Source organism: Streptomyces sp. NPDC085524 (assembly GCF_044541755.1).
Lineage (GTDB): Bacteria > Actinomycetota > Actinomycetes > Streptomycetales > Streptomycetaceae > Streptomyces.
Genome location: NZ_JBITTH010000002.1, coordinates 52741 through 163135, shown reverse-complemented (window position 1 = coordinate 163135; position 110395 = coordinate 52741). Strand labels below are relative to the sequence as shown.

At 70.7% G+C, this 110395-nt stretch carries 113 protein-coding genes and 4 pseudogenes (2 of these 117 running past the window's edge); 56 read left to right on the top strand and 61 right to left on the bottom strand.

What is annotated here, in order from left to right:
• From ACIGFK_RS03555 to ACIGFK_RS03540, 4 genes are all read left to right on the top strand, one after another.
• Window positions 1-314 carry the 3' portion of a hypothetical protein gene (locus tag ACIGFK_RS03555; protein WP_400050364.1) on the top strand. The gene continues 250 nt to the left of window position 1, outside the view, so only the last 314 of its 564 coding nucleotides appear in the window; its start codon lies beyond the left edge, outside the window; the stop codon is at window positions 312-314.
• A gap of 403 nt (window positions 315-717) precedes the next feature.
• Complete coding sequence (locus ACIGFK_RS03550) at window positions 718-1986, top strand: TerD family protein (protein ID WP_400050363.1); 1269 nt, start codon at window positions 718-720, stop codon at window positions 1984-1986.
• Between the two features lie 197 nt (window positions 1987-2183).
• Window positions 2184-2915 (top strand): VOC family protein, encoded by a 732-nt coding sequence (locus tag ACIGFK_RS03545; protein ID WP_400050361.1) that lies wholly within the window; start codon window positions 2184-2186, stop codon window positions 2913-2915.
• Between the two features lie 304 nt (window positions 2916-3219).
• Window positions 3220-4167: a serine hydrolase domain-containing protein gene (locus ACIGFK_RS03540; protein ID WP_400050359.1), complete on the top strand. Its 948-nt coding sequence runs from the start codon at window positions 3220-3222 to the stop codon at window positions 4165-4167.
• Here the strand turns inward: ACIGFK_RS03540 and ACIGFK_RS03535 are convergent.
• From ACIGFK_RS03535 to betA, 9 genes are all read right to left on the bottom strand, one after another.
• On the bottom strand, window positions 4055-4657 hold the full coding sequence (locus ACIGFK_RS03535; RefSeq protein WP_400050357.1) for a sarcosine oxidase subunit gamma: 603 nt from the start codon (window positions 4655-4657) through the stop codon (window positions 4055-4057). The two genes, ACIGFK_RS03540 and ACIGFK_RS03535, sit on opposite strands and share 113 nt — an antisense overlap.
• Entirely contained in the window at window positions 4650-7868 is a 3219-nt protein-coding gene (locus ACIGFK_RS03530) for a sarcosine oxidase subunit delta family protein (RefSeq protein WP_400050355.1), read from the bottom strand. Before ACIGFK_RS03530 ends, ACIGFK_RS03535 begins: the two co-directional genes overlap by 8 nt.
• 10 nt (window positions 7869-7878) lie before the next feature.
• Window positions 7879-9111 carry a sarcosine oxidase subunit beta family protein gene (locus tag ACIGFK_RS03525; RefSeq protein WP_376659880.1) on the bottom strand — a complete coding sequence of 411 codons (1233 nt, stop codon included), beginning with the start codon at window positions 9109-9111 and terminating at the stop codon, window positions 7879-7881.
• Between the two features lie 138 nt (window positions 9112-9249).
• Window positions 9250-11715 carry an FAD-dependent oxidoreductase gene (locus ACIGFK_RS03520; protein WP_376659879.1) on the bottom strand — a complete coding sequence of 822 codons (2466 nt, stop codon included), beginning with the start codon at window positions 11713-11715 and terminating at the stop codon, window positions 9250-9252.
• A 212-nt stretch (window positions 11716-11927) separates the two neighbouring features.
• Complete coding sequence (locus ACIGFK_RS03515; RefSeq protein WP_400050353.1) at window positions 11928-12920, bottom strand: ABC transporter substrate-binding protein; 993 nt, start codon at window positions 12918-12920, stop codon at window positions 11928-11930.
• 14 nt (window positions 12921-12934) lie between these two features.
• Window positions 12935-14902 (bottom strand): ABC transporter permease, encoded by a 1968-nt coding sequence (locus ACIGFK_RS03510; protein ID WP_400050351.1) that lies wholly within the window; start codon window positions 14900-14902, stop codon window positions 12935-12937.
• A complete protein-coding gene (locus tag ACIGFK_RS03505) occupies window positions 14902-15993 on the bottom strand; it encodes a glycine betaine/L-proline ABC transporter ATP-binding protein (RefSeq protein ID WP_376659876.1) in 1092 nt (363 codons plus the stop codon). Before ACIGFK_RS03505 ends, ACIGFK_RS03510 begins: the two co-directional genes overlap by 1 nt.
• A 20-nt stretch (window positions 15994-16013) precedes the next feature.
• Window positions 16014-17483: an aldehyde dehydrogenase family protein gene (locus ACIGFK_RS03500; RefSeq protein ID WP_400050349.1), complete on the bottom strand. Its 1470-nt coding sequence runs from the start codon at window positions 17481-17483 to the stop codon at window positions 16014-16016.
• A 194-nt stretch (window positions 17484-17677) separates the two neighbouring features.
• Window positions 17678-19348: a choline dehydrogenase gene (gene betA / locus ACIGFK_RS03495; RefSeq protein ID WP_376655601.1), complete on the bottom strand. Its 1671-nt coding sequence runs from the start codon at window positions 19346-19348 to the stop codon at window positions 17678-17680.
• Window positions 19349-19498: 150 nt separating this feature from the next.
• Here betA and ACIGFK_RS03490 point away from each other — a divergent pair, with 150 nt between their 5' ends.
• On the top strand, window positions 19499-20296 hold the full coding sequence (locus tag ACIGFK_RS03490) for an IclR family transcriptional regulator (RefSeq protein ID WP_376655600.1): 798 nt from the start codon (window positions 19499-19501) through the stop codon (window positions 20294-20296).
• Between the two features lie 48 nt (window positions 20297-20344).
• Here ACIGFK_RS03490 and ACIGFK_RS03485 read toward each other — a convergent pair whose 3' ends face one another.
• The 5 genes from ACIGFK_RS03485 to ACIGFK_RS03465 form a co-directional block, all read right to left on the bottom strand.
• Window positions 20345-21478, bottom strand: coding sequence for an aromatic ring-hydroxylating dioxygenase subunit alpha (locus tag ACIGFK_RS03485; RefSeq protein WP_376655599.1), 1134 nt, complete (start codon window positions 21476-21478; stop codon window positions 20345-20347).
• Between the two features lie 131 nt (window positions 21479-21609).
• Window positions 21610-22812: an NAD(P)/FAD-dependent oxidoreductase gene (locus ACIGFK_RS03480; protein ID WP_400050346.1), complete on the bottom strand. Its 1203-nt coding sequence runs from the start codon at window positions 22810-22812 to the stop codon at window positions 21610-21612.
• Complete coding sequence (locus tag ACIGFK_RS03475; RefSeq protein ID WP_376655597.1) at window positions 22809-23171, bottom strand: bifunctional 3-phenylpropionate/cinnamic acid dioxygenase ferredoxin subunit; 363 nt, start codon at window positions 23169-23171, stop codon at window positions 22809-22811. The genes ACIGFK_RS03480 and ACIGFK_RS03475 overlap by 4 nt, the downstream gene beginning before the upstream one ends.
• Before the next feature lie 277 nt (window positions 23172-23448).
• The gene (locus ACIGFK_RS03470; protein ID WP_376655596.1) at window positions 23449-24081 is read right to left on the bottom strand and encodes an MBL fold metallo-hydrolase; all 633 of its coding nucleotides are present in this window, start codon (window positions 24079-24081) and stop codon (window positions 23449-23451) included.
• Window positions 24081-25166 (bottom strand): S-(hydroxymethyl)mycothiol dehydrogenase, encoded by a 1086-nt coding sequence (locus ACIGFK_RS03465; protein ID WP_376655595.1) that lies wholly within the window; start codon window positions 25164-25166, stop codon window positions 24081-24083. The genes ACIGFK_RS03470 and ACIGFK_RS03465 overlap by 1 nt, the downstream gene beginning before the upstream one ends.
• A gap of 248 nt (window positions 25167-25414) precedes the next feature.
• Between ACIGFK_RS03465 and ACIGFK_RS03460 the strand changes: the two are divergent.
• The 3 genes and pseudogenes from ACIGFK_RS03460 (at window position 25415) to ACIGFK_RS03450 (ending at window position 27868) form a co-directional block, all read left to right on the top strand.
• Window positions 25415-26038: pseudogene (locus ACIGFK_RS03460) on the top strand (hypothetical protein).
• 86 nt (window positions 26039-26124) lie between these two features.
• Window positions 26125-26442, top strand: a complete 318-nt coding sequence (locus ACIGFK_RS03455; protein ID WP_400050343.1) for a hypothetical protein — start codon at window positions 26125-26127, stop codon at window positions 26440-26442.
• A 589-nt stretch (window positions 26443-27031) separates the two neighbouring features.
• Window positions 27032-27868, top strand: coding sequence for a class II glutamine amidotransferase (locus tag ACIGFK_RS03450; RefSeq protein WP_376655593.1), 837 nt, complete (start codon window positions 27032-27034; stop codon window positions 27866-27868).
• Window positions 27869-27909: 41 nt separating this feature from the next.
• On the opposite strand, the gene ACIGFK_RS03445 is transcribed toward ACIGFK_RS03450, so the two are convergent.
• The 3 genes from ACIGFK_RS03445 to ACIGFK_RS03435 form a co-directional block, all read right to left on the bottom strand.
• On the bottom strand, window positions 27910-28131 hold the full coding sequence (locus ACIGFK_RS03445; protein WP_386468180.1) for a UBP-type zinc finger domain-containing protein: 222 nt from the start codon (window positions 28129-28131) through the stop codon (window positions 27910-27912).
• A gap of 327 nt (window positions 28132-28458) precedes the next feature.
• Complete coding sequence (locus ACIGFK_RS03440; RefSeq protein ID WP_400050341.1) at window positions 28459-29706, bottom strand: NAD(P)/FAD-dependent oxidoreductase; 1248 nt, start codon at window positions 29704-29706, stop codon at window positions 28459-28461.
• Between the two features lie 127 nt (window positions 29707-29833).
• The gene (locus ACIGFK_RS03435) at window positions 29834-30472 is read right to left on the bottom strand and encodes a TetR/AcrR family transcriptional regulator (RefSeq protein WP_400050339.1); all 639 of its coding nucleotides are present in this window, start codon (window positions 30470-30472) and stop codon (window positions 29834-29836) included.
• 148 nt (window positions 30473-30620) lie between these two features.
• Between ACIGFK_RS03435 and ACIGFK_RS03430 the strand changes: the two genes are divergently transcribed.
• From ACIGFK_RS03430 to ACIGFK_RS03420, 3 genes and pseudogenes are all read left to right on the top strand, one after another.
• Entirely contained in the window at window positions 30621-31262 is a 642-nt protein-coding gene (locus tag ACIGFK_RS03430) for a DsbA family oxidoreductase (RefSeq protein WP_400050337.1), read from the top strand.
• An 82-nt stretch (window positions 31263-31344) separates the two neighbouring features.
• A complete protein-coding gene (locus ACIGFK_RS03425; RefSeq protein WP_386468174.1) occupies window positions 31345-32280 on the top strand; it encodes an NADP-dependent oxidoreductase in 936 nt (311 codons plus the stop codon).
• Window positions 32281-32302: 22 nt separating this feature from the next.
• A pseudogene (locus ACIGFK_RS03420) lies at window positions 32303-32413 on the top strand (SAM-dependent methyltransferase); the annotation flags it as partial.
• A 181-nt stretch (window positions 32414-32594) separates the two neighbouring features.
• On the opposite strand, the gene ACIGFK_RS03415 reads toward ACIGFK_RS03420, so the two are convergent.
• From ACIGFK_RS03415 to ACIGFK_RS03395, 5 genes are all read right to left on the bottom strand, one after another.
• Complete coding sequence (locus ACIGFK_RS03415) at window positions 32595-34511, bottom strand: peroxidase (RefSeq protein ID WP_400050335.1); 1917 nt, start codon at window positions 34509-34511, stop codon at window positions 32595-32597.
• A 260-nt stretch (window positions 34512-34771) separates the two neighbouring features.
• Complete coding sequence (locus ACIGFK_RS03410; protein ID WP_376655586.1) at window positions 34772-35500, bottom strand: hypothetical protein; 729 nt, start codon at window positions 35498-35500, stop codon at window positions 34772-34774.
• A gap of 115 nt (window positions 35501-35615) precedes the next feature.
• Entirely contained in the window at window positions 35616-36371 is a 756-nt protein-coding gene (locus ACIGFK_RS03405; RefSeq protein ID WP_400050333.1) for a hypothetical protein, read from the bottom strand.
• Window positions 36372-36509: 138 nt separating this feature from the next.
• Window positions 36510-36701, bottom strand: coding sequence for a hypothetical protein (locus tag ACIGFK_RS03400; RefSeq protein WP_400050332.1), 192 nt, complete (start codon window positions 36699-36701; stop codon window positions 36510-36512).
• A gap of 1201 nt (window positions 36702-37902) precedes the next feature.
• Window positions 37903-39831: a helix-turn-helix domain-containing protein gene (locus ACIGFK_RS03395; protein WP_376655584.1), complete on the bottom strand. Its 1929-nt coding sequence runs from the start codon at window positions 39829-39831 to the stop codon at window positions 37903-37905.
• Window positions 39832-40442: 611 nt separating this feature from the next.
• Between ACIGFK_RS03395 and ACIGFK_RS03390 the strand changes: the two genes are divergently transcribed.
• On the top strand, window positions 40443-40934 hold the full coding sequence (locus tag ACIGFK_RS03390) for a helix-turn-helix domain-containing protein (RefSeq protein WP_376655583.1): 492 nt from the start codon (window positions 40443-40445) through the stop codon (window positions 40932-40934).
• Between the two features lie 3 nt (window positions 40935-40937).
• Window positions 40938-41699, top strand: coding sequence for a hypothetical protein (locus tag ACIGFK_RS03385; RefSeq protein ID WP_400050329.1), 762 nt, complete (start codon window positions 40938-40940; stop codon window positions 41697-41699).
• A 199-nt stretch (window positions 41700-41898) separates the two neighbouring features.
• Here ACIGFK_RS03385 and ACIGFK_RS03380 read toward each other — a convergent pair whose 3' ends face one another.
• Both ACIGFK_RS03380 and ACIGFK_RS03375 read right to left on the bottom strand, forming a co-directional pair.
• Window positions 41899-43089 carry a cytochrome P450 gene (locus ACIGFK_RS03380; RefSeq protein WP_376655581.1) on the bottom strand — a complete coding sequence of 397 codons (1191 nt, stop codon included), beginning with the start codon at window positions 43087-43089 and terminating at the stop codon, window positions 41899-41901.
• A gap of 152 nt (window positions 43090-43241) precedes the next feature.
• The gene (locus tag ACIGFK_RS03375) at window positions 43242-44141 is read right to left on the bottom strand and encodes a helix-turn-helix domain-containing protein (RefSeq protein ID WP_386468165.1); all 900 of its coding nucleotides are present in this window, start codon (window positions 44139-44141) and stop codon (window positions 43242-43244) included.
• Window positions 44142-44407: 266 nt separating this feature from the next.
• Here ACIGFK_RS03375 and ACIGFK_RS03370 point away from each other — a divergent pair, with 266 nt between their 5' ends.
• Complete coding sequence (locus ACIGFK_RS03370; RefSeq protein ID WP_376655579.1) at window positions 44408-44998, top strand: hypothetical protein; 591 nt, start codon at window positions 44408-44410, stop codon at window positions 44996-44998.
• Between the two features lie 1258 nt (window positions 44999-46256).
• On the opposite strand, the gene ACIGFK_RS03365 is transcribed toward ACIGFK_RS03370, so the two are convergent.
• The 5 genes from ACIGFK_RS03365 to ACIGFK_RS03345 form a co-directional block, all read right to left on the bottom strand.
• The gene (locus ACIGFK_RS03365; protein WP_400050583.1) at window positions 46257-46877 is read right to left on the bottom strand and encodes a DUF6766 family protein; all 621 of its coding nucleotides are present in this window, start codon (window positions 46875-46877) and stop codon (window positions 46257-46259) included.
• A gap of 155 nt (window positions 46878-47032) precedes the next feature.
• On the bottom strand, window positions 47033-47461 hold the full coding sequence (locus ACIGFK_RS03360) for a hypothetical protein (protein WP_400050327.1): 429 nt from the start codon (window positions 47459-47461) through the stop codon (window positions 47033-47035).
• Window positions 47462-47526: 65 nt separating this feature from the next.
• The gene (locus ACIGFK_RS03355) at window positions 47527-47784 is read right to left on the bottom strand and encodes a hemerythrin domain-containing protein (protein ID WP_400050325.1); all 258 of its coding nucleotides are present in this window, start codon (window positions 47782-47784) and stop codon (window positions 47527-47529) included.
• A gap of 15 nt (window positions 47785-47799) precedes the next feature.
• Window positions 47800-48075: an isoamylase early set domain-containing protein gene (locus tag ACIGFK_RS03350; protein ID WP_376655576.1), complete on the bottom strand. Its 276-nt coding sequence runs from the start codon at window positions 48073-48075 to the stop codon at window positions 47800-47802.
• A 372-nt stretch (window positions 48076-48447) separates the two neighbouring features.
• Window positions 48448-49056, bottom strand: coding sequence for a hypothetical protein (locus ACIGFK_RS03345; RefSeq protein WP_400050324.1), 609 nt, complete (start codon window positions 49054-49056; stop codon window positions 48448-48450).
• A 6-nt stretch (window positions 49057-49062) separates the two neighbouring features.
• Here ACIGFK_RS03345 and ACIGFK_RS03340 point away from each other — a divergent pair, with 6 nt between their 5' ends.
• The 5 genes and pseudogenes from ACIGFK_RS03340 to ACIGFK_RS03320 all read left to right on the top strand — a co-directional run bounded on the left by ACIGFK_RS03340 (window position 49063) and on the right by ACIGFK_RS03320 (window position 53007).
• A complete protein-coding gene (locus ACIGFK_RS03340; RefSeq protein ID WP_400050323.1) occupies window positions 49063-49230 on the top strand; it encodes a DUF6480 family protein in 168 nt (55 codons plus the stop codon).
• Between the two features lie 583 nt (window positions 49231-49813).
• A complete protein-coding gene (locus tag ACIGFK_RS03335; protein WP_376655573.1) occupies window positions 49814-50203 on the top strand; it encodes an STAS domain-containing protein in 390 nt (129 codons plus the stop codon).
• Between the two features lie 88 nt (window positions 50204-50291).
• On the top strand, window positions 50292-50699 hold the full coding sequence (locus ACIGFK_RS03330; RefSeq protein ID WP_400050321.1) for an ATP-binding protein: 408 nt from the start codon (window positions 50292-50294) through the stop codon (window positions 50697-50699).
• 12 nt (window positions 50700-50711) lie between these two features.
• Window positions 50712-51414, top strand: a pseudogene (locus ACIGFK_RS03325) (alcohol dehydrogenase catalytic domain-containing protein); the annotation flags it as partial.
• 129 nt (window positions 51415-51543) lie between these two features.
• Window positions 51544-53007, top strand: coding sequence for an aminotransferase class I/II-fold pyridoxal phosphate-dependent enzyme (locus ACIGFK_RS03320; RefSeq protein ID WP_400050319.1), 1464 nt, complete (start codon window positions 51544-51546; stop codon window positions 53005-53007).
• Between the two features lie 29 nt (window positions 53008-53036).
• Here ACIGFK_RS03320 and ACIGFK_RS03315 read toward each other — a convergent pair whose 3' ends face one another.
• The 4 genes from ACIGFK_RS03315 to ACIGFK_RS03300 all read right to left on the bottom strand — a co-directional run bounded on the left by ACIGFK_RS03315 (window position 53037) and on the right by ACIGFK_RS03300 (window position 56094).
• Window positions 53037-53162 (bottom strand): hypothetical protein, encoded by a 126-nt coding sequence (locus ACIGFK_RS03315; RefSeq protein WP_400050318.1) that lies wholly within the window; start codon window positions 53160-53162, stop codon window positions 53037-53039.
• Window positions 53163-53320: 158 nt separating this feature from the next.
• The gene (locus ACIGFK_RS03310) at window positions 53321-53875 is read right to left on the bottom strand and encodes an isochorismatase family cysteine hydrolase (RefSeq protein WP_376655570.1); all 555 of its coding nucleotides are present in this window, start codon (window positions 53873-53875) and stop codon (window positions 53321-53323) included.
• Window positions 53876-54299: 424 nt separating this feature from the next.
• On the bottom strand, window positions 54300-55259 hold the full coding sequence (locus ACIGFK_RS03305; protein WP_400050316.1) for a DMT family transporter: 960 nt from the start codon (window positions 55257-55259) through the stop codon (window positions 54300-54302).
• 100 nt (window positions 55260-55359) lie between these two features.
• Window positions 55360-56094 (bottom strand): ArsR/SmtB family transcription factor, encoded by a 735-nt coding sequence (locus ACIGFK_RS03300; protein WP_376655568.1) that lies wholly within the window; start codon window positions 56092-56094, stop codon window positions 55360-55362.
• Between the two features lie 308 nt (window positions 56095-56402).
• Between ACIGFK_RS03300 and ACIGFK_RS03295 the strand changes: the two genes are divergently transcribed.
• The 3 genes from ACIGFK_RS03295 to ACIGFK_RS03285 are packed head-to-tail and all read left to right on the top strand — an operon-like array spanning window position 56403 to window position 58803.
• A complete protein-coding gene (locus ACIGFK_RS03295; RefSeq protein WP_376655567.1) occupies window positions 56403-56927 on the top strand; it encodes a hypothetical protein in 525 nt (174 codons plus the stop codon).
• A gap of 2 nt (window positions 56928-56929) precedes the next feature.
• A complete protein-coding gene (locus ACIGFK_RS03290; protein ID WP_400050313.1) occupies window positions 56930-58141 on the top strand; it encodes a histidine kinase in 1212 nt (403 codons plus the stop codon).
• On the top strand, window positions 58138-58803 hold the full coding sequence (locus ACIGFK_RS03285) for a response regulator (protein WP_400050311.1): 666 nt from the start codon (window positions 58138-58140) through the stop codon (window positions 58801-58803). The genes ACIGFK_RS03290 and ACIGFK_RS03285 overlap by 4 nt, the downstream gene beginning before the upstream one ends.
• A gap of 32 nt (window positions 58804-58835) precedes the next feature.
• On the opposite strand, the gene ACIGFK_RS03280 is transcribed toward ACIGFK_RS03285, so the two are convergent.
• Window positions 58836-60722, bottom strand: coding sequence for a serine/threonine-protein kinase (locus tag ACIGFK_RS03280; protein WP_400050309.1), 1887 nt, complete (start codon window positions 60720-60722; stop codon window positions 58836-58838).
• A gap of 91 nt (window positions 60723-60813) precedes the next feature.
• Between ACIGFK_RS03280 and ACIGFK_RS03275 the strand changes: the two genes are divergently transcribed.
• Window positions 60814-61983: an aminotransferase class V-fold PLP-dependent enzyme gene (locus tag ACIGFK_RS03275; RefSeq protein WP_400050307.1), complete on the top strand. Its 1170-nt coding sequence runs from the start codon at window positions 60814-60816 to the stop codon at window positions 61981-61983.
• Window positions 61984-62188: 205 nt separating this feature from the next.
• Here ACIGFK_RS03275 and ACIGFK_RS03270 read toward each other — a convergent pair whose 3' ends face one another.
• On the bottom strand, window positions 62189-62485 hold the full coding sequence (locus tag ACIGFK_RS03270; RefSeq protein WP_376655562.1) for a hypothetical protein: 297 nt from the start codon (window positions 62483-62485) through the stop codon (window positions 62189-62191).
• A 65-nt stretch (window positions 62486-62550) separates the two neighbouring features.
• On the opposite strand from ACIGFK_RS03270, the gene ACIGFK_RS03265 reads away from it, so the two are divergent.
• Entirely contained in the window at window positions 62551-62715 is a 165-nt protein-coding gene (locus ACIGFK_RS03265) for a hypothetical protein (protein WP_376655561.1), read from the top strand.
• A 171-nt stretch (window positions 62716-62886) separates the two neighbouring features.
• Here ACIGFK_RS03265 and ACIGFK_RS03260 read toward each other — a convergent pair whose 3' ends face one another.
• Both ACIGFK_RS03260 and ACIGFK_RS03255 read right to left on the bottom strand, forming a co-directional pair.
• Entirely contained in the window at window positions 62887-65238 is a 2352-nt protein-coding gene (locus tag ACIGFK_RS03260; RefSeq protein ID WP_386468127.1) for an ABC transporter substrate-binding protein, read from the bottom strand.
• 178 nt (window positions 65239-65416) lie between these two features.
• Window positions 65417-65977 carry a TetR/AcrR family transcriptional regulator gene (locus ACIGFK_RS03255; RefSeq protein WP_376655559.1) on the bottom strand — a complete coding sequence of 187 codons (561 nt, stop codon included), beginning with the start codon at window positions 65975-65977 and terminating at the stop codon, window positions 65417-65419.
• Between the two features lie 113 nt (window positions 65978-66090).
• Here ACIGFK_RS03255 and ACIGFK_RS03250 point away from each other — a divergent pair, with 113 nt between their 5' ends.
• Both ACIGFK_RS03250 and ACIGFK_RS03245 read left to right on the top strand, forming a co-directional pair.
• A complete protein-coding gene (locus ACIGFK_RS03250; RefSeq protein WP_376655558.1) occupies window positions 66091-66744 on the top strand; it encodes an FMN-dependent NADH-azoreductase in 654 nt (217 codons plus the stop codon).
• Window positions 66741-67064 (top strand): DMT family transporter, encoded by a 324-nt coding sequence (locus ACIGFK_RS03245; RefSeq protein ID WP_376655557.1) that lies wholly within the window; start codon window positions 66741-66743, stop codon window positions 67062-67064. The genes ACIGFK_RS03250 and ACIGFK_RS03245 overlap by 4 nt, the downstream gene beginning before the upstream one ends.
• A 230-nt stretch (window positions 67065-67294) precedes the next feature.
• Here the strand turns inward: ACIGFK_RS03245 and ACIGFK_RS03240 are convergent, their stop codons facing one another.
• Together ACIGFK_RS03240 and ACIGFK_RS03235 are read right to left on the bottom strand one after the other, a co-directional pair.
• Entirely contained in the window at window positions 67295-67798 is a 504-nt protein-coding gene (locus tag ACIGFK_RS03240) for an N-acetyltransferase (protein ID WP_376655556.1), read from the bottom strand.
• Between the two features lie 190 nt (window positions 67799-67988).
• Entirely contained in the window at window positions 67989-68573 is a 585-nt protein-coding gene (locus ACIGFK_RS03235; protein WP_386468124.1) for a DinB family protein, read from the bottom strand.
• Between the two features lie 179 nt (window positions 68574-68752).
• On the opposite strand from ACIGFK_RS03235, the gene ACIGFK_RS03230 reads away from it, so the two are divergent.
• The 6 genes from ACIGFK_RS03230 (at window position 68753) to ACIGFK_RS03205 (ending at window position 72926) form a co-directional block, all read left to right on the top strand.
• Window positions 68753-70024, top strand: coding sequence for an MFS transporter (locus ACIGFK_RS03230; protein ID WP_386468122.1), 1272 nt, complete (start codon window positions 68753-68755; stop codon window positions 70022-70024).
• Window positions 70025-70274: 250 nt separating this feature from the next.
• Complete coding sequence (locus ACIGFK_RS03225; protein ID WP_386468120.1) at window positions 70275-70805, top strand: hypothetical protein; 531 nt, start codon at window positions 70275-70277, stop codon at window positions 70803-70805.
• Between the two features lie 141 nt (window positions 70806-70946).
• Window positions 70947-71330, top strand: coding sequence for a hypothetical protein (locus tag ACIGFK_RS03220; RefSeq protein WP_376655552.1), 384 nt, complete (start codon window positions 70947-70949; stop codon window positions 71328-71330).
• Between the two features lie 17 nt (window positions 71331-71347).
• Window positions 71348-72034: a hypothetical protein gene (locus ACIGFK_RS03215; protein WP_400050304.1), complete on the top strand. Its 687-nt coding sequence runs from the start codon at window positions 71348-71350 to the stop codon at window positions 72032-72034.
• Window positions 72035-72086: 52 nt separating this feature from the next.
• Window positions 72087-72479: a hypothetical protein gene (locus ACIGFK_RS03210; protein WP_400050302.1), complete on the top strand. Its 393-nt coding sequence runs from the start codon at window positions 72087-72089 to the stop codon at window positions 72477-72479.
• Window positions 72480-72686: 207 nt separating this feature from the next.
• Window positions 72687-72926 (top strand): hypothetical protein, encoded by a 240-nt coding sequence (locus tag ACIGFK_RS03205; RefSeq protein WP_376655550.1) that lies wholly within the window; start codon window positions 72687-72689, stop codon window positions 72924-72926.
• Between the two features lie 429 nt (window positions 72927-73355).
• Here the strand turns inward: ACIGFK_RS03205 and ACIGFK_RS03200 are convergent, their stop codons facing one another.
• From ACIGFK_RS03200 to ACIGFK_RS03175, 6 genes are all read right to left on the bottom strand, one after another.
• A complete protein-coding gene (locus ACIGFK_RS03200) occupies window positions 73356-74294 on the bottom strand; it encodes an amidohydrolase family protein (RefSeq protein WP_400050300.1) in 939 nt (312 codons plus the stop codon).
• A gap of 166 nt (window positions 74295-74460) precedes the next feature.
• On the bottom strand, window positions 74461-74964 hold the full coding sequence (locus ACIGFK_RS03195; protein WP_376655548.1) for a hypothetical protein: 504 nt from the start codon (window positions 74962-74964) through the stop codon (window positions 74461-74463).
• 211 nt (window positions 74965-75175) lie between these two features.
• Window positions 75176-75706, bottom strand: a complete 531-nt coding sequence (locus ACIGFK_RS03190; RefSeq protein WP_376655547.1) for an EF-hand domain-containing protein — start codon at window positions 75704-75706, stop codon at window positions 75176-75178.
• A gap of 91 nt (window positions 75707-75797) precedes the next feature.
• A complete protein-coding gene (locus ACIGFK_RS03185; RefSeq protein WP_400050298.1) occupies window positions 75798-77003 on the bottom strand; it encodes an ABC transporter permease in 1206 nt (401 codons plus the stop codon).
• The gene (locus ACIGFK_RS03180) at window positions 77000-77764 is read right to left on the bottom strand and encodes an ABC transporter ATP-binding protein (RefSeq protein ID WP_400050297.1); all 765 of its coding nucleotides are present in this window, start codon (window positions 77762-77764) and stop codon (window positions 77000-77002) included. The genes ACIGFK_RS03185 and ACIGFK_RS03180 overlap by 4 nt, the downstream gene beginning before the upstream one ends.
• A complete protein-coding gene (locus ACIGFK_RS03175) occupies window positions 77761-78912 on the bottom strand; it encodes a peptidoglycan-binding protein (protein ID WP_400050295.1) in 1152 nt (383 codons plus the stop codon). The genes ACIGFK_RS03180 and ACIGFK_RS03175 overlap by 4 nt, the downstream gene beginning before the upstream one ends.
• Window positions 78913-79105: 193 nt before the next feature.
• Between ACIGFK_RS03175 and ACIGFK_RS03170 the strand changes: the two genes are divergently transcribed.
• Together ACIGFK_RS03170 and ACIGFK_RS03165 are read left to right on the top strand one after the other, a co-directional pair.
• Window positions 79106-79759, top strand: coding sequence for a response regulator transcription factor (locus ACIGFK_RS03170; protein WP_376655606.1), 654 nt, complete (start codon window positions 79106-79108; stop codon window positions 79757-79759).
• Between the two features lie 7 nt (window positions 79760-79766).
• A complete protein-coding gene (locus ACIGFK_RS03165) occupies window positions 79767-81026 on the top strand; it encodes a sensor histidine kinase (protein ID WP_400050292.1) in 1260 nt (419 codons plus the stop codon).
• An 81-nt stretch (window positions 81027-81107) separates the two neighbouring features.
• On the opposite strand, the gene ACIGFK_RS03160 is transcribed toward ACIGFK_RS03165, so the two are convergent.
• From ACIGFK_RS03160 to ACIGFK_RS03145, 4 genes are all read right to left on the bottom strand, one after another.
• A complete protein-coding gene (locus ACIGFK_RS03160) occupies window positions 81108-81716 on the bottom strand; it encodes a hypothetical protein (protein ID WP_400050291.1) in 609 nt (202 codons plus the stop codon).
• Between the two features lie 552 nt (window positions 81717-82268).
• Entirely contained in the window at window positions 82269-82814 is a 546-nt protein-coding gene (locus tag ACIGFK_RS03155; RefSeq protein ID WP_386468104.1) for a hypothetical protein, read from the bottom strand.
• Window positions 82815-82900: 86 nt separating this feature from the next.
• Window positions 82901-83542, bottom strand: a complete 642-nt coding sequence (locus tag ACIGFK_RS03150) for a hypothetical protein (protein WP_400050290.1) — start codon at window positions 83540-83542, stop codon at window positions 82901-82903.
• Entirely contained in the window at window positions 83532-83867 is a 336-nt protein-coding gene (locus tag ACIGFK_RS03145; RefSeq protein ID WP_400050288.1) for a hypothetical protein, read from the bottom strand. Before ACIGFK_RS03145 ends, ACIGFK_RS03150 begins: the two co-directional genes overlap by 11 nt.
• A gap of 225 nt (window positions 83868-84092) precedes the next feature.
• On the opposite strand from ACIGFK_RS03145, the gene ACIGFK_RS03140 reads away from it, so the two are divergent.
• Window positions 84093-84935, top strand: a complete 843-nt coding sequence (locus ACIGFK_RS03140; protein WP_400050287.1) for a hypothetical protein — start codon at window positions 84093-84095, stop codon at window positions 84933-84935.
• 515 nt (window positions 84936-85450) lie between these two features.
• Window positions 85451-85855: a hypothetical protein gene (locus ACIGFK_RS03135; protein WP_376655538.1), complete on the top strand. Its 405-nt coding sequence runs from the start codon at window positions 85451-85453 to the stop codon at window positions 85853-85855.
• An 89-nt stretch (window positions 85856-85944) separates the two neighbouring features.
• Here ACIGFK_RS03135 and ACIGFK_RS03130 read toward each other — a convergent pair whose 3' ends face one another.
• The gene (locus ACIGFK_RS03130) at window positions 85945-86331 is read right to left on the bottom strand and encodes a DUF4440 domain-containing protein (RefSeq protein WP_376655537.1); all 387 of its coding nucleotides are present in this window, start codon (window positions 86329-86331) and stop codon (window positions 85945-85947) included.
• 113 nt (window positions 86332-86444) lie between these two features.
• Window positions 86445-86630: a hypothetical protein gene (locus ACIGFK_RS03125; protein ID WP_376655536.1), complete on the bottom strand. Its 186-nt coding sequence runs from the start codon at window positions 86628-86630 to the stop codon at window positions 86445-86447.
• 10 nt (window positions 86631-86640) lie between these two features.
• Between ACIGFK_RS03125 and ACIGFK_RS03120 the strand changes: the two genes are divergently transcribed.
• From ACIGFK_RS03120 to ACIGFK_RS03105, 4 genes are all read left to right on the top strand, one after another.
• Entirely contained in the window at window positions 86641-87276 is a 636-nt protein-coding gene (locus tag ACIGFK_RS03120) for a hypothetical protein (RefSeq protein WP_400050285.1), read from the top strand.
• A gap of 51 nt (window positions 87277-87327) precedes the next feature.
• Window positions 87328-87849, top strand: a complete 522-nt coding sequence (locus tag ACIGFK_RS03115; protein WP_376655605.1) for a DM13 domain-containing protein — start codon at window positions 87328-87330, stop codon at window positions 87847-87849.
• Window positions 87850-88197: 348 nt separating this feature from the next.
• Window positions 88198-88527, top strand: a complete 330-nt coding sequence (locus ACIGFK_RS03110) for a hypothetical protein (RefSeq protein ID WP_400050283.1) — start codon at window positions 88198-88200, stop codon at window positions 88525-88527.
• A gap of 30 nt (window positions 88528-88557) precedes the next feature.
• Window positions 88558-89082, top strand: coding sequence for a hypothetical protein (locus ACIGFK_RS03105; protein WP_376655533.1), 525 nt, complete (start codon window positions 88558-88560; stop codon window positions 89080-89082).
• A 255-nt stretch (window positions 89083-89337) separates the two neighbouring features.
• Here the strand turns inward: ACIGFK_RS03105 and ACIGFK_RS03100 are convergent, their stop codons facing one another.
• The gene (locus ACIGFK_RS03100) at window positions 89338-89787 is read right to left on the bottom strand and encodes a DUF6188 family protein (RefSeq protein WP_386468094.1); all 450 of its coding nucleotides are present in this window, start codon (window positions 89785-89787) and stop codon (window positions 89338-89340) included.
• Window positions 89788-89993: 206 nt separating this feature from the next.
• Complete coding sequence (locus ACIGFK_RS03095; RefSeq protein WP_376655531.1) at window positions 89994-90353, bottom strand: zinc ribbon domain-containing protein YjdM; 360 nt, start codon at window positions 90351-90353, stop codon at window positions 89994-89996.
• Window positions 90354-90685: 332 nt separating this feature from the next.
• On the opposite strand from ACIGFK_RS03095, the gene ACIGFK_RS03090 reads away from it, so the two are divergent.
• The 6 genes from ACIGFK_RS03090 (at window position 90686) to ACIGFK_RS03065 (ending at window position 94616) form a co-directional block, all read left to right on the top strand.
• Window positions 90686-91027, top strand: coding sequence for an ArsR/SmtB family transcription factor (locus ACIGFK_RS03090; protein ID WP_376655530.1), 342 nt, complete (start codon window positions 90686-90688; stop codon window positions 91025-91027).
• Between the two features lie 74 nt (window positions 91028-91101).
• Complete coding sequence (locus ACIGFK_RS03085) at window positions 91102-92754, top strand: SulP family inorganic anion transporter (protein WP_376655604.1); 1653 nt, start codon at window positions 91102-91104, stop codon at window positions 92752-92754.
• Window positions 92751-93173: a pyridoxamine 5'-phosphate oxidase family protein gene (locus tag ACIGFK_RS03080; RefSeq protein ID WP_376655529.1), complete on the top strand. Its 423-nt coding sequence runs from the start codon at window positions 92751-92753 to the stop codon at window positions 93171-93173. The genes ACIGFK_RS03085 and ACIGFK_RS03080 overlap by 4 nt, the downstream gene beginning before the upstream one ends.
• Window positions 93170-93595: an ATP-binding protein gene (locus ACIGFK_RS03075; protein WP_376655528.1), complete on the top strand. Its 426-nt coding sequence runs from the start codon at window positions 93170-93172 to the stop codon at window positions 93593-93595. Before ACIGFK_RS03080 ends, ACIGFK_RS03075 begins: the two co-directional genes overlap by 4 nt.
• A gap of 16 nt (window positions 93596-93611) precedes the next feature.
• Window positions 93612-94022, top strand: a complete 411-nt coding sequence (locus ACIGFK_RS03070) for an anti-sigma factor antagonist (protein ID WP_376655527.1) — start codon at window positions 93612-93614, stop codon at window positions 94020-94022.
• Between the two features lie 258 nt (window positions 94023-94280).
• Complete coding sequence (locus ACIGFK_RS03065) at window positions 94281-94616, top strand: ArsR/SmtB family transcription factor (RefSeq protein ID WP_400050580.1); 336 nt, start codon at window positions 94281-94283, stop codon at window positions 94614-94616.
• 213 nt (window positions 94617-94829) lie between these two features.
• Here ACIGFK_RS03065 and ACIGFK_RS03060 read toward each other — a convergent pair whose 3' ends face one another.
• Window positions 94830-96464, bottom strand: coding sequence for a putative glycoside hydrolase (locus tag ACIGFK_RS03060; protein WP_400050281.1), 1635 nt, complete (start codon window positions 96462-96464; stop codon window positions 94830-94832).
• A gap of 200 nt (window positions 96465-96664) precedes the next feature.
• Between ACIGFK_RS03060 and ACIGFK_RS03055 the strand changes: the two genes are divergently transcribed.
• Window positions 96665-97678 carry a polysaccharide deacetylase family protein gene (locus ACIGFK_RS03055; protein ID WP_376655525.1) on the top strand — a complete coding sequence of 338 codons (1014 nt, stop codon included), beginning with the start codon at window positions 96665-96667 and terminating at the stop codon, window positions 97676-97678.
• A gap of 75 nt (window positions 97679-97753) precedes the next feature.
• Here the strand turns inward: ACIGFK_RS03055 and ACIGFK_RS03050 are convergent.
• Window positions 97754-98065 (bottom strand): annotated as a pseudogene (locus tag ACIGFK_RS03050) (DUF6221 family protein); the annotation flags it as partial.
• Window positions 98066-98445: 380 nt separating this feature from the next.
• On the opposite strand from ACIGFK_RS03050, the gene ACIGFK_RS03045 reads away from it, so the two are divergent.
• The 6 genes from ACIGFK_RS03045 (at window position 98446) to ACIGFK_RS03020 (ending at window position 103206) form a co-directional block, all read left to right on the top strand.
• Entirely contained in the window at window positions 98446-99351 is a 906-nt protein-coding gene (locus ACIGFK_RS03045) for an SDR family NAD(P)-dependent oxidoreductase (protein ID WP_376655524.1), read from the top strand.
• 56 nt (window positions 99352-99407) lie between these two features.
• Window positions 99408-99989, top strand: a complete 582-nt coding sequence (locus ACIGFK_RS03040; RefSeq protein WP_376655523.1) for a TetR/AcrR family transcriptional regulator — start codon at window positions 99408-99410, stop codon at window positions 99987-99989.
• On the top strand, window positions 99940-100689 hold the full coding sequence (locus ACIGFK_RS03035; protein WP_376655602.1) for an alpha/beta fold hydrolase: 750 nt from the start codon (window positions 99940-99942) through the stop codon (window positions 100687-100689). The genes ACIGFK_RS03040 and ACIGFK_RS03035 overlap by 50 nt, the downstream gene beginning before the upstream one ends.
• Before the next feature lie 166 nt (window positions 100690-100855).
• Window positions 100856-101812: a GlxA family transcriptional regulator gene (locus ACIGFK_RS03030; protein ID WP_376655522.1), complete on the top strand. Its 957-nt coding sequence runs from the start codon at window positions 100856-100858 to the stop codon at window positions 101810-101812.
• Window positions 101813-101929: 117 nt separating this feature from the next.
• On the top strand, window positions 101930-102928 hold the full coding sequence (gene gap, locus ACIGFK_RS03025; RefSeq protein WP_376655521.1) for a type I glyceraldehyde-3-phosphate dehydrogenase: 999 nt from the start codon (window positions 101930-101932) through the stop codon (window positions 102926-102928).
• 71 nt (window positions 102929-102999) lie between these two features.
• The gene (locus ACIGFK_RS03020) at window positions 103000-103206 is read left to right on the top strand and encodes a hypothetical protein (RefSeq protein WP_376655520.1); all 207 of its coding nucleotides are present in this window, start codon (window positions 103000-103002) and stop codon (window positions 103204-103206) included.
• Between the two features lie 89 nt (window positions 103207-103295).
• Here ACIGFK_RS03020 and ACIGFK_RS03015 read toward each other — a convergent pair whose 3' ends face one another.
• Window positions 103296-104402, bottom strand: a complete 1107-nt coding sequence (locus tag ACIGFK_RS03015; RefSeq protein ID WP_376660790.1) for a substrate-binding domain-containing protein — start codon at window positions 104400-104402, stop codon at window positions 103296-103298.
• A 304-nt stretch (window positions 104403-104706) separates the two neighbouring features.
• On the opposite strand from ACIGFK_RS03015, the gene ACIGFK_RS03010 reads away from it, so the two are divergent.
• Window positions 104707-105333 carry a hypothetical protein gene (locus ACIGFK_RS03010; RefSeq protein WP_376660789.1) on the top strand — a complete coding sequence of 209 codons (627 nt, stop codon included), beginning with the start codon at window positions 104707-104709 and terminating at the stop codon, window positions 105331-105333.
• Between the two features lie 99 nt (window positions 105334-105432).
• Window positions 105433-106098, top strand: a complete 666-nt coding sequence (locus tag ACIGFK_RS03005) for a hypothetical protein (RefSeq protein ID WP_376660788.1) — start codon at window positions 105433-105435, stop codon at window positions 106096-106098.
• A gap of 202 nt (window positions 106099-106300) precedes the next feature.
• Here the strand turns inward: ACIGFK_RS03005 and ACIGFK_RS03000 are convergent, their stop codons facing one another.
• From ACIGFK_RS03000 to ACIGFK_RS02980, 5 genes are all read right to left on the bottom strand, one after another.
• Complete coding sequence (locus ACIGFK_RS03000) at window positions 106301-106507, bottom strand: hypothetical protein (protein WP_376660787.1); 207 nt, start codon at window positions 106505-106507, stop codon at window positions 106301-106303.
• A 399-nt stretch (window positions 106508-106906) separates the two neighbouring features.
• Entirely contained in the window at window positions 106907-107605 is a 699-nt protein-coding gene (locus tag ACIGFK_RS02995) for a DUF4232 domain-containing protein (RefSeq protein ID WP_376660786.1), read from the bottom strand.
• 173 nt (window positions 107606-107778) lie between these two features.
• On the bottom strand, window positions 107779-108912 hold the full coding sequence (locus tag ACIGFK_RS02990; protein ID WP_376660785.1) for an FAD-dependent oxidoreductase: 1134 nt from the start codon (window positions 108910-108912) through the stop codon (window positions 107779-107781).
• 198 nt (window positions 108913-109110) lie between these two features.
• Window positions 109111-109470 carry a DoxX family protein gene (locus ACIGFK_RS02985; protein WP_376660784.1) on the bottom strand — a complete coding sequence of 120 codons (360 nt, stop codon included), beginning with the start codon at window positions 109468-109470 and terminating at the stop codon, window positions 109111-109113.
• Between the two features lie 103 nt (window positions 109471-109573).
• Window positions 109574-110068, bottom strand: a complete 495-nt coding sequence (locus tag ACIGFK_RS02980; protein WP_376660783.1) for a cupin domain-containing protein — start codon at window positions 110066-110068, stop codon at window positions 109574-109576.
• Between the two features lie 81 nt (window positions 110069-110149).
• Between ACIGFK_RS02980 and ACIGFK_RS02975 the strand changes: the two genes are divergently transcribed.
• A protein-coding gene (locus ACIGFK_RS02975) for a LysR family transcriptional regulator (protein WP_376660782.1) crosses the window boundary here: on the top strand, window positions 110150-110395 show its start. Its footprint extends 606 nt past the window's final position; only the first 246 of its 852 coding nucleotides appear in the window; it begins with the start codon at window positions 110150-110152; its stop codon lies beyond the right edge, outside the window.

The window sequence follows — 110395 nt, the reverse complement described above, 5'->3', positions numbered from 1 at the left end:
GGCTGTTCTGCATTGCTGTCGACGCCGTGCACGGTCCCCAGGTTCCGTACGAAGGAATCCCGCTGGTCGGGAGGGACCTGTCGGAGCTGGAGAGCGACACCATCGCGTATGCCGAGGCCATGGACGTGCAGTTCCGCTACACACCCGACGGCTACGCAGGACCGGATGATCCCGGGGTCCTGCTGCGCGGGCAACCGGTCGGGCAGGTCCTCCGATCGCGTCCGTTGTTCATGGTGACGCGCGACGGCGCACATACCGAATGGGACTCGATGCCCTTCGAGGAGTACCTCTTCAACGGCCGGCCCGCAGCCTGATGCGGTGTGACGCACGGGGCAGGTACCGGCCCGACCGGCGGAGGGCGACACAAGCCGCCGGCCCCGGACCGTTGGCCTCGGGGCCTCTCACTTCAGCGGCGGGGAGCTGCCGCACGTGTAGTCGAACGATCCGTCCAGCGACCCCCGTGGCCGGCCTCCAACCCCATCAGCTGTGGGAAGCCACCGTCTCCGTCGCTTGTGACGCTCACGAGCTCATGCCGGGAGGGGTCACTGCCACGGGTCGGGGCGAAGGCCGACCCGGGCGTCCCGTGGCAGCCGTCATCGACCACCTCGAGCCGATGCCCACAACCTGCGGCGATCCGTGGGACACCTCACCCTGAGAGGGCCAGTACTCGTACGCTGCAGGAGCGGAAGTGACGGAAGCGGGGGGAAGAGGATCTCCATGGCCTTACAAAAGGGCGCCAATGTACCGGTGGCCAGTACCAGGGTCCGGGTGGAACTGGGTTGGCAAGGCGGCCCCGGAGCCCCCGATGTGGACGTCTCGGCCCTCTTGCTGACGCCGGCCGGGAAGGTCCGGTCGGACGAGGACTTCGTGTTCTACAACCAGCCCGTCCATCCGAGTGGCGCCGTCCGTCACGAGGGCAGGCGCCAGGTCGGCACCGGTACGCTCGAGACGATCGGCGTGACGCTGTCCGCGGTAGAACAGGGCATCGGGACCGTGGTGGTCGCAGCTTCCACGGACCGCACGTTCGGTCAGGTATCCGGCTTGTTCGTAAGCGTGTTGGATGCGGACAGCGGCGACGAGACGGCACGGTTCGACGCCACGGACGCCACATCGGAGACGGCATTCGTGCTCGGGGAGCTGTACCGGCGCAACGGCGCATGGAAGTTTCGGGCAGTGGGCCAGGGATACGCCTCCGGTCTGGCCGGTCTCGCCACCGACTTCGGTATCACCGTCGACGAGCCCGCCACGCCTCCGCCCTCGCAGCGGGCAGCGCCTCCGCCGACGTCCTCCGTGCCTGTGCAACTTGTCCCTCCACCGCAGGCCCCGTCTCCCGCGCGTGCCCAGCCCGTCCCGCCGTCGAAGATCACCTTGACGAAGTCGGCACCCACGGTTTCGCTGACCAAGCAAGGCGCCATCTCAGGGGCCATGCGGGTCAATCTTTCGTGGAGCGCCGCCACGCCGCCGCAAGGTTGGATGAACAAGGGAAGGGACGCCAACCGGCTGGAGGACATCGACCTCGACCTCTCCTGCCTGTGGGAGCTTCAGAACGGAACGACAGGGATCGTCCACCCCATCAACAACCAGTTCGGCTCGTTCGATCAGCCGCCGTACATCCGGTTGGACCAGGACGACCGGACCGGCGCGAGCGAGGCCGGCGAGAACCTCATGATCAATCTTGATCACGCGTCCCAAATCAAGCGCATCCTCGTGTTCGTGTCCATCTACGCCGGGGCGTCCAGCTTCTCGGGTCTGCACGGGGTCGCCACGCTGTATCCGCCCACCGGGCCGTCGATCGAGGTGCATCTGGACGAGTGCACCGTTCCTTCGCCTGTCGCTGCGATCGCACTGATCGAGAACGTGGGCGGGGAGCTGACCGTGCGGCGGGAGGCCGAGTACATCCTGCCGCCGCCCGGCATTTTCAACCAGCAGGCCGTGGACCTCCGTTACGGCTGGGGGATGAGCTGGCAAGCGGCCGGCAAGGACTGACTCCGCCCTGGCGTGAGGGGCTGCCTCAGCGGGTGCCGTGGACAACGGTGCGGTTCCGCATGCTCTTCAGCTCGTACGGGACCCGGCTCCCCCGCGACGGAAACTCGGATGCGGGTGCTGAACGGCCACCCTAGGCTGCGTGGGCGGGGAGGCCGAGGCGTCGTATCGGCCGTCAGTGGATCGGAGATGCACGAGGTATGACCAGTCAACTGTTCGCGATCTGCTTCAATGCGACCCGGCCGTCGGGTCTGGCGCGGTTCTGGTCCGGGGTCCTGGGCTGGGAGTTGGCCGACGGTCCGGACGACGCAGCGATCCTGCCCCCTGACGCCGCCGGGTTCCGCATCCGCTTCCTGCCGAGCCAGGAGCCGAAGACCGGCCAGAACCGGGCGCACTTCGACCTGACGAGCACCTCCCCGGAGGATCAGCAGCAGACGGTGGCCAGGGCGCTGGAATTCGGCGGGAAGCACATCGACGTGGGCCAGCTCCCCGAAGAGGGACATGTGGTGCTCGCCGATCCGGACGGCAACGAGTTCTGCGTCATCGAGGCGGGCAACAAGTTCCTCGCCGACACCGGCTTCATCGGAGCACTGGCCTGCGACGGTACGCAGGAGGTCGGTTACTTCTGGAGCGAGGCGCTGCGGTGGCCGCTGGTCTGGGACCAGGACCAGGAGACTGCGATCCAATCGCCGCACGGCGGTACGAAGATCACGTGGGGTGGTCCTCCGGTGGCGCCGAAGACGGGCACGAACCGGCTGTACTTCGAGCTGGCGCTCCCTGCCGATGCCGACTGGGACGCGGAGGTCGACCGCCTCATCTCGCTCGGCGCGACGCGCACCGACACCGGCGAGGGCGAGGGCGAGGGCGACGGCGGCCGGGTGCTGATGCTCGACCCCGACGGCAATGAGTTCTCCGTACAAAGGCCCCGGTAGCTCGGCTGTTGTCGGGGTGGGCCGCGTTTCGTAGACGACTGCAAGAGGGTCGTCATCGCTGGGCCATGGCAGGTCAGCGGGGTATCGGCTCGGCCTCGGCCCTGCGACCGAATCCCCGACCGGCGACTGCTCTCCTTCGCATCGGGCTCGCTCCTTCTCAAGTCGCAGGGCAGCGGCCGGGAATCATCATCAGGGCGCCGGCAGCGGACGGCTGACCGTACGCATGATGCGGACATGGACAAGGCTCAGGAACTCGGCACGCTCGCCCTGGCGACCGCGGAGCAGCTCGCCGGACAGCGCGTCGGTGTCGTGGTCGCCCCTCGCCGACGGACATACGGGGTTCGCGGGTGCGGGCAGCACCGAAAAGGGCGGCAGCGGGACACCGGGTGCCTCCACGCTGTTCGAGATCGGTTCGGTCACGAAGACCTTCACGTCGCTGGCCCTCGCCCGGATGGCGGTCGCCGGCACGGTGGATCTCGACGAGCCGCTGGCCCGCCTCCTCCCCGAAGGCACAGCCGTACCCTCGCGGGGCGGGAAAGAGATCACGCTGCGGCACCTGTCCACCCACACCTCCGGGCTGCCCCGGCTGCCCAAGGGCATGATGCTGCGGGCCCTGCTGCGCCCCCGAACTCCCGATCCGTACGCCGGCTGCACTGCGGACGTGCTGCCGTCCTGGCTGGCCCGCACCCGGCTCGACGCTGCACCGGGCAGCCAGGTCCGCTACTCCAACCTCGGCGCCGGACTCCTCGGGCTGGCTCTCGCCCGCCGCGCGGGCACCAGCCACGAACAGCTGGTGACGACCCAGGTGTGCGCCCCGCTCGCCCTGTCCGACACGCTGGTATCGGCGGCCGCGGCGCGACCCGGTCGGCTCGCCGAGGGCCACGACGACCGGCTCCGGCCCACCCCTCCTTGGAACCTGGCCGATACCGCCGGGGCGGGAGGCCTGTGGTCGACCGCGACGGACCTGGCGTCGTATGTACGGGCCCAACTGGACTGCGGTGGCCCCGCCGAGCTCCGGCTCTCGCGGCAGGTCGAGCACCGCAGCAATCGGTTCTCCTGGATGCACCTCGGCTGGACGGCCCACCGCCTGCACCCCCGCCAGGGCGCCCATCTGCAGATCTGGCACAACGGGGGGCCGCTCACCCGTATTCCACCGCCGCGTCCAACAGCCAGTCCGTCAGGTAGCCGGCGAAAGAGGACCGCACCAGCACCCAGAAGCCGGCTTCGGGTGCGTCGCGGGCCACCAGGATGACGTGGGTGCGGGCCAGCGTCGTCTGGGCTGAGCGGCCTGGCCCGAAGGCGCGCGGGTGGAGATCCAACGGGCAGCCGTGGGACAGCAGGTCTCGGGCGCGCGGTCCGCCGACCAGGATGGTGGTGCGCTGGGCGGAGACGTCGGTCACGGAGACGGGTTCGTCCCCGGCGGCCGAGCGAATCCGGCTCTCCAGATCCCGCTGGGTGCCGGGCCGGCCCACCACCAGCCATTCGTCGGGTCCGAGCCACACTGCGGCCCAGTCCCCCGCGCGCACGACGGTACCGGGTTCCAGGGGCAGTTGGAGTCCCAGGGCGAGTCCGACGGCGTCCGCTGCCGGGCTCTTGGCGTCGAGGCGGACGTTGATCTGGGCCAGGAAGGGGACTTCGGCCAGACGGACCGCTCCCCGGGAGGAGCGCGTCGTGGCGGCCATGCGGTCGGCGGCAAGGGCCAGGGGGCTGCGCTGCCGTGCGGTCAGGGTGGGGTCAGCCATCGCGGCGGGCTCCCTCGGGGTCGTAGAGGACGGGGCTCACGACGGTCACCGGGATCATCCGGTCGCCGACGGGTGCGTGGATGCGTTCGCCGATGCGGTCCCGGCCCCCCTTGATCAGGGCGAGCGCGAAGGTCCGGCCGAGCGCCGCGCTGCGGTAGCTGGAGGTGACGTGCCCGAGCATCGGAACGGGCGGGGCGGGCAGTTCTCCGTCGGCGACCAGGTGGGTGCCCTCGGGGAGGAAGGCGGCCGGGTCTTCGGGGAGGAGGCAGACGAGGTGTTTGCGGTCGGGGCGGACGGCATCGGCGCGGGCGTGGGAGCGCTTGCCGATGAAGTCGGGCTTCTTCTTCGACACCACCCAGCTCATGCCGAGGTCGTGCGGGGTGACCGTGCCGTCGGTGTCCTGCCCGATGATCGGGTAGCCCTTCTCGGCGCGCAGGACGTGCATGGTCTCGGTGCCGTACGGGGTGATGCCGTACGGGGCGCCGGCCGCGTGCAGCTCCTCCCACAGGGTGAGGGAGTCCCAGGGCGACACGTTGATCTCGTAGGCGAGTTCGCCGGAGAAGCTGATCCGGCACACGCGCGCCTCGATACCAGCGACAGTCGTCTCCCGCCAGGCCATGAACGGGAAGTCGTCGTTGGCCACGGACAGCTGGGGCGCCAGCGAGCCGAGGACCTCCCGGGAACGAGGGCCCACCAGGGCCACGGTGGCCCACTGCTCGGTGACCGAGGTGCAGTGGACCCGCAAGTCGGGCCACTCGGTCTGCAGCCACTCCTCCATCCAGTCCAGGACTGCTGCGGCGTTGCCGGTCGTGGTGGTGATCAGGAAGCGGTCCCGCGCGAGCCGGATCACCGTGCCGTCGTCGAAGACCATCCCGTCGAGGCGGCACATGACGCCGTAGCGGATCATGCCGACCTTCAGGGTGCTCATCATGTTGGTGTAGAGCCGGTCGAGGAACAGTCCGGAGTCCGGACCCTGCACATCGATCTTTCCGAGGGTGGAGGCGTCCATGAAGGCCACACCCTCGCGGGCGGCACGGCACTCGCGCAGCACGGCGGTCTCCATGTCCTCGCCGCCCTGGGGGTAGTACCAGGGCCGCTTCCACTGGCCGACGTTCTCGAAGCGTGCCCCGTGCTCGGAATGCCATGTGTGCAGGGCGGTCGTGCGGATCGGGTCGTGCAGGGCGCCGCGGTCGCGGCCGGCGAGGGTGGCGAAGGAGACGGGGGTGTACGGCGGCCGGAACGTGGGCAGGCCGAGCGCCGAGATGTCCACGCCGAGGAGTTCGGCCACGACACCGCTCGCCAGGACGCCGGACGTCTTGCCCTGGTCGTTGGCGGTCCCGGCCGTGGTGTAGCGCTTGGTGTGCTCCACCGAACGCAGGCCCGCTCCCGTCGCCCGCGCCAGGTCGTCGACCGTGACGTCCCGCTGGAGGTCGACGAACCGGGGGGTACCGGTGGAGGTGGGGATGGTGAAGACCTGCATCGGCGGGGTGTGCGGCTGAGCTGCCACTGCCGGGAGGGCGGGCGCCTCGGCGGTGTAACCCTCCGCTTCCACCGCGCGGGCGCCGGCAGCCGCGCCCTGCGCGAGGGTCGTGGCGAGGTCGAAGGCCCCGTTCGCGCTGCCCGCGGCCTCGACCGCCTGACGGCAGCCGGCGGGAACGAACGTGCCGAGCACGTCGTCGTGGCGGAGCTTGCCGCCCGCCTGGCTGTACAGATGCGCGACCGGGTTCCAGCCCCCGGAGACCAGGAGCAGGTCGACGGCGAACTCCCGCTGCCCTGCGGACTGCCCGTACGGGGCGACCGTCACTGCGGTGACGCGGGCCCCGCCCTGCGTACCGGTGACCGCGTGCCCGGCGAGCACCTCGATCCCGGCGGACCGGGCACGCTCGGCCCACTCCCCCGGCTCGGACCGGGTGTCGACGATCACCGCGATGTCCACCCCAGCCGCCGCCAGGTCGAGTGCGGCGCTGTAGGCGCTGTCGTTGGTGGTGAACACGGCTGCGTGCCGGCCGGGCAGCACGGCGTACCGGTGCAGGTAGGTCCGGGCCGAGGCGGCCAGCATCACGCCGGGGCGGTCGTTGTCGCCGAACGCCAGCGAACGCTCCTGGGCGCCGGTCGCGAGGACCACGCGCCGGGCGCGGATCCGCCAGACGCGCTCCCGGGAAACGTGGTCCGGGGCCTCGGCGCCGAGGTGCTGGGTGCGGCGTTCGACGGCGATGACGTGGTTGTCGTCGTAGTGGCCGAAGACAGTGGTGCGTGGCAGGACGCGTACCTCGGGGGCGGATTCCAGCTGGGCGTGCGTCGCCTCCACCCATGCGAGGTGCTCGCCGGTGCCGAGCAGGCTGCCGCCGGGTTCCGGCTGGTCGTCGGCGAGGATGACGCGTGCGCCGCTCTTCGCCGCCACCGCTGCCGCCGCGAGGCCCGCCGGGCCCGCGCCGACGACCAGCACGTCGCAGTGGGCGTGGACCGCGTCGTAACGGGCGGGGTCGGGTTCGGTGGCGAGGTGCCCCCGGCCCGGCAGGCTGCCGGCGACCAGGCCGTCGTACAGCTCGACGGTCGTGGCGGGGAGCATGGGCTCGGGGAAGGGGGCCTCGATCTGGACGACCGCGTTGGGTTCCTCCACCCCGGCCGTGAAGATGCCCCTCGGGCGGCCGAGTTTGGTGCTGGTGGCGGCCTGGATGACGCCGTCGGCGAGGAGCGCGGAGGCGAGGGTGTCACCCCGGTAGCCCTCGTGCCGGACTCCGTCGAAGGTGAAGCCCAGTCGTTCGTTGCGGTTGACCCGCCCGCCTCCCGACAGACGGAACGCGCCACCGGGGCCGTCCAGCGGGGGGAACTGTGGCATCGTCGTCGGCTGCGGGCCGGTGGGCGTGCAGGACCGTTCGGGCTCGTCCTTGCGCTCCTCCTGAGGGGGTGCCCCCGGGCAGGCCGGCTTCGGGTCGGCAGGTGCCGGGCGCTCCGCCCCGGGCTGGTACACCGCCAGGATCTCGTTGGTCGAGGTGTCCCGTACGGCGTTGAACCATCTGCGGCAGCCCGCCGCATGGGTCCACCGCTCGGCGAAGGGGCCCTTGGGGTTGTCGCGGAAGAACAGGTATCGCGCCCACTCCTCGTCGGTGAGGGCGGCGGGGTCCTCGGGGTAGGGCACGTGTGCCTGGCCGCCGTAGTGGAACTCGGCCTCGTCACGAGGTCCGCACCACGGGCAGGGGATGAGCAGCATGGTTCGGCTCCTAGTGGGCCACCGCCGCCGCGCCGTGCTCGTCGACGAGCGCGCCGGTGGTGAAGCGGTCGAGCGAGAAGGGGGCGTTCAGGGCGTGGGGCGTGTCGTTGGCGATGGTGTGGGCGTAGACCCAGCCCAGGCCCGGGGTGGCCTTGAAACCACCGGTCCCCCAGCCGCAGTTGAGGTAGAGGTTGTCGACCGGGGTGAGGCCGACGATGGGTGAGGCGTCCGGGCAGACGTCGACGATGCCGCCCCATGTGCGCAGCACGTGGGCACGGGCGAAGACGGGGAAGAGTTCCAGGGCGGCGGACATCTGCTCTTCGATGATGTGGAAGGCGCCGCGCTGGGTGTAGGAGTTGTACGCGTCGATGCCCGCGCCCATCACGAGCTCGCCCTTGTGTGCCTGACTGACGTAGACGTGGACGGCGTTGGACATGACGACCGTGGGGTGGACCGGTTCGAGGAGTTCGGAGACCAGCGCCTGCAACGGGTGGCTCTGGAGCGGCAGTTCGATGCCCGCCATGGCGGCGACGACGGAGGTGTGGCCGGCCGAGCACAGGGCCACCTTGCCCGCGGCGATCGGGCCCTGCGTGGTCTGGACACCGGTCACCCGGCCGCCGGCCACGTCGAGCCCTGTGACCTCGCAGTTCTGGATGATGTCGATGCCGGCGGCGTCCGCGGAGCGGGCGAAGCCCCAGGCCACGTAGTCGTGCTTGGCGATGCCGGCGCGCGGTTGGTAGGTGCCGCCGAGGACCGGGTAGCGCACGTCGGGAGAGATGTTGACGATCGGGCAGACCTCTTTGACCTGCTCGGCGTCGAGCCACTCGGCATCGATGCCGCCCAGCCGGTTGGCCTCGACGCGGCGCACGCTGTCGCGGACGTCCTGCATGCTGTGGGCGAGGTTCAGCACTCCGCGCTGGGAGAAGAGGATCGGGTAGTCGAGCTCCTCCTCCAGTCCCTCCCACAGTTTGAGGGCGTGCTCGTAGATGCCGACGCTCTCGTCCCACAGGTAGTTGGAACGGATGATCGTGGTGTTGCGGGCCATGTTGCCGCCCGCCAGCCAGCCCTTCTCCAGGACCGCGACGTTGGTGATGCCGTGGTTCTTCGCCAGGTAGTGGGCGGTGGCCAGGCCGTGTCCACCGCCGCCCACGATCACCACGTCGTACGACCGCTTGGGCTCGGGATCGCGCCAGAGCCAGTCGGGGTGGTCGGGCAGGCCGGCGCCGGGGGTGCTGGGGCTCATCGGACGTCTCCGCCTTCCGGAAGATGCGGGTGGAGCGGGTGCTCGGCCGCCGGTGTCTGCGTGCGGGCGGGCAGTGCGGGCGCGTCCGGCTCGGGCCGGCGATCCGGTGCGGTCACCGGCGTCACCTCTTCTGCCCGGTCAGCCACGGAGCCGGGACATGGCCGGGTCGAACAGGGGCTCCTCGGCGGTGACCGCCTCGACGCGCCGGTCGAAGTAGCCGATGTGCAGGGTGGTGCCGGGGGCGGCGAGTTCCACCGGGAGCCAGGCGTAGGCGATTGCCTTGCCGATGGTGTAGCCGCAGGCGGCGCTGGTGACGTAGCCCACCGCGCGGTCGCCGTCGTACACCGGCTCCTTGCCCATCACCACCGCGTGCGGGTCGTCGATCGTGAGGCAGGTCAGCTTGCGCCGTACGTCGGCCTTGCGGCGCTCGAGTGCCGCCTTGCCGATGAAGTCGCCCTTGTCGAGCTTGACGGCGAAGCCGACGCCGGCCTCGTAGGGGTCGTGCTCGTAGGTCATGTCGGTGCCGAAGGAGCGGTAGCCCTTCTCCAGGCGCAGGCTGTTGAAGGCACCACGGCCGGCGATGATGCCGCCGAGCGGCTCGGCCGCGGTCCACAGGGTGTCCCACAGCTTCCGGCCCAGGTCGGCGGTGGTGTACAGCTCCCAGCCGAGTTCGCCGACGTACGACAGGCGCATCGCGGTGACCGGGACGCTGCCGATGTGGACGCGCTTGGCCCGGAAGTACTTCAGGCCGTCGTTCGAGAGGTCCTCGTCGGTGAGGGGCTGCAGGACCTCGCGGGCGAGCGGTCCCCACAGGCCGATGCAGCAGGTGCCGGCCGTGATGTCGCGGACCTGGACCGAGCCGCCCCCGGCTGCCGTCGGGAGGCGGCCCCCGGCGGGAAGGTGCCGGGTGAACCAGTCGAGGTCGAGGTTGCCGTTGGCTCCGACCTGGAAGAGGTCGCGGGCGAGTCGGGCGACGGTGATGTCGCTGCGGATGCCGCCGTCGTGGTCCAGGAGCAGGGTGTACGTCACCGAGCCGACGGACTTGTCCACCTTGCCGGTGCACAGCCGCTCCAGGAAGGCGGCGGCACCCGGGCCGCTCACTTCCAGGCGCTTGAGTGCCGTCATGTCGTAGAGGGCGACGGTCTCCCGGGTGGCCTGGGCCTCGGCGCCGACGATGGGCGACCAGTACCGCGCGGCCCAGTCGTCGGGGGTGGGGATGGAGCGGCCTTCGACGAGCGACGCGTTGGCTTCGTACCACTGCGGGCGCTCCCAGCCGTTCGCCTCCAGGAAGAACGCGCCGTGTTCCTGCTGGCGGGCGTGGAAGGGGCTCGTGCGGATCGGGCGCGGCTCACCGGAGGGCTGGAGGGGGTGGAGGATGTCGTAGACCTCGGCGAAGTTGCGGCAGTCGCGGGCCAGGACGTACTCCGGGGACAGCTGGTGCGGCTCGAAGCGGTTGACGTCGCACTCGTGCAGGTCGAAGGAGGAGCAGCGGCCGTCGACCAGCCATTCGGCCATGGCGCGCCCCACGCCGGCGGAGTGGGTGACCCAGACGGCCTCGGCGACCCAGAAGCCCGCGACGTCCGGAGACTCGCCGAGCAGAGGGTAGCCGTCGGTGGTGAAGGAGAACAGGCCGTTGATGCCCTCCTCGACCTTCGCCTCCTTCGTCGCCGGGAGCAGGGACCGGGTCTCGGTCCAGGCGTCCTCGAAGTCCTCCTCGGTGAACTTCAGGACCGAGGGCATCCCCTCGGCCTCGTCCACGGACAGGATGTCGTCGGCGGAGACGGGCATCGGGCGGTGGCCGTAGTAGCCGATGCCGATGCGGTCGAAGCGGTCGCGGTAGTAGAGGTCGGCGTCCTGGTGGCGCAGGATCGGGCGCAGTGCCTCCTCGGTCTGGCCCGCGAGGGCGGGGATCGGGCCGGTCCAGGCGAGCTGGTGGGCGAGCGGGGTGAGCGGCAGGTTCATCCCGGCCATGCGGGCGACCTTCGGGCCCCAGATGCCGGCGCAGCACACGACGATGTCGGCGGGGACCTCGCCCTGGTCGGTGAGCACGCCGGTCACCCGGCCCTCGCTCGTGGTCACGTCGAGGACTTCGTGGCGGGCCAGGAAGGACACTCCGCGCCCGGTGGCCCGGCGGATCTGCGCCTCGACGGCGAGGACGGCGTTGGCGAGACCGTCCGTCGGGACGAGGAGACCGCCGAGGACCCTGTCGCCGTTGACCAGCGGGTGCTGTTGGACGCACTCCGCGGGGCTCAGGAGGCGTGCCTCGATGCCCCAGGCGGTGATCCAGCCGTGGCGGCGGTGGAGTTCGGCGAGCCGCTCGGGCGTCGTGGCCACTTCGAGGCCGCCGACCTGGAGGAAGCAGGGCTTGCCGTCCACGTCGAGGGAGCAGAACTTCTCGACGGTGTAGCGGGCCAGTTCCGTCAGGGTCTTCGAGGGGTTCGTCTGGAAGACCAGGCCGGGGGCGTGCGAGGAGGATCCCCCGGTGGCCGGGAGGGGGCCCTGGTCGACCACGGTCACTTCGGTCCAGCCTCTGGCGGAGATCTCGTCCGCGAGGGCTGCTCCCACAACGCCCGCTCCGATGATGACCACTCGGGGTCCCGCCATCGTCCAACCTCCGAACTCGGAAACCGGCAACGTTGCTTTTAGCGCAACTTGATTCAGGCTGCGCAACTCAATGTGCCCGGCGCCGAGGAGAGGTGTCAAGGGATCCGTGACGTCGCAGAACAGCCCGGAACACGGCGATGCCCGGCGGGCGGAGCGCAACGAGCGCGCACCGTCCGCCGGGCATCGTCAGTCGGCCCTTGTCGACCGCCGTGCTATTTGAGCCAGGCCCGGACCTTGTCGTGGTTCGCGTCGACCCACTTCTTGGCTGCCGCCTCGGGGGACATCTTGTCCACCGCGATGTACTTCGCAACGGCGTTCTGGTCGTCGTTCGTCCAGTTGAAGTTCTTCACCAGACCGTAGGCCGGGCTGCCCGATGCGGCGAACTTCGCACTGACGATCTTGTCGAGCTCGTACACGGGGTAGTCGCACGCGACCTTCTCCGGGTCGGCGTCGCAGCCCTCCTTGTACTCGGGCAGTTTGACCTTCACGAGCGGCACCTCGGACATGAACCACTGCGGCTCGTAGAAGTAGCCGATCACCCACTCCTTGTTCTTCTCCGCCTTGCGGAAGGTCTGGATGAGGGCGGTCTCGCTCCCCGCGTACACCACCTTGTAGTCCAGGTTCAGGTTCTTCACCAGGGCCTCGTCGTTGGTGACGAACGACGGGTCACCGTCGAGGAGCTGCCCCTTGCCGCCCGACTCGGACGTCTTGAACTGGCCCGCGTACTTGCCGAGGTTCTGCCAGTCGGTGATGTCGGGGTGTTCCTTGGCCAGCCACGGCGGCACGTACCAGCCGATGAGCCCCTTGTTGCCGGTCCGGCCGGCTTCGACGGCGGTCTTCTGGTCGGTGATGTACTTCTTCTTCAGATCGTCGTGCCCCCAGTTCTCGATGACGGCGTCGACCTCGCCGGTCCCGAAGCCCTGCCAGGCGATCTCTTCCTTCAGGTCCTTCTTGACCACCTTGCAGCCGAGTTCGTGCTCGGCCGCGTAGGCGACGACCGCCGCGTTCGCCTCGTACCCCACCCACGGGTTGACCGCGAGGTTGAAGGTGCCGCACTTTCCCGCGCCGCCCGAGCCGCCGGATCCCGAGCCGCCGGATCCCGATGCGCCGTCACCGATCTTCGCACCGCCGCAGGCGGTGAGGGTGAGGCCGAGAACCATTACGCCGGCCGCGCCGGCTCTCCACTGCCTTGCTTGCCTTGCCATGGTGAGTAGCTCCTTCATGCGCTGGTGCGCCGCGCGGCTGCCTGAGTGATCCGGTCGAACATGACTCCGAGAAGGACGATGGCCAGCCCTGCGGCAAGCCCCTTCCCGTACAGCTGTCCCTGCGAGAAGCCGGCCACGACGTCGTAGCCGAGGGCGCCCGCGCCTACCAGGCCGCCCACCACAACCATCGACAGCACGTAGATCAGACCCTGGTTGGTCGCGAGGGTCAGGGCGCCGCGTGCCATCGGCAGCTGGACCTTGGTGATGATCTGCCAGGTGTTGCACCCGGCGGAGGTGGCCGCCTCCACGGTGGTCGCGGGCACGTTCCGCACGCCGTCGGCGATGATCTTGATGGCTACGGGCGCCGCGTACACGACGGCCGCGACGATCGCGGTGAACCGGGTGGCGCCGAAAAGGGCCAGGAAGGGCACCAGATAGACGAACGGCGGCATGACCTGTGCCGCGTCCAGGCTGGGCCGCACCAGCCGGTCCACGAGCGGACTGCGTGCCATCCACACGCCGAGGACGACACCGAGCAGCATCACCAGCACCGTGGCCACGGCGGTCGACGCGAGTGTCGTCATGCTGTCCGACCACAGGCCCGTACCGACGAGCAGACCGACGCACACCGCGGCCGTCGCCCCGGCGCGCCATCCTCCGATCACCGCACCGAGCGCGACCAGGACGACGCCGACCAGCCACCACGGCGAGTCGGTGAGCAGCGCCTGGAAGGGGTTGAGCAGGCCGTGGGTGATGGCGTCCCGGAAGGCGTTGGTCAGGCCCGACAGATGGTCCTGGAGCCACGCGGTCGTGGTGTCGGCCGCGCTCGCGATGTGAGCGCCGACGCTGCCGTCGCCCGGGAACTCGGCCGCCCAGACGTAGGTGCGGGACAGGTGGACCAGTACCGCCACAGCGATCCCGCCCGCCGCCAGCAGCGGCCTGCGCCACTTGAGGAAGTGGTCAGCGGTGCGGCGGGCCGCCTCGGCGCGTCCGGCCGCCGCCGTGGTGACCCGGTCGAGCACGATGGCCATGGTGACGATGGCCAGGCCGGCGTTGAAGGCAGTGCCCACATCGAGTGACTGCAGGGCCTGGACGACGGTCTTGCCGAGGCCCGGCGCGTCGATCAGGGCGGCGATGGTCACCATGGCCAGGGCGGCCATGATGGTCTGGTTGACGCCCATGACCACGGTGCGCTTGGACATCGGCAGCAGCACTTTCAGCAGTTGCTGAGAGCGCGTCGCGCCGAGCGAGTCCGCCGCCTCGACGCTGGTCCGGGGCACGGAGCGGATGGCGTGCGCGGTGATGCGGATCGCGGGCGGTGCCGCGTAGATCACCGTGGTGATCACGGCGGCGGCCCCTCCGATGAGGAACACCAGGGTCAACGGAGCGAGGTAGACGAAGGTGGGCATCGTCTGCATGAAGTCCAGGACGGGCGTCATGATCCGGTTGAACCGGTCGGAGAGACCGGCCCACACCCCGAGCGGGATGCCGATGAGCAGCGCCACGATGACGGCCGACAGGGTCAGCGCCAGGGTGTCCATGCTCTGCAGCCACAGGCCTTGCAGCCCGAAGAAGGTGAACCCGGCCACGGCCAGCAGGGCGACCCGCCAGTTGCCGACGGCCCAGGAGACGTAGCCGGTGAGCCCGACGACGCCGAGCCAGCCGATCTGCGGGACCGGACGGCCCCCGGTGGGCTGGGAGATCAGGGACTGGACGAAGGTCACCAGGTTGTCGATGACCAGGCGGATCTCATTGAAGAAGTACAAGAAGAGCGGATTGGAGTTGCGGTTGGCTCCGATGGTGTCGTTGACATCGTTCAACCAGCGGTGCAGAGCGGTGAGATCGGCCGCCGCGAGGGTCAGCGTCTGCCGGCCGCGCAGCGCGGCGAAGAGCACCAGCCAGACGATCAGGATCGCGGCCACCACCACGGGGCGGCTCGTCTTCCCGCGTACGGTCACGGCCGGCGCGGCGGCGACGGCCATCACGCGCCGCCTTGCTGCCCGGCGACGACGGAGAGGATCTCCTCGTCGCCGACGATGCCGAGCAGCTTCCCGTTCTCGACGACCTTGACCGGCTTCTCGGCGGCCAGCACCGCCCGGGTGGCCTCGCGCACCACGACGTCCGGGCCCAGCTCGGGACCGTCGAGTTCGTCGCCGGGCTGCACGGGGCGCATGATCCAGCGCAGTGTGAGTACGTCGCCGCGCGGCACGTCCTTGACGAAGTCCCGTACGTAGTCGTCGGCGGGAGCGCCGACGAGTTCGTCGCCGGTGCCGCACTGGACCGGCCTGCCGTCCCGCATGATCAGGATGCGGTCGCCCAGCTTCAGGGCCTCGGAGAGGTCGTGGGTGATGAACACCATCGTCTTGCCGACCTCGTGGTGCAGGCGGATGACCTCGCTCTGCATGTCGCGGCGGATCAGCGGGTCGAGCGCGGAGAACGGCTCGTCGAAGAAGAGGACGTCGGGGTCCCCGGCGAGCGCGCGGGCGAGACCGACGCGTTGCTGCATGCCGCCGGAGAGCTGGTCGGGGTAGGAGTTCTCGTATCCGGCGAGGCCCACCAGTTCGACGACTTCGAGCGCCTTCCTGGTGCGCTCGGCCCTGCCCATGCCGCGGATCTCCAGTCCGAAGGCCACGTTGTCGACGACCCTGCGGTGGGGCAGCAGCCCGAAGTGCTGGAAGACCATGGAGAACTTGCTGCGGCGCAGCTCACGCAGGCGTTTGGGGTCGGCGCCGCGGATGTCCTCGCCCTCGAAGACGATCTCGCCCGCGGTGGGCTCGATCAGCCGGGTGAGACATCGCACCAGGGTGGACTTGCCGGAGCCGGACAGGCCCATGACGACGAAGACCTCGCCGGGCGACACATCGAAGTCCACGTCGCGCACGGCGGCGGTGCAACCGGTGCGGTCCATGAGCTCGCGGCGGGTCAGCCCGCACAGTTCCTCGGATTCCGGCACCCGGTCGGCCTTCGGCCCGAACACCTTCCACAGCCGGCGCACGGAGATGACCGGGGTGCGGTCCTCGGGGTTCTGGGACGTGCCGCGCCGCTGCGACACCTCGCTCTGTGCTGTGGTCACGATCGACCTCATTTCGGCGTTCAGCCGCGGAACCAGCGCTGCGGCCGGGGTTGGATGTTCTGCCAGACGTGCTTGGGCTCTCGGTACTCGTCGAGGCCGGTCGGTCCCAGCTCGCGGCCCACACCCGAATGCCCGAAACCGCCCCATTCCGCTTGCGGCACATAGGGGTGGTAGTCGTTGATCCACACGGTCCCGTGCCGCAGCCTGCGCGCGACCCGTTGGGCCTTCCCGGCGTCCTGCGTCCAGACGGCTCCGGCGAGTCCGTACTCCGTGTCGTTGGCGATGCGGACCGCGTCGTCCTCGTCGCGGAAGCGCTCGACGGTGAGCACGGGTCCGAAGGACTCCTCGTGCACCACGCGCATGTCCTGCCGGCACTCGTCGAGGACGGTGGGCGGGTAGTAGAAGCCCCCTCGCAGCGCGGGATCGCCGGGCCGTTCGCCGCCGCAGCGCAGTACGGCGCCTTCGGCGAGGCCCGCCTCGACGTACCTCTCGACCTTTTCCCGGTGCTCCGCGGAGATCAGTGCACCGGTCTCGGCCTCGGGGTCGAAGGGCCCGCCCAGGCGGATGAGCCGGGCTCGGCGCACGACCTCGTCGACGAAGGCGTCGTGCAAGGAGTCCTCGACGATCAGGCGGGCGCCGGCCGAACAGACCTGGCCGGAGTGCAGGAAGACGGCGGTGAGCGCGAAGTCGACCGCGGTGTCGAAATCGGCGTCGGCGAAGACCACGTTGGGGTTCTTGCCCCCGAGCTCCAGGGCGACCTTCTTCACCGTCCTGGCGGCCGTGGCCATGATGCGGCGGCCCGTCTCCAGGCCGCCGGTGAAGGACACCATGTCCACGGCCGGGTCCTCGGACAGCGGCGCGCCCACCTCACCTCCGGCGCCCAGGACGAGATTGGCCGCGCCGGCCGGGAGCCCGGCTTCCTCGAGCGCCTTCATCAGCAGGATCGAGGTGGAGGGCGTGAGCTCGCTCGGCTTGAGCACGACAGTGTTGCCCGCGAGGAGGGCCGGCGCGACCTTCCAGGACGCCTGGAGCAGCGGGTAGTTCCACGGGGTGATCAGTCCGCAGACACCGACGGGTTCGTAGGTGACCCGGCTGAGCGCGTCGTCGCGTCCGGTGTCGATCACCCGGCCGGCGCTGGTGCCGGCGATGCCGCCGTAGTAGCGGAAGCAGGAGACGACGTCGGCGATGTCGTACTCGCTCTCCACCAGCCGCTTGCCGGTGTCGAGCGACTCGGCGCGGGCGAAGTCCTTGGCGTCGCGCTCGAGTATGTCTGCGGTGCGCAGCAGCAGTGCGCCGCGCTCGCGCTCGGAGGTGCGCGGCCAGGGGCCCTGGTCGAAGGCGCGCCGGGCCGCCGCGATCGCCGCCCCGGTGTCGGGGCGTGTTGCCTCCGACACCGTCGCGACGAGCGTGCCGTCTGCCGGGCAGCGGATCTCCCGGTGGCCGCCGGCCGCTGGAGCGCGCCATTCTCCGTCCACGTACAGATCTGCCACGCCATGCCCTTCGAACGGGAATTCGTTGCGCATTGTGCATTGCATTGCTTGTGGTGAAACCCTGGCCGAATGGGCCAACGGTCGTCAAGAGGGCGGCGGTTCGCGATTTCGCCATCTGGCCGGTTGCCCGTCCGCTGCCGGCAGCACCTCGCGGCGGACGCGGGCGAGCGTCGCCCGCGTCCGCCGCGCACGCGCTACCCGGACTGCCGCTGGGCGTCGCGGTGACGGTAGTACGCGGCCTTGGAGGGCGGCAGGGGCTCCTTGCCGAGGATGAGGTCGGCGGCCTTCTCGGCGATCATCATCACGGGCGCGTAGATGTTGCCGTTGGTGACGTACGGCATGACCGACGCGTCCACCACGCGCAGCCCTTCCAGCCCGTGGACCCTCATGCTCAGCGGGTCGACGACGGACATCTCGTCGGTGCCCATCCTGCAGGTGCACGAGGGGTGCAGGGCGGTCTCCCCTTCCTCGGCGACCCAGGCCAGGATCTCCTCGTCCGTCCCGACGGAGGGGCCGGGCGAGATCTCGCCGCCGTTGTAGGCGGCGAGCGCAGGCTGGTTGAGAAGTTCGCGGGCCACCCGGATCGCCTCGACCCACTCACGGCGGTCCTGTTCTGTGGACAGGTAGTTGAAGCGCAGGGCCGGATGCTCGCGGGGATCCTTGCTCTTGATCTTGACGGAGCCCCTGGCATCGGAGTACATGGGCCCCACGTGCACCTGGTAGCCGTGGCCCCCGGCCGGCGAGGAGCCGTCGTAGCGGACCGCGACCGGCAGGAAGTGGAACATCAGGTTGGGGTAGTCGACGTCCTCGTTGCTGCGGGCGAAGCCTCCCGCCTCGAAGTGGTTGGTGGCCGCGGGCCCCTTCCTGAACAGCCACTGCAGCCCGATGAAGGGGGCGCGCCACTTCGCCATGTACGGCTGCATGGAGACGGGCTGCTCGCAGGCGTACTGGACGTACACCTCCAGGTGGTCCTGCAGGTTCTCGCCGACGCCCGGCAGGTCGTGGACGACGTCGATGCCGAGGGCGGACAGTTCGGCGGCGTTGCCGACGCCGGAGACCTGCAGCAGCTGGGGGGTGTTGACGGCGCCGCCGCACAGGATGACCTCACCGGCCCGGACCTGCTGCGGCGCACCGCGCCCGCGCTGGTACTCGACGCCGACGGCACGCTTGCCTTCGAAGAGGACGCGGGTGACGAAGGCGCGGGTCTTGACGGTGAGGCCGGGCCGCTTCCGCGCGGGCTGGAGGTACGCCTTGGACGCCGACAGGCGCCGTCCGCGGTGGATGTTGCGGTCGAAGGGGGCGAACCCCTCCTGCCGGTAGCCGTTGACGTCATCGGTGCGGGTGCGGCCGGCCTCCTGGACCGCCTTCAGGAAGGCGGTGAAGAGCGGGTTGGTGGCCGGGCCGCGCTCCAGGACGAGGGGACCGTCGTGGCCGCGGAACTCGTCGTCGGGATCGGCCGCGAGACAGTTCTCCATACGCTTGAAGTACGGCAGGCAGTGGGCGTAGTCCCATGTCTCCATGCCGGGGTCGGCGGCCCAGCGCTCGTAGTCCATGGGATTGCCGCGCTGGAAGATCATGCCGTTGATGCTGCTGGAGCCGCCGAGTACCTTGCCGCGCGCGTGGTAGATGCGCCGGCCTCCCATGTGCGGCTCGGGCTCGGACTCGTACTTCCAGTCGTAGAAGCGGTTGCCGATGGGGTAGGTCAAGGCTGCCGGCATGTGGATGAACACGTCCCAGGGATGGTCCGACCGACCCGCCTCCAGGACGAGCACCCGCTTTCCGGGGTCGGCAGAGAGCCGGTTCGCCAGTGCGCTGCCGGCTGATCCACCGCCGACGATGACGAAGTCGTAGTGCAGAGGAGCCATGGTGCCTCGTCTCGCTCGCGCCGTCGATTCGCGAGGCATGCTATTACGGGTATCGCTATACGCACTAGGTTGCGAACCACGCAACTTGCGGACCTGCAATTCGGGCAGGTTGCTTGCGGAAACGTTGTTTACGGCGCCTATAGTTTCGCTATGAGCAACTTCAGTCCGGATGCCGAAACGCACGGTTCACAGGCCGGCGGGGTGCAGTCCGTCGACCGGGCCATCAGCGTGCTCGAGATCCTGGCCCAGCGCGGCGAGGCGGGCGTCAGCGAGGTGGCCGCCGAGATCGATGTCCACAAGTCCACCGCATTCAGGCTGCTCGGCGCTCTGGAGACGCGCGGCCTGGTGGAGCAGTCGGGCGAGCGCGGCAAGTACCGGCTCGGCTTCGGCATCGTTCGCCTGGCGGGGGCAGTCACGGGACGCATCGACATCACCCAGCAGGGACGCCCGGTCTGCGAGCGCCTGGCCGAGGAGATCGGCGAGACCGTCAACATCGCCGTGATGCAGGAGCGCTACGCGATCAACCTCTACCAGGTGCGCGGTCATGCCGCCATCACCGCGCACAACTGGGTCGGCCAGCTGACCCCTCTGCACGCCACCTCCAGCGGCAAGATCATGCTGGCCCACCTGCCCGCCAAGGAACGCGCCGCGCTGCTGGCGGAGGCCGGCATGAAGAAGCTGACCCCGCACACGATCACCGCGAAGACGAAACTCGAGAAGAACCTCACCGAGGCCCGCGAGCGCGGCTACGCCTGGACGCTGGAGGAGCTCGAGATCGGACTGCACGCGATGGCGGCACCGGTCCGTGACCGCGACGGCCAGGTCATCGCCGCGATCAGTGCCTCCGGACCTTCCTACCGGTTCACCGAGGAGCGCATGCACGAACTGGCTCCGGTCCTGGTCAAGGGCGCGGAGGAAGTCAGCCATCGCATGGGGTACCTCGGCTGAGCGTCCGTGCGCATGCGCCCACGCTTCGGGCACCCGGCCCCACCCGGCCTACTCCGGCTGCCGGGTGCCGAGGCGCTCGTGCACCCAGTCGTGGAAGGCCCCGATGTGGTGCTCACTGGGCACGAGCACACCGCCCTTGGCGTACAGCCGGGAGCTCATGCCGGGCTGGGTGCGCTCGCAGGCGTCGAAGTCCTGGCGGTTGACGCGGTCGAAGAGCTCGACGGACCGGCTGACGTCCTTGCCGCTCTCCACCACGCCGGGCAGATAGAGCCAGTCGCACTCGACGGTCGTGCGGTCGGCCGCCACCGGGTACATGCGGTGGAAGATCACATGGTCGGGCACGAGGTTGATGAAGACCTGCGGCTTGACGGTGATCGCGTAGTAACGGCGGTCCTGTTCCTCGGACACCCCCGGGATGCGGTCCAGGCCCTCGGAGCCGTCGACGGTGAAGCCCCGGATCTCCTCGCCGAACTCGGCCCCGTGGCCGACGTAGTACTGAGCCGCGTAGCCTTCCGCGAACTCCGGGAGCACCTCGGTCAGCTCGGGATGGATCGTGGCACAGTGATAGCACTCCATGAAGTTCTCGACGATGAGCTTCCAGTTCGCCTTGACGTCGTAGACGATCCGCTTCCCCACCGCCAGGTTCTCGATGTCGTAGCGCTCGATCGACTCCACGTCGCCGAGGCGGGTGATCGCCGCGCCGATGACGTCCTCCTCGAAGGACGGCGGGGTCTCCGCCAGGCACACCCACACGTAGCCGAGCCATTCACGGACGGCGATGCCCACCAGACCGTACTCGGTACGGCCCACGTCAGGCATCTTGGTGAGGTTCGGCGCCGCGACCAGCTTGCCGTCGAGGTCGTAGGTCCAGGCGTGGTACGGGCACTGGAAGGCGCGCCTGACCTCGCCGGCTTCCTCCGTGCAGAGCTTGGCGCCGCGATGCCGGCAGACGTTGAAGTAGGCGCGTACGGAGTTGTCCCGGGCCCGGGTGACGAGGATGCTCTCGCGGCCCACGTCGACGGTACGGAAGGCGCCGGGCTTGGCGAGCTCGGACGCGCGCGCGACGCAGAACCACATCGCTTCGAAGATGCGTTCCTGCTCCTGGGCGAAGACACCCGGGTCCGTGTAGGAGGAGCCGGGGAGGGTGGCGATCAGGCTGTCCGGCAGGCTTGTGGAGGTCACGCTGCGCTCCTCGGAATTCGTCGTGGAAGGACCGGTCACACGCGGCAGGGGGGCGACTTCGAGCCGCCGCTGCGCATGAGGCAACGCTGGGTACTGCATGCAACGCAATGCGGGAGCCCGCGTCCGCGGTGTCACGAGTTCGCGGCGGTGAGCTGCTTGCGCCAGCGTGTGAACAGGCGCGGCTGGTTCATCCCGAGCACCGCGACCGGTGTGCCGGCCCGCCGGTACACGGCCAGGAAGCTGCGCTCGTCCGTGGAGCCTTCCTCCACGGTCACGCTGTCGGCGCCGACGGCGTGCCCGACGAACTGGATCTTCACTCCGTACTGGTCGGACCAGAAGTACGGGGGCCGGGGCGCACCCGGCGGCGTCGCGCCGTGTGCCAGCAGTGCGGCCACGGCGGCGTCGGGCCGTTCCAGTGCACCGGTCCAGTGCTCGACCCGGCGGCGGCTGCCGGTATGCGGGTCGTACCAGTTGGCGCAGTCGCCGACGGCGACGACTCCGGCCAGGCTGGTGCGGCCGTCGGCGCCGCACTTCACGCCGTTGTCGAGCGCCACTCCGGAGCCCTCCAGCCACTCGACGCAGGGCCGCGCGCCCACACCGACGACGACGATGTCGGCCGGGATGCTGCGGCCGTCCTCCAGCAGTACGGCGTCGACCCTCCCCCGGGCTCGGTCCGGGGGGACCTCCCTCTCGCTTCGCCCGTCCGCGCTCAGCCCCTTGACCCCCGTCCCGCACAGCACCCTTACGCCGTGGTCGGCGTGGAGGGCGGAGACGATGGCGCCCATGTTCTCGCCGAGCGGTCCGGCCAGCGGTGTCGGCGCGGCCTCGACGACCGTGGCATCGAGGCCGAGCGCGTAGGCGGTGGAGGCCACTTCGGCGCCGATGAATCCACCGCCGATCACCACGAGCCGGCCGCCGCGGGCCAGATCGTCGCGCAGGGCGCGGGCGTCGTCCAGTGTGCGCAGCACATGGACGCCGACGAGGCCCTCGGTGCCGGGCAGCGTGCGCGGGGCCGCGCCCGTGGCGATGACGACGCCGTCGGCGCGGATCTCGCGGCCGTCGGCGAGCCGGATCGCGCGCCGGTTGCGGTCGAGCCCGGTGGCACGGGTCGCGAGCACCCATTCCGCCCGCAGGTCCTCGTCTTCCCGCTCCAAGGCGAGATCCGCTTCGTCGAGGGCTCCGGCGAGGAACTCCTTGGACAGCGGCGGCCTGTCGTACGGGCGGTGGGGTTCGTCGCCGATGACGACCAGCCGTCCGTCGTACCCCCGTTTCCGCAACGAACGCGCGGCCGACAGTCCGGCCAGGGAGGCGCCCACCACGACGACGGTCCTCACGCGGGGCCCCCGGTCAGGCGGGAGGTGACGCAGGGCGGCAGGTTGGGGGCCCCGGTCGACAGCCGGACGTAGACCATGCCGTCCTCGAGCACGACCTCGTGGGTCCGCACCGGCAGCTTGGCCGGCGGGGCGTCCACCGCTCCGGTCCTCAGGTCGAACTTCGAGGCATGCAGGGGGCATTCCACCTCGCAGCCCTCCAGCCAGCCGTCGGCGAGCGAGGCGTCCTGGTGGGTACAGGTGTCGTCGATGGCGAAGAGCTCGCCGTCATCAGTGTGGAACACCGAGACCGGCGGATCGATGTCGAGCCGGTGGGCCTCGCCTCGCGGCAGATCCGCGAGACGGCACGCGGGAATCATCATGACACCTCGGTGCGTATAACGAAACGGATTGCGATGAGCGCAACGCAAGTCTGCGGGCCGCCCTGAACCGCTGTCAAGGCGTCGAGAGGCCTGGTTGCGCAGGGTCCGCCGGGGGTTCTCCGGGGCTTCCGGAGCAACCTCGAAAGCCCATGTGAGCAGGGCGGACAGGACCGTGACAGGGCGCAGCGACGACCCCGTCGCCGATGCCGTCCGCAATGGACCGCCACCTGGCCGGGGCCGTCGCCGCTCCCATCGGGGCGGGGGCGTCGCCGCGCGCTCAGAAGCCCCGGTCGATCCACTCCTGGAGGTGCGGCGCCTCGGCCCCGATGGTGGTGGTCTCTCCGTGGCCGGTGTGCACGGTGGTGCCGCCGGGCAGCGCGAGGAGGCGGTTGCCGATGGAGTCGATGATGGTGGGGAAGTCGCTGTACGACCGCCCCGTCGCTCCCGGCCCGCCGGCGAACAGGGTGTCGCCGCTGAAGAGGGCGGCGAGTGCCGGGGCGTACAGGCAGACGGCGCCGGGGGCATGGCCCGGGGTGTGCAGGACGGTCAGTTCCGTGCCCGCGACGGTGAGACCCTGCCCGTCGGTCAGCACGCCATCCGGCTCCCGGTCGGGATGGGTCTGCTTCCACAGGGGCAGATCGTCGGCGTGCAGCAGGATCGGGGCGCCGGTGCGGTCGGCCAGCTCGGGCGCGGCGTCGATGTGGTCGTTGTGCGCGTGGGTGCACACGATCGCGCGCAGGGTGCGTCCGCCGAGGGCCCGTTCGATGGCGTCGGCGTCGTGGGCTGCGTCGATGACCAGCGCCTCGTCGCCGTCGCCCACGATCCACACGTTGTTCTCGACGTCCCATGTGCCGCCGTCCAGCGAGAACGTCCCCGCCGTGACGAGACGCTCGATGCGGATGCCCGCCATCAGAAGACCACCACTGAGCGCAGGACATCACCGTGGCTCATGCGCTCGAAGGCTTTCTCCACCTCGTCCAGTGCGATGGTCTCGGTGACGAAGGCGTCCAGGTCGAGGCGGCCCTGCAGGTAGAGGTCGACGAGCATCGGGAAGTCACGGGAGGGCAGGCAGTCCCCGTACCAGGACGACTTCAGTGCCCCGCCCCGGCCGAAGACGTCCAGCAGGGGCAGCTCCAGTTTCACCTCCGGGGTCGGGACCCCGACCAGTACCACCGTCCCGGCGAGATCGCGCGCGTAGAAGGCCTGCCGGTACGTCTCCGGACGGCCCACCGCATCGATGACCACGTCGGCGCCGAATCCGCCGGTCAGCTTGCGCACCGCCTCGACCGCGTCCGTCTCCCGGGAGTTGACCGTGTGGGTCGCTCCCAGCTTCTTCGCGGTGGCGAGCTTGCGGTCGTCGATGTCCACCGCGATGATCTTCGCCGCACCCGCCAGGTTCGATCCGGCGATCGCCGCGCCCCCCACGCCGCCGCAGCCGATGACCGCCACGCTGTCACCGCGTCCGACGTTGCCGGTGTTGACGGCCGCACCGATGCCCGCCATCACGCCGCAGCCCAGCAGCCCGACGGCGGCCGCCGACGCGGCCCGGTCCACCTTCGTGCACTGCCCGGCCGCCACGAGCGTCTTCTCGGCGAAGGCGCCGATACCGAGTGCCGGCGAGAGTTCCGTACCGTCGGTCAGGGTCATCTTCTGCTTGGCGTTGTGCGTGTTGAAGCAGTACCAGGGCCGCCCACGCAGGCACGCGCGACACTGGCCGCACACGGCACGCCAGTTCAGGACCACGTAGTCACCGGGCGCCACCTCCGTGACCCCCTCACCGACCGCCTCGACCACGCCCGCGGCCTCATGCCCCAGCAGGAAGGGGAAGCCGTCGCCGATACCGCCCTCGCGGTAGTGCAGATCGGTGTGGCAGACGCCGCAGGCCTCGATCTCGACCAGCGCCTCACCCGGGCCGGGATCGGGCACGACGATCGTTTCCAGACTGACGGGGGCGCCCTTGCTCCGCGCGACGACAGCACGGACCTGCTGAGTCATGGCCACTCCTCGGCTGACAGAGGTTGGGATGTTGCCCATTACGGCACGTATCTCGTCCTTCGCAACACAGCATCGCGGAGGGCGAAGCAGCGGTCAAGGAACCCGTCATGCGATCCGAGACGCGAACCCAGCACGCGGTCCGCGTTGGACGGCGCCGTCCAACGCTCTCGGAGTGCCTCTGGGGAAGCCGAGTTCGACCGGATCGCGCATGCTCTCGCCGAGTTCCTCGGCCTTCAGCGGCGCTCGGTCTGCTCCGTCTCGACGCAGCCGAACTGACGGCCCGGCTCGTCGACATCCGGTCCGTCAGCGGCACCGAGGAACCCCTCGCAGACGTGGTCGAGGACGCGCTGCGCGCCCTGCCGCACCTGATCGTGGACCGGTACGGGAACAACGTGGTGGCCCGTACGATGCTCGGCCGCCCGGAGCGCGTCGCGGCAACGCCATCCACGCCGCCGGCCCGATCCTGGCCGGGCTCGCCGCATACGAGCCGCGCAAGCCCGTGGCCGACGGCCTGGAGTACCGCGAAGGCCTCAACGCCGTACGGATCGACGGCGGCGCCCCCGGCGACGTCCTCCCCGATGCGTGCACGGCTGCCCGGACTCTCCCACCCTGCGGCAGCGGCCTTCATGGAGGCGGTCGGCGGACGGGCCGTGCCCAAGTTCGGCTGGACCGACGTCGCCAGGTTCAGCGCCCTGGGAGTCCCGGCCGTCAACTACGGGCCAGGGAACGCCCTGCTCGCCCACACCCGCGACGAACGAGTGGAGACCGAGGCGGTCCTCCGCTGCGAGCAGAAGCTGCGCGCCTGTACCGGCGTGATCAAAAGCCGTGCATCGGAGTGGCTCGCGGCGCCGTTGATGGCGTGGCTCTCTTGACGCCCGCAGCAGCTGCCTAGGGTCGGCGGGAGCAGGCCGGCACGACGGAGGGCTGCCGGCCCGGTCGCGGAACAGGCGGGTGAATCGTGGAACACATCACGGTCAGGACGTACGAAGACGAACCCCCGGTCCCTTCGAGCCGGATCCGGCGGCGACCGGTCCGGCGACGCGCCGCCCTCGCCGGACTCCTGCTCCTGTGCGTGTCGCCCGCGCAAACCGTGGACGCCGCCGAACCGCACGACGTGCACCACGCGTACACCGGCCGGAGCCTGTACGTGTCCGACTACGGCAACAACCGCGTGCTCCGCCTCCGCCCGAACGACACCCAGACCACGCTCAACCCCACCGGCCTCAACACCCCCACCGGCCTCTCCTTCCCGCCGCGCACGGGCGCAGACGGGTAGCCCCCGGTCTAGTTGCGCAGGCGGCTGGACGGCCTCACCGATGACGCGTTCTTCCGGGAACCCGTTCCCGGCTGCTGGTCCGTGCGGCCGCGCGGCAGCGGCACGACCCGGTGCAGGCTGGTTCCGGCGACTTCACCATCGACTGGGTCATCCGGAGCCGGTTCCCCCGCCGGTCACCACGATCGCCTGGCGCCTCGGCCGCTTCCTCGTCGGCGTGCTGGGGGCGCGCAGCGCCTCGCACTTCGGCGGACCGCCCGTGGACCACATGACGTACGTGTATCCGGGCACCGCGGCAGCGGCGTGCTCCGGGACCTGTACGCCCACCGGGCCCGGGGCCGTCCGTCGCTCGCCCGAACCGCACCGATCGTGGCGCGCACTCCTCCCGCGACCGGTGCGGGGGCCTACGGTCCGCGTGGCGGTGCGCCCTGGCGGAGACGAGAATGAGATGGGCCGGACGAGTGCTCCCCGGCCGACGGACACGGCGTCGCTCGCGGCGCCCCGGGAGAGCGCCCGTTCCACGCTCGCCTCGCCCGACAGCGGGGGTGCGTGGTTCTGCCGCACGTGCACTAGGAACAACAGGTGATCGCTCATGTGCCGATGGCTCGCGTACTCGGGAACGCCTCTGCTGCTCGACACCATCCTCTACCGGCCGGCCCACTCTCTGATCGATCAGAGCCTGCACTCGAAACTGGGCGTGGAGACGACGAACGGGGACGGCTTCGGTGTCGGCTGGTACACCGAGGAGGACACGGGCGGTCCCGCGATCCTGAGGGAGATCGGCCCGGCTTGGAGCAACCGCAACCTGCGGGAGATCGCGGACCACGTCCGCTCGCCGCTGTTCTTCGCGCACATCCGGGCGACGACCGGCACGGCGGTGCAGCAGACGAACTGTCATCCCTTCCGGTACGGCCGATGGATGTTCATGCACAACGGCGCCATCGCCGACTTCCACCTCGTCCGCCGCGACCTGGTCCTCCTGATCGACCCCGCGCTCTTCCCTTACATCGAGGGGACGACGGACTCCGAGGTGATGTTCTTCTTGGCACTCACCTTCGGCCTCGAAGAGGACCCGCCGGGCGCGGTGGCGCGCATGGCGGGCGCGGTGGAGAGCGCCGGACGCGGGCACGGGGTGGAGTTCCCCCTCCAGATGACACTCGCCATCAGCGACGGCGAACGCCTCTGGGCCTTCCGCTACTCCAGCGGGCGTGCCTCGAGGTCGCTGTTCTACAGCACCCGGGTGGACACGCTGCGCAGACTGCACCCCGACATGAGCTTCCTCCAGGAGGTGTCGGACGAGACCCGCCTGATCGTGTCCGAACCCCTCGGTGATCTGCCCGGCGCCTGGAACGCGGTACCCGAGAGCACCTATGGCGTCGTGCATGCCGGGGCCGACGAGTTGCACGCTTTCGCTCCCACGGCGGCGTAACGCGCCGGCAACCGCTTTGCCCGGTACGGGGGTCGGCCTCATCACTCGCCGCTTTGGGCCTCCGGTTCAGCGCTGTCGGGAACGAGGAAGACCTCGTCGGTGTAGCACCATGCCCAGGGCTCCTCGACCGCCACCGCGATCGGGTGGCCCGTGGTGGCAGCGTGCTTCCAGGCGTGGGCCGCGGCGGAGCTGTCGCAGCAGCCGTTGTGGCCGCAGTCCAGACAGATCCGCAGGTGAACCCAGTCCTGCCGACCCGCGGCCATGCACTCGGCGCAACCGGTCACCGGCAGCCGTGACGGGGTCGGCCGTTCCTGGTCGAGGTGCCGGCAGGCGAGTGGTCGCGGCCGTCCTCCGTCCGGGGCGGTCCGCCAGCCGGCCGGGGGCAGGCGCACGGAGTCCGGCACCCGGGCCGGCCCGCTGTCACCGCAGCCCGTTTCCGCGGATGTGGCACGTGTCCTGTCGCCTGCATGTGTCATGGCCGACCTCGCATGTGGGCTCCGTTCTCCCTTCTCGTCTTCCGATGCCGAGCGGGCTGCGGATGCACGGGAAGCGGATCAGCGTCCGGAGCACGCTGCATTCGAGCGTGGCGCTCAGCCCCGGAGGTCCGCACGGACCTCGCGGGCGGCCCTCGTCCCCGAGGCGAGTGCGCCCTGGAGCGATCCGGTCGCCCGGTGGTCCCCGCAGACGTAGCGGCCGGGGCCCAGGCGCGTCGTCCTGATCAGCGGCATCGGTGGGGGCATGGCGGGCAGGGCGTCCCGTACCGTGCACCGGTGCACCAGCTCCCAGGAGTCGGTGTCGGCGCCGTAGGCCTCGCCCAGGGCAGACCGGATCACCGCCTCCTGTGCCGGGTCGGGTGCGCCGAGGACGGAAGTGGAGACGAGCGCGCGGCCGTCGGGAGCGTAGCCGGGGTGCACCTCGCTCACCACGCAGGTGTTGAGGAACCGGCGCCGCGTGTCGACGAGGAGCGTGGGCTCGCGCAGGGGGGAACGGGCGGCGGCGTGGTAGAGGGTCGTGACGGTACGTCCGGCCGGGACGCCGAGCCCGGGCACGAGCCGGGCCGCCGCGGTCTGGCCGGTGGCGACGACCACCGCGCGTGCCCGCAGCGGTGTGCCGTCCGCCAGGGCCACGCCGTCCTCGGTCAGTCGGGCGACCGGCGTCTCCAGGCTGAGGACGCCGGCGGGGAGGCGCCCGGCGAGCTGGGCCGGTACCGCCGCGATGCCGTCGGCGGGCAGGCACAGGGTGCCGCGCAGCATGCTGCGCCACACGAAGTCGAAGACCCGTGAGGAGGTCTCCAGCTGGTCCTCCAGGAAGACTCCGGACAGGAACGGCCGGAAGAAGCTCTCGACCAGTTCCTCCGACAGGCCCGCTTCCGCCAGTGCGGTGAGGGTGGTCCGTTCGGCGCGTGCTCGCAGTCGCCGGGGCGGCAGGAGCACGTCCCGTGCGGTCAGGACCCCCAGGGCGGCCAGGTCACGGGCCGAGGCGAGCCTGCCGGGAAGCAGGTCGCTGCTCTCGCGCGGGCGTCGGGTGGGGTCGACGAAGCGGCGCAGCCGTCCCTCACCGGTGTGCACGAGCACTCCGGGGGTGAAGGGCCGCAATCGGAGCGGACGAAGGGCGAGACGTCGCTTCACCTGGGGGTACGACGTGTTGAGGACCTGGAACCCGCGGTCGGTCACGAAGCCGGAGACTCGGTCGGTGCGCATGCGCCCTCCGACCACGTCCCCCGCTTCCAGCAGGACGACCTTGAGGCCTCCGGCGAGCAGGTCGGCCGCGCAGGCGAGTCCGGCGGCGCCCGCACCGATCACGATCACCGCATCGTCGGCACCGCGTTCCCGCTGCATGGACGACCACCTGCCCCTCAGCCATCGGTCAGCCAACGTCGACCACACGCTACGCGGTACCGAGGCGGGTCCCGGTGGGGCGCACCGTAAGGGGTGCCCGGTCTGCCGTACCGGCGGTACGCGGCAGCTACGGCGCCGCCGGGACCATGGCCGGGCCGTCGCCGCGCGCTTCGGTGACGGCCGGCGGGCGGCCCAGGAGGGCGAAGGCGGCGTCCAGGCAAGCCGCCGCGTTCGCCGGGTCGGGGTCGACCTTGCGCATGATCTGCAGGCCTTGGACCAGGTTGAGGAGGAGCAGCGCGCCCTGCCGCGGGGTGACGGCGGGAGCGAGTTCCCCGTCCCGTGCGGCCCGTTCCAGCTGAGCCGTGAACGCCTTCTCGGCGTACTGGAGGTTGCCGCGGGCCAGTTTCGCGACCTCCTCGTCGTGCGGCAGCAGCTCGGCCATGCTGTTGACGCTGAAGCACCCGGCGCTGCTGGCGGCCGCGTCGGCCGCCAGCAGGCGGCCGAGGACGTCCCTCAGCCCGGCGAGCGCCGGCCCCTGCTCGTCGAGCGCGGTGCCGAGCAGCCGTGTCTGGTGGTCCAGGTACCGGCCGAGGGCCCGGATGAAGAGCTGGTGTTTGTCCCCGAACGCCGCGTAGATCGATCCGCGGCCCAGCCCCAGCTCCTCCACGAGGTCGCTCATCGCGGTCGCCTCGTACCCCTTGCGCCAGAACAGGATCATCGCCCGGTCCAGGACCGCTTCTTCGTCGAACGTGCGTGGTCTCGCCATGCACCCCACGGTAGCGAAGGTCAGCGGCCGCGGCAGCACATATTTGACCGCTCGTTCCAGAATCGGCTACGTTATGGAACGAGCGGTCCGGAACCCACGAGGCGAATCCGGCCCATCCGGTGAGACAGACCCGTCAGGAGCGAGCGTCGTGAAGGTCGAGATCTATTCGGACCTGGTGTGTCCGTGGTGCTACATCGGCAAGCGCCGCTTCGAGAAGGCCCTGGCCGCCTTCCCGGAGGCGGCGGGCGTCGACGTCGTCTACCGGCCCTTCCAGCTGAACCCCGCGGCCCCCGGGACGCCTGAGCCCTCTGCACAGGTCTACGAGCGCAAGTTCGGCCGCCCCGCCGCGAGCATCTTCGGGCCGCTGACCCGGGCCGCGTCCGCCGAGGGCATCACCTTCCGGATGGACGAGGCGCTGGCCACCAACACCTTCCAGGCGCACCGGCTGCTCTGGTTCGCCCGGCGTCACGGACGCCAGGCCGCAGTGAAGGAGCGCCTGCTGGCCCACTACTTCACCGACGGCGGGGACCTCGGCGACCGCGAGGCGCTCGCGGGGCTCGCCGAGGCCGCCGGTCTCGACCGCGCGGCGACGCTGGCCTTCCTCACCTCGTCCGAGGGCGCCGACGAAGTCCGCGCCGAACTGTCCGAGGCCACCGCCCTCGGCGTCACGGCCGTTCCCACCTTCGTCATCGACGGCACCTTGGTGCTCCAGGGCGCCCAGAGCCCCGAGGTCCTCCTCGGCGCCCTGGAGAGGGCCGCGGCCGGCCGCAGCCCCGCCCCCACCGCCTGACCCGGTCCCACCACCCCGCCCCCTCTCTCGCACACGGCCCGGCCGCTCGGCGGCCCGGCACAGACTCGATCAAGGAATTCCCATGAAGGCAGCAGTCATCTCCCAGTACGGCCAGGTCCGAGACGTCGTCCGGGTGGCCGATGCACCCGTCCCCGCCATCGGCCCCCGCGACGTGCTCATCGAGGTCCGCGCGGCCGGGGTCAATCCGGTGGACCACCTGATCGTCAAGGGCTTCATGAGCGCGGGTGAGCCGGACCGGCCGCTGGTCATCGGGAACGAGCTCGCCGGCGTGGTGACCGGGGTCGGCGCCGAGGTCACGCGCTTCGCGGTGGGCGACGAGGTCTTCTCCCGCGTCGACCCCCGCGTGGGCGGCGCCTTCGCCGAGTACGCCGCCGTGGACCAGTCGCTGGTCGCCGCCAAGCCGTCCGGCCTGACGTTCGAGGAGGCCGCCTCGCTGCCCCTGGTCGCGCTGACCGCCCTGCAGGCCCTGACCGAGCAGGCCGACGTACGGGCCGGGACCCGCCTGCTCGTCCACGGCGCCGCCGGCGGCGTGGGTTCCGCCGCCGTGCAGATCGCCAAGCAGCTCGGCGCCGAGGTCGTGGCGACCGCCAGTGCCGGCAGCGTGGAACTGGTCCGCGAGCTCGGTGCCGACCGGGTGATCGACTACCGGGCCGAGCGGTTCGACGAGGTCGTCTCCGACGTCGACGTCGTCCTGGACACCATCGGCGGCGAGACCCAGGAGCGGTCGTTCGGCGTGCTCAAGACCGGCGGCACCCTGGTCTCGATCGTTCCCATCGCGGACGCCGAGGCCAAGAAGGCCCGGTGGAACGTCGAGGCCCGCAGCTTCTTCATGCGCCCGCACGGCGAGCAGCTCGCCCACCTCGCGGGCCTGGTAGAGTCCGGGCAGCTCCGGCCGATCGTCGAGACGGTCTTCCCGCTCGACGAGGCCTCCGAGGCCCTGCAGAAGGTGGAGCGGGGCGGCGCCCGCGGCAAGACCGTCATCGGAGTCCGCGCCTGACCGGACCCCGGCACCCGCCCGCATCCTCGACGTCGGAGGAGGCCCCGGCACCCACGCCCGCCGGCTCGCCGGCGACGGCCACGAGGTCCACCTGATCGACCCCGTACCCAAGCACCTCGAACAGGCCGCGACGGCCTCCGCGCCGCCGAACGCACTGCGGGCGCACCCCTGCACGAGTCGCCGCTCCTCACCGGGGCCATCGAGACAGCCCGCCTCGCCGATCGCCATCCCGCAGTCACCGACGCCTCCGCGCACCTGCTCCTCACCGGCCGCGCCGGCAACTGACCCGGCCGGCCGGCGAGGCGGGTGCCCGCTCAGGACGACGGCCCGGACACCCGCCACACGGGACGGCCGTTCCTGAGGATGACGGCGTCCCCCGACGGACGGACCAGGAGGCGGGCGCCCGGCGCGCCGCCGGTACCGGAGGACCAAAGCGGCTTGCCGGCGGCATCGCGCACGCTGAGTTCGCCGTTCGCGGCGAACAGGGCGTCGACGCCCGACCCGGCCGCCCCGGCGCTCCACAGCGTCTGCCCGTCCTCCGCCTGGAGCGTCAGTCCACCGGCGGCATCGAAGCGCAGGCGTACCGACCCCGCGTCCAGGCTGTCGCCGGGGCGCAGGACCGTACCCGGATGCACCTCGATGGCGTTGTCGAGCGAGCCTTCGGCCAGCGCCCGGAGCGTGGGGATCGACGGCGTGAAGGCGTACAGGGCTCCCTCCGTACGCACGAAGTTCTGGAAGTCGAGGGTCGTGGCACGGCTGCCGCTGGGGGCGGCGGATTCGAAGCAGACGGGGGAGGCGGGTCCGATGACCGTGTCCGAGCCCGGCTGCGGGTGCCGCGCGGGCGGGAAGTCCGTGCTGTTGCACCACTTCCGGGCGATGAACTCGAACTGCTCGACGAGGTCGGCCTGGTAGCTCACGAAGACCAGCCCGCGGTCGGCGGGCCCGGAGTCCTCGCGGTGGGCCGGACCGTAAGGGATGCCGCGCCGGATGATGCGGCGGTTGTCGAGCGCCGAGGCGGGCAGGGGCGGTCGTCCGGGAGCCGTGACCAGCCCGCCGCGCGGACTGGCCTTCCGGATGTGCGCGAAGAGGGGTGTGGTCCACCCCTGGGGGTCGTCGTGGAAATCGAAGTCGTTCCCCGCATCCGCCCCGGGCGGTACGGCCGTCTCCGCCATCGGGCAGGTGGCGACGGGAGCCCCGCCCGGCCAGCGGCCGACGAAGCGGGCGGCGAGCCACCGGGGCGTCGCGTCGGCCGGGGCGGCCCCTGACTTCTGCAGCTCCTTCAGCAGGACGCGGGCCTGCTCCCACCACCCCGGAACGTCCTGGGCGAGGCGCCGGACCACCTGGAACGACCCGCCGGTGGCCCAGGCGGGCAGCCCGGCAGGACGCTGTCCCACCCGTTCCTGCCCGACGATGAACTCACCGGCGGGGATCAGGCGGGTGCCGGGTTTGCCCTGCACGCCCGTGCCGGTCGCGTCCGCGCTGTGGAAACCTCGTACGCCGGGCTGACTGATGGCATCGAGGAACCCGAAGTGCTCGTGGCCGTGCAGGGCCCCCGGCAGCGTGGCCGCGTCCTGGCGGAAGACGACGTCGGCACCGGCGCGCTGCAGCGAGTCCCGGTGCCGACCGATGGCCTGCTCCAGCTCCCCGGGCTCGTCGGAGGCGAGGGTGAGCACGGCGTGCACGCTGTCCGCCGCCGCCCCGAACAACCAGGACTCGGGGGCGCTGGGGCCGGTGTCTCCGAGCTGCCCTGCCCGCGCTCCCGGGCCGTCGCAGAACGCCTCGGCGGTGCCCCCGGGCGGGACGGCCGGGAACGGGTCCTGCTGGGCGAGGTGCCCCAGCCCGGCGTGGGTGAGGCTGATGCCCGTCCAGAGCGCGGCCATGGTGGTGGGATCGACGCCGTTGCGGAGCTGCCGGGCACGGCGGAACTGCTCGTTGAACCGGGCCACCTGCACGGTGGTGGACAGCTCGGGCAGCAGATCACCCAGCCAGCGGCGCGCCCTGGCGAAATGCCCGAACCGGATGAAGAAGAGGCACACGTGGTCCTTGCGGAAGCCGGCGAGGACGTCGCCCTGCGTGGTGGTGTCCGACCGCAGGGGCAGGGCCTCGCCCGTGACCCCGGGGCGGGGAGCAGCGGTGGCTCCCGCGGCGGGGATCACGGAGCCGTTCCCGACCGCCAGCGCGGCCGCGGCGCAGCCTCCGGCTTGGACGACGGTCCGGCGGGTGAACAGCATCGATCCTCCGAGACGTAAAAGGTGCAGGAGCCAACGAGCCCTGACCCTTGACGAGGGCCGCTTCGAGTACGCGGCACCGCACCGGTGGCTGCCTCAGAATCACCCGCCCGCGACATCCGAGGACTCCACTCGGGTCGGCGGACGCCCTCGACCGCCGCGGCCTGCGAACGCACGCACCGGCGCGACCGGCGTGCATTCGCCGGCCTCGCTCAGGGTGGCCGGTCCGAGGCCGCCGTGGCTTGGCTCGGTCCGTACGGTCGTCAGGCCGAGGCGTCCCATGCGGTCATCAGGCCGTCCAGCCACACGGGCGGCAGCTCCGCCGCGTTCCACTCCGCCCGCAGCTCCGGCGGCACGGCGAGGAGCCGCTCCAGCACGGCGATGCTCGTGACGGAGTGGAGAAGCGAATAGCGGCCGTGCACGGTGATGGTGCTGCCCGGTCCGAACGCCTCGAAGAGTCGCGTCAGCCGGGTGGCGTGGACCTCGGAGAACTCCGTCAGCCGTCCCGGATACCCGGCCCGCTCCCGTGGGGTCATGGTGACGAGGACGGCGCGGAGTACCTCCTCGGTCACCTCCGGATCCAGGTCGGAGGCCTCGGTGAAGGACAGGTACAGCGGCGTGAGCGCCACCCGCGCCCGCTCCACCTCCATGCGGCGGACCCGCTGCCGCTCCCCCGCCGGGCCCGGCTCCCCGACCGCCCCCACGGCCCGGACCAGGGACCGCTCGGCAACCGCGCCCAGACCCTTCAGGATGTCCTCCGCACCGTCGAGCCAGCCCGCCCCGTACGCACCACCCTCGTCCCCGGGCGCGCTGCGGGCGCCGCTCAGTTCCGTGTGCGCAAGGGCCAGCGCACCCGCCTCTACCAGCCCGATCAGTTGCCACGCGTCGCCGGAGCCGACTCCCGCCCGCGCGAGGAGCTGCACCAGAGTCGTCCTCGCATTGTCGGTACTGACCTCGTCCGGCCAGTGCCGGCCCTCATCGGCCGCTCCCATCGAAGCCTCCACTTCTCCACCCGTGCTGTGCGCGCCGCTCCCTCGTCCTCTGCAATGATCAACATACGTTGGCCGACGCCGGGCGGGCCGCACGGGAGCGGATCCGGGCGCGTGCTCAGAAGTGATCGGGTCCTGACCAGCTGTACCAGGGGCCGCTGACATGGACGTACTCGCCGCTGTGCTGCGTCGGTCCGTCGAGCGGGAAGTAGGCGTAGCCGTGGTGGGCGAAGAAGCCGGAACGTCCGATGAGGAACTTCACGCCGCCGTCGGCCAGTTCGGCGTCCCGGACCGGGTAGCCGCCGATCCAGGCCCGGTGGGGGTCCGCCGAGCCCGCGGCCAGGGCCTGCTCGGCGTAGGAGGTGAGTGCGGGCCGGGCGATCGCGAATCGCGCCTCGAGGGGAAGGCCTTGGCTGATCAGCAGCACCGTGGTGCCGACCAGCAGTGGGGCTGCCGCCCAGCGCCAGAGGCCACGCAGCCGCCCCTCTCGGGCCTCCTCGGCCGGCTCCGCGGCACCCGCCATCTGCCAGGCGAACCAGACGAACGGCAACAGGCCGAGCGCCACCAGGCCCATGACCAGCATTCCGAGGTCCTCACCGGGCACGCTGTAGCCCAGCACGACGGCACCCGACGCCAGCAGGCAGCCCAGCAGCACACTGTTGCCCGGGCGGCGGAGCCGCCGTACGCGGCTTCGCGCAGCGGGTGACACGGCCAGCCTCACCAGACCCCGTGCGAGCATCGCCACGAGCGGCACCGCTGCGAACACGCCGGTGAGCACCGTGCCGAACAGCACGCGCTCGCGTACGAAACTTCCCGGCGCCGCGACGACGGCCAGCAGCACGGCCAGAAGCAGCGGTCCCCTGTATCCCGGCATGGGTAGACGGTGGAGCCTGGCAGCCGGGGACGGCGGGTTCGTGATCACGTCGCCATCCCTACCATGCGGTGGATCTCCTCCGGAAGGCCCGTTCCATGGCGCGACCCAGTCCAGGGAAAGGACCCCGGCATCGCCCGTTCACGTCCAGTAGCGTGCCGTGATGGACCTCTTCCCACTCTCGTGGTCGGCGTTGCGCACCGCGGTCGACGAACTCGCGGACGGAGACTTCGAGCGGCCGTCGCCGACCCCGAGGATCAGGAGGGCACCCGCGGCCAGGTCCTCACCGCGCGCGAGTACTTGGGGGCGTACGTGCTCGAGTGGACGCTCCACCACCTCGACCTCGCCGTCGGCGTCCCCGACGCAGCCGGACCACCGGCCGAGTCCCTTGCCCGTTCCCGCACGATGCTGGAACGGATCACTGCTGTCCCCTTCCCCCCGGACCTCCCCGACGCCGACGCCCTGCTGATCGGTACGGGGCCCGCCCCCGACGGCCGTGGAACGGGCCGTTCTCGGCGACCTGGCCGGGCAGTTCCCGTTCCCTCTCGGCTGATCCGGTTCCCGGCACCCGCCGGCCGAGGGTCCTTGTGCGCGGGGTCGGAGCAAAGGCCTGGTTCGCACGGGTGGCGGGTGACCGGGTGGAAGTGGCTCACTCCCACCGGCACCCGCCTACCGGTGCACACGACGACCAGGTCGCCGCAAGCATTGCCTTCGCCCTCTTCCGAGCCCGCTCTTGTGCCGTACACCCCCGTGGTCCGGCACTGCGCGATTTCTCGTTCTCCGGTCATCTGGACCTTCGCATGTGGGTCCGGCCGCGCTTGCACCGGCAACGCTATGCATTCACAGAAAGACCCACCACTGCACAGGTGCACCAACCAAGCGGTATGGACTGCGGGTTCTGCACCACTCGCGGAGCGCATGCCGCGGAGATGCACATGATGCGGCTCCGGCTTTGCGGACTTGCACATCAGGCCTCTTTTCATCACACCGCTCGGGGTAGCACCCCGCTTTTCAGCCAGATGGTTCAATTCGCGACCCACCGAAACACGAGAGGTGAGAGAAATCTGCAGGCGCCGCATTTTTACGGCCATTTCAAGGCGATTTCCAGCCACCCAGAGATCCCTCGCCACGCCATGGAGGCGACGATCACTGCACGTCAGACTCGCGTGCGGCTCACGTCGTGGCCGAATCCCATCGAACCCTTCACTGCACACACACCGCCGGCGACGAGAATGGCCGAGGCGTTCGCGCATCCTCCACGGGGGCTCTACCCGGAGCCCGAACAGGATGAAACAGACAAGATTTCTAACGGTCGACAGAAACGCCCCGACGGGCGGGAGCATGCACGTGATCAACCGTCACAGATCGGTGTTTCCGAAGAAATCTCCTGCGACTCTTCCGAACCTTTGGCCCACGCCATCCCCGGCCTGCGGAAAGGGCTCAATATCCAAACCGTGCCAGGATCTGCGGAGCGCCACCCGGCCCGGGGCCTATTCCGGTGGACACGCCGGCCAGGAGCCGTAGGGCTCTCGGCTCAGGCAACCGCGCACAGTTCGCGTGATGGCTCCGGGAGTCGGGGCGCACCCGTCATCAGGTGCAGCGCGAACAGCAGGTCGCGCATACCGGTCAGCGAGGACAGGTCACGGGACAGGAGTCCCTCCAGCGCCCTGATGTGTGAGCGCACCGTTGCCTCCGAGAGGCCCAGTTCACGCGCGGTCGTCTCCAGGTGCGCGTCGCACGTGAGCCAGACCGTCGCCGTGGCGAGCAGCCCACGCCTGTCCTCGCCGGCAGATCTGAGCAGCGTCTCGGCCCAGGCCCGGATCTGCGGCCCGTGGAGCAGCCCCCGGAGTGTGGGCGCATCGGATTCCGGGCTCCCGGCGGGGGGCTCGGGCAGCTCCCGATGGGTGACGAGTTCGAGCGCCAGGCCGACGGTGACGCGGTCGGCCAGAGCCGCGAAGTCCATGTGCAGCAGTTCGGCCGCGCGTGCCACCCGCCGCGTGACGGTGTTGCGGTGCAGGTCCAGACGCCGGGCGGCCACGGTGTAGGGGTAGGCGAGGGCGGTGGGCAGGGTCTCGCGAAGCAGCTCCCACTGCGTTTCGGTCTCCATGAGGGGGCGCAGGAGTCGGCGGGCCCACACCTGTGCGTCATGCGCCGGGAGCAGGCTGACCAGGTCGGTGTCCTGCACCGAGAGGGCCACCGAGTCCGGCTGGTGCAGGGCGAACCGCTGGGCGGTGGTCGCTTCGTGAAGAGCGTGGGCGAGCAGGGACATCGAGTAGACGCCGCTACCGCCCAGAGATGCCCCGGCGCCGACCGCGGAGACCAGATGGGTGAGTGCGAGGGCCACCCTGTCGTCCCCCTCTCCGCCCCGGATCGGGTGGATCACCAGGATCCGGTCGTGGCGGCGCCAGTCCGCGACGACCAGGGCGCGGCTGCCCGTGATGGACTCGCAGCGGCTCATGGCGGCGTCCCGCCGGGCGGGCGAGGTCTCGACGACGAAGACGCGGGCCGTGTCGGGGTCGAGCAGGCCCGGCGCGAGGTTCCTCATGACCCGGCGGGCCTTGGAGACCTCACCGTCCAGCAGCAGCTCGACCGCGGCGTCGCGCGCGGCCCGGGAGGCGTCCGATGCCGCCCGGTATTCGCGGCGCGCCTGGTCCACCAGCCCCAGGAGCTTGGCGGCATGGCGCAGCAGCCGCAGATCGGCGTCGTCGAAGGGTGTACGCCGGGCCACGGCGAGGACGGTGCCCGCGGCGGAGGACGGCCCCAGGGAGATGAGCTGGGTGTGCGGACCCGAACGGGCGTCGGGGGTGCCGCCGTCCACGGACTGGCGGATGATGGCCTGCGCGAGTTCCTCCGCGGCCGTGGCCGGCGATGCGACCAGGACGCGGTCGGGTTCGCTGACCATCACCTGGACGTCGAGGGCCCGGGCGAGCCAGTCGGCGATGCGCTGCATGGCCCGCTGGTCGGCGAGCTGCGCCGGGAGTTCCTGCACGAGTGAGGCGAGTTGGGCGGCCCGGCGCTCGGCGAACGTGAGCCGGAACTGCTGGATGCCTTCGTGCACCCCCTGCCACCGTTCCACCGGCGCGGTGGTGGCAAGGAGGGGGATGTCCAGCCTCTCGGCCAGGTCGACGATGGCCTGGGGGTACGGCTGACGGGAGCTCGGCTGCGTGCTGACGATCAGTCCGGCGCTGCGGTCACGGCCCATGCGCTGCAGCAGGACCTCGACCACCGTGGTGATGCGGCCGCGCAGCCGGAACGGGACCGAGCCCGTGATCAGGACCACGGCGCCGTCGGCCAGGGCGGCCGGTACCCCCTCCTCCAGGAGCTTCTCCGGGGTCACGGAGAAGACGCCCGTCACCTCTGCCGCCTGGGCGGCAGCACTGCACTGGCTGACGAGTGTCAGTTCGAGTTCGGGGTTGCGGGAGGGCAGTGTGCCCAGGGTGGGCAGTGCGCCCAGGGTTGGCATCGAGCGCTCCTCGAAGCGGTCCGGAAGTTGTCGCCCACGCGGTGCCCGTGCCGCCTTCGAGGACGGCATCGGCACCCCGGTCACGACCTCACGCCCGATCTCCTGCGAGCACGGAGCGCCCGTACGGAAGCGGTATTGCGCCTGCGCGACGCACTGTACGGAAAGGACGTTCAGGTGTGCCGGGCGGCGGCTGGAATGCCACCGCCGGAGGACACGCCTCCCGTGCCACGGCCGCCGCCGTGCGGCCGGCGGCCCTGGATGCCAACTGCGGACTCAACTCTCCCCCTGTGTGGTGCAGCACGAGCAGGCAGGCGCGAGCTGCCAGATGTACGGCCACTTCCGGCCGGTGTCTCCGCCGTGTCCGGCCTGTCGGCCGCGGCGGGTCGAGGGCCACCATGGCAGCTCGATATTCCCTGCTCGCAGGCCTGACAGCCTGTACACACACGCGGGTGCGTAAGGTTGCGTTCCTGATCGGGATCCTGCCTTGCACACCCAATCGTGTCAACTAAAGTACACAAGCACAGGGCAGGCAGAGCGAGAGACCGGTACGTGGTTGTGTGCATTCATCAGCGGGACCCCCTTGGGGCCGTGAGCGGCACCCTGCGCCCGAGGTGAGCAACAGCCGTCTGTCGATCGCGGACAAACTCAAGGCCCTCATGGCCGGCCGGCGAGGCCGTGGCCACACATCGCGGTCGCTCTCGGACTCCGTCGACGCCCTGCCCGGCGACCACCCGTCAGTTTCCTTCGCCACCATCGCCAAGGTCGCCAACGGCTCCCAGGACAACCCGACCGTCGGCACCCTGCTGGCCCTGTGCGAAGCTCTGGGTGTCCCACCCGCTCACCTGCTCCCGCACGGGCCCTATGACGATCTCGAGGCGCTCGAGGCGTTCGAGGACCCTCTCGCGCGACGTGTCCTGGCACTGCTGAGCGGTCTCCCGCACAGTGAGCTGGCGGGCGTCATCACAGACTTGGAACGGCGAAGGGCCCACCTCGGCCTGGAGGTTCCGCGCAGTGCGGCCGAGGCGCCGCCGAGCAAGCGCCGACGACGGCGGAGTACGGACGAGGCCGCGCGGTATGCGGCCGATTCACTGGAAGGGCTGTAGGCAGTGGACGGCATAGTCTTCGGGACGTGCACGGTGGCCGGTTTGCTGGTCACCGTGCTCTGCACGCGGAGGGCCCTGGGGAATCCGCGGATCTCCACATGGGCCATCGCCACGGCGTTCGGAGTGTGCACCGTGGGCGTCATGTGCGCCGTCCCCGTGGTCGCCCAGGCCGCACAGGACGTCACCGGCGTCGCCAACTTCGGCAAACTCGTGGCCCACATCTGCGCGATCCTGTGGTGCGCCGCACTGCAGATCACCATGGTGGACCTGGCCTACCGCCCCGAGTACGTGAGGTCGGCGATCTTCCAGCGCGGCTTCGCCGCCGCGGTCGAGCTGGCGATCATGGTGCCGCTCTTCCTGGCGACGAACGCACCCGCCATCGAGTTCACCACCGCCTACGTCGACAACCCGAAGATCGCGGCCTATCTGCTGCTCTACCTCTCCTACGTCATGATCACCTGCGGGGAGTTGGCGTTCATGTGCGGCAGGACGGCACGACGCAACTGGGGTATCCGCCCCTGGAGCGGCGCCGGGTTCTCCCTGTCCGCCATGGCGGCCGCCTTCGGGCTGGCGTACGCACTGACCAAGGGGAGCTACATCATCTTCTTCACCCTCGACAACCCGTGGTCGCTGAAGGCCGAGGAGTTCATCAGCCCCACCCTGAGCGGCCTGGCGGTGCTCTTCCTGTTCGCAGGCCTGACGCTCCCCATGGTCGGCACCCTGCGTGAGCGACTCCGCCAGAAGAGGGCTCTGGCTGCGGGCTGAGGCCTGTCCGGCCCTCATCCGCCGTACAAGCCCCGGTCCGGCGGCCGCCCCGGTGCTCCTCGGTACACGAGCCCTGCCGGCGCTTCCATGGCGCAGGCAGGGCCGTGTTGTGGGGACGAGTACGTATTCAGGACCGGCCGGCCGCCACCGGTGACGCGGCCCGCCGCCGGACGGGAACCTGCCGGCCACCCGGAACGTCTCAGACCGATTCGACCACCGCTCGATACCGGACCGGCAGCTCCTCCAGGCCCCGCGCACGCAGCGAACGGCGCCACCGGGGGGCTGAATTCAGGAGTTCCAGCGTGGGGTAGCGCTCCAGGAGGGCGGCCAGGGCGATCTCCGCCTCGGCGCGCGCCAGAGGTCCGCCGATGCAGTAGTGGACACCGTGGCCGAGCGCCAGGTGGCCGGCCGTGTCACGGTCGAAGTCCAGCACCTCGGGGTGCGAGAAGCGTGCCGGGTCCCGGTTGGCCGCCGCGAGGGACAGCAGCACCGTCTCCCCCGCCGGAACGGTGACCCCGGCGATGGTGACGTCCTCGGTCGGGAACCTGCGGATCGCGAGGAGGGCGGGTCCCTCGAGCCGGGCGAGTTCGACCACCGCGGCCGGAAGCAGGGCGGGATCCTTGCGGAGCCGGGCCAGTTGGTCCGGCTGCTGCAGGAGGGTGTGGATGGCGTTGCCGATGAGCTGGGCCGTGTTCTCGTAGCCGGCGAACAGGACGAGGAAGACCACCGACAGCAGTTCGTCCTCGCTCAGACGGTCCCCGTCGGCGTCCCGGACGGCAATCAAATCGGACAGCAGGTCGTCGGCCGGTTCGCTGCGCTTGTGCGCCACGAGCCCGGTGAGGAACCCGAGCATCGCCACCAGCGCCTCCTTCACGGCCCCCGGCCGGGCCGGGTCCGGCGCGACCAGAGCATCCGTCCAGCTGCGGAAGTCCACGCGATGCTCTTCGGGTATCCCCAACAAGTCGCAGATCACGATGACCGGAAGCGCCACGGCGTACTCCGCCACCAGGTCCGCACTCCCGGCCGGACCCAGCTCGTCGAGAAGACGGTCGGCGGTCGCACGGATCGGTGTCCGCAACTGTTCGACCCGCCGAGAGGTGAAGGCCCGGCCCACCAGACCACGGATCCGGGTGTGATCCGGAGCGTCCATGTTGAGCAGGTTGGCGTCCAGAGCCGGCGGGAGGGCGAAGCCACGGTACGTACCCTCCGCCGCATTGCTCTTGTCCAGGGAGAGCCTGGGATCGGCCAGCGCCTCACGGACGTCGTCATATCGTGTGACCAGCCACGCGGGAGTGCCGTCGGTGCCCGTGATCCGGCACACGGGCGCAGTGTCCCGAAGCCGCTCGTAGACGGAATACGGGTGCTCGATCAGTTCGCCATGAAGATCCATGAGCCCACCCTAGGGCGCAGCGGAATGCCCGCGGGGCCGGCCCCGCGCGACCCGGCTCATCGATGCTCCGCGATCGCGGGTGCGGGCCACGGTCGACCCCGCCCGCTCCAGAGCCATCGGACGTGCCGTCATCCGCCATGTTCCCGGCAGGTTCAGGCGGCCACCGCCCGCGTGCTGCTGGCCTGCGTACCGCTGGCGCGGGCGAGGGGCGGACCGCTCGCATGGGCGCTGCGGCCGGCTGCGAAATCGCGCGGGCTGCCACTCGTGAAGAGCTTGAAGTCGCGGTTCAGATGCGACTGGTCGAAGTAGCCGCAGGTGTCGGCTACTTGACTGAGCGATGCCGGAGTCTGCAGAAGCTGGAGGGCGTGCTGAAGCCGGGTGATCCGGACCGCGACCTTGGGGCTCAGGCCGATGTGTTCGCGGAAGCGCTGCTGGAGCCGGCGGGCACTCCAGTCGGCGGCCTCGGCGAGCTCCTGGACGGTGGTGCGTCCTTTGCCCCTGGTCAGTTGGTCCCAGACATGGCGGATCTCGGCCGCCCCCGGAGGCGGATCGGCCGCCCGGGAGGCGAGGGCGTGGTCCAGCAGGGTGAAGCGCCGGCACCAGTTGCCGGCGCCGGCCAATCGCCCGTGGAGCTGCAAGAGCCAGGGCAGGGAGAGCTGCTCGGGCTCCACGACCGCGTCCGTGAGCTGATGCATCGGGATGCGGAAGAGGGCGGACGCGGCCCAGGGGGTGAAGGCGATCTCGATGCCGTGGATCCGGCCGTGGTGAGTGCCCAGTCCCGCCTGCTGCTGCGGCCCGCACAACAGGGAAGTGTGGCTGATGGGGGCCCGTCCCGGGCCGCAGAGCAGGGTCAGGGGTTCGGCGAATCCGAGGACGAGGTACACGCATCCGTCCGGGGCCTCCAGGCGTGCTCGGGCACTCGGAGCGTCGATGCGGAATCCGCGGTAGCCGAGTATCCCGGGCAGGCCCACGGGTCCGGCGCGGCGGGCCACCTCCCAGCCGAGGCCGGCATGGATGTCGATGCCCGGACATAAGGGTGCCACCAGTTGCACGGGTCCCCCTGAATGATCAGCGGCATGGAAGTGCAAGGCGCGGCCGTGGGCCGCGGCGGTCAGTGGCTACCTTGCCCTGCCGGACCGAGCTCGCACCCTGTGACGCTCGTCACCGCATCGAGTGGCGGCGCGGGCTCGAGGCATCGGGGGCCCGGTCCGCGGGCTTCGCGTTTTTCCAAGACGGCGGTTCGGCGCCACGGGCATCGTCATCCCCGGCTCACCCCCCCCAGCAGGGTCTCGGGACCCTGCCGACCGAAGGAGCTCCCATGAGGATCACCCGCTTCACCACCGCAGCAGCGATCACCCTCGCGCTGGCGAGTGCCGTGGCGACCGCCGGGCAGGCCGCCGCAGGGACGGCGGCCGGCTCCGCCGCGGAATTCCGTGCGCAGTCCCTCGCCGCCGGTCTCAGTTCCGCCCAGTCCCGTGCCCTCCAGTCGGATGTCGATGCCCGGCTGGCCCAGGAAGGCGGTACACAGACCGCGGCCAACGAGATCACGCTGGCCAACGGCACCGAGATCCTGCTGGTGCTGCCCGGCGAGACCTACGCCCGCGACCTCGACGCCCCCGCCCAGCGGACCGCCGGCTCCCTCGCGGCCCCGTCCAGCTGTGGCTCGTACACCTTCTGCGCTTACCGTGGCTCGAACTTCACGGGGGACGTCAAGCGTCAGAAGCTGTGCAGCGAGACCATCGACGTCTCCTCCTGGACCGGCACCGGCTCCTGGAGCAACAACCAGTCGTCCGGTACCCGGGCCCGGATGTACGGCAGCAGCGGCGAACTCCGCTACACCACGCCCGGGGCGTACTCCGAGGACCGCAGCGGCTCCTGGAACACCATCTTCAAGATCGACGCCTGCTGACACCGGGCGCCGGTCGCCAACGGGCGGACCGCTGCCGTGTGATGCCGCACCGTCAGATGCATCACCGTCCGGCTACCGCCCTGTGCGGCGGGAGCCGGACCCATGGCGAGGTGGCGCGGTGTGACCGCGCCGAGCGGCCGCGAACGCAAAGCCCCGGCCGGGTTCGCAGGCCTCCAGGGCCGACCCGCGCGTCAGCCCCGTCGCCGTGGGGGCCGACGCCTCCCCGGCGAAGGCTCCAGCGCGGCGTCGGGTGAGGAGAACCCGCCCGGAACTGCGGCCCGCTGCACGGGCTGCGCCGCGCCGGCTGCTGCGGGCGCCGGGACGGCGGGCCTGCCCGTGGCCAGGATCGTGGTGTGCGGGATCTGCCTCGCGCAGGCCTGGCACACTTCCGCCAAGGTCCAGACCTGGCCGACGGCCGGGTTGTGGACGAGGACCAACAACGTGGTCCCGGCACACTGGACGCGGGCCTCGTGGAGAGCGCACTGTGCGCTGCCGCAGGTGCACGAGGTTTGGGGTCGGATGGTGGCGAGGCGTGCGTGTGCCTTGGCGTGGTCTGCGGCGAAGCGCCGCAGACTCGCGGTGTCCTTCGAGCGGGCCGGCATCCGGCACGCGGCGCTGCTGCAGGTGACGGACACGGTGTGATCGGGATGACCGGTGAGCCGGACCGTCCAGGTCCGCCCCGGCACACGGGATCCGGGCATGAGGGTCAAGTTGGTGTTCCCGTCGTCGTCGTGCTGGTATTCGGAGGCGTCTCTGCCCGACTGGTGGAGGAGTCGGATGCGCGCGAAGCCTTCTCGTGGGAGGCGGCGCGGAGCGAGCAGGAATGGGGCCCGCGGGAACGTGCCGGCCCGGGCGGGACTGCCTGAGGCCTTTTTCGCACGTCCGGAGGGCTACGTCAATGGCGGCCGACCGACGTTGCACGAACCGTGACCCCGCCGAGCCCGTTCCGGCCCGACCGCCGGCACTTCAGGAACACCGACTGCGGACTCCAGGTCCTCGTGGTGGGGTCGAACCCGGTAGGACCGGGTCGTGACGCGCAGGCAACTCGCACATGCTCAGATGACGTTCACCGAGTCGACCGCGAGCGGCATCTCTGCGCGGTCGTGCTCCAGCGTCCCCGTCACCCGGTACTCGGTGCGCGGCCGCACGCCCGTCGGAACCGGACGCAGTGGCGGCTGCGGGAGGCGAGACCGACCGTGGCAGGTCCGGTGCCATGGCCCGCCTTCCCGCAGACTTCCCGGAGCTCAGCGGCAGCCTGTCAGCCTTCGACGCCCGTCGTGGTGTGCGCGGCGCCGACCGGTTTTGATTCCGGGGAGCCGCGCTGGCGGAGGTAGATGGAGAGGACGACCATGGCCGCGACGGCGAGGAGTTCGGACTGCCAGTTCTGCAGGGTCCGGTTCCAGAAATCGGGAGTGATCAGATATCCGGCCCAGCTGACCGGGTCCTCGAGCTGACGCAGTTGCCGGCCGTTGTAGGCGGCGGTGCCCGTGATGGACTGCGCCAGCCAGGACAGCACGAACAGGCCGCCCATCACGATCCCCAGGGAGCGTGCGTACAGGGCCTGGCGCCAGTCCTTGGTCCCCGCCCACCCGGGGGAATCGGCGCGGGCGTGGTCGCCCATGCGCTGCTCCTCCTCGCTTTCCGGGCCGGCCTGGTGGACCTTCTTCGACTCCGGCGAGCCCCGCTGGACGAGGTAGACGGTGCCGAAGATGTAGAGGAAGAACTGGAGGAACTCCGACTGCCAGTTCTCCGTGACGTCCACGGCGAAATCGGAACTCAGCAGATAGTCCCCGAAGCCGATCGGCTGCATCCCGTCCACGGTCAGCTGCTCGTTGAACTCGGCATGCCCCGTGACCGCCTGGCAGGCGAGGACGACCAGAAAAGCGATACCGAGGCGAGAGTGAGACTGTTCTCCCGCCAGAAACTCCCCCGGCTTCCACGGCCGTCCGTCATCGCTGCAGCACCCCGATGGTGATGAAGTATCCGAGCCCGACCAGGATCACTCCCAGCGTGGCGACGAACAGGAAACGCACCTCAGGCCCCCTTGACCAGGCAGTGGTACGGCTTTTCGGGCTCCGGTGTGCAGCCCGCGGCCACCACCTTCCAGCCGCTCGTGAACTGCGACAGGAACAGGGTGTCACCCGACATCCGGACCATGGCCTGTCTCCCGTACGCGTCCACGCCTCGGACGGCGCCGGCCCGGGGAAGTTCCTCGGCGGCAAGCGCCTTCGCGCAGGGCTGCCGCTCGCCCTGCTCCAGGTCCTGGCGGGTGGACGGGGCCAGCAACGCGCACGCCCGTACGTGCTCACCGGCGGCCAGAGCCTCCTCGAAGGCCAGACCCGCCCGCAGTGCCGCGTCCTCCCGGGCCGCAGGACCCCCGCACCCGCACGCGGCGAGAGCCAGCAGGCACGGCACGAGCAGGCGCCGGCCATGCCGCGTGCGGGGAAGGCGTGGTGCGGTCACTTCGAATCGGCGCTGGGAACGGCCAGCGGGTCCCGCGGTGCGCCGTCCTTCGCGGCCTGGAGCTGTTATCCGAGTTCGGTCCAGACCACCGCGTGGTGCTCCTCGATGCTCTCCAGGATGTGATCGGTCGTCTCGGGGGCGGCCTCGCGAGCGGCGGGATAGAAATACTTCTCCTCGATCCACGCGTGCACCGTCAGTTCCTCGATGACCTGATCGGCGATCTCACGGCGCTCGCCGGTGTCTTCGTCCGAGGTCTTCTGGAACCTCTTGAACAGCTTCTCGACCGTCTTGTGGTCCTCGCGCAGCAGCACGATCGCATCCATGCTCAGTGCCCCGGCTCAGGTGTGGATACGGCTGTTGACGCCGTCGTGGGCGTCGGCGTGCTCGTCGTCGAACCAGTAGTCGGCGGCAGCCAGATAGCGGAATGAATGCCCGCCGTGGCTGGGCAGCGTGACCGTGGCAGCCCGGGTGCCGTCTCCGCGGGGCTTGAGGGGGTGTGCGGCGGGGTTCCAGTGGTTGAAGTCCCCCACCACACTGACCGGCCCGGCCGGGCGGTCCTCGGGGAGCACAAAGGTGACCTGGGTGCGGCCCTTGAGCTGTTTGCGTTCGAGCATCGGAACTCCCGGCGATGAAAACGGGACAGAAGCGCCCATACTGTGGCGTAGGCGATGCCCGCCTCCGGCCCCCGCACCGCCAGAAGCTCGGCGTTCACCCGCACTGCCCCGCCCGGGCCGGTCACATCTGTCAGGACCAGTCCGATGACGCCCGCGGGGTCCTCCCACCCCGGCACGGACGCCAGGAGCTGCAGCGGGAAGGAGAACGCGATCATGACCACGGCGGCCGGGTGCCGTTCAGCGGGCGGCGCCCACCCCAGCTGGAGCCCGGTGGTGACGAAGGCTCCTCCCGCCAGCGCCAAGAAGCCGAGCGGCAGGGGCGTGCCGAGGGGCCTCAACAGCATCGCCGTCGCGCGGGGCGCGCTCCGGCTGTCACTTGCGGAGTACCGCGGAGGCGTCGAGCGGGACGACCACTGCTGTCCGCAACGGCATCTCCAACCACGACGGCCACGAGATCCCGCTTCCCGAGGCACTGGAGCAGGGGCACGTGTCTCGTTCCGACTCGACGGCCGCAAGCTCCACGGCGCCTACTCCCGCACCCGCACCGACTGACCCGCGACGAGGGCGGACATGACTGCTGTGGATGAAAGCGGTCGCGATGAAGGGGGCGGTCACCGAGTTCCTCGGGAGCTCCGGCACGACCGCGTCGAGGTCGAACCGGTCGAGGATCTCCCGGGTGTAGCGCTCGGCGTATTCACGCGCCAGAACGATGCGGCTGCGCTTCCCCACGCACTGGCGGTCGTCCTCGCGGTACTGGAGGTGACGCAGTTCTGTCGTCGGCGCCAGCCCCCTCATGTGCCGGTAGCCGGTGCCCACCGCGCCGAGCGCGCGCTGCAGGCGTACCGAGTTGGCCCAGGAGTAGTCGGCGCCCCGGACACCGCGACGCTGGCCCAGGTCGAGCAGCAGTCCTACGTTCGCACGGGTGAGCTTCTCGAGGAAGGCATCGGCCGTGAAGCCGTAGACGCCGATCGTCGCGACCACCAGGGCGTGCCGCCGGGTGAGACGCCGCCCGGCGAGTCCAGCACCGGTTCCGGAGCCGGCCCGTACCGCCCTCTCACCCGCGGCTGGGCCAAGGGCCCCCTCCTGGTGATCTGCCTGGTCGCCGTGGCCTGCGCCCTCTTCTTCCTGGCCTACGCCGTCATGCTGAACCTCTGAGCCGGGCCGCCCTGCGGCCAGGAGCAGGTCCGATGAGACGGCGGAACGTGTTACGCGGCTCTGGGTCTGGAATGGGTGCGGACATGTCTGCCTCCTCGTACCCCTGCGTTGCCGACGGGTCGGCCGGGCTCGTCCGGCGCCTACCCACCCGGTGGCGCCCCATGACACCTCTTCCGACACCCGGCGAACCACAGTGGCCGCTCGCTGCGTTCCCTCCCGTCTATGGCGACCCCCGAACGCATCGCGCGCGCGCACCGCCCGTCGGACGCGCCGCAGGGTGCTGGTCGGACGTTGACGCTCTTCGCCGTCCAGATCGCCATGCGCCAGGTGCCGGCCGCTCCGTTCTCGGTGCTCGGGCAGATGATTCCGTTCCGTACGTACTTCCACCTGCGCGAACCGCTGTCCGGCTCCACCCCACCGAGACGCTCCCCTCGCTCCCCCGGGGACCCGCGCTCCCCATGTCGCATGCGTGTCGAAGGCGTACGGTGGAAGGAGCCCGGTAGGACGCCGACCACTCCCAGGACGGCGCCCTTCGTCTCCAGCGCTCCCGGAAGGCGGAGGTCGGCGGGGCGAGGAGGCGGTCATGAGGAGCAACCCGCCGGAACCCGCCGACCTGCCGATGTCGGCGCCGGAGCTGAAGACCGACACGGTACGGGTCGGTGACTCCGTGGTGTGCGTACTGTCCGGGGATCTCTACGTCGGCACGCACGACGTCGGCGACCGCGCCCTGCGCACCGCACTCGACCTGCGCCCCGCCCTCCTCGCCGTCGACCTCGATGCCGTGGAACTGTTCACCGCCGACGGCCTGAACCTCCTCCTCGGCCTGCGCGACACCGCCCGCGCACGAGGCGTGCCGCTGGCCCTCGTCTCCCCCAGCGAGGCCGTCCGGCACGTGCTGGAGGTGACCGGTGCGGCGGGCTCGTTCGACGTCCATCCGACCGTCGCGGAAGCCGCCGCACGCCACGCGCCCTGATCCCGGACACCGGCCGCTGCGTAGGGGGTACGAAGGCGGGCAGGGGCGAGCTACAAGGCAACGCCGCCCGCTTCTCAAGGGATCGATCATGGGCCCACCGCCGTCCCCTCCTCCTGCACTCCCCCACCGCGAACTGGAATTCGGTTCCGAGACGGCGGGGGCATGCGGTGCCGGGATCGCCTGGATACGCCGGACTCTGGACGACTGGCACCTGCCCGCCGAAAACGGCGACGCCGTCCTGGTCGCGGGGGAGCTGCTCGCCAACGCCGCCCAGCACGCCGGCGGCGTCCTGCGGCTCTCCTTCGATCACCGGGGCAGCGTGCTGCGGATCGCCGTCACCGACCCCAGCCCCGATCCGCCCCGCCTGGGCGAGCACCGGCCCGACGCCATCGGGGGCCACGGCCTCTTCCTCGTCGACCGGCTCACCGTCAACTGGGGAACCCGACAGGAGGGCAGCGGCAAAACGGTCTGGGCAGACCTCCCGCTTCCGCCCTGAAGGTCGATCGGGGTGTTCGGTCCGTTCCTCGAAGAAGGCGACATCCTGGGACACGAACCGATGGGCATCATCGTGGAGACGGGGCCGGACGTCACCGCCGTCCAGCCCGGCGACCGGGTCGTGGTGCCGTTCAACGTCTCCTGCGGCACCTGCTTCATGTGCGTACGGGGCCTGCACTCGCAGTGCGAGACCACGCAGGTCCGCGAACACGGCATGGGCGCCTCCCTCTTCGGCTACACCAAGCTCTACGGCCAGGTGCCCGGCGGGCAAGCGGAGTACCTGCGGGTGCCGTTCGGCAACACGCTGCCCATCAAGGGCCCGGACGGCCCCCCGGACGACCGGTTCGTCTACCTCTCCGACGTACTGCCGACGGCCTGGCAGGCGGTCCAGTACGCCGATGTGCCGCCGGGCGGCAGCCTCGCCGTCCTCGGCCTGGGCCCCATCGGGCGGCACCATCTCCCTGTCCGGGGTCTACGGAGGCATGGCCGACCCGATGCCGTTGCTGACGCTGTTCGACAAACAGATCCAGCTGCGCATGGGGCAGGCCAACGTATGGCGCTGGGTCGACGACCTGCTGCCCCTGGTCCGCGACGGAGACCCCTTGGGCGTCGAGGACTTCGCCACCCACCGGCTACCCCTGGCCGACGCACCGCACGCCTACGCAATGTTCCAGAAGAAGCAGGACGGCGCCGTCAAGGTCCTGTTCACTCCCTGAACGCGCAGCACGCCCTGACGGGTTTCGGCTTGCCTCTGCGGGTCAGACGCGGAAGGAGCGGCCCTCCGTCGTCAGGCGGAAGCCCTTTACCGTGAGGGGCAGCGGGGTGCCGCGAGGAAGGACGAAGCCATGGACCACTCCCGCGCACCGGTGTTGGAGGCTCTGGAGCAGTTCCGTCGCAGGGGTGACGTCGCCTACGGACCCCCCGGCCACAAACAGGGGCGAGGGGTGGACCCGCGTGTGCTGGACGTGGTCGGCCCGGACGTGTTCCGCTCCGACGTCCTGATGCTCAACGGACTGGACGACCGCCGGCAGTCGCGCGGCATCTTGGAGGGGGCCCAGGAGCTGATGGCGGACGCAGTGGGAGCGGAGCAGGCGTTCTTCTCCACCTGCGGCAGCTCGCTCTCGGTCAAGACGGCCATGCTGTCCGTCGCCGGGCCCGGGGAGAAGCTGCTGGTCTCCCGCAACGCGCACAAGTCCGTGATCGCCGCCGTGATCATCAACGGTGTCGAGCCGGTCTGGGTTCACCCGAAGTTCGATGCCGACCGCCACCTGGCCCACCCGCCGGAGCCCGACGACGTACGGAAGAAACTGCGCGAGAACCCCGACGCGAAGGGCATGCTCCTGATCACCCCCACCGACTGGGGCAGCTGCGCCGACATCCGCGGCACCGCCCGGGCGTGCCACGACGCGGACGTGCCCTTGATCGTGGACGAGGCGTGGGGTGCCCACTTGCCCTTCCACCCCGCTCTGCCGGCCTGGGGCATGGACCACGAGGCCGACCTCGTGGTCACCAGCGTGCACAAGATGGGCGCCGCGATCGAGCAGAGCTCCGTCTTCCATCTCCAGTACGACCGCGTGTCCCCCGAGGTGCTCAAACAACGCGAGGACCTCCTGGGCACCACCAGTTCCTCGAGCCTGGTGTACGCCACGCTCGACGGCTGGCGCCGCCAGATGGTCGAGCACGGCCACGCACTGCTCGGCGCGGCACTGCACCGGGCGGAACGCATCCGGTCCCGTATCGCCGACCTCCCGGGCCTGGAGGTGATGGGCCGCGAGGTCGTCGACCAGGGCCTGACCGCCGACCTCGACCCCCTGAAGATCGTCATTGACGTCCGCGGCCTGGGCATCAGCGGCATGCAGGGCGCCGAGTGGCTGCGCACCCACCGCCACGTGGACGCCGGAGGCTCCGACACCTGCCGGATGAGCGTCTCCATCACCTTCGCGGACGACGACGAGACCGAGGAGATCCTGCTCACCGCCCTCAAGGCCCTCGTCGACGGCGCCCCGGCGATCGAACCCCGGACCGAGGTGCGTCTGCCCGGGCCCTCCGGGCTGGAACTGGAGCAGGCCGTGCTTCCGCGAAAGGCCTTTTTCGCGGAAGCCGAGCACGTGGACGCGGATCGGGCCGTGGGCCGCATCTCGGCCGAGACCATCAGCCCGTACCCGCCCGGCGTGCCGGCGATCGCCCCGGGTGAGGTCATCACCCGCGAAGTCCTCGACTACCTGCGCAGCGGCGCCGAACACGGTGTGCTGCTGCCCGACGCGTCGGACGGTTCGGCGCGCACCCTGCGCGTCGTGTCCGAGCCATGATCACGTGAGTGTCCGCGCCGCCCGGTGCGTCAAGCGGGCGCCGACGAGCCGATGACCACCCCGGCGGCAAGATCGGTGGGGTAGCGCGCCCCGGACGTGGTGAAGGCGACGGCCGCGGCGGTGTGCCCGGAGGAGTCGGGGCGACCCGGTCCCAAGCCGGCCGTCCGCTCACCGGCCTTCCGGCTACGTTACGAGCAGCCTCGCGGCGGTGACCAGCCGGCACCCTGGACCATCCGGCTCCCGCCGGGAGGGTGGCGTACCGAAGGCTCTGTCCGGGGCGCGAAGGGATTGCCGGACTCGCTACGAGCCGGTGTCACCCCGACGGTGTGTCCTCGAAGGTGATTTCGCCGCTCGGGCGGAGTTCGGCCGCCATGTTGCGTTCCATCATGTGCAGGGCCGCCTCGGCGAGACCGGCGTCGATGTGCGCCACCGCGTCGAGGGCCACGACGACGTCGAGGTGCCGGATATGGGCGTCCAGTGCCGAGTAGAGCACGCACTGCTCGGTCACCTGCCCGCACAACACCACCCGTTGGACATCGAGTTGATCCAGCAGGTAGGCCAGCGGCGTTTCGAAGAAGACCGAGTGCCGTGCTTTGACCACGAAGAGCGCGTCCTCGTCGGGCGCGACCGGCTCCACCAGGTCGGAGTACCGGCCTTCGAGGGCGGCTTGGAGGATCTCGCCGTGGTGGGAGCGCCAGCGGCCGAAGTTGTCGTTCACGTAGACGACCGGCGCATCGGCGTCCCGCGCCCGCTTGAGCAGCGCCCCGACCCCTGGAAGGGCTTCGCGGACGGAACGCACCAGCACCTCGGCGTCCTCGTGCTCGTAGGTGTTCAGCATGTCGATCACGATGAGTGCGGTCCGACCCATGTCGCCGCCTTCCGTCACCCCGGGCACCTGCCCGCGCCACCGGGTGCCAACCGCCCCGTCGCGCGTCCGGTCGGTGAGATCTTGAGGGGCGGAGGCAGTGCTTCCTTCCCGGGGATGGACAAGGGTCGTCGCAGGATCGCTGCAGACCAAGGTGCAGGGCACGGCCGACAAGATCCTGCCCGACAGCCTCGAGGCAAGCGGGCACCGCCGTGGAGATCAACTGCCGGCCCGAACGGCGTGACCCGCCGGACGACCTGCTCCTGCAGGCCGCCGCCGCAGGCTGCAAGTTCGCCGTGGACACGGACGCGCACGCCCCGGAACAGCTGCACTGGCAGAGCTCGGGTCACGCGCGTGCGGCACGGATCGACCTGGCGGCGGACCGGCTGATCACACCCCGCACCACCCGCATGCAGGCCGCCTCCCGCTACCGCCCCCGTGCGTCGGCGGCTTCGGGAGCGGGCTCCTCTGCGCGGACCCCGGACTCCTGCCGGGCGCGCGGGCGGTAGCGGGAGACGGCCACTCCGGCGAGGCAGAGAAGACCGCCCAGCAGGGTGAGCCAGACCGGCACTTCACCCAGGAGTACCCAGCTCAGCAGGACGACGATGGCCGGTACTGCGTAAGTCGTCGCCCCGAGCTTCCCGGCCGGCATCCGCGCGAGGGCGTACGTCCACGTGGTGAAGGCGAGGGCGGTCGGGACCACGCCCAGGTAGACCATGTTCAGCGTTGCGGACAGCGGAGCCCTCGCGACCTCGTCCACCAGCCGACCGGTGAACGGCAGGCAGGCCACGGTCCCGGTGAAGCAGCTGTAGGCGGTGACCTGCAGCGGCGTCGCGAAGGAGAGCGCGGGCTTCTGCGCGACGACCCCCGTCGCGTACGCCGCTGCTGCGATCAGGCACAGCGCCACTCCGAGCACCGGGGTCGAGCCGTTGCCGCCGGACGACATCGACAGGCCGACGACCACGGCGCCCGTGAAGGAGACCGCCATGCCCGTCAGCAGCCGCGGCGGCAGGGCCTCGCCGAGCAGGCGCGCGGCGAGGAGCGCCATCAGGATCGGACCGGTGTTCACGAGCAGGGACGCGGTACCCGCGTCGACGAGGCGTTCGCCCCAGTTCAGCGCGACCGTGTAGCCGGCGAACCAGACGAGTCCGGACAGCAGGATGCCCCGGCGGGCCCCGCGCGGCGGCAGGCCCTCGCGGCGCACGAGGAGGAGCACAGCGAGGACCAGCGAGGCGGCGAGCAGCCTGCCGAGGGCGAGGGCCCCCGGCGAGTAGGCGGCTCCGGCGCTGCGGATGGAGACGAAGGCGGACGCCCAGGCGAACACCGTGCAGCAGACGGCGGCGGCGGTGAGGAGGCCGGGCGGAAGGGCGCGCGGAGGGGTCTTCATACCTCCGGACTCTACACCGAACACTTCGGTGTTGGCCGAACTATTTTCTCTGCAACTTCCCGACGGGCTCCCGGAACGACGGGAACTTCCGGAGCGCCTGCTAGCTCCACGCCCCGGGCGTGAGGCCCAGCAGTCCACCGAAGGCCTCCTCCCCCTCCCCCGTCACCAGCAGGCCCCGCCCTCCCCCCTCCGGTCGCACCACCCACGCCTCGGCCAGGGCCCGCGCACACAACCGCGCCCCCGCCAGGCCGCCCAGGTGGCGGCGGCGCTCGGTCCAGTCCAGGCAGGAGCTCGCCAGCGGCCTGCGACCCGCGCCCGTCACGTCGACGCCCGCGCGGCGGCACCAGTCGAGGCCGGCCCCGGTCAGCTCGAACACGCCCTCCGTGCGCAGCAGGCCCCTGCCTTCCATCGCGTCGGTCACCGCCATGCCGAGCCGGCCCGCGAAGTGGTCGTAGCAGGTACGGGCCCGCGCCAGCGGGTCGGGCGCGGCGACCACCGGCACCGTGTGTGCCGCGTCCCGGCCCGGGACGGCATAGGAGGCCAGTTCGTCCACCAGCCGGGCCGTGGCGGCGTCGGCGATGCGCACGTAGCTGTGCCGCCCCTGCCGCTCCGTCACACAGATCCCCGCGTCCAGGAGCCTGGTCAGATGCCCGCTGACAGTGGAGGGGGCGACCCCGGTGGTCCGGGCCAGCTCGCCCGCGGTCCAGGCGCGCCCCTCCAGCAAGGTCATGCAGATCGCGGCCCGGGTCTCGTCGGCCAGGGCCGCGGCGAGAGAAGCGAGCCGCGCGGCCGGAGCCGGGGAATCCGCCTGTCCGGGAGCAAGTACGTGGTCCATGACTCCAGAATGCCCCATCATTTCGGTGTTGGACGAATGATGGGGCGCTCCGTCTCAGAGGGTGCATCCGGGCCCGTCCCCCGTTGCCGCCATTGCCGGGCTACGCCCGGCATGCACGCCGACAGCACCGTGTCGAGCGGGATGGCCCGGAGCTGCCCCGCCCGACCACCCGCGGGCGGGCCATGGGCACCGTACGTCTGTGGCGGCGCATGCTCCGTGGTGCACGCCCCTTCGGCCCGGCGATCTCCACCCCCGGTTCCACCCGTGGGTCCAGGTGCCGCGAGCTGCGTCGCAGCAGTCTGTAGGACATGACAGCAACCGAATGGATCACCGACGCAGCCCTCATCCTGATCGTCTTCCGGCAGCTGCGGGAAGGCCGTCTCGACCGCAAGACCTTCCTGCTGCCGCTGGGCATCGTGGCCTTCGTGGCGTACTCGTACCTCGACACCGTCCCCACCGGGGGCAACGACCTCGTCCTGATCGCCGCACTGATGGCCGTCGGCGCCGCACTCGGCATCGGCGGCGGCGTCTACACCCGGATCCGCGCCCTCGACGGACACCTCCTGATCAAGGCGGGTGCGGTGTCGGCGGTCCTGTGGGTCGTGGGCATGGGAGCGCGAATGGGCTTCCAGGTATGGGTCGAGCACGGTGGCGGCGCCGACGGCGTCGCACGGTTCAGCCTCGCGCACCACATCACCGGTCAGCAGGCATGGGTCGCGGCCTTCGTGCTGATGGCTCTCACCGAGGTCGTCACGCGGGTGGCCACCATCTACGTGCGCAGCCGGACGGTCAAGGCACTCCGCCCCGTGGCCCTCCTCGACCGTACGGCCTGACCGTGCAGTATGTTCGGCCCGTGCCCGCAGACCAGAGCGCCCCGCCCCCCAGGACGGACACCGGCCGGGGGGCGGAACCGCGCCCCGTTCCCGGACAGGACCCGCGCGTGCAGTGGGTGGCGAGCCTCGCGGTCGTCGTGGTGGGCGCCCTGACGATCCGGCCCATGGGCTTCAGCGGCCGGGGGCTGGCCGTGGCGGTCCTCTTCGTGGTCAACGCCGCCGCGCTGCTGGCCAGGCGCCTGCCCGAGCACAAGGTGTCCCCGCGTCTCGCGCTGATCTGGCTCACCCTCGGCGTCGTCGCGGCAGCCGCCCTCATCGGTGTCAGCAGCAGCGGAGCGGGTTACCTCTTCGCCTTCTTCCTCGCCGGCCACATCGGATACCGGCTGGAGACCAGGCCGGCCCTCGTGCTCGCGGGGATCTGCAGTCTTCTGTGCGCCGCGGTCCTCTCCTTCCGCCTCGGACCGGGGTACGAGGCGCTGCCGTGGGCGTTCGGGCTGCTGACCGGCCTGCCCGTCCTGATCGGCATCGTCAACCGCACCCAGCGCCAGGCCGTACGGGCGGCCCTCGACGCGGCGGAGTCGGCCGAACGCGCCGCCCGGGCCGAGGCCCGTACCGCAGTGCTGACCGAACGGGGCCGGATCGCCCGGGACGTGCACGACGTGCTGGCGCACTCACTCGCCGGGATCAACATGCAGCTGGAACTGGCGGACGCGCTGATCGACACCGGCGACCTGGAGAAGGTCCGCCAGGCCCACGACAAGGCACACGGGCTGGTCAAGGAGAGCCTGAGGCAGGCGCAGTGGACCGTGCACGCACTGCGCGAGGACACGCTGCCCCTGCTGGAGAGCCTTTCCGCGATGCTGGAGTCCTCGGGCCACCACGACGCTCTCACCGTCACCGGGACCGTACGCGAAGTGCCGGCCCGGACCGCCCAGAACCTGCTGCGGATCGCACAGGAAGCCCTCACCAACGCGGCTCGGCACGCTCCCGGCGGCGCCGTGGAGGTGGAGCTGACGTATGCCGAAGCCTCGATCACGCTGAGCGTCCGCAACGGGCCCGCCACCCGCGAGGTGAACGCGGGCGCGGGCAGCGGGATGGGACTGATCGGCATGCGCGAACGGGTCGCCCTGCTGGGCGGAACGGTCACCGCGGGCCCGGTCACCGAAGGACCGCACCACAACGGCTGGCAAGTGGAGGCAGTGATCCCGACATGAGTGAACGCGCTGAGCAGCAGCAGCTGCGGGTGGTCGTCGCCGACGACCAGGCGGCCGTCCGCGAGCCCCTCGCGGCGGTTCTCGACCTGGCCGAGGACATCGACGTCGTGGCAGCCGCCTCCAACGGCCACGAGGTGCTGGAGGCGGTCGGCGCCGGGCCGGTGGACGTCGTGCTGATGGACCTGAGAATGCCCGTGATGGACGGGATCGAGACCACCCGGCGACTGGCCGAGCAGTACCCGGATGTGGCGGTGGTCGTCCTGACCACCTTCGCCGACGACGACTCGATCCTCGGCGCACTGGGCGCCGGAGCCCGCGGATACCTGACGAAGAACGCCGGCCGCCGCGACATCACCCGCGCGATCCGGGCCGCAGCGGCCGGTCAGTCCGTACTCGACCGCGCGGTCCAGGACCGCCTGCTCGCCACGGCACGGGCCAGGGAACCCGCGCCGCCGGGGCGGGACCTGCCCGCGGACCTCACGCCCCGGGAACGCGAGGTACTCGCGCTCATCGGCCTCGGGCTGCCCAACCGGGGCATCGCCGAGAAGCTGTTCATCAGCGAGGCCACCGTCAAGACGCACATCAACAACCTGTTCGCCAAAGCGGGCATCCGGGACCGGTCGGACGCCGTCCGCCGCGCCATCGAAGCAGGCCTCGCCTGACACGCCCTCCGTCAGGCCTCTCCCCCGGACGCTCAGATCACCTTGAGGCACAACGTCACGGTGCCGTGGAGGGCTTGGACCGATTTCGTCTTGCACTGACTGCCCTTGTCAGGGCCGAGGATCTGGGTGATCTGCACACGGTGGTCGTATCCGCTGGGGAAACGGGCATCGGCGCAGTCCCAGCCGTCGAGCAGCTGGACGCTATCCAGTTCACCACCCTTGGCGTTGCCGAGTACGCAGTCTCCGACGCGGAATTGGCGGTCGACGCACAGGCTGACGTCAGGGGGTCCCTGGTGGGTCCATTCCGCGCTGCCCCCACGGGGAGGGCCCGGGCACTCAGGGCCGATGGGCCCCACGCGGGTGACTCGGTAGTACGCGTTCCACGCGTCGCAGGGAACTACGTCCGGTTTGAGGGAGTCGTTTGGCTGGCTGTAGACGAAGTCACTCGGGTTTCCGTCTCCTACGTGGAAGCAGTCGCCCTCCCGTACCGCCATGAAAGCCCGGCTGACGGCGTCTTGGCTGGGTGTGGGGCTGGTGCTGGTGCTGGGGCTCGGCGAGGAGCTGGCGCTCGGCGTGGGGGTGGGCGTGGGGCTCGCCGTGCGGGTGGGGCTCGGCGTGGAAGTGTGGCTGCTCGTGGGGCTGCTTGACGTGGCGGCGGCGTGCCGTTTGTAGAAGTCCAGGCCGGCGACGGCGACGGCGAGCAGGCCGAGGACGGCACACGCGGCGCCGATCCACACGAGTTCGGGGCCGAACCGCCTCCGCTGTGAGGGCGATTCACCGGGACGGCCGTTGCCGGGACGACCGTTGCCGGGACCGCCCGGCGTCCGGTCCTCGCGAGCACCGGAGTCAGGGGATGGCGAAGGTAACAGGGCCGTCGGGGTCTGCACTTCGCGCTCGGCGATCATCGTCGCGACCGGCGCCGGGAGCCATGAGCCGGTTGTCCGGGTGGGTCGGGTGAGCTCCCGGAGGATTCCTGCCACGTCGGGGCGGTCGCCGGGGCTTTTGGCCAGACAGCGCTGCACCAGGTCCGCCAGGTAGCCGGGCAGGCCGGTCAGGTCGGGATCGTCGTGGACGATGCGGTAGACGATCGCTTCGGCCGAGCCTGTTCCGAACGGGCTACGACCGGTGGCGGCGAAGGCGAGGACGAGCCCGAGGGAGAACACGTCGCTGGCCGGGCCGATCTCGTGGCCGCGCGCCTGTTCCGGCGACATGAACGACGGGGTACCGACAACGGCGTGGGAGAGCGTGTGGGACGTGGCGTCAAGTGCGCGAGTGATGCCGAAGTCGATGACGTGGGGGCCGTCGGCGGCGAGGATCACGTTGGAGGGTTTGAGGTCGCGGTGCACCAGGTTGCAGGCGTGGATCGCCCGAAGCCCCTCGGCCAGTCCCGCTCCCAGCACTGCGGTCCCCTCCGCCGGCAGTGGGCCGTGCGTCTCGACGGCCTGATGCAGGGACGGCCCCGGTATGTATGCGGTGACCAGCCACGGAGGGTCGGCATCGGGGTCGGCCTCGACCACTTGGGCGGTGTAGAACCCGCCGACCCGGCGGGCTGCCTCGACCTCTATGGCGAACCGGCGCCGAAATCCGGGATCGCCCGCCAGCTCGGGCCGCACCAGCTTGACCGCGACCGGGCGGCCGCCGGGAGAGCGTCCCAGGAACACCTGCCCCATCCCGCCACCGCCCAGCCGCCCCTCCAGCCGGAAATCCCCCACCGCATGCGGATCACCCTGCCGCAGCGGCTCCGGCCAGACCGGGGAGTTCATCGCAGCCCCGCATTCAGGTCCCGGGCGGTGCGGTCTTGTTTGTCGAGCGAACACGTGGCAAAGCCGATGGATTCGTTCACGCCGCGAGTCTACGAACAGCCCTGTGCACCGTACAGTTCCGCGCCGCTCCCCCGCGGCTGCCAGGTATCGGGACATGCTGGATCGGGACATGCTGGCGGCAGCGGCCATCCGCCCGCGATCCCCGTCGGCCGGGGCTCTGCGGCCCCTCCTACCGGAAGGCTCCCCCATGTCGGCACCCCACCGCGAGGCCCCGCTCGCGCCGGCCCGTGCACTGTTCGACGTCCCCGACGACATCGCCTACTTCAACACCGCCAGCCTGGCTCCCACCCTGCGCGCAGGCCTTCACGCGGGAGGTGCGGCACTGCAACGGCGGGCGCAGCCCTGGCGGATCCAGGCCGCCGACTGGTTCGATGCGGCCGAGGACCGGCGAGGCCTGTTCGCCGCACTGATCGGGGCGGGCGCGGACGATGTCGCGCTGGTACCGGCGACCAGTTACGGCATGGCGGTGGCCGCGGCAAATCTGGAGGCGGCGCCCGGCAGCCGGGTGCTGGTCCTCGCCGACGAGTACCCATCGGGGATCTACACCTGGTGGCGGTTCACCGAGCGCACCGGCGCCCGCATGCTGACCGTGCGGCGTGGGGCGGACCAGACGTGGACCGATGCCGTGCTGGCCGTTCTGGACGAGACGGTGGCCGTGGTGTCGGTGCCGCAGGTGCACTGGACCGACGGGACGTGGCTGGAGCTGGACCGCATCGCCGCGGCCGCCCGCGCCGTCGGCGCGGCGCTCGTCATCGACGCGAGCCAGTCCGCCGGCGCCGTCCCGCTGGACGTGGCGGAGCTGCGTCCCGACTTCCTGGTCACCGTCGGATACAAGTGGTTGCTGGGACCCTTCGGTCTGGGCTACCTGTACGTCGCTCCCGCGCGCCAGGACGGGCGCCCGCTGGAGGAGAACTGGATCCTGCGCCAGGACGCCCAGGACTTCGCGCGCCTCGTCGACTACCGCACCGCGTACCAGCCCGGTGCGCGCCGCTTCGATGCCGGGGCGCGCACCGCTTTCGAGCTGACCCCCCTGGCGATCGCCGCGCTGCGTCAGCTCACCACCTGGACCGTCCCCCGCATCGCCGCCACCCTGGAAACCACCACCGACCTCATCGCACGGCACGCCCGTCGGCGCGGTCTGGACATCCCCGGCCCCCACGGCCCGCACATGCTCGGCATCACCCTCCCGGCCCACCTCCAGCACGCCACCGCCCGAGCACTGGAACGTTCCGGTGTGTTCGTCGGAGCCCGCGGCAACGTCCTACGGATCAGCCCCCATCTCCACACCACCTCGCACGACATCGACCGGCTCTTCCACGCACTCGACACCACCCTGGAACACCCGCCCGCGCCCTGAGCCCCCTCCCCCGCTCACAAGGGCAGCCATGGCCACCGTGCGGCAGCCCGGCTCCGGGATGATCAGGACGGGCGGCTTCTCGTGGTCGCGCGTCCGCGCGAGCGTTCCAGCAGCATGCGTCCCGGACCGCGTGTGGGCCTGTGAGCCCGGCCTCCGGACAGCGGCGTCCCGAACCATGGCGAGATGTGCGTGGAAGTGGGCGGCATCAGCCGGTCCTCCGCCGGGTGAAGGCCAGGGTCGTCGCCAGGGCCACGGCCGTGCCTGAGGCCAGGACGCCGCAGCGGGAGCGCCAGGAAAGCACCGACCACCGGGATTCGGCGGACAGCAGCGAGCCGAGGCTCACCCACGAGCCGACCGAGAGGACGGACGCGGCCGAGCCGACCGACGCGATCGACAGGAACGAGCCGACAGACCCGATCGACAGCGTCGATCCGACGGATCCAATCGACAGGAACGAGTCGCGGGAGCAGAGCGACCAGCGGGAGCCATCTGTCGTCGTCATGAACCGATCGTAGGCACGCACCCATCTGATCAACCAGACAGGAGCCTGACACGGGCAACGCCGCGGTGCTGGAGATCGTCCGCTACTTCGGAGACGCCGGCGAGCCCGGTCAGGCGGACCCCGCCGGAAAGCCCAACCTCTTCGGCTGGCACCTGGCCCGGGATGCGTTGGCATTCCTCGCTGCCACGGGTGCGGTGCTCGATGTCGACGCGTACGACATGACGGGCTGAGCACGTTCGCCCGTACTGCACCGTGCAGGTGGACAGGCACGCAGGCATGGGGCCGTAGCGGAGGACAGCCAGGCGGGACGCAGTTCCCACAGGCCGGGCGAGGACTCGTCCGTCCGGCTGCCAGGTCACCGAGGCCCTGATCGGCTGATCAACGGCGTGAAACCGTTCGCTTCAGCGAGCGGCCGGTCCGCTCGTCACGGCCGTCCAGCTGCCGCCGTTCACCGCGTACACCGTCAGCCGACGGTTGACGGTGTCGCCGCTCCGGTCGAAGGCGACGCGGCCCGTGACTCCGTCGAAGCCCAGCCCTGCCACCGCCTGCGGCAGTTTCGCACGGGCGTCGCCGGGCAGGGTGCCGTCGTTGGCCGTCACGACCGCCTTCACCGCCTCGATGAGGGTCCAGGTCGCGTCGTACGCGTACGGCCCGTACCAGCCGGCCGCTTCCGGGTACCCCGCCTTGCGGTATCGGGCGAGGAAGTCCTGCCCCGCCGCCGATTCCTCCGCGGCTGTACCGATGTTGGTCGCGAGGTCGCCCTCGGCCTTCGGGTTCGTCGTCAGGTACTGCTGGTCGAAGATGCCGTCGCCGCCCATGAGGGGGGCGTTCACTCCCGCCTGCTTCAGCTGCTGGGAGAGCGGTGCTGCGGTGTCGTAGTAGCCGCCGAAGTAGACGGCGTCGGCTCCCGAGGACCGCACCCTCTCGGCGAGACCCGCGAAGGCGCGTTCCGCGGGATCGACCTGCTCGGTCCCGACGAGGGTTCCGCCGAGCTTCGCGAACTCGGCCTTGAGGCCGGAGGTGAGGGCGGTGCCGTGGGCGCTCGCGTCGTCCACCACGTACAGCTTGGTCTTCTTCGCCTCGCCGTACAGGTACCTGGCGGCGAACGGCCCCTGGTCCACGTCCGTGGCGATGGTACGGAAGTAGGTGGAGTGGGGACGCGACGTGGTACCCGCGGCCCAGTCGGGGCCCAGCGTCAGCACGGGGTCGGTGTTGCCCGGTGACACGACCGCCATGTTCGCGCGGGCGAGGGGGGCCGCCAGTGTCTTGGCGACGACGGAGTTGAGGGGGCCGACCACTCCCAGCACCTTCTCGTCGGAGACGAACCGCGCGGCGTTGGACGCACCCTTGGCGGCATCGGCCCCGTCGTCCAGGGCCTTGATCTCGAACTTCACACCGGGGACGTGTTTGGTTTCGTTGGCGGTCCTGGCCGCCAGCTCGGCCGAGTTCCTCATACCGACGCCCATGGAGGAGAGTCCGCCGCTGAGCGGTGCGTCCACGCCGATCACCACCGTGACGGAGGAAGCCGCCGAACCGCTGCCGGCCGCACCGGCCCCGCCGTGCGGCGCGTCCTCGTCGCGGTTGAGGGTCCAGGTCAGGGCGGAACCCGTGACGAGCGTGGCCAGCACCGCGGCCAGGACCACGGAGCGCCGGGCGCGTGGCGTCCGGGTGGCCGGCTCCTCGGCCGGGGGCTCGGGCACCCGCGGGACGGTGCCCGAGCCGGAGCCAGAGGCGGAGTCCAGGACCGTCGGGGTCTGCTGTGTCGGGGGCGTCGACGGCGGCTGCTCGGGCTCCGTCGGAGCGGGAACGGTCGTCGCGGCGTCCGGTGCCGGTACGGGGTTCGCCCGTGGGTCGGGGGTGTGCGGGGCAGCCGGTCCGGGTTCGTGCGCCCGCCCGGCAGATGCGTGGGACCCGGGTGCGGAGGGTGCGGAGGATCGCAGTACCGACGCCAGCATCTCGGCCGCTTCTGCGACGCCCACGCGCTGCGACGGGTCCTTGGTGAGGAGCGCGTCCAGGACGGGTGCGAGCGGCCCGGCGTTGACGGCCGGCCGGTGTGGGCGGGTGAAGACGGCCACGGCGAGGGCATGGAGCCCCTCCGCCTCGAACGGCGGGTGCCCCTCGACGGCGTGGTACAGGGTGGCGCCGAGCGCCCACAGGTCGTTGGCAGGGGTCGGCCGCTTGCCCTCCAGCTGCTCCGGCGGCATGTAGTGCGGCGTGCCGATGACGATCCCACTGTGGCTCAGCCGGGTCGTGGCGTCCGCGAGGTGGGCGATACCGAAGTCGGTCAGGACGACGCGGTCCTTGGTCAGGAGCACGTTGTCCGGCTTGATGTCACGATGGACGATATGCGCCCCGTGCGCCTCGCTCAGCGCATCGAGCATGGCGGCGCCGATCTCGGCCACCCGCTTCACGGGCAACCGCCCGCCGCTGCGAATCGCTGCGGCCAGGGACTGCCCTCGGACCAGTTCCATCACGATGACGGGGGCGCCCTTGTGCTCCACGACGTCGTGAATGGTGATGATGCCGGGGTGGCTGAGAGTGACCGCTGCGCGAGCCTCGCCGATGAACCGCCTCAGCAGCGTGGCGCGATCGGAGTCGTCCATGCCCTGCGGGAAAAGGATCTCTTTGACCGCGATCTCGCGTCCGAAGAGCTGCTGGTCAACGCCACGCCACACCCGGCCCATGCCACCTTGGCCGATGCGTTCGACCAGCTGGTACCGGCCGGCGATGAGTTCGGGATTCTGCTCGGTCACGCGCACACTCTAGGTCCTGCCCATCCGATCAGGTGACGGAAGCATGGCCTGATCACGCTCATCACGAGTTCCCCGTTGCTTCCGGCGTCGTCGAGTGTCCTGCCGCCCCGTACCTCGTCGGCGGACGGTCCCTGCTCATCGCGCAGTGGGAAGCGCCCTGCCCGGCCCGCCGGCCTGTTCAGCCGGCCGGCAACACGCTCGCCAGCCTCCCCAGTGCCGCCTTGGCCCGGTCCGGTGTCACTCCCTGCGCGCGCTGCTGGAGGAAGACCTCCGGTGCCAGCGGTGCGAGCAGGCCGTCCACCAGCGCCTCCGGGTCCGGGGCGCCGGACTCGCGCAGCAGGGCGAGGACATGGACGCGCCAGAAGCCGTAAGCCCCGACCGTGAAGCGCTTCTCACCGGTCTCGGCGCCCAGCACCAGGTGGCCGTGGGTGTCGAGCAGGTCGACCATGGCGGCGTAGAAGGCGGTGAGCCGCTCGCGCGGCGGCGCACCCGGGCCCAGCGGGGGCGCGCCGCGCAACAGTGCTTCCTGCAGGCGGCGTTCGTGTTCGTCGAGGAGGGCCGCCGCGATGGACGTGACGTCCGGGTAGCGACGGTAGAGCGTGCCGCGGCCGATGCCGGCCGCCCGGGCGATGTCCTCCATCGTGACCGACCGCGGATCACCGGCGGCGAACAGCTCGGCGGCGGCGGAGAGCACCTTGGCCCGGTTGCGGGCGGCGTCCGCACGTTCACTCGTCCCCATGGCGCCTCAGTCTACCGGAATAACTGGACACCATGTCCGGTTGAGCCTCTCGTCCGGTATAACTGGACGCCGTGTCCGGTTACCGTTTCCGTCGATACCGAGGGGTCCCCGTCATGAGCACGCTTCTGCACCTCGATGCCAGCGCCCGCCGCCAGTCCTTCAGCCGAGAGGCCGGCGACGCCGTCGCCGCCGCCTGGCGCGCGCACCATCCCGGTGGCACCTACGTCCACCGCGACCTGGCCCGGACCCCCGTCCCGCAGATCGGCGAGGCATGGACCGAGCTGTGCGACCACGTCCTGGAGCACGAGATCACCGACCCCGCCCGCTACCGGGAAGCCGTCCGCACTCCCGCGCAAGAGGCGGCCTGGGCCGTCGTCGAGCCGCTGCTGTCCGAACTCGTCGCCGCCGACGCCGTGCTGATCGCCACGCCGATGTACAACTACTCCGTCCCGGCGTCCCTGAAAGCCTGGATCGACCAGGTCACCTTCCCCCGCATGTCCCTGGCCGGACGGCGGTTCGTCGTGGCGTACGCCCGCGGCGGAGCGTACGGCCCGGGCACCCCGCGCCACCCGTACGACCACCAGGAGCGCTACCTGCGCGACTTCTTCGCCGGACACTTCGCCGTACCGGAGGAGGCCATGACCTTCCTCGGCACCGAACTGGTCAACTCCCTCACCGACCCCGTCCTCGCCGGCCGGCGCGGGGCGCACGACGCGTCCCGAGCGGCCGCGCTCGAGGCCGCCCGCAAGACGGGAGGGTCCCTGTGAGCTGGCTCCTCCTGATCGCCGCCGGCCTGGTGGAGGTCGGCTGGTCGCAGAGCATAAAACCGACAGCCGGGTTCACCCGCCCACTGCCCACGCTGCTCTGCTTCGCGCTCGCCGCCGTCGCCGTCTATCTGCTCTCCCTGGCGATGAAGGGCCTGCCGGTCGGCACTGCCTACGCCGTCTTCACCGGGATCGGCGCGGCCGGCGCCATCACACTGGGCGTCGTGATCCACAAGGACCCGGTGACCCCGGGCCGCCTCCTCGCCCTCGCCCTGATCGTCGGCGGCGTAGCGCTGTCCCACGCCACCGCTTCGGCCGAGTAGGGCGCACAGACACTGCGTCAGGCTGCCCGCCGACGTCGGCTGTCCTGTCCCGGACATCTGCGGGCAGGTCGAGACGTCGGGCTGCGACGCCTACGGCTGGTCGGGACAGGCCGGCGCTGGGCGTCCTGCTCGGCCCCGTGGGAAGAGGTCGTCGATCAGATAGGCCCCGCCGGGAGCCACGAGGTCGAGGGCGATCGACAACCTTCGAGATCGGTACAGGCAACAACCACTTACTTGTCGGGGTGCTCCGGCAGGGCGAGCCAGTCCGACCAGGAGGTCTCGCGGCCGAGGAAGCGCGGCTGCTCGAACGGCCAGTCGGCGGCGATCCACTGCGGCACCAGCGCGTCGAAGGCCTGCTCGACCTCGCTGCCCACCAGCTCGTCCACCACCCACCAGGAGATCTCGCCGTCCGCGCCGACCCTCTCCGGCGGGTCGATGTAGACACAGCCGAGCAGAGCTGTCTCCGCCGCGTCGAACAGCGCGTAGTTGAAGGACTGGTGTGCGGCGATCTCCTTCTCGTGCCGCAACAGGTCGGCCTGGTCGGCCTCGTAGGTCATGGTGGCCGCGGGCCAGCCCCAGGCCGGACCGAAGATGGTCCACAGGCGCTCGCGCGAACCCATCACAGCCGGATAGTCGAGCGCGGTGTCCGCCTCCCGGATCGGCCGCAGGTGATGGCCACCGCCCGGCAGCGGCACCAGGACGGGGTGGACGAAGTCATCGGGAAGCCAGCTCATAGCGCCCGACAGTAGCAGCGCGTGGCCGTCCGCTCCCCTGGCTTTTCCCCGCATACCGCCAGGCCCCGCCCTCATGCCGGACAAGGCCCGCGATCGCCCGTTCGAGACTCCCGTTCGATCGACAGGCTCCATGATCGGCATGACATCGGCTTCTCAGGCCGAACGGACATCAAGTCACGTGAGGCAACCTCTAAGCCTTGATCGATGCAGCCGACCTCGCGGCCTGCTCGATCTTCGCGCAGTAGGCTGCACGGGCTTCGTCGTCGATCTGCGTCTCGTGTTCGGCGCGCAACCCGGTCCGGCCGTCGAGGCCCTCGCGCAGGATATCGGCGTGTCCGGCATGCCGGATGGACTCGCCGAGGACATGGACCATGACGGCGAACAGGTTCGTGTCGGCATGGGGCTCCGGCCACCACGGCACATGGCCGGGGGCGTCGAGGGGAAGCTCGTTGATCGTCGCGTCCGAGTGTTCCCACGTGCGCCGGTAGAACCCGATGATCTGATCGCGGGTCTCGTCCTCGGTCGCCCACAGATCGCTGCCGTTGGAGTCCTGCCACCGGGGCAGCGGTTCCGGGGAAGGGCGGTCGAAGACCTCGCCGAAGTACCTGGCCTCGACGCTGGCCACGTGTTTGACCAGGCCGAGAAGGTTGGTCCCGGTCGCCGTCAAAGGTCGGCGGGCGTCATATTCGGAGAGGCCGTCGAGTTTCCAGAGCAGCGCCTTGCGGTCCCGGCGCAGTCTCCCGTGCAGGTTGTCCTTCGCGAATTCATCGATCATGCGGCATGAGCCTGCCATGGGCCGTTCGTGGTCTCAAGATCCCGTACGGGGTCCGCAACGGCCGGCAGAGCCAAGGCCGGGCTACGCCCGCAGCCCTGACCTGCTGCAAGAAGCCCGCAAAACCTGCCACGTGAGACAATCTCCGATGATCACCGTAGTCACCAGGGGGAGGCCGCGGCATGACCGGCACCACGGCTGCCGTTGACGGGTCGGCTGCAGTCGGCGATGCGGTGCGAAGCATCACGCGCCCGTTCTACATGTACGCCGTGCTCACCAACACGCTGTTCCAGCGCGGCGTATTCGTCCTCTTCCTTCAGCAGCGAGGCTTCTCCGCCGGGCAAGTGGCTCTACTTCAGACACTCCTCTACCTGGTCAGCGGACTTGCGGAGTTGCCGACGGGAATCATCGCCGACCGAATCGGCAGGCGTGCCGGCATGGCGATCGGCCAGGTGCTGACAGCCGGATGTCTGCTCGGTCAGATGGCGTTCTCCAACTACTGGGTGTTCCTGACGCTGTTCATCGGGCAGGGCGTGGGCATGGCATGCGTGTCCGGTTCGGACACCGCCCTGCTGTACGACCTGCTCGTGCGTCGTGGTGCAACGGCCGGCTACGTCAAGATCAATTCCCGGTTCACCATGCTCGGGACGGTCACCTCGGGAGCCGCCATCGTCCTCGGCGGCCAACTGCAGCGGATTTCCTGGGGAGTCGTCTACGTCGGTTCGGCGGCGTGCCTCGTCCTGGCCGTGGTGGTGCTGATGTCACGGGTACCCGAGATCCGCGGCACGGACGCGGTGGACGAGCCGGACGGAGCCGATGAGGGACACGGAGACGCCACAGCATGGCGGGCGATGCTCCGGGTCTCCACGCCTGCGCTCGTGACGCTTGTCGTGGTGTCCGGATTGATGCATGCGACTTTGACGCCGTACATCATTTTTACGCAGAAGACCCTCTCCGATCAGGGAGCGGACACCGCATTGGTCAGCGTGGTCATATCGGCGGGATTCTTTGCCGGCGGGCTCACTCCATTGCTGTCGGACCGCGCGGACCGGCGCATCGGCTATCGGGTCATCGTCCCGGTGTCTCTCGTCGCGCTCGCCGCCGCCCTCGGCCTGAGCGGCCTCGGCCTCGTCTGGGTCACCGTCGCCGCATTCCTGCTCCTGGTCGGAATTCCCGAGATCACCGCCGTGATCGTGGACAACGTGTTCAACGAGGCGGTGCCGTCCCGCCACCGGGCCAGCCTGCTGTCGGTGATCAGATTCGTGGAGTCGACGCTCATCGGCATGGGCTATCTCGTGCTCGGCGCGCTCATGGACGGGTTGGGCTCCGGTGTGGGCATGGCCACTTACGCCGCGGTCCCCCTGTTCGCATGTCTCCTGTGGCTTCCGGTGCTCTTCCGAGGGGCTCGGGTGACCACCGAGACCGAGAAGCCAGCCGGCCCAGGGGCATCCTGAAAACAGACCCATCTCGAGCAACGCCCATGCCCGATGGCCGGGCGTCGCTCGTCGACGTGTCGCTCCCGGCGACGACGGAGCTGCTCCGGGCCCGCGGAGATGCGAAGCAGCGGGCCCAGCTCCCCAGGCTTCGACTGCCGGACGCCCAACGGGATGTGTGAGACTCCCCTCTGATGATCATTCGGGGGGAGATTCCACGTTGAACGCGTTCTTGAAGAGAGTGTGGATCGGACTGGCCGCGACTTTGATCGTGAGTCTGGCTGCCGCGGCCTGGCCGGACCAGGTGCAGATCGACGACGACGGGCGCGTGCACCTGGGCGCGCCCTCGTCGCAGCCGTCGGGATCCACGCCGGCGCCCGCGACGGAGCCCGAACCCAGCTCGCCGCCCCTCAACCGGGACGAGGTGGACGAAGTCATCCGGACGGCGGTGCGCGCGGCGGGCCTCGACCCGGAGCAGGGCAAGTCGACGGTCCCGGCAGGATCCAATCTGAACAGGACGGGCTGGATGGCCGTCCGTGAGAAGGCCGCCGCACAGTCCGAAATGAAGGCGATCTGCGCGGACCTCGAGCGCCAGGGCTGGGTGCTCAACCCGAACCGCGACGGCGCCGACGCCTCCCGCAGCTACAAGCGCGGGGGCTGGTACCTGCTGGTGAGCACACGCGGGAAGACCCAGGCGCCGTCCACCACCCTGAGCGATTCGCAGACCTACCTGACCATGACCGGGCTCCAGCTCAACCTGTCCGACATACCGCTCCCCGAGATAACCGTCCGCATGCACTGACCCTGGCTGACCATCCGATGCCGAAGAGCAGGCTGCCGAATGAGTTCACCGGAGGTTGCGGCTACCTTCGTCCTCCTTCGGCCCTTCGCAGCAATGTCGACAACGTGCCGATCGAGGACGGGGTCATGATGAGGAGACGACATGCGCATCCGGCAGTTCTCGTACCTGCTCGCCACGGGAGCGATGTGCCTGCTGCTCGGTGCCTGCGGATCCGACGATGGGCATCAGCAGGAATCCAAGAAGGCCACCGACCTGATCCCCTGCACCATCACGGTGACCGACATCAGGGAAGGCGACGAACTCCATGGCGCCAACTCCAGCTACTTCGTGCACTATGACGTGCACGTTCCCGGCGAGCCGGACCACGAGGGCTCGGGAGAACCCGTACTGAACGCCATCCAGGTCGCCCAGATCGTCGCGGTGTCCAAGAACTATGCCTGTCAGGTCAGCCGTAGCGACCCAGATCAGGTGCGCATCAACTGGGACACCCCCCTCACCGCTTCTCCGTCCCCCACGCCCGAGTGACCACGGCGGTGTCGCAGGTGGCGTTGCCGATCCACTTGGCCGACACCCACTGGGAGACGCTCCACCCGCCACTGCTGGAGGCAGGGTCGTACGCCGTCGACCCGGCGCCGTTCGGCGCGCTGTCCGACGGGCCTTCGGGCACAGTTCTCCTCGCACCGGGCGACTTGTGCAGCACCAAGCTGATCCTGGAGCGGACCGGGGGCTACTGCATGGGGATCGACGGAAGGGACGGGCCGAACCTCGCCTGCCTGGACTGCGATCTGCCGGTCGGAACGAGGATGGACGACTGCGGGTGCCGGCAGGTCGTCCGGCTCGTCCCGCAGGCAGTGGTGCCGCTGCCCGGCCCTCCGGAGCGGCCGATCACGGACTGGGCAGAGCTACTGGCCACCGGCGCGCTCCTGCACCGGCTGAGCGAGTACCGGGACATCCCGGCAGGTGTGGCTCTTGCCCAGGTGGTGGTGGCCGCCGGGGGCGCGCACGTTGAGGTGGCGCCCGGGCAGGTCACCGAGCTCCTCGGCCGGGCACTCGGCGCGCTGCTGCCCGCCGGGGAACTCCTTGAGACCGGCACCGGCGCCTACCGGATCCGCGGCGCCAGGCCGCGAGCGAACGGAGCAGCCCGCCGCAGTCGGCTGATGTCCGTTTCGGCAGATCACGGGATTCGGCCCACGCCGACGCTTTCGCTTGACGGTTCACAACCCGGGTAGGCGCCGACCGTGTCCGGTGGATCGTCCGGGCGCGGATACAAGGAGAACCTTCATGTTTCTCATCCTCGGACTCATCATCCTGATCGCCGCTGCGGTCGTCGGACTCGCCGGTGTGTTCGGCAATACGGGTGCCGCGCACGGTCTCGGCGTCGGCGGCGACTTTTCGATCTTCGGCTATCACGCCACCGGTTCGACCGGAGCTCTCTTTCTGACCGGAATCATCGTGGGAGCCGCAGCTCTTCTGGGCCTGGCCCTGATCATGATCGGCGCCCGCCGTACAGCCCGCCGCTCGGCACAGGCCCGACGGGATCTGGACACGGCGCTCAAGCAGGCGGCCATCGACGGTGAGCGCGACGGACTGACCGGACAGCCCGACGACGCTCCGGCCGCCGACGCCCCCCGCCGTCGAGGCCGCTGGTTCGGCCACCGGACCGCGCCCCACTGACCCGACGGCCCGCCGCCGCGAGCTGGGAGGCGGGTGCCGGCAGCAGAGCGCTCCCGCGGCGTCGCGTCGCGCCTTGCCGGACCTCCCCGACACGACCCTCGGGGTGCTGGACCGACCCTCTCAGCGCAGGCTGGAGCCATGACCGATCGCGTCCACATCGTTCTCCACCCGGTCATCGCCGGTGGCCGCCCGTGGGACGGCTGAGCCATGGACCGAGCGCCGATCCTGGTTCACCGCATCTCCCCGACCGGCGGTCGCCGCGTCGTCATCCGCATCCGCGGTATCGAGACCGCCCTCGGCATCGCGCACTCCGACGCGGACCTGATCGAGTTCCTGCGACGCATCGAGGTACCCGACCCGGAGGATCTGGTCCTCGGTGACTCCGAGGTCATCGCCTGGCAGGGAGGACGGCCGCACGTGTACGAAGCCGACGGCGACGCGACGTAATCCAGCAGGTCGGGCTACTGAACAGGGTCTCGGCCGGAGGCCCTCGGCGGCGCCGCCGGCACTCGCCCACCGGCTGAGCACCCGCGCGACCGCCCGGATCGGCGTCTCCTCGCACCGGGCGGGATCGCCACGTTGCGCCCGGTGTGCGGCCGGGGCCTGGCAGGGGGACTGATCTCACTGCTGGCGTACGGGCTCGTCGTATGGGCGCAGTCCCGCGGCGACCTCTCCACCATCGCCGCGCTGCGCGAGACCAGCATCGTCTTCCCTGATCGGCGCGGTCGTGTTCCGCGAGCGCCTCGGCCACCGGCGCATCACCGCGAGCATCGCCCTCCTGGCGGGGATCGCGGTGCTGCAGTTCACGGGCGGCGCGTGAGGACCTCGGAGCGCAGGATCCGTGCACGGGCAACGGGCCGAGCCGAGCCGGGCAGATCAGGATCGTGCGAGACGGGGGAAGAGGCGCTCGGCGTTGCCGCGGTTGATCGAGTGGAGCTGCCCGTCCTCCCAGTGCGGGTAGCCGTCCAGCCCGTCGTCGAAGCCGCTGCACCACTCTTCGGGCACCATCGGGAAGTCGCTGCCGTACAGGACGTGCCCGGGCTCGGCGAAGGCGAGGAGCGAGGGCAGCGAGGCGGGGCCCGCGCAGAACGCGGTATCGAAGTAGAAGCGGCGCAGCTCGGCCAGCAGGTCCTCGGGAGCTGCGCCCGGATGCAGGTGGGCGGCGGCCGCGAAGCGGTGGGCCGCGTACGGCAGGAAGCCGCCCGCGTGGGGCAGGATCATCTTCAGCCCGGGGTACCTGCCCGGAACACCGGAAACGGCCAGGTGCAGGGCGGTGCGGGCGGTGTCGTACGGGAAGTCCACCAGCGGGCTGGGCAGGCCCGGGACCATCGCACCCGGTGGTGCGGTGGGGTGGACGAGGACGACCGCGGCGCGCGCGTCCAGCTCGGCCCAGAGCGGCTCGAACTCCGGGTCTCCGAGGTAGCGCCCGTTGGCGTTGGACAAGATCATCACGCCGTCGGCGCCCAGCTCGTCCAGGGCGTGGACCGCCTCGGCGACTGCTCCGTCCACGTCCGGCAGGGGGAGGACGGCGAGGTTGCCGAACCGGTCGGGCCGGTCCTTCACCAGCTCCGCGGTGAACTCGTTCACGTCCCGGGCCGTGGCACGGGCTCCCTCGATGTCGTCGGGAGCCCCCAGCGGGGCGGCGTACGAGAGGATACCGGTGGCGATCGAGCGGCGGTCCATCATCGCGATCGCGCCCTGCCGGTCCCAGGCGGGCACCGGCCAGCCGAGGGAAGCGGCGCGGTCGGCGATCGCGCGGCTCCGGTCGGGCGGGATCACGTGGTGATGGACGTCGATGCGCGCGTGGTCGTTCATGGCGCTCCTCGTCTCCTCCTCTCGACCTCCGGGGCAGTTGGTGCACGTGGGACGAGTACGCGGAGGCCGACCGCAATCCATCACACTTCACGGACGCGTACGGCCGCCAGCGCACGCGCACACCGCGAGGGCCGGTCCACCCGTGCGGCCCACGCGGGGGCGGCCCTCAGTGGCCGCTCGCGGCCTTGACCACCGCGACCGCTGTCCCGATCGCCGCGTCGATCGCGCCGGCCAGCAGTGCGAACGCCGTCCCCCCGCCCATCCGGATTCCGCCGTAGCAGCCCCACGCGAACAGCGTGGCGACGTTGACCCCGGCCGCCGTGTACAGCGCCGTCTCCAGGCCTATCACGCCCAGGGCCGAGACGCCGATCAGAATGAGCGGGCCCACCGCGGACAGCAGCAGCGGGCTGCTGACGAAGAGCATCGCGCGCAGTTCCCGCCCCCGCGCGAGGGCACCATGCGTCACGCGATGAGCCTGCTGATCGGCGACCAGCGCGGCCAGCCACAGACCCACGGCGGCGGTCGCGACCGTCGCGACGGCTCCGACGACGTCCAGATGGCTGCCGCCGGCAAGCCCGATGACGACGGAGATCATCGTGATCGTCGCGTAGAGCCGCTCCTTGAGGTGGGCCGTGGCCATGGCCGTGGGGTCCGCCACGTGCTCCGTCACAGAACCCACCGTAGAACGCAGTCACAACAGGCACGTGGAACAACACCCGGTACCCGTGCCGGTGTGCAGGGGGCTCGTATCCGGTGCACGGTCGGGACCCGAGAGACCACGCGTGCAGGCTCAGGGCCGGTCCGCCGGACCCTCTGCACGGACCAGGTACCTGCGGGCGACCCAGGGTCGGCGGTCCGGTCGCGCTCGTGAAGACCCTGGGTCAGTTCGGCGTGTAGAGCAGCGCTCCCAGGCCCTGCCGGGCCGCCGCATCGTTGAAGTCACTCCAGCTGATCGAACCGTCCCCGTCCGAGTCGATCAGCTCGAAGGACTGCTCCGCCGCCTGAACGGGCACGCCTTCGAGCTCCCGCCACACCGTGAACTCGTGGCTGTCCATCCGCCCGTCCCCGTCCCGGTCGGCGACGTTGAACTGCGCGTGCAGCACGGCCATCACCTCCGGTGAACCCGAGGGCCCGCCCGATTCCGAGGCCGGAAGGGAGCCGAACCATTCCCGGTACTCCTCCCGCGTGATGCTCCCGTCGTGATCGCGGTCGACGAGCTCGGCCTGCCGCTGCCACAGCTCGAGATTCGCCTCGGTCAGGGCGCGTCCTTTGGGCGAGTGCGGCCCCATGCCGTACGACTGCAGCAGCTGCTCCGCACTCGCCCGGTAGTCGTCCTCGGCGAGGACTCCGTCACCATTCGTGTCCAGCCGATCGAAGATCAGATCGGCCACCGACACCTTCTCGGTACCCATGCCGCGAGGCTAGGCGCGTCCCTCACCGTACGAGCGGATTCCAGCGCCTGAAGGCGTGTCATCACCCGGCCGGCCCTTCCCGCTGTGTTCCCTATGCGGTGCGCAATGCTTCGGTGGGCTGCATCCGGGCCGCGCGCAGTGCGGGGAGCAGTCCGGCGACCGCGCCGATCGCGACGGCCGCGCCGAGTCCGCCTCCCCAGGCCAGTACCGGAACCACGGTCGCCCAGCCCTTGACGTCGGTGTAGACGGCGGTGGCGGAGGTGCCCAGCGCCACTCCCAGCGCGCCACCGAGTGCGGCGAGCAGGATCGCCTCGGCGAGGAACTGGAGACGGATGTTCCCTTTGGTCGCTCCGAGGGCCCGCCGCAGGCCGATCTCGGAGCGCCGTTCGAGGACGGAGATGACCATGGTGTTGGCCACGCCGATGCCGCCCACGAGCAGAGCGACTGCCCCGAGGCCCAGGAAGAGGCCGCCCAGCGCCGACTGCGTCGCGGCCCGGGCCTCCAGGGCGGCGGAGGGCCGGCTGACGCCGACCTCGTCGGCGCCGGCCGGGTTGGCCGTCGCGGCCAGCAGCCCCCGGACCTCGGCGACGTGGTCGGTGTCGGCCCGTACGTAGACCATGGTCGGGTGGCCGTCGAAGTCCAGGTACTTCTGCGCGGCCGGGAACCCGATCAGCACCGAGGAGTTGATCTCGGGCGCCAGGGTCGCGGGGCTGAGGATCCCGGTGACGTAGAACCACTGCCCGCCGACCCAGATGCGGGCGCCCGGATGGATGCGGTCTATGCCGAGGCGGCTCGCGGCCGCCGAGCCGAGCACGGCGACCGGCTGCTCGGCAGTGGCCGCGTTGAGGTACGTACCCTCGGCCACGGTCGTGCGCACCGCCTCCGGCAGGTCCAGGCTCGTGGCGTTCACGGAGATCCCGTTGGTGTTGATGCCCGGGATGTAGGGGTTGCGGAACGCGTTGGCGTCGGTCTTGCCCGTGCTCTGGACCGTTTCGACGTCCTTGATCCGGCCTATCATCGCCGGGGCGTCGATGGGCAGTTCGGCAGTCCCGCCACCGAGGACCCGGCCCGGGGTGACGGTGAGCAGGTTGGTGCCCAGTTCGTCGATCTCGGCCAGCAGTCCGGCCTGCGAGGAGGCCGAGAGCCCCATCACCGCCACCATCGCGGCGACGCCGATGGCGATGCCCAGGGCCGACAAGGCGGCCCGCAACGGCCTCGTGCGCAGCCCGACGCCGGCGGTCCGGGCCAGATCGCCCGGACGCATCCGGCCGGGAGGGGCAGTCGTCGTGCTGGTCATGGCAGGTGCCTTCCCCCGGTCGTTGCCTCGCCCTCCGAGCTGACGTCGGTGACGATGTGGCCGTCGAGGACCTCGATGCGGCGCGGCATCTGCGCGGCCAGCTCGCGGTCGTGTGTGATCACCACGATGGTGGTGCCTTCGGCATTGAGCTCTTTCAGCAGCTTGAAGACGGCGGCCCCGCTGACGCTGTCGAGGTTGCCGGTCGGCTCGTCGGCGAGCACGATCGCCGGGTTGCCGGCCAGCGCCCGGGCGATCGCGACCCGCTGGCGTTCGCCTCCGGACAGCTCCGGCGGGCGGTGACCGGCCCGATGGGCGAGCCCGACCCGGCGCAGCGCCGCGGCGGCCGCCTTCAGCCGCTCACGGTGCCCGGCGCCCGAGTACAGCATTCCGTCAGCGACGTTCTCCAGGGCGGTGGCGTGCTGGGCCAGGAAGAACTGCTGGAACACGAACCCGATCCGGCCGGCCCGCAGACCCGCCAGGGCGCGGTCCGACATCGCAGCGAGGTCGTCCCCGGCGATCCGGACGGTTCCCGTGGTCGGGCGGTCGAGACTGCCCATGATCTGCAGCAGTGTCGACTTCCCGGAGCCCGACGGGCCGACGATGGCGACCAGTTCGCCGCTGTGGATGGAGAAGCCGGCCTTGTCCAGAGCCACGAGCGGCGACGCGCCGGGATACACCTTGGACACCTCGTGCAACTGGAGGACCGGCTCGCCGACCGCCCTTGCTCCGCCCGCGCGCGCTTCTGTCTCCGACCTGGTCATGAACCCGGCACCACCACGTTCTGACCGGCGCGCAGACCCTCGCCGGTGACCTGCACGGTGCCTGCACTGTCGTCGAACAGTCCCGTGGTCACCGGGACGAGGGTGTGCCTGCCGCTCTCGTCGACGACCTCGACCGCGTACCCGCCGCCGGCGCGCGCCAGCAGCGAGGCCACCGGCACGGACAGCACGTCGTTCACGGTCTCGGACACGATCGCGACCTGCACCGGCGCCTGGTCGAGTTCGCCGGTCGCCTTCGCGTCCAGCGGTTCGATCAGGACTTCGACGGTCATGCTCTGGTCCGTCTTGGTCGCCACCTTGCCGACCGACGAGACCACCCCTTCGGTGCTCTTGCCGTTCGGCAGGGTGATCAGTACCTTGTCGCCGGCTTTCACGGAGGCCTGCCGGCTCGCATTGAGGGCCACGGTGACCTGGCGCTTGGTCGAGGAGGCCCGCAGCAGCACCGCGCCGGGTCCCGCGGCGCCACCGACCGTCCCTTCCACCTTGGTGACCCTGAGCTCGTCGACCGGCAGGAAGACCGCTTCCGCGGGCGTCAGCTGCCCGGTCCCCTTGAGGCCGACGTGGTCCTGGAGTTCGATGAGCGCCCGGCGGGTGGCCCGGCTGAAGTAGTCCGACGCGGGATCGAGTTCGTCCTTGGTGGCGTATCCAAGGGCGACGAGGGCTACGTTCAGCTGCTGGACGTCCGCGCCCTCCGTACCGCGGGACAGATCCCGGTACAACGGAACGGATCCCTTGAGCAGGATCACCGGCTTGCCGTTCACCCGGTACAGGGCCTTGCCCTGACCGATCGCCTCGCCGGCGGCGGGCAGCTGCGTCACCGTACCGCCGGCGTTGTTGATCACAGGATGGTCGCCCACGTACCCCAATGCCCCGTTCTGCTGCGTCTGCGCGGAGAGGGTGCCCCGGGTCACCTGCGCGAGGGAGGTCGCCGAAGCGGCACTCGCGATCGCGGCGTCGTCCTTCGTCCTGGCGTCGAACGGACCGGTTGCGGCGATCCCCGCCGCACCGCCCACGGCGACGAGGGAGACCACGATCGCCGCCGCCCTGACGCGGCGGCGCGGCCGGTGGGGGCGCATCCGCTGTTTCCCGGCCCCATTCCGTTCGGCCGCGCTGTTGGCGATGACAGCCATTCGACTCTCCATTACTCGCTGGATTCCCGGCCGTCTCCTTTCTACGGCGGCGGCGGTTTCGGCGGAGTTTCGTGCCCCCGGCCGATCCGGAAGACGGGTTTGCGGGCGAAACCGTGCGGAAACCGCTGATAGAACATCCTGGAAGCTCGCTCCTGGACGAGCGTGTCCGATGTACCGGCTGAGAGGGCGACAAGTGCGGGTGCTCGTGGTGGAGGACGACGAGGAAATGGCCCAGACGGTGGCCGTCGGTCTGCGCCGCGCGCAGATGGCCGTCGACGTGGCGCTGGACGGGCCCAGCGGCCTCGAACGCGCGCTGTGCAACGACTACGACGTGATCGTGCTCGACCGGGACCTGCCCGGCATGCACGGTGACGCCGTGTGCTCGGAGCTGATCGCGTCCGGGAACCGTAGCCGGGTCCTGATGCTCACCGCCGCGGCGACCTCGGAAGACCTCGTCGACGGACTCGGTCTGGGCGCCGACGACTACCTCCCCAAGCCGTTCGACTTCCCCGTACTGATCGCCCGGATCGGCGCCCTGGCGCGCCGGGCTCATCCCGCCGTGCCGCCCGTGCTCCGGCACGGGGACCTCGTCGTGGACACCGCCCGGCGCGACGCCCGCAGGGGAGAACGGTTACTGGAGCTCGCACCCAAGGAGTTCGGTGTCCTGGAGGTGCTGCTGGCTTCCGGTGGACGCGCCGTTGCGGCCGAGGAACTCCTGGAACGGGTCTGGGACGATGCCGCGGACCCCTTCACCAGCGCCGTCAAGATCACGATCAGCCGGCTGCGGGCCAAACTAGGGAACCCCCCGGTCATCGAGACCGTCGCCAAGCACGGCTACCGGATCTGAGGAGCCCATGCGTGCCATCGCCCGTCTCGCGGGGAGCAGGGCCCGCCGACGCCTCCCCCGCCGCACCGTGCGCCTGCGTATGACCCTGCTGTACGGGGGGCTCTTCGTCCTGTCCGGAGCCGCCCTGCTGGGCATCACCTACGGCCTCGTGCATCGGGCCATCGCCGGGCAGCCGCTCGAACTCTCGGTCAGCGAACCGGACGCGGAGCCCGGCGTCGTCCCCGGGCAGCCGCCCGGGAGCAGGCACAGTTCCATGGAGACGCTCGCGGACCAGGCCCAGGATGCCATGGCCGGTCAGATCGCCGGCATCATGCACCAACTGCTCGTCCAGTCCGGGATCGCGCTGGCCCTCATGCTGGTGGTCTCGATCGTGCTGGGCTGGATCGTCGCCGGCCGGATGCTGCTCCCACTGCGGACTATCACGGCCACGGCGCAGGAGATCTCGGCGACCAGCCTGCACCAACGGCTGGCCCTCGGGGGTCCCTCCGACGAACTCAAGGAACTCGGCGACACCTTCGACGGCCTGTTGAGCCGGCTGGAGACGTCGTTCGAGGCCCACCGCCAGTTCGTCGCCAACGCCTCCCACGAACTGCGTACGCCGCTGGCCCGGCAGCGGGCCCTCGGCCAGGTCGCCCTGTCCGACCCCGCGGCGACCGCCGAGTCCCTGCGGCAGGCGCACGAACGCGTCCTCGCCGCGGGCGCCCAGCAGGAACGGCTGATCGAGGCGCTCCTCACCCTGGCCCGCAGCCACGCGGGCATCGAGGTCCGCCGGCCCTTCGACCTGACGGGGATCGCCCAGGACGTCGTCGAGGCGCGGGCCGACGAGGCGGACCTGCGGACCGTAACGGTCCGCACGTCGTTCGAGACGGCCGCGGCGCTGGGGCACCGGCCGCTCGCCGAACGCCTCGTCGTCAACCTCGTGGACAACGCTCTGCGGCACAACACCCCGCACGGCGAGGTGCGGGTCACCACCGCGACCGAGGGCGGTCACGCCGTCCTCACCGTCACCAACACCGGTCCCCCGGTGCCGCCGGAGGCCGTCGACCGGCTCTTCCAGCCGTTCCAGCGGCTCGGCGCCACCCGGGCCGCACGGACCGAAGGCCTCGGGCTCGGCCTGTCCATCGTGCAGGCCATCGCCCACGCCCACGGCGCAGGCCTCACCGCCCGGGCGAGGTCGGGCGGCGGCCTGAGCGTCACCGTCACCTTTCCCGCCTCGAGCGACCCCGCGCCGCCCGCCCGGCGCCGGCCACCCCTGTCGGTGCACTGACCACGGGGCGCAGCGCGACGGGTGCCGTACCGCTCGCCTCGTCGACGGGAGCGGTACGGGGCGTCATGCCGGCCGGGCCTTCTACTGCGGCGCCGGCCCGGGTCCCCCGGACTGGAACTCCTTGGGGCCGCCTGCGACCTTCTCCAGGATCGGCTGGCACGTCTTTTCGGCCGCCTTGAAGACCGGGCCCCGCGGGTCGACGCCCAGCGTGTCGCCGTTGATGTCGAGCCCGCCCTCGGCATTGGGGTCGGGGAACTTCGGGACCCCGTTCTCCCGCATGCACTTGGAGTACGCCAGGGATGCCTCCTGCACCCCGGCGGGCGGGGTGGCGTTGACCGCGGGCAGGAGTTCCTTGCACTTCTTGTCCGCGGCCTGGGCCTGCGACGACTTCATGTCGACGGAACCGTCGATGTTGAGCAGGCCCTGGGCATTGGGATCGGGGAAGTCGGCGACTCCGTTCTCGCGCATGCACTTGGCGTACGCGAGCGTGCTCTTCTTGTCGCCCGAGACCGCCCCCTTCGAGGCGCTCGGCGCGGCCGCGCCCCCGTCGTCGTCGGCGGAACCGCTGCACGCGACCGCGAGCAGCATGACGGCCGTCACCCCGGCCATCGAGGCCGTCGGCTTCCGGGCCCGCCGCGACCGACCGATGCTCGTGCTGTTCGGGCGACCGCGGCCAGAGGCACCTTGCATGTCCGTCTCCGTCTCTCGTGGAGGTTCCTGGCTGCTCCGTCCGCGACCGGGCACGGACGGAACCGGGACTCTTGATCGAACGCTACGGATCAGAGGGTTTCGGGGAGGTATCAGGAAGGCTGGTGCGCGAGCACCGCACCAGCGCGCAGGGCGATGCAGGCAAACGACGCCCCTCGACCGTCCGGTGCAGGTCGGCCTCCGGTGAGCGGTTCACCATCGCGCCCCGCACACAGGGCGCCGTGCTTCGTGAGTACCGGGGCTGCGGCATTGCCGCTCTTCGGCGTCACGGAGAGGGCGGTATCCCCGGATTCGCACGAGGTGCATCTGCGTACCGAGAAGCGCTCGCCCGTGAGGGGCGGCAGCGCGGGGCCGGCACCGCGCGCCTGCAGTGGCGTCGAGTGGCCCCCGGAGATGAGCGGGGCCGGGCACTTCGACTGGCCGACCTCGGACTTCTCGGCCAGGGCGGGGACGTGTGCGTCATCAGCGTGCTGCCGGATGAGGTCCTGGACCTGGTGGTCGGTGAGCTTTCGCCATCACGAAGCCCCGACCGGATCAGGGAAGAACACGTGGTCCGCGTGCGACGAGCGGGCGGCCGCCGTCTTCCGGCAGGACAACGAGGAACCGCCAACGGCCGTCCTCGACGCGGGCCAAGCCGATGGTCGTAGCGGCGGTGAACGCCTCGGCGGCGGGCCCGGCCCCGTCGGTCAACCCGTCGAGCTTTGCGTAGTCCTTCGCCAGGGACGCGGATGGACCGCTGATCCACAAGCCGACCTTTGCGCCTCGGCGAAGCGCGGCGAGCAGGTCATCGCGAGCTTGCCCCTGAGCAGCGCCCCGGACCCTGTCGTGAAGACGTTCCTGTGCGCATGGCACTGTCGGTGCGGCCTCAGCCTGCCGGCGGCACCGTCGGCACGACTGGAGGGCGCCGGGAACGAACAGGTGCAGATACAGGGTGGTGTGCCGCGCCGATATTCCGCACAGGGTTCCGCGCGCGCTCACCGCGTGCTCGACTCCGGGAGCACCGTTGACCTCGCAGACGCCGAACCGGGCCGGCTCCCGCGCTGTTGCGAACGACCAGCCGTCGGCCGGGACATCGATCATGCGGAGGAGCATGCCACACGCATCGGGGGTGACTCGGCCATTGTCCCGGACCGCTTCGGCAGGCGCCCTTGGCCCGCCTGAAGCAGTCAGCCCTCGACCCGGATGCCAGCCTCGCGCAGGGCACGGGACTCCGACATGCGGATACGCGCGCGGACCAGTGTCCGCATCATCGCCGCGCCTGCCAGCACGGCGCCGAGATGCAGCACCACCGCGACGGTGAGGCTCTCCGGCGGCGTGAGACCGGCCGGATCCGCCAACGCCACGTACAGCATGAGGGGCAGCTTCCAGGCGCTCCATGCGAACAGTGAGCCCGATCCGACCCACCCGAGTGTCAGCGGGAGCCAGCGCGGAATCCCGGCAGGGCGCGCCCGGGCGACCGTCCAGATCCCGGCGGATCCAGCGAGGGCCCAGAACCCCCATACAGCGGCCAGCACGTACCAGTCGGCGTTCCGGCGGCCCGGGTGGGCGATTCCAAGAGTGCCGCCGGCCGCCCAGTAGAGCCAGACCAGACCCACTGCGGCACCGACGACAGCCGCCCACGGAGGCACCGTCCGCGGCCCGTCACCGACGCGCCCGGTGAACGCATCCGGCCACCGGCGCCGCAGATACGCCGGGACGGCGAGGGCCAGCCCCAGCCCCATCCCCACGAAGCTGAACTCGACCAGTACTCCCTCCCAGACCGGCATGGCCGGGTCGTCACCGCCGCCGCCCTGCGAGTCACCGCCCACGTTCAGGAGCGCACTGAACAGACCGACAGGCAGCACCGAGACGAGGAACCCCGACCCCACCCAGGAACAGAATGGCGACCAGTGCCCCCGGTATCCGCGTCCCCCACGGCCGCACCAGCGCGAGCGCCAGAGCGATCCCGATCACCGCCATACCGACCGTGACGGTGTTGAGCACGACCCACTCCGCCAAGCCGAACCCATCGCCGATCGGCAGCGCCCCCACGAGAGAGCCGACCACCCACGAGACTTTGATCAGCAAGTAGGGCGACAGCGCCAGAGCAGCTCCATACGCCGCCTTGCGCCCGACCTGATCCCAGCGATCCACCGGAACTCCCCCTCCATCAGCAGGAATCCCAGCCTCTGGCCTGACCGGCCCCGGCCACGTCCCCCGCCGGACGTATCCGCCTCCCCCACCCGGGGGAGGCGGCGGGTGGCAACCGAGTACCGAAGGCCACCACGGCGAGTCCTCCCGCACGGCGCGCGCACCTCGCGAACGCGTGAGCGGCTCAGCCCTGACCAGCACGGACGGGACACCCCTTAGGGTCGGCTCATGAGCACGGCAGACGACGACCGCATCGCCCTCGACCTCCTCGATGCCCACCTGGAAGACCTGTGGCGGGCAGCCGACGAGCTCCAGCGGGGAAACCGGGCCGTCGTCCCCGAGACGCCGCACCGACTGGCCGAGACCGCCGCGAACGGCGCCGCCACGGAGCTCCTGCGGTGGGGGTACGGGGAGATGGCCGGCCTCCCGCACTCGCCGGGCGACGTGTTCGCACGGAGCGTCGGCAGCACGCTCATGGAGCTGGGGCGACGCCGCAGCCCCTGGAACGCGGCAGCCCTGCGCCTGCTGGAGGACCCGTACGTCTTCCTCGCCACCGGTCCGCGCCGGCACGAGGACTGGGCCGAAGACGTGCTCGCCCTGATGCACCGGAAGGTCCCTGACCCGCGCGGCTGGCTTCGCATCGACGGCGACCGCACCAACCGTGCCCGCTCGACCGTGCCGACGTACCCTTTCGAGCCGCCGCCCGCCGCCGGATTCCGGGACCGCCTCCACGAACTGGAGCCTGCGGGGGCCGTCACCGCGCTCGCCGTCATGGCGGAGGAGTGGGACGGCTACCGGCCCGTACGGGACCGGCCGGAGCGCGACGCCCTGTTGGCCGACGCACAGTTCCTGCTGGACCGCTACGGCCCGCACGCCCGGTTCTGGACGAACGCCCGGGACGCGTCCTCGCACCCCGCCCGGGACTTCGTCCGGGCCGGCCTCAAGGGCACGGAAGTCCACACTTTCATCACCGGCGAGCCCATGAACGGGCTCGACCTCTTCGAAGAGCTGGGCCTCATCGCCGTGTCCGGCGACGAGGTCGGGGTCTTCTGGTCCTTCGGCGCGTACTGACACCGGCACGTCGCCCAACAGCCCGACGACATCACGTTGCGCATCGCCCGCGTCTCATCCGACCCGAGGACGCTGCACGGGGTCGCGCGCCACACGCACGTTGGGCAACCGCTCTCGCCACTGCGCAGTGCCCTCGGCGGTGACAGCGTGCCGTCGCTGCTAGCGGATCCACGCCTCATCGATGCCGGCGCCCCCCGTGGGGTAGGTCTGGAGCCAGGCCGTGAGCTGCACACGGCTCACGGATGCCGCATCATCGGGACCGGGCGCCTCGATTCGGTGAACCACGGGCACCATTCTCAGAGGTACAACTGACCTGCTGCAATGCGGTGATGCCACTGCTGGCCCGTCGTTGCCCAGAGGCGGCCAAGGCTCTGGCACAGCTTCTGCACACCCGTCGCAGCGGCTGTCGGCGTCCCGGATAAGGATTCGTCCGCAGGAACCGATGTGCGCCTCCGTTGGGCTCAGGGGATGGAAATGTCCATGCGACCGGGGCCGACTGCTGCAAGGCTGGTTGGATGAGCAGAGATGCAGAGGTCATCGTCCTGGCGCGCGGGGCGGAAGAAGTGATGGAGCCGCTCACCCGGCCCGACGAAGGCAGGCAGTGGCACCAGTGTTTCCAGCGTGTGGACGACCACATGTTCGGCGGGTGGGGCGGCCCCTCCGAGGAGTGCTACGCATGGGTCGTGCAGTTCGGCCGCAGCAACGCCTGGACCGGGCTGCTGGCGCACCTGGAATCGTTGCCATGGCCGAACCCGGGCTCGGTGCAGATCCTCGTGCATGACCAGGACGACGACTGCTTCGGGCTGTGGATGATCCATGATGGCCGACTGGTTGAGGTTTCGCTGCCCCGCACCCGGCGGGTGCCGTTCTCGTCCTTCGAGCTCGGTGTGCTCGAACGTACCGACCGCCCGAGCCGCTGAAGACCCCTGACGCACACCTGTACCCGGCCAGAGATGCTCCGCCATACCCATACAGGCAACAACGAACGATCACCTCCCGAGAATCGCAGTTACATGCTGTCGGGCGGGATGGGTGTGGCCTGGTGGTAGTACATCTGCCACGTCGTGGCCGTACCCTGCTTGCGCCAGAGCGAACTCCGCCGCGCCCGGAGCCCATTCAGCGTGGTCTCGTAGGTGAGGTGCACCAGCCCGGGTGCCAGCAGGACACCGGTGAACTTTGAGGGCTCGTAGCGCGGACCGCTCTCTGTCGCACCGTCCATCTCGGGAATCGCTGCGAGCATCTCGTCATACGTCCACCGCCGCCCCGAGGCGCCGACCTCCGTGAAGTCCGGGTCCAGCAGCTGTCGGGTGAGCGAGCGTGAACTGCGCACGCTGGGGTCCATGAGGCGCAGCTCGCCTGCGATCGCTTCGCGCACGTCATCTGATTCCTGGCTCATGCGGGCATCCTCGCTCAAGCGGCCAAGCTGACCGCAACCGAGTTACCACCCGCAGAGCACAGCTCGGTTCCCCGCTGGCCTCCCCACCCTTCGAGACGCCCCCAGCCGGCGTCTCAGTCGGTGGCGTGCGGATCGGTCTCGGTGATGAGTCGAGTCATCTGGTGCCATAGCCGCCACAAGCGGGGGTTGTCTGCTTCGTCGAGCTCCGGCAGGACCTGTTCCAGGTCGGAGAGCCTCCGGCGCAGGATCCCGAGCCGCCTTTCATCGAGGGAGCCGCCGTAACCCAGCCAGGTCGCCACGCACCCGGCGATGTGCATCGGTTTCTGCCACGCCGCCCATCATCGCCGCCGCCAGGCCGCAGCGTACGAGGGCGTCGATGGCCGCGTGCAGCGTGAGTCGGTGGCGAGCAGCGTACTCGTCGATGCTGACGACGACTACAACGAGAGGGGCCGCGCCGACTTCGCTGCGATCGGCGAGCTGCTGAAGCGCGCGGGAGCGCAAGAGTGGACCGAGCCCGGTCTGGTCGAGGTGCAGGACGCCGAGTTCGAGATGCGGGGCTACTCGGGCCTGCACACGCTTCGTCGTCTCGCCGTGCACCTCGCGCTGCACGGGTGCCTGCCCGAGCCGCTGGATGAGGCCCGGCATGCGACGGACGACCCGCTCCTGAGCGCGATCTACAAGGCTCTGCCAGGTGATCCTCCCGGGCCGTTCGACCATCTGTCCATCATTCGGACTGCGAGGGCGACTACGTCCCTGTCGACTTCGCCCCTGTCATCGTCGACAAAAGGGCACCGGGCGGCTAGCTCGGCTCCTCGGTGCGCCTGCTGTCGGAAACCCGTCGGCTCGCCGATGCCCTCGGTCTTCCCGAAGACCTCTCGCCGTAAGACTTCCGTCATCACGGATGCTCTGGGACCCGTGCTCCCGATGACGTTGAATGCCTCCTGAACGACGATGAAGGAGCGCGAAGTGGGACGTGAGGGCGGGCGGCGCAGGCCGCTGACGATCGTGGCGGTGGCCGTGGCAGCCGTGCTGGTGGCGGTGGGGCTGTACTGGTTCGAGCCGTGGAAGCTGTGGCAGGACCAGAGGGTCAGCGAGGCGCTGCCCAGTGCGGCTCCGAGCGTGCCGGCGACAGGTTCCGCCTCCGCCGCGCCGGCTCCGCCTTCCCCGCGGACCGTCGCCCAGGGAACCCTGATCAGCCACGAGCACACCACCACGGGCACGGTGAAGATCGTCCGGCTGCCGGACGGCTCGCACACCCTGCGTCTGGAGGGACTGGACACGAGCAACGGGCCGGACCTGCGCGTGTGGCTGACCGACGCCCCGGTCAAGGAGGGCACGGCGGGCTGGCGGGTCTTCGACGACGGCAAGTACGTCAGCCTCGGCAAGCTCAAGGGCAACAAGGGCGACCAGAACTACCCGATCCCTGCCGACGTGAAGCTGTCCGAGTACAGCAGCGTCACCATCTGGTGCGACCGCTTCGACGTCTCCTTCGGCGCTGCCGCCCTGGCCTCGGCCTGAAGTCGACTCGCCCGGTACGTCTCCCCCAGGCTCGCCGACCAGGCCACCTGCCGGTTCCCGCCCTGCGACCCCCTGCACACCGCGTCGAGTTGGTACCGGCCGGGTGGCCATGTCACCCCCTGCCCAAGGGTGACGTGCCTGGCGGGAAGCCCGTCCTGATGGAGCGCAGGGCCAAGGACCGCCTGCCCTCCGCGCAACCAGCGGCCCCGCCCAGCTCGCGGAACAAGCGGTCCGCCACCTGCTACGGCGTCGGACGCGTCCTCGCCGTCGGCGAGCCCTGTACCCGACCTGCAAGCCAAGCTGACACCCCACCTCATCGCCACGACCCCGGCGATGTCGGATAGCCGCATGGTGAAACGCAAGAAGGAGAAGAAGAGACGGCCCGCATGGGGCATCCCGAAGGGGATCGTGCTGTTGGCGACGCCGGAGGGCTGGCGCCACAGCGTCCTCACCATGGAAGCCGGCATGCTCTGCGGGCGTCTGGACGTGCCGGTCGACACCGACCCACAAGAGGCGCGAGCCGCGGCGCCCCGGATGGTGAGGGAACTCGCCCGGGACTTCCACGACACCGACGTCGAGGTGAGCTGGGATCCCCCTCGGGAGCCCTGGTCATGGACCGCTCAGGTCACGCTCGCCGCCGCCGGAGCCGAGCCTGCCCCGCCGGGCTCCCACGGCTGAACCGCAAGCAGTGGCCGTAGGCTGCGGCCCATGGAATCGTTGATCGCTGCCGTCCGTGAGCAGGAAGAAGCCGCCCGATTTCTCGCTTGGCCGGGTGACTTCGACCTTGACCGTGGTGATCACGTCGAGGAAGTGCACCTCGCCTCTGGCGCCGCGCTTGAGGGGTTCGCCGGCGACGGTGCCGGCGGCACGTTCTTCTTCTGCGGTGAAGGCGGCGAGGAACGTCCGATCCTCTATGCCGACTCCGAAGGAGGTGCGGCTCTCGTTGCCATCGGCCTGCCCGAGCTGGTGCGGCTTCTCCTGGTCGTCCCGTGGTGGCAGGACTGCCAGGCGTTCACGGAGGACGAGAGTCGCGAGCTCGAGGCTGAGTATCTGGAGGACATGCCGGATCTCGCAGCCAGGAGGGACCGTGCTGCCGCAGCCCTTGGCCTCGATCTTCCGGGTCAGGCCGCGGTCCTGGCTCGCTTGAGGGAGGTGGCCACTCGGCTGGGGGAAGGCTTCGTCCTGGTCTTCACGCCGGAAGGACACCCCTACGAGCCGCTTTTCACGCTCTGAGGTTCCACGGCGGCGGCCGTGCTCTGCCCCGGCCACGGCGGTGTGCTGGGCCTGCGCCGCGGCGATGGCCGTGTCAGCCGTGGCTTGGGTGCCTCGGGCGTTGCGGCTCTTCAGCCACGCCGCACGTCTCGGGCCGACCCGGCGCAGGCCGGCCGGTGTTGAGTAGCCGCCCGCAGGCCTTTCGGTCTCCCGATCGCACGAAGGGACCGGAATCAGCTCGCCCACGCGGTGAGGAGCAAACCAGTTGGCAGGGGCTCAGTACTCCGCAGAACGAGCGTGCAGATTCTCGTGCGGTGCGGAGGCGGACCCGACGGCCAGGTCGCGTCCAGGCAGGGACGTGAACCGCCATCCTCCTGGTCCTGCGATCTGCCACGCTTCGCATGCCGCATCGGCCGGACACGTCAGATGCGTGCCGTCCTCGAACACCATGCGCAGCGTGCCGGACTTGAAGGCGACTGCAGAGACGACCTCAGTCCCCAAGGGAGGGAGGACTGCGGCCACGTCCTGAGTCTCCGGCGTCAGAGCCACGCCGGGGTTGGTCCGGGCCGGCCCGGATGAGAGTCGAGCAGGGGTTTCGAGCACGACTTCCCATCCGCCGAGGGTCAGTGTGTGGCGGTGGCCGGCGGTGACCCCGGTGACGCTCCGCCCACGGAGATTCAAGATCCACCGGTCTTCGTGTTCGACCGGCTCAGCTTCATTGCTCATCACGCCACCATGATGCAGCGCTCAGCCGGGGTCACCGAGGCGCGGCCACCGCCCACCGCGCCACTGCAGGGCACCCCCGGCCGCATGGCCCTCTCCTGTGCCGGCCCGCCGGGGGTGCTCGTCGCCAGGCCGCCGGGGATTGCGGGGAAGGCGCGTTCTGCGCTCAGGACAGCCGAGGCGGCGGTCCCGCGTGCGCGATCCGCGGGTCAGGCCTTCTTGACCACGCTCGACTTGAGCTGCATGGCCCCGAAACCCTCGATCCGGCAGTCGATGTCGTGCCCGTCGACGGCGTCGATCAAGCGGATGTTCCGGACCTTGGTTCCCGCCTTGATGCCCGCGGGATTGCCCTTGACCTTCAGCGCCTTGATGACAGTCACGCTGTCGCCGTCGTGCAGAACGTTGCCGACGGCGTCCTTGACCACCCGCTCCGCGGTGGCGCCGGCGTCGCCATCAGTGCTCTCGGCGGGTACCCATTCGTGGCCGCACTCCGGGCAGACCATCAGAGCGTTCATCTCGTAGGTGTACTCACTGGAGCACTTCGGGCACGGAGGCAGGTTGTCGCTCATTCACGCAGGTTTCTGGACGTCGGGAAGCGGGAGCGCCCTGGAGTACGACCGGCTGGCCGACCGACGGGCATTCACGCGATGGAACAGTCATGATATCAAGTTGCAAACTTCTGCAATTAACTACATCCCAGGCGGCGGCGCTACGTCGACGCCCGCGTCGCGCGGAGCACGGCGATCGGCAGCCGCGCCGAAGCGGTCAGCGCCCACAGAACCTGCGAATTGCAAAAGTCTGCAATTTCATACATCCTGTGGGCGCTGGAACCGCGGGTGGCCGCGGGCACAGCACCAGGCATGTGCCCCGCTGCTCGGGGCGGTGAGAAGGGTGCGCGATCGTGCCGGTTCCGCTGTATCAGGCGAAGGCCGAGTTCTTCCGCATGCTCGGGCACCCCGTGCGGATACGGGTCCTGGAGCTGCTGCAAGACGGCCCGTTGCCGGTGCGGGACCTGCTGGCCGCGATCGAGGTCGAGCCCTCCGCCCTGTCCCAGCAGCTCGCGGTCCTGCGCCGTTCGGGGATCGTCGCCTCGGCGCGTGACGGCTCGACCGTGGTCTACGAGCTGGCGGGCGGGGACGTCGCGCAGCTGCTGCTCGCCGCGCGGCGCATCCTGACCGAGGTGCTGACCGGGCAGAGCGTGCTGCTGGAGGAGCTGCGCGAGTCCGGGGTCCAGGCCTCGTGACCGTGAACGGCTTCCTGACCGCGGCGCTCGGGCGGCTCCGCTCGGTGCTGCCGGCCCGGGCCGACTTCAAGGCGATGGGCCGCAGCCCCCGCCGGGATCTTCTGGCCGGCCTGACCGTGGCGATCGTCGCCCTCCCGCTCGCGCTCGGCTTCGGTGTCTCCTCCGGGCTCGGCGCCGAGGCGGGGCTCGCCACTGCGGTGGTCGCCGGCGCGCTCGCCGCGCTGCTGGGCGGCTCGAACCTCCAGGTGTCCGGTCCGACCGGGGCGATGACCGTGGTCCTGGTGCCGATCGTCGCCCAGTACGGGCCCGGCGGCGTTCTCACCGTCGGGCTGATGGCCGGTGCCCTCCTGATCGGGCTCGCCCTGCTGCGGGCCGGACAGTACATGCGGTACGTGCCGGCGCCGGTGGTGGAGGGCTTCACCCTCGGGATCGCATGCGTGATCGGCCTCCAGCAGATACCCGGCGCACTCGGGGTCGACAAGCCGGAGGGTGAGAAGGTCCTGCTGGTGGCCTGGCGGGCCCTCGCGGACTCCGTGGCCTTCCCGAACTGGAGCGCGATCGGCCTCTCCGTGGGTGTCGCGGCGGTCATGCTGCTCGGGGCCCGGTGGAAGCCGGCGATCCCGTTCTCGATCGTCGCGGTGATCGCCGCGACTTTGGTCGCTCAGGTCTTCCACCTGGACGGGGCAGCCCCGATCGGGGAACTCCCCTCCGGCCTCCCTGCCCCTTCCCTCGCCTTCCTCGACGTCTCCGCGTTCGGATCACTGCTCGCCCCGGCGGTCGCGGTGGCCGCCCTGGCCGCGCTCGAGTCCCTGTTGTCGGCGACGGTCGCGGACGGGATGACCGTGGGGCAGCAGCACGACCCCGACAAGGAACTGTTCGGACAGGGCATCGCCAACCTCGCCGCTCCCCTGTTCGGCGGGGTTCCCGCAACCGCCGCCATCGCCCGTACGGCCGTCAACGTCCGCACCGGCGCCTCTTCCCGCCTCGCCGCCCTCACCCACGCCGCCGTACTGGCGGTGATCGTGTTCGCTGCCGCGCCCCTCGTCTCGAAGATCCCCCTTGCGGCGCTGGCCGGCGTCCTGCTGGCGACGGCGATCCGGATGGTCGAGGTCGGCTCCCTGCGGGCAATGGCCAAGGCGACGCGTTCGGATGCCGTCGTGCTCGTCCTGACCGCCGCCGCCACCCTGGTCCTCGACCTGGTCCAGGCCGTGATCATCGGCCTGCTCGTGGCCGGGGTGCTCGCGCTGAAGGCGGTGGCGAACCAGGTGCGGATGGAGCAGGTCGACTTCCGCCCGGATCTGCCCGGCGAGCACAGCGACGAGGAGCACGCACTGCTCGCGGAGCACATCGTCGCCTATCGCATCGACGGCCCCCTCTTCTTCGCCGGCGCCCACCGCTTCCTCCTGGAACTGGCGGAGGTGGCCGACGTGAAGGCGGTGATCCTGCGCATGTCGCGGGTGACCACCCTGGACGCCACCGGAGCCCTCGTCCTCAAGGACGCGGTCGAGAAGCTGAACCGGCGCGGCATCGCCGTCTTCACCTCCGGAATCAGGCCCGGCCAGCGCCAAGCCCTGGACGCCGTCGGAGCCCTGCACCTGCTGCGCCAGGAAGGCCGCGAATGCGCGACCACCCCGGAGGCTATCGCCGGAGCCCGCAAGTACCTGGAGCAGGCGGGCCTGCTGCCGTTCACACACCGACCGCACCGCATCCGGAAGGCCGCACGATGACCGTCCCTGCCGAACGCCACCTCATCGAGGTATCCGGCACCGAGGCCCTGTGGCTGCTCGAAGGCTCCGGCCAAGGCCGCCTCGTCTACATTCAGCGGGAGATCGCGATGGTCCGTCCCGCCACGCACGTGATGGAGTACGGGCGGCTGATCGTACGCGTGCCCGTTCAGTCCGCTGCCGTGCTCGGCCGGTCCCTGCTGACCTACCAGGTCGACGAGATCAACAGCGCGACCGGAACCGGCTGGATGGTCACCGCCCACGGCCCGGCAGACGTCATCGGCAATCCCGTCGAGGCCGCCCACCACCGGCGCACCCTCACGGGGTGGACCCACGGCCCCCACGACACCCTGCTGCGCCTGCACCCGCAGCAGGTGTCCGGGTTCCGCCTGGCCCGCACCGTGACGGGAGCGGGCAGGTGAGCCTTCAGCTCGAGACGATGCCCTACCGGCACGTGCTGGACGTACCCGCCATGGGTTCGGCCGTACGCATCGCCCGCGAGACCGCAGAACTCGTCCTGACGGAGTGCGGGGTGGGTCTGCGGCATCCGAGCGTGGGTCCGGCGTTGCTGATCCTGGCCGAGCTGGTCACCAACGCCGTCCGCCACGCCGCCGTGTGCTCGCCGGTGATCACGGTGACGTACGCGCACGGACCGGGCGTGTTCGCGTTCGCCGTCCACGACCGCCATCCCTACCAGCCGGCCCTGTTCGGCGCGCTGGCCGACGCCCCGGGCAGCGGCCTGGCCATGGTGGTCGAAATGACGGTGGAGCTCGGCGGCACCGCCGTCGTGCGCGCCGATGCGAACGGGCGCGGCAAGGCCGTCCGGATCACCCTCCCCCTGTGAAGCCGAGGAACAGACGATGACGATCGAATGGCGCTACACCACCTGTCGGCACGTGGGCGTGCTGTCCCTGGCCGGATACCTCGGCGCCGATGCCGTGGACCGGTTCACCGGCGCCGTCGGCTGGGCGCTCGCCCGGGGTACGGGCCCGGTCGTCCTCGACCTGACCGGGCTGCTGGGCTGGTCGGCCGGCGGGCAGGTCGCCGTCGCCCGAGCAGCACGCCGCCTGGCCGAGAGCGGGCGCCGCCTCGACCTTGCGGCGATACCCGCAGACGGCTCCCTCGTCCCGGACGCCACCTGCCCGCCCGTCACCGTCCACTGCGACCTCGCTGCCGCCCTGGTCGCCCATGGGGCCCAGGAAGCGGTCAGGCAGTGGAGCACCGACGACTGGCCCGACCCGCACCATCCGGCCGTACCCGCCCTCACCTGATCACCAGAACCACGGTCGAGATCGAGCAGGAGGCACAGCAGGCCGGGGCGCGGTCCTGGCGGACCCGGTCCCCCAAGGGGGCCTGAGCGGCGGAAGACCTGTTCCCGGGTCCAAGGTCATGAAGGCTGCCCGCCGGGCCCCAGGACTTGCAGGGATCTGCAATTGTAGAGGTCACAACGCATGGAGGGGCGCATGGATGCCCCCGCGACGGAACGGTTCCGGGTGGATGAGATGGGCAGTCAGCGCAAGGGTCCCCAGGTGAGCACGCCGCTCTACCAGCTCAAGGCGGAGTTCTTCAAAACCCTGGGGCACCCGGCGCGCATCCGCGTCCTGGAACTCCTGGCCGTACGCGAGCACGCGGTCGCCGAGATGCTGCCCGAGGTCGGGGTGGAGGCCGCGAGCCTCTCCCAGCAGCTCGCCGTCCTGCGCAAGGCCAATCTGGTGCTCACCCGCCGGGAGGGCTCCAACGTGTACTACAGCCTCACCCACCCGCAGATCGCCGAGCTGCTGCGGGTCGCCCGCGGCATCCTCTCCGGCGTCCTGGAAGTCCAGGCCGAGATCCTCGCCGACCTCCGCGCCACCAGCCACACCTAGACACCCCATCGCGGCGCAGGCCCGAGGGCCTGCGCCCCACGAACGGCGGCCGTCTTCCGTTAGTGCGGGTTCAGCCTGCGCTTCTGACACCGGAAGACGGCCGCTTCTCACTCCCGGGCGTGCCGGACGGGGCGCCAAGCGGCGACGCGGAAAGCCCGGTCGATCAGCGGGGTTTAGGCGCCTGCACCGGGAGCGGTGCCTGCGCCGGCCGTGTCAGTGCGTGGCGATCTGCTGGAGCGCCGCACCTTGGTATCGGGCGCCGGCGTTCCACAGGATGAAGGAGTTCATCTTGTTCGCCGCCGCGGCCTTGATCTGAGCGGCTACTTCCGTGGGCCCGTAGGCGCTGCCCATCGAGAAGTCCTGCAGCCACGGCACGACCTCGGCCTGGGTCCCCTTCACCTGCCGGGCGAAATCGGCCAGCGAGCGCTGCACGATCGCGTACGGCGCGGTGTCGGGCTGCGCGACGCCGTATTCCCCCGGTCCCCAGTGGGACGGGTAGACCATGGGCGCGATGTAGTCGGTGACCTTCGCCAGCGCCCCGATGTCCTGGGCGATCTCGGTGGGCCGGGTCGCGGCGATGCCGAAGACGGAGACGCCCAGGTACGTCGCGTGCGGACGAAGGGCGGTCCGCGTGTCGGCGACGAAGGAGGTGATGGACTGTTCCGGCGTGGCGGACGCGATACCCGGGAAGCGCATGTGCCCCAGCGGCCCGTCGGGCCGGCGCACGTAGTCGTAGAGGATGTCGTCGAAGCCCAGCCGGGCCGCTTCGACAGCGAGGTCCTGGTTGTACTTGCGCACCGTCGGGTCGGCGAAGTTGGTGAAGGACAGGGCTCCGTAGTGGCCGCCGTCGTAGGGCTGTCCCTCCGGGGTCAGTACGAGTTGGTCGCGCTTCCCGTCCTTCCAGGCGGCCGCTGCGAGTTTGGGGTCGCGGAAGGCGACGATGCGGCCGATGACCTGAGCGCCGGCGGCGTGGAGCTCGGCGATCGCCTTGCGGGCGTCGTAGTAGCCCTTGGCCGCGCCGATCTGCCGGGCCAGCGGCACCTGGGAGGCGTATCCGACCTCGCCGTCCTCGTCCTTGACGTCCAGTTCGACGGCGTTGAGCTTGCCTTGTCGCACCAGGGACAGGACGTTGCCCCGCAGGGTGTCGTCGCCCCAGCCGATGGCGGTGATGTGCGCGGCGCGGATCATGGGGCGGCGGCCCCGGGCGGACACGGCCTTGGTGGTGGTGTTCCCCGCGCGGTCGACAGCGGTGACCGTCACCACGCGGGTGCCCTTGGGCACCGTGGTCTTGAAGGCCCCGGACCTGTCGACGGGAACCTTCTTGCCGTCGATGGTCACGCGGGAGTCGGCGGACGCGTTGCCTGTGATGGTCACAGGAGCGCCGGCGTTCGTGACCGCGGGGTCCGCGACCTTCAGGTCGGGCGGCGTGGAGTCCACCGTGAAGCCGACGACTCTGCGGTACGAGGCGAAGGGGAGGCCTGCGTCACCCGCCACCACCAGGGCGTGCCGCCCCTCGGTCAGGCGTGGCAGGCCCAGTCGCAGCCGGGCGCCCTGCTCCGCGGTGACGGGAACCGTCGCACCGTCGAGAGCGACGTGCACCTTCTCCCGTTGGCCGGCCGTCCCTGCGTCGAGGTAGGCGCTGACGTGCGCGGCCTTGCGGGCATCGAGGACCGCTCCGTCGGCGAGACCCTCCACGCCCGGCCCCGACGCGAGAAAGACCCAGGCCCCGCCACCCGCCGCGGCCAACGCGAGCACTCCGGTCGTCGCTATGAGGCTGCGCCGACGGGCCGGGCGGCGAAGACCGGAGGAAGAGGAGGCGGAGCGGGATATGTGTCTCGTGGCCATCATGACGTCCTTCGCGCTGTGACCGGATGGTGCCTCCATTGATTGCCGTACGGCCGCGCGGATCCTCCGTTCCGAGCGGATTTCACGCGAACGGCCGGGTCCCACCCCGGCGTGGCGGCTGCGCCATTCAGGGACAGTGCGATAGGGGAACCCTCGGCGCCGGTAGGTATGCCTCGTCAGGTCCACCTCGTGAGGGGTCCCACATGCGCCACCCGCTCATCCCGCTCAGCGCCCTGGCCGGCGCCGCCCTGCTCGCCGCGGGCTGCTCCCCGGGGGCCTCACCGGCCGCCGGCCAGCGCCAGACGGCGCCGTCGGCAGCGGCTGCAGCCGGCTACCGCGCCGCGAAGTCCCCGGCCGAAGTGGGCGCCAACGAGCTCGGCGACGTGCCCGTTCTGATGTACCACCAGCTCACCGCGAAACCGGCCAGCGTCTACGACCGGAGCCCGGCCGACTTCCGGGCCGAGCTGGAGCGCCTGGCCCGGGAGAACTACGTCCCGGTCACCGCACAGGCCTTCCAGACCGGCCGCATCGACATCCCGGCCGGAACGCACCCCGTGGTCCTCACGTTCGACGACTCGACCAACAGCCAGCTGCGCCTCGGCCCGGACGGCGCCCCGGCAGCGGACACGGCCGTCGCCATCCTGGCGGAGACGGCGAAGAAGTATCCCGCGTTCAGACCGACCGCGACCTTCTTCGTCAACGCGGAGGCGTTCTCGGCCACCGGTTCCGCCAAGGCGCTGACCTGGCTGAAGACGCACGGATACGAAGTGGGCAACCACACCGACCACCACCAGAACCTGCGCTCCCTGGACGAGGCGGGCGCCGCGCAGGCCATCACCGCCGGACAGCGCGCGATCGAGACGGCCGCGCCCGGCACCCGGGTCACCTCTCTCGCCCTGCCCTTCGGCGCCATGCCCCAGTCCGACGGGGTCGCCGCACGGGGAACGGGCTACCGCTACGACGGGGTGTACCTCGTGGGGGCGAACCCCTCGGTCTCGCCGTACGCCAAGGCCTTCACCCCGGGCGCGATCCCGCGGATCCGTTCGGCGGGGCCGAAGGACGCGGACGCCGAGTTCGGTTCGTCGCGCTGGCTCGACAAGCTCGCCTTGGGCACGAACCGGTACGTCTCCGACGGCGACCCGAACACGATCGCCTTCCCCCGCGCCTCGCAGAACGAGCTGGCCCCGTCCTTCGCACCCCGGGCCCGGCCGTACTGAAGGCTGGTGCAGCAGATCCGTGCGCGCCGGATTCCCCGGGGGGCAGCGCATCGCCCATCCGCAACTGGCTTTCGGCTACGGTCTCCAGCTCTCGCGGTAGTCGGCGTGATCGGCGTACGCCAGGGCGAGCAGGGCCAGCGCTCGTCGAAGGCCGGCGAGGTATCCGGCTGTCAGGCCGGGCGTCGCCTGCGCGGTTTCGTAGTGGTCCAGCAGGGCTTGTCTGGCTTCGGTCTCCCTGAAGATCCGTGCAGGATCGAACCGGGCGATGTGGTCGGCAGTTCCGAGATGGACCTCTGGGATCCCGGTTCGGGGCGTGGCCCGGCGTAGGCCGGTGCTCTGAACGACCGGGGTGCATCCACTGACGGCCCACCCACTCGCATTCCGGGATCGCGCCTTCCCGGTCGTCGGTGCAGCGGTCGGCCCAGGCCCGGCCCACCATGACCGGCCGGGTCACGACGCCTCCGGCGGCCTCTTGCACCCGCACGACCAGACCGAGCCGTCGGCTCCGGGGTTTCCCCGCGGACCGTGCCTCACCTCGAGCACCCCACGATCGTCGGCATGCAGGAGGAGGCGCTCCAGATCAGCCGGAACGCAAGCGGTCAACTCTCCTCCCCCAGAGCCTCACCCGGGGGCCGTGCACTGCGTCGACGGCGACGCAGAACAGCAGGCCGTCGTTGAGACATCCTAACCGGATGGATCATCCGTATCCGTGTTACGGTCAATCAAACGGATGACCTATCCGTATGCCTACCGAGGGTGGATGAGCCATGAGGAAGACAGCTGTGGTCACGGCCGGTACAGCCGGCATCGGCTTGGAGACGGCACTGGGTCTGGCTGCGGCCGGGTTCTCGGTCACCGTCATAGGGCGGAACCCCGACCGGGGCGCGCGGGCGGTCGAACGGATCAACGCAGCGGACCCGGCGCATACCGCCCGGTTCCTCGCCGCCGACCTCGCCTCGCTCGACGAGGTGCGCGCGCTGGCCGGTCGGCTGTCCTCCGACCATGCCGCCGCAGGCACCCCGCTGACCGTACTGGTCAACAACGTCGGGGCGATGTTCTCGGTTCGGCAGGAACTGGGCGGGGTCGAAGCGTCGTTCGTCGTCAACCACCTCTCGCCCTACCTGTTGACCGAACTCCTGCTGCCCACGCTGACAGCCGGCGCGCCGAGCAGGGTCGTGAACGTGACCTCGGGCGCGGTCGGGGTCGCGAAGCGGGTGTTCGACGCGGTCGAACCGCCCGGCGGCTACTACGGCTTCCACTGGTACGGCCGCGCCAAGCTCGCCAACCTCGCCTATACGCTCGACTTGGCGAAGCGGCTGGACGGCACGGGCGTATCGGTCTTCGCCGCCGACCCCGGAGGCGCCGCGACCGACATGACCAACGGCACCATGACCGACCCGAGGATCGTCTCGCCCGCCCTGCGGCTGCTGTGGCCACTGGTGCGCCGCACGTTCGAACGCTCGACCTCCGGCCCGGCGTCCACGGCAGCCAGGCCCTCGATCACCGCAGCCACCGACGCCGCCCTGACGGGCCGCACCGGCATCCTCATCGGCGCGCAGGCACGCCCTGTGACCCCGTCCCGCGCGGCGACCGACCCCCGGGTCGCAGCGGCCGTACGCCGGCTCAGTGAACGGCACGCCCCCCTCGCGGCCACCCGACCTGCCCGCGCATAGCGGCACGGACGGTGGCCGCGGCGCCTCCGGATGGACTATCCGATTAGGATGTCCCCATGACGACGACACCGCTACGCAAGGACGCGGCCCGCAACTGGGACCGGATCGTCGCCGTCGCCCGCACCCTGGTCGACGAGGGCACGCAGTTGCAGCTCAACGACGTCGCCCGGCGCGCCGGACTCGGTGTCGGCACCGTCTACCGGCACTTCGCCACGCCCGAGGCGCTGCTGGAAACCGTCGCCACGCCCTGCCTGGAAGCCCTGGTCGCCCACGGTGAGCGAGCGCTGGCCGGCACCGACCCCTGGCCGGCGCTCGAGGGCCTCCTCACCCGCACCGTGGAAGCGCAGGTGACCGATGCTTCGCTGGCCCCGGTCACCGGCGCAGCCGCGGACAGCTTGCCGCGCACCACGGAACTCAAGCAGTCCTTGTGGTCGGTCGGCGCCACACTCCTCGCCCGGGCCAAGGAGGCCGGAGCGGTCCGCCCCGACCTGACCTCGGGTGACCTGGTCCCGCTCATGTGCGGGATCGCGCACGCCGTGCACGTCCACGGCGGCTCTCCGGCGGACCGGATCGCCACCGCCCACCGCTATCTGGCCACGCTCCTCGAAGGCCTGCGGGCCGCACCGCCCGAGGCGTGAGCGACGCGGCACCACGCCGACAGGCCGAAGCGCAGGCAGAGCGCTCCCCGGCCTCGTCGGGCATTCGGTACGGAGCCCGAGCAGGACCTGCCGGCTCCACGGACCGGGCGGCAACGCCTACGGCTGGTCCCCCGCGGTGGCCGAACCCGGGCTGCGCGGACACCGCGCGGTCGCCGTCGACCTGCCGGGGCACGGCCCCGGCGCCCACTTCCCCCTCTCCTACCAGTCGCCCCAGGACCTGGAGCGACTGCGGCAGGAGTCCTCTCCCCTGGCGGGGACGACTCTGGCCGACTTCGCCCCGCACGTGGCCTCGGTGGTACGGCGGGCACACCGCAACGGCCCCGTGGTCCTGGCCGGACAGAGTCTCGGCGGCGTCACCCTCAACGCGGCCGCCGACTACTCCGACAACGAGGTCAGGGCGATGCTCAACATCCTCGAACCGGACGAGTCGGCCGCGATCGGAGCACGCGACGGCGGCGGACTGCCGCACGAGTGGGGGCGCATCCCGCGGACCTTCGTGCGCTTCGCCGAGGACCGCACGCTCCCACCGGCCCTCCAGGACCTGATGATCCGGGAGGCCGACGAGCCGACCCCCGACAACCCCTTCCGCGTACGGTCCCTGACAGCCCCGCACATCGGCCCCCGCCACCCCGCACTCCTGGCAGACGAACTCGAACAGGTCGCCCGACTCTGCCCCTGAACCCCACCGACGACGCGCAGAATCCTGCAGCTCCGCGATACCGAGCACGGCGTCGTGGACGCCGTGCCGTGCCGGTTCCCCGGTGGCCGGCGCCCCGCATGCGGGACGCTGCCTCCGCGCCCGTCGCCCGGGCCGTCTCCGTCCCCCGCCGCGTACCCTCGTGCCCGTGCCGCCTCCCCGTCTCCGCCGTGTCGCCGTCCTCGTACTCGAGGGCGCCAAACCCCTCGACGTCGGAATCCCCGCGCAGGTCTTCACGACCCGCGCCAGCATGCCGTACGAGGTGCGGGTGTGCGGTGCCGCGCCCGGGCTCGTGACCGGGGGCGACGGGCTGTCGTACCACGTGACCCACGGGCTGGAGGCGCTGGCGTGGGCCGACATCGTCTTCGTCCCCGGCTACCGGGCTCCCGACCGCGACGACCCGCCGCAGGCCGTGCTCGACGCGCTGGTCGCCGCCCACGCACGGGGTGCGCGGCTCGCCGCCATCTCGACCGGCGCGTTCGCGCTCGCCGCCACCGGCCTGCTCGACGGCAAGCGCGCCACGACCCACTGGCACTACGCCCGGGCGTTCACCGCCCGGTACCCGCTCGTCCGGCTCGACGAGAACGTCCTGTTCGTCGACGAGGGCAGCGTGCTGACGTCGGCCGGAGCCGCCTCCGGCATCGACCTGTGCCTGCACATCCTGCGGCGCGACCTCGGTGTCTCCGCCTCGAACCACGCGGCCCGGCGGCTGGTCGCGGCGCCGTACCGCAGCGGCGGCCAAGCCCAGTACGTCCCCCGCAGCGTGCCCGAGCCGCTCGGCGAGCGGTTCGCCGCCACCCGCGAATGGGCCCTGCACCGGCTCGGCGAGCCCCTCACCCTCGAAGCGCTCGCCGTGCACGCGGGGGTCTCGCCGCGTACGTTCTCGCGGCGCTTCGCCGAGGACACCGGGTACACGCCGATGCAGTGGGTCATGCGTGCCCGGATCGACGTGGCCCGGGAGCTTCTGGAGCGTTCGGAGCGCAGTGTCGAGCAGATCGCCGCCGATGTCGGTCTCGGCACCGGGTCGAATCTGCGGCTGCACTTCCACCGCATCCTCGGGACCACCCCGACCGACTACCGGCGCACCTTCACCCGGGGCGAATAGGCGGTGTCGGCCGTCGACGGCCCCTGTGGCGGGATCCTTGCGAACCATGGCGATCTCGCCGCTGTCGCGGGCGGGCGGCGGGGGCGAACCTGATGGCGAACGAAAGGGACATCGCTCATGACTCGCATCGCCATCAACGGATTCGGCCGCATCGGACGCAACGTGCTGCGCGCGCTGCTCGAACGCGACAGCGACCTCGAGGTCGTCGCCGTCAACGACCTCACCGAGCCCGCCACCCTCGCGCGACTGCTCGCCTACGACACCACCTCCGGCCGGCTCGGACGCCCGGTGACCGTCGACGGGAACGCCCTCGTCGTCGACGGCCGCCGCATCACGGTGCTGGCCGAACGCGAGCCCGAGCAGCTGCCGTGGGCCGAGCTCGGCGTCGACCTCGTCCTGGAGGCGACCGGCCGCTTCACCTCGGCCGAGGCCGCCCGCGGCCACCTCAAGGCGGGCGCGCGCAAGGTGCTCGTCAGCGCACCGTCCGACGGCGCCGACGTCACGCTCGCGTACGGGGTCAACACCGACGCCTACGACCCGGACGTGCACACGATCGTCTCGAACGCCTCGTGCACGACCAACGCGCTGGCCCCGCTGGCCTCCGTACTCGACGACCTCGCCGGCATCGAGCACGGCTTCATGACCACGGTGCACGCCTACACCCAGGAGCAGAACCTCCAGGACGGCCCGCACCGCGACGCCCGGCGCGCCCGCGCCGCGGCCGTCAACATCGTGCCGACCTCGACGGGCGCCGCCAAGGCGATCGGCCTCGTGCTGCCGAAGCTCGCGGGCAAGCTGTCGGGCGACTCGATCCGCGTGCCGGTCCCGGTGGGCTCGATCGTCGAGCTCAACACCACCGTCGCGCGCGACGTGACGCGCGAGGAGGTCCTCGAGGCCTACCGCACTGCGGCGCAGGGACCGCTGGCAGGGGTACTGGAGTACTCCGAGGACCCTCTCGTCTCCTCCGACATCACGGGCAACCCCGCCTCGTCGATCTTCGACTCGGAGCTGACCCGCGTCGACGGCCGCCACGTCAAGGTGGTCGCCTGGTACGACAACGAGTGGGGCTTCTCGAACCGCGTGATCGACACGCTCACGCTCCTCGCCGCCGGCTGACTCAGAGGGGTTCGGGGGCTCGGGGGGGCTCACCGGCGGGGTCGGCGGCCCGTCGCCGTACGATCGGGTCCATGCAGGCCGATCTGACGGGCCACGCCCGATGCGTTTTCGGGGACGAGTACCGGCCCACGCCGCCGTGCGACCGTCAGCACGACGAGGCCTCCTTCATCGAGGAGCTGACGTTCGCCGACGCCGATGCGATCCTGGCCATGCTGCGGGAACTGTGCCCGGGCTCGGTCGACGGGTACCTGCCTGTGCGGATCCGCAACCTCGCCTGAGCGCCCAAGTGCTGTTCAGACCTCGTGGACAGGGCCGGAAGGCACGTGCCGCGGAGCGCATCCGAATGGGGATGCGCTCCGCGGCGCCGCTACTTCAGGCCCATCTCCTCGCACGCAGCCTTCAGCTTGTCGGTGCAGACCTCGGCGACCGTGTAGACCTCGTCGTGGATCACGGTGGCCTTGACGTTGCTTCTGTTCAGCGCGATGCCGGGAACGAGCACCGACGGCACCCGCTTGGTGGTCGGGCTGTCGACGACCTGGTTGATGATGCCGTCGGTCCTTTCGCCCTTGGCGAGGGCGACGGCCAACTCCGCCGCGGCCGAGGCTTCCGGGGCGTACGGCTTGTACACGCTCATGAGCTGCTCGCCGGCGACGACCCGCTGCACGGCGGCGAGTTCGGCGTCCTGGCCGGTCACCGGCGGCAGCGGGGACACGCCTGCCGCCTTCAGGGCGGCGATGATGCCGCCCGCCAGGCCGTCGTTGGCGGAGTAGACGCCCACGATCTTGCCCTTGCCGAGGGCCGAGATCGCGGCCGTCATGTTGGCGGTGGCGTTCTCCGGCTTCCAGTCGACCGTGTCGTACTCCTTGCCGACGTTCACCTCGCCGTCGAGGACGGAGTGCACGCTCTGCTTGAACTGCCGCGCATTCGGGTCGGCGACCGAGCCGTTCATCATCACGATCTGGCCGGACTTGGCCTTGTCGCCGAGCGCATCGAGGAGCGCCTTGGCCTGGAGCCCGCCGATGTCATGGTTGTCGAAGGAGGTGTAGGCGTCGATCGGGCCCTCGGCCAGACGGTCGTAGGCGACGACCGGGATGCCGGCGTCCTTGGCCTTCTTGACCGAGCCGGCGATGGCCTTGGAGTCCACGGCGTCGATGATCAGGACGTCCACCTTCTTGACGATCATCGCCTCGACCTGAGCGCTCTGAACGGCCGGATCCTGCTTGGCATTGGCGTAGATCACTTCGCCCTTGCCCCGCGTGAATCTGTGGATCTCTTTTTCGATGAGCGGCTTGTCGAACTTCTCGTAGCGCACGGTCTCGTCCTCGGGAAGCAGGAGACCGACTCTGATCGTGTCGCCCTTGGCGGATCTCCCGGGTTCCCCGTCGGCATCGTCCGCGCCGCCGCAAGCGGCGAGCGAGACGGTGATCGCGGAAGCAGCGACGGCAACGGCGGCCCTGCCCAGATATGCGTTCACTACATAAACCTCCCTGACGAGGGCCGTTTTCGTCCGGCCGAGGTAGGCGAAGTCAACTCGTCACCGATAGCACCGTCAAGGAGTGAATTCGCAACGAGATGACAACGTTCTCATGAGGCCGCACACGCCGATGATTTGCCCCTATTTGGATAATTCCTCACTGTTGATCGACCGGTTTCATTTCAACTTCTGAATTTAAGGCAGCGCGTCACTCATGGGCGGGCTCAACCCCAGGGTGCTGAGCGGTGACATCTGCCGCTCCCGCAACCCGCCATCGCCCGACGGCACAGCTAGTCTTACGATCATGGCCTTGCGACCCGATGAGTTCTACGACCACGCACGTGCGGCTGCAGATGACGAGGTTCGGCTTCCGCTGGCACGGATGACCGGGTGGGACATCAGCCCCTTCGAGGCGGATGGCCTACGCGTCTCCGTACTTCGGCCTCCCGTCCTCCCCGAGCCGCGGCGGCACGGGGAAGACCCGGCGGACTGCGGCGAGTGCCGCGCCCGCAACGAAGGCATCTGGCTCAACGACCGCTGGCGACTGGCCCGGATACCGGGCGTCGGCGTGCCACTGGTGCTGATGCTCTTCCCGCGCGACCACTACGACATGGCCGACCTGCCCGACGAGCTGGCTGCCGAGCTGGGCGTGCTCACCACTCACATCGTCCGCCACGTGCAAGCCCTGCCCCACATCAGCCGAGCGCACGTCTACCGCATCGGGGACGGCTCCGCCCACCTGCACGTGTGGTTCTTCGCCCGACCCGAGGGGCAGGCCCAGCTGTTCGGGTCGTGGCTGCCCGTCTGGGACGACCTCCTGCCCGAATACCCGGCCGACGTGGCCGACGCAGACGCAACCGCCGTTGCCGACGCGTTGATCGCCTCGTACGGAGGCCACCGCGCGGACTCGGAAAGCCGGCAGAGCCTCTGACCCCGCACCCGCGCAGGGCCAGCCCGGGCTGTCCCCTTTACGTGCCCCGTGTCGTCGCGGTTACCTGGAGGACACGGGGTACGAGCCACGGGGGCGGGCATGGCGCGCTGGCACGGAGGATGGGGGCGCGGACTCGCGCGGACGACGATGGCGCTGGCGGCGCCGCCGCTGGCTGCGGCCCTGGCGTTCGGGGTGGCCCGGGAGTCGGCATACGGATCGCTGGGCACCTGGGGGTTCTTCCTGGGCGGGCTGCTGCTCCCGCTGGTCCTGCTCGGCTGGCACGCCGCCCTCGCCTCGCGGCGCGGGGCCGCGCTCGTCGCACTGTCCGCCCTCCCGGCCGGCTTCGGCGCCATCCTCGCGCTCGCGTCCGTGGGGCACAGCGCGCTGGAGGCCCGGGGCGTCGAGATCAGCTGCGTCGTGCTGAAGGTCACCGAGCACACCGAGACGGACTCCTCCATGGACGCCGACGGCCACTGGACCTCCACGACCCGGACCTCGTACGACCACCGCCTGGACTGCCCCGCGGGCGGCCCGGAGCACCTGGACACCTCCTCGCGGCTCGCGAAGGAGGGCGAGTCCCTGGCTGTGTTGCGCGATCCGCTGGACAAGGTCTCCCCGCGGGCTGCCGGGGACGTCCACGGCTGGGGCCTGCGCACCGCCGCCGAGGTCACGGTCGGAGCGGCCATGCTGCTGGGGCTGGCCGGCGGAATCCGTGAGGCGTACGAGAAACGTCTCCGAAGGCCGCAGCGGCCGACGAGGCGGTGATCCGCCCGAAAGGAGCGCCCCTCCAGCGGACTCGGCCTGGCACGGGGCGCACCAGACGCAGCAGGGCCGCCCTCGGGTGACATCGGGAGTTCGGCCACGGGCTTCAGCGTGCCCGACGGATCGGACGGTCCCCGTGAATCTCCCGGCTGCCCTCGCACCGGAGCGGCCCCACGGCGCCTTGTATCGGGGCGCCTTGGTGGGTTCAGTCGATCGTCTCCCCGTCGTGCGAACCACCCTTGCAGACGTTGGCCGTCAGGTCGGCAACTCCGCCGCCCTGCTTGCACTCGGACGGGGTGACGTAGGACGGGGCACCCTGAGTAGCTGCGGTGGCGGTGGCAACGCCCGAGAGGCCGAGTCCGGCGAGGGCTGCCGTGGCAAAGACGGCGGCGAGGATTCGTCGCATGCGCATGTGGTTCCCCTTTCACGGATTGCCTCGGTTGGGGCACTACTCCCTTTGATCTTCACATGGCACGCCATATTGCGCCATTCGGGTGAATCGTCACTCGGGTTCGCGCCGAGGACCGGCTTGGCATCCTCTCCCCTGTCGACACCTGCCCGGCGGGACCGGCGCGCCGACGGCAACGGATCACCCCTGCCGCCGCCCGTCGCCGACCCGGTCTACAACTGCTACGACCTGGGCTGGTTCGCGAAGGTCTGGCACAGTCGAGGCCTGGGACCACGACCGGGCCTCCGGCATGGTCCGCTGGGGCCTGGCCGCCCGCCTCTGCATCGTTTCCCCTCCACGGCCGGACCGTCTGCCCGCGAAGCATCGGCGCGGGCCGGGGGCCGTACCACGCCGCACTTGCGGTCAGGACGGCTTGGCGGCGGAGAAGGCGGTGACCGTCACCTTGTTGTCGCACAGGGCGAAGACGCCGTCGGTCATGGCGATCTGGTGCGAGCCCGCGCCCGGCACACCGATGACGAGCGTCGGGAAGCTGGCCGGAGTGGCGCCCGAGACGCAGTATCCGTCCGCCTCGCCCTGGACGTTGACGAAGGTCAGCTTCGTCCACGCGCGGGCTCCGGGAGCCAGCGTCACCGTCGACGCCGTACCGCTGTGGGTGGCGGCGAGCGGCAGGTTCTTGTCGGGTGAGCCGTTGCCCGCACCGGCCACCGTCGGGTAACCGGTGAGCGTGCAGGCGTGCTTCGAGCTGTTGGCGACCGAGAGGACCGCGGCGCCGGTCCCGGTGCCCGGCGGCCGCGTCTCGGCCTGCTGGGCGTCGGAGACCTTGACCTCGCCGGCCGTGCAGGGCTTCGCACCGCCGCCCGGGGCGGACGCCGCGGGGGTGGGGGCGGTCCCGCCCGAGCCGCCCGTGGTAGAAGCGCTGCCACCACCGGTCGAGGAGCCGCCCGTCGGTGTCGGCGCGGCCGGCACCGAACCGGCCGGGGTGGCGGGCGGCGTGCCGGCCGCGCCGTCGTCGGTCGGGCCGCAGCCCGTCATCAGGACGGTGGCGGCCGCCGCGGCCACGAGCGCCGCCGCCGAGCGGCGAAGGCCTGCTGAGTACTGCATGGGATGCTCCTCGGTGTCTCCCGGCCGGCCCCGCCGGCACGTGCAGGGACACGGCACCGTGGCCCGCCCGAGTTCCCGTGCTGCGCCGTTGTGGCAGACCTGTCACCAGACCATGACGTATGTCCTCCGCCGGCCCGGACCGGGGACGGCCCCGGCGATGGTGCCTCAGCGGCTCATTGGCGGCCCTTCTCGGTGATCATGGCGATCAGGGCCTGGGCGGTGTTGCGCTCGGAGTCGATCCCCGGGACCTCTCCCCCTTCGAAGGTGGCGGGCGCGGCGCTGCGGGGGAACATGGCCTGCTCGTACTCGGTGAGCGCGGCCTCGACGTCGTCGGGGTGCGCGACGAGGGCCTTGGCGAGTTCGGCACCGTCGTACATGGCGAGGTTGGCGCCTTCGCCGTTCGGGGGCGTGAGGTGGGCGGCGTCGCCGAGCAGGGTGACCCCCGGCACCCGGTCCCACCGGTGCCCGGTCGGCAGGGCGTACTGGGGGCGCAGGCTCGGTGCTGTGTCGCCGTCGGCGATCAGAGCGGTGAGTTCGGGTGCCCAGCCGTCGAACTCGGCCGCGATCCGCGCGGTGGCCGCGGCGGCATCGGTGAAGTCGATGGCGGCGAACCAGTCCTGCGGCCTGGTCAGCGCCGCGTAGGTGTGCAGGGTGCCGCCGCTTTCCCGGTGGGCGAAGATCTCCCTTCCCTGCGCGGGCACGATGAGCATCCCGCCGCCGACCGCTTTCGCGGCGGCCGGGTGGCGGGTGTCGGCGTCGAACAGGTAGGTCTCGACGTACGAGGTGCCGACGTACTCGGGTGTGGCGGTGGAGAGCAGGGGCCGTACCCGGGACCAGGCGCCGTCCGCGCCGACCAGCAGGCCGGTGACGACGGTGCCGCCGTCGGCGAACGTCACCTCGTGGCGGCCCGGGCCGACGGTGCGGGCGCCGGCGACCTTGTGCCCCCACCGGACGGTGCCGGCCGGGAGCGAGTCGAGCAGGATCTGCCGTAAGGCGCCGCGGTACACCTCGGGGCGGCCGCCCGTGCCGTCGTCGGCCTTGTCGAGCAGGACGGTCCCGTCCTGGTCGAGGACCCGCATCGCCTGGTGGCCTTCCAGGACGATGGTGTGGAACTCGTCCATCAGGCCGGCCGCTTCGAGGGCGAGCTGTCCGTTGTAGTCGTGGATGTCGAGCAGCCCTCCCTGGGTGCGCGCCGTCGGGGAGGCCTCCGCTTCGTAGACCACGGCCGGGATTCCGTGGACGTGCAGGACGCGGGCCAGAGTGAGTCCGCCGAGTCCGGCGCCGATGATCGTGACGGGTGTGTACATGGTCGCTCCTGGGGTTCGGGGCCGCCCTGTGAGTTCCGGCCGGCCGTTGCTCGAACATTGCGGGACCGCGCCGACAAGCCACCGACATCGAACCGGCAGCCGCCGATGGATGACCGACACCGCGTATCGGTCCCGGGCACCTGCCGTGAACGGGAGGTCCGGCGGCCGCACTCCCGGTCGGTCGGACACGGTGCTTGTTCACAGCCGGACGGCGAGCCAGAGGGTCACGGCCGCGGTTGCGGTGAGCCCGGCGTTGAGGGCGATCCGGCGGTCCCGGCCGCTCAGGTGGACGGTGATCGCGCCGATTTGCAGCAGTACGAAGCCGATGGCCGCGGCCGGCGCCAGGGAGGGCGCGATGCCGGTCAGCGGCGGCAGTACCAGGCCGGTCGCGCCGAGCACTTCGACCGTCCCCAGCATCCTGAGGGCGGGGAGGGGTATGCGGTCGACCCAGGCCATCATCGGCCGGAGTTGATCCCGGCTGCGGAACACCTTCAGCGTGCCTGCGTAGAGGTAGAAGAGCGCGAGCAGTCCCGCGACGACCCAATAGGCGATGTTCATGGTTCCCGTTCATGGTTCCCGTTCATGGTCCACCGGTTCGCGGGGACCCGTCGATTGCCTCGTGTGCCGGAGGAGCCCTGAACAGGCCCCAGTTCCGTCGTGTTCAGACGCGGTCGGTGGCGGGCTCGGTCGCGTAGTGGCTCATCGCCTCGATGTTGGCCTGCGGTGTCAGCGGCCGGCCGTCGGCGATCGCCGTCCGGAGGTCTCGGAAGTACTGCACGTACAGGTCGGGGGTGAAGGTGCTGAGCATGACGGCGGGCTGGTCGGTCGGATTGGCGAAGGTGTGCGGGGTGCCGGGCGGGACAACCACGAGCGTGCCCTCGGTGGCGTCGTGGTCCTGGTCCCCCACGGTGAACCGGACGGTGCCGGAGAGGACGTAGAAGCCCTCGTCGTGCAGGCCGTGCCGGTGCTGAGGCGGTCCCTGGGTGTGCGGGGCGAGGACGGACTCGGCGATCGCGAGGCGGTGCCCGGTGTGGCTGCCGTCCTCCAGGACGCGCATGTGCGTGGTGCCCAGAACGATCGTCTCGCCCTCGCCGGGACGCACCACCGACAGGGCGGGTCCGGTCCGCGGCCCGCTGTTCCGTGCTTCTTCGGTCATGCCCACCAGTGCAGCGCCCGAGCTGCTTCAGTGTCCAAGACCGGTTCCGCGGCGCCGATACCCGGTGGGTATCGTTGCAGCGTGGAGCTACGTACCCTGCGCTATTTCGTCGCGGTCGCCGAAGAACTCCACTTCGGCCGGGCCGCCACGCGGCTGCACATGAGCCAGCCGCCGCTGAGCCGGGCCGTCAAGCAGCTGGAGGCCGAGGTCGGGGCACGGCTCTTCACCCGCTCGCCCACCGGCGTCACGCTCACACCGGTGGGCACCGTGCTGCTCGACGAGGCGCGGGCCCTGCTCGACCATGCCGACCGCGTCCGGGTACGCGTG

Bases quoted from the DNA above. Each gene is read 5' to 3' on its own strand.
- ACIGFK_RS03550 (WP_400050363.1), top strand. From the start codon at position 718: ATGGCCTTACAAAAGGGCGCCAATGTACCGGTGGCCAGTACCAGGGTC.
- ACIGFK_RS03545 (WP_400050361.1), top strand. From the start codon at position 2,184: ATGACCAGTCAACTGTTCGCGATCTGCTTCAATGCGACCCGGCCGTCG.
- ACIGFK_RS03535 (WP_400050357.1), bottom strand. From the start codon at position 4,657: ATGGCTGACCCCACCCTGACCGCACGGCAGCGCAGCCCCCTGGCCCTT.
- ACIGFK_RS03530 (WP_400050355.1), bottom strand. From the start codon at position 7,868: ATGCTGCTCATCCCCTGCCCGTGGTGCGGACCTCGTGACGAGGCCGAG.
- ACIGFK_RS03525 (WP_376659880.1), bottom strand. From the start codon at position 9,111: ATGAGCCCCAGCACCCCCGGCGCCGGCCTGCCCGACCACCCCGACTGG.
- ACIGFK_RS03520 (WP_376659879.1), bottom strand. From the start codon at position 11,715: ATGGCGGGACCCCGAGTGGTCATCATCGGAGCGGGCGTTGTGGGAGCA.
- ACIGFK_RS03515 (WP_400050353.1), bottom strand. From the start codon at position 12,920: ATGGCAAGGCAAGCAAGGCAGTGGAGAGCCGGCGCGGCCGGCGTAATG.
- ACIGFK_RS03510 (WP_400050351.1), bottom strand. From the start codon at position 14,902: ATGGCCGTCGCCGCCGCGCCGGCCGTGACCGTACGCGGGAAGACGAGC.
- betA (WP_376655601.1), bottom strand. From the start codon at position 19,348: ATGGCTCCTCTGCACTACGACTTCGTCATCGTCGGCGGTGGATCAGCC.
- ACIGFK_RS03490 (WP_376655600.1), top strand. From the start codon at position 19,499: ATGAGCAACTTCAGTCCGGATGCCGAAACGCACGGTTCACAGGCCGGC.
- ACIGFK_RS03475 (WP_376655597.1), bottom strand. From the start codon at position 23,171: ATGATGATTCCCGCGTGCCGTCTCGCGGATCTGCCGCGAGGCGAGGCC.
- ACIGFK_RS03470 (WP_376655596.1), bottom strand. From the start codon at position 24,081: ATGGCGGGCATCCGCATCGAGCGTCTCGTCACGGCGGGGACGTTCTCG.
- ACIGFK_RS03465 (WP_376655595.1), bottom strand. From the start codon at position 25,166: ATGACTCAGCAGGTCCGTGCTGTCGTCGCGCGGAGCAAGGGCGCCCCC.
- ACIGFK_RS03450 (WP_376655593.1), top strand. From the start codon at position 27,032: ATGTGCCGATGGCTCGCGTACTCGGGAACGCCTCTGCTGCTCGACACC.
- ACIGFK_RS03445 (WP_386468180.1), bottom strand. From the start codon at position 28,131: ATGGCCGCGGGTCGGCAGGACTGGGTTCACCTGCGGATCTGTCTGGAC.
- ACIGFK_RS03440 (WP_400050341.1), bottom strand. From the start codon at position 29,706: ATGCAGCGGGAACGCGGTGCCGACGATGCGGTGATCGTGATCGGTGCG.
- ACIGFK_RS03435 (WP_400050339.1), bottom strand. From the start codon at position 30,472: ATGGCGAGACCACGCACGTTCGACGAAGAAGCGGTCCTGGACCGGGCG.
- ACIGFK_RS03425 (WP_386468174.1), top strand. From the start codon at position 31,345: ATGAAGGCAGCAGTCATCTCCCAGTACGGCCAGGTCCGAGACGTCGTC.
- ACIGFK_RS03415 (WP_400050335.1), bottom strand. From the start codon at position 34,511: ATGCTGTTCACCCGCCGGACCGTCGTCCAAGCCGGAGGCTGCGCCGCG.
- ACIGFK_RS03410 (WP_376655586.1), bottom strand. From the start codon at position 35,500: ATGGGAGCGGCCGATGAGGGCCGGCACTGGCCGGACGAGGTCAGTACC.
- ACIGFK_RS03405 (WP_400050333.1), bottom strand. From the start codon at position 36,371: ATGCCGGGATACAGGGGACCGCTGCTTCTGGCCGTGCTGCTGGCCGTC.
- ACIGFK_RS03395 (WP_376655584.1), bottom strand. From the start codon at position 39,831: ATGCCAACCCTGGGCGCACTGCCCACCCTGGGCACACTGCCCTCCCGC.
- ACIGFK_RS03380 (WP_376655581.1), bottom strand. From the start codon at position 43,089: ATGGATCTTCATGGCGAACTGATCGAGCACCCGTATTCCGTCTACGAG.
- ACIGFK_RS03370 (WP_376655579.1), top strand. From the start codon at position 44,408: ATGAGGATCACCCGCTTCACCACCGCAGCAGCGATCACCCTCGCGCTG.
- ACIGFK_RS03355 (WP_400050325.1), bottom strand. From the start codon at position 47,784: ATGGATGCGATCGTGCTGCTGCGCGAGGACCACAAGACGGTCGAGAAG.
- ACIGFK_RS03350 (WP_376655576.1), bottom strand. From the start codon at position 48,075: ATGCTCGAACGCAAACAGCTCAAGGGCCGCACCCAGGTCACCTTTGTG.
- ACIGFK_RS03335 (WP_376655573.1), top strand. From the start codon at position 49,814: ATGAGGAGCAACCCGCCGGAACCCGCCGACCTGCCGATGTCGGCGCCG.
- ACIGFK_RS03330 (WP_400050321.1), top strand. From the start codon at position 50,292: ATGGGCCCACCGCCGTCCCCTCCTCCTGCACTCCCCCACCGCGAACTG.
- ACIGFK_RS03320 (WP_400050319.1), top strand. From the start codon at position 51,544: ATGGACCACTCCCGCGCACCGGTGTTGGAGGCTCTGGAGCAGTTCCGT.
- ACIGFK_RS03310 (WP_376655570.1), bottom strand. From the start codon at position 53,875: ATGGGTCGGACCGCACTCATCGTGATCGACATGCTGAACACCTACGAG.
- ACIGFK_RS03305 (WP_400050316.1), bottom strand. From the start codon at position 55,259: ATGAAGACCCCTCCGCGCGCCCTTCCGCCCGGCCTCCTCACCGCCGCC.
- ACIGFK_RS03300 (WP_376655568.1), bottom strand. From the start codon at position 56,094: ATGGACCACGTACTTGCTCCCGGACAGGCGGATTCCCCGGCTCCGGCC.
- ACIGFK_RS03295 (WP_376655567.1), top strand. From the start codon at position 56,403: ATGACAGCAACCGAATGGATCACCGACGCAGCCCTCATCCTGATCGTC.
- ACIGFK_RS03285 (WP_400050311.1), top strand. From the start codon at position 58,138: ATGAGTGAACGCGCTGAGCAGCAGCAGCTGCGGGTGGTCGTCGCCGAC.
- ACIGFK_RS03280 (WP_400050309.1), bottom strand. From the start codon at position 60,722: ATGTCCCGATACCTGGCAGCCGCGGGGGAGCGGCGCGGAACTGTACGG.
- ACIGFK_RS03275 (WP_400050307.1), top strand. From the start codon at position 60,814: ATGTCGGCACCCCACCGCGAGGCCCCGCTCGCGCCGGCCCGTGCACTG.
- ACIGFK_RS03270 (WP_376655562.1), bottom strand. From the start codon at position 62,485: ATGACGACGACAGATGGCTCCCGCTGGTCGCTCTGCTCCCGCGACTCG.
- ACIGFK_RS03255 (WP_376655559.1), bottom strand. From the start codon at position 65,977: ATGGGGACGAGTGAACGTGCGGACGCCGCCCGCAACCGGGCCAAGGTG.
- ACIGFK_RS03250 (WP_376655558.1), top strand. From the start codon at position 66,091: ATGAGCACGCTTCTGCACCTCGATGCCAGCGCCCGCCGCCAGTCCTTC.
- ACIGFK_RS03240 (WP_376655556.1), bottom strand. From the start codon at position 67,798: ATGAGCTGGCTTCCCGATGACTTCGTCCACCCCGTCCTGGTGCCGCTG.
- ACIGFK_RS03235 (WP_386468124.1), bottom strand. From the start codon at position 68,573: ATGATCGATGAATTCGCGAAGGACAACCTGCACGGGAGACTGCGCCGG.
- ACIGFK_RS03230 (WP_386468122.1), top strand. From the start codon at position 68,753: ATGACCGGCACCACGGCTGCCGTTGACGGGTCGGCTGCAGTCGGCGAT.
- ACIGFK_RS03220 (WP_376655552.1), top strand. From the start codon at position 70,947: ATGCGCATCCGGCAGTTCTCGTACCTGCTCGCCACGGGAGCGATGTGC.
- ACIGFK_RS03210 (WP_400050302.1), top strand. From the start codon at position 72,087: ATGTTTCTCATCCTCGGACTCATCATCCTGATCGCCGCTGCGGTCGTC.
- ACIGFK_RS03205 (WP_376655550.1), top strand. From the start codon at position 72,687: ATGGACCGAGCGCCGATCCTGGTTCACCGCATCTCCCCGACCGGCGGT.
- ACIGFK_RS03200 (WP_400050300.1), bottom strand. From the start codon at position 74,294: ATGAACGACCACGCGCGCATCGACGTCCATCACCACGTGATCCCGCCC.
- ACIGFK_RS03190 (WP_376655547.1), bottom strand. From the start codon at position 75,706: ATGGGTACCGAGAAGGTGTCGGTGGCCGATCTGATCTTCGATCGGCTG.
- ACIGFK_RS03185 (WP_400050298.1), bottom strand. From the start codon at position 77,003: ATGACCAGCACGACGACTGCCCCTCCCGGCCGGATGCGTCCGGGCGAT.
- ACIGFK_RS03180 (WP_400050297.1), bottom strand. From the start codon at position 77,764: ATGACCAGGTCGGAGACAGAAGCGCGCGCGGGCGGAGCAAGGGCGGTC.
- ACIGFK_RS03175 (WP_400050295.1), bottom strand. From the start codon at position 78,912: ATGGCTGTCATCGCCAACAGCGCGGCCGAACGGAATGGGGCCGGGAAA.
- ACIGFK_RS03165 (WP_400050292.1), top strand. From the start codon at position 79,767: ATGCGTGCCATCGCCCGTCTCGCGGGGAGCAGGGCCCGCCGACGCCTC.
- ACIGFK_RS03160 (WP_400050291.1), bottom strand. From the start codon at position 81,716: ATGCAAGGTGCCTCTGGCCGCGGTCGCCCGAACAGCACGAGCATCGGT.
- ACIGFK_RS03155 (WP_386468104.1), bottom strand. From the start codon at position 82,814: ATGATCGATGTCCCGGCCGACGGCTGGTCGTTCGCAACAGCGCGGGAG.
- ACIGFK_RS03140 (WP_400050287.1), top strand. From the start codon at position 84,093: ATGAGCACGGCAGACGACGACCGCATCGCCCTCGACCTCCTCGATGCC.
- ACIGFK_RS03135 (WP_376655538.1), top strand. From the start codon at position 85,451: ATGAGCAGAGATGCAGAGGTCATCGTCCTGGCGCGCGGGGCGGAAGAA.
- ACIGFK_RS03130 (WP_376655537.1), bottom strand. From the start codon at position 86,331: ATGAGCCAGGAATCAGATGACGTGCGCGAAGCGATCGCAGGCGAGCTG.
- ACIGFK_RS03120 (WP_400050285.1), top strand. From the start codon at position 86,641: ATGTGCATCGGTTTCTGCCACGCCGCCCATCATCGCCGCCGCCAGGCC.
- ACIGFK_RS03110 (WP_400050283.1), top strand. From the start codon at position 88,198: ATGGTGAAACGCAAGAAGGAGAAGAAGAGACGGCCCGCATGGGGCATC.
- ACIGFK_RS03105 (WP_376655533.1), top strand. From the start codon at position 88,558: ATGGAATCGTTGATCGCTGCCGTCCGTGAGCAGGAAGAAGCCGCCCGA.
- ACIGFK_RS03100 (WP_386468094.1), bottom strand. From the start codon at position 89,787: ATGAGCAATGAAGCTGAGCCGGTCGAACACGAAGACCGGTGGATCTTG.
- ACIGFK_RS03095 (WP_376655531.1), bottom strand. From the start codon at position 90,353: ATGAGCGACAACCTGCCTCCGTGCCCGAAGTGCTCCAGTGAGTACACC.
- ACIGFK_RS03085 (WP_376655604.1), top strand. From the start codon at position 91,102: ATGGGCCGCAGCCCCCGCCGGGATCTTCTGGCCGGCCTGACCGTGGCG.
- ACIGFK_RS03080 (WP_376655529.1), top strand. From the start codon at position 92,751: ATGACCGTCCCTGCCGAACGCCACCTCATCGAGGTATCCGGCACCGAG.
- ACIGFK_RS03070 (WP_376655527.1), top strand. From the start codon at position 93,612: ATGACGATCGAATGGCGCTACACCACCTGTCGGCACGTGGGCGTGCTG.
- ACIGFK_RS03060 (WP_400050281.1), bottom strand. From the start codon at position 96,464: ATGATGGCCACGAGACACATATCCCGCTCCGCCTCCTCTTCCTCCGGT.
- ACIGFK_RS03055 (WP_376655525.1), top strand. From the start codon at position 96,665: ATGCGCCACCCGCTCATCCCGCTCAGCGCCCTGGCCGGCGCCGCCCTG.
- ACIGFK_RS03045 (WP_376655524.1), top strand. From the start codon at position 98,446: ATGAGGAAGACAGCTGTGGTCACGGCCGGTACAGCCGGCATCGGCTTG.
- ACIGFK_RS03040 (WP_376655523.1), top strand. From the start codon at position 99,408: ATGACGACGACACCGCTACGCAAGGACGCGGCCCGCAACTGGGACCGG.
- gap (WP_376655521.1), top strand. From the start codon at position 101,930: ATGACTCGCATCGCCATCAACGGATTCGGCCGCATCGGACGCAACGTG.
- ACIGFK_RS03020 (WP_376655520.1), top strand. From the start codon at position 103,000: ATGCAGGCCGATCTGACGGGCCACGCCCGATGCGTTTTCGGGGACGAG.
- ACIGFK_RS03010 (WP_376660789.1), top strand. From the start codon at position 104,707: ATGGCCTTGCGACCCGATGAGTTCTACGACCACGCACGTGCGGCTGCA.
- ACIGFK_RS03005 (WP_376660788.1), top strand. From the start codon at position 105,433: ATGGCGCGCTGGCACGGAGGATGGGGGCGCGGACTCGCGCGGACGACG.
- ACIGFK_RS03000 (WP_376660787.1), bottom strand. From the start codon at position 106,507: ATGCGCATGCGACGAATCCTCGCCGCCGTCTTTGCCACGGCAGCCCTC.
- ACIGFK_RS02995 (WP_376660786.1), bottom strand. From the start codon at position 107,605: ATGCAGTACTCAGCAGGCCTTCGCCGCTCGGCGGCGGCGCTCGTGGCC.
- ACIGFK_RS02990 (WP_376660785.1), bottom strand. From the start codon at position 108,912: ATGTACACACCCGTCACGATCATCGGCGCCGGACTCGGCGGACTCACT.
- ACIGFK_RS02985 (WP_376660784.1), bottom strand. From the start codon at position 109,470: ATGAACATCGCCTATTGGGTCGTCGCGGGACTGCTCGCGCTCTTCTAC.
- ACIGFK_RS02980 (WP_376660783.1), bottom strand. From the start codon at position 110,068: ATGACCGAAGAAGCACGGAACAGCGGGCCGCGGACCGGACCCGCCCTG.